Origin of the sequence: Burkholderia stagnalis (genome assembly GCF_902830275.1) — a bacterium.
GTDB classification, from domain to species: Bacteria; Pseudomonadota; Gammaproteobacteria; order Burkholderiales; family Burkholderiaceae; genus Burkholderia; species Burkholderia stagnalis.
The window spans coordinates 57,672-170,830 of the sequence record NZ_CADESW010000005.1 but is presented as its reverse complement, the minus strand read 5'-3'; the positions used below and the strand labels follow the sequence as shown (position 1 = coordinate 170,830).

At 67.9% G+C, this 113,159-nt stretch carries 106 protein-coding genes, 2 pseudogenes and 2 riboswitches (1 of these 110 only partly in view); of the genes and pseudogenes, 59 read left to right on the top strand and 49 right to left on the bottom strand.

Going from position 1 to position 113,159, the window contains the following annotated elements:
- Positions 1-223: 223 nt before the first annotated feature.
- The 4 genes from HWY45_RS11790 to HWY45_RS11775 all read right to left on the bottom strand — a co-directional run bounded on the left by HWY45_RS11790 (position 224) and on the right by HWY45_RS11775 (position 4,592).
- A complete protein-coding gene (locus HWY45_RS11790) occupies positions 224-718 on the bottom strand; it encodes a hypothetical protein (RefSeq protein ID WP_059809975.1) in 495 nt (164 codons plus the stop codon).
- Between the two features lie 113 nt (positions 719-831).
- The gene (locus tag HWY45_RS11785) at positions 832-1,656 is read right to left on the bottom strand and encodes an OmpW/AlkL family protein (protein WP_059557912.1); all 825 of its coding nucleotides are present in this window, start codon (positions 1,654-1,656) and stop codon (positions 832-834) included.
- A gap of 31 nt (positions 1,657-1,687) precedes the next feature.
- Complete coding sequence (locus HWY45_RS11780; protein ID WP_059881416.1) at positions 1,688-2,941, bottom strand: DUF2957 domain-containing protein; 1,254 nt, start codon at positions 2,939-2,941, stop codon at positions 1,688-1,690.
- 58 nt (positions 2,942-2,999) lie between these two features.
- The gene (locus HWY45_RS11775) at positions 3,000-4,592 is read right to left on the bottom strand and encodes a DUF2957 domain-containing protein (protein WP_059881414.1); all 1,593 of its coding nucleotides are present in this window, start codon (positions 4,590-4,592) and stop codon (positions 3,000-3,002) included.
- A gap of 833 nt (positions 4,593-5,425) precedes the next feature.
- Between HWY45_RS11775 and HWY45_RS37405 the strand changes: the two genes are divergently transcribed.
- The 4 genes from HWY45_RS37405 to HWY45_RS11755 all read left to right on the top strand — a co-directional run bounded on the left by HWY45_RS37405 (position 5,426) and on the right by HWY45_RS11755 (position 10,103).
- Positions 5,426-5,941, top strand: a complete 516-nt coding sequence (locus HWY45_RS37405) for a helix-turn-helix domain-containing protein (RefSeq protein ID WP_059881606.1) — start codon at positions 5,426-5,428, stop codon at positions 5,939-5,941.
- Positions 5,934-7,256, top strand: a complete 1,323-nt coding sequence (locus tag HWY45_RS11765) for a HipA domain-containing protein (RefSeq protein WP_059809968.1) — start codon at positions 5,934-5,936, stop codon at positions 7,254-7,256. Before HWY45_RS37405 ends, HWY45_RS11765 begins: the two co-directional genes overlap by 8 nt.
- 392 nt (positions 7,257-7,648) lie before the next feature.
- Positions 7,649-7,894 carry a hypothetical protein gene (locus HWY45_RS11760; RefSeq protein WP_059881412.1) on the top strand — a complete coding sequence of 82 codons (246 nt, stop codon included), beginning with the start codon at positions 7,649-7,651 and terminating at the stop codon, positions 7,892-7,894.
- Between the two features lie 85 nt (positions 7,895-7,979).
- A complete protein-coding gene (locus HWY45_RS11755) occupies positions 7,980-10,103 on the top strand; it encodes an Agd3-related carbohydrate deacetylase (RefSeq protein ID WP_230946933.1) in 2,124 nt (707 codons plus the stop codon).
- Positions 10,104-10,166: 63 nt separating this feature from the next.
- Here HWY45_RS11755 and HWY45_RS11750 read toward each other — a convergent pair whose 3' ends face one another.
- The 9 genes from HWY45_RS11750 to HWY45_RS11710 all read right to left on the bottom strand — a co-directional run bounded on the left by HWY45_RS11750 (position 10,167) and on the right by HWY45_RS11710 (position 22,345).
- Entirely contained in the window at positions 10,167-11,078 is a 912-nt protein-coding gene (locus HWY45_RS11750; RefSeq protein ID WP_059881411.1) for a hypothetical protein, read from the bottom strand.
- 44 nt (positions 11,079-11,122) lie between these two features.
- Positions 11,123-11,464 carry a TfoX/Sxy family protein gene (locus HWY45_RS11745; protein WP_059809961.1) on the bottom strand — a complete coding sequence of 114 codons (342 nt, stop codon included), beginning with the start codon at positions 11,462-11,464 and terminating at the stop codon, positions 11,123-11,125.
- Positions 11,465-11,553: 89 nt separating this feature from the next.
- A complete protein-coding gene (locus HWY45_RS11740) occupies positions 11,554-13,257 on the bottom strand; it encodes a site-specific integrase (protein WP_059881409.1) in 1,704 nt (567 codons plus the stop codon).
- A 106-nt stretch (positions 13,258-13,363) separates the two neighbouring features.
- Positions 13,364-14,281 (bottom strand): ABC transporter ATP-binding protein, encoded by a 918-nt coding sequence (locus tag HWY45_RS11735; protein ID WP_059881407.1) that lies wholly within the window; start codon positions 14,279-14,281, stop codon positions 13,364-13,366.
- 42 nt (positions 14,282-14,323) lie between these two features.
- Positions 14,324-15,298 carry an ABC transporter permease gene (locus HWY45_RS11730; protein ID WP_059881405.1) on the bottom strand — a complete coding sequence of 325 codons (975 nt, stop codon included), beginning with the start codon at positions 15,296-15,298 and terminating at the stop codon, positions 14,324-14,326.
- On the bottom strand, positions 15,273-17,183 hold the full coding sequence (gene atzF, locus HWY45_RS11725) for an allophanate hydrolase (protein ID WP_059881403.1): 1,911 nt from the start codon (positions 17,181-17,183) through the stop codon (positions 15,273-15,275). The genes HWY45_RS11730 and atzF overlap by 26 nt, the downstream gene beginning before the upstream one ends.
- The gene (uca, locus tag HWY45_RS11720; RefSeq protein ID WP_059881401.1) at positions 17,180-20,770 is read right to left on the bottom strand and encodes an urea carboxylase; all 3,591 of its coding nucleotides are present in this window, start codon (positions 20,768-20,770) and stop codon (positions 17,180-17,182) included. The genes atzF and uca overlap by 4 nt, the downstream gene beginning before the upstream one ends.
- Positions 20,771-20,921: 151 nt before the next feature.
- Complete coding sequence (locus HWY45_RS11715; RefSeq protein ID WP_059881399.1) at positions 20,922-21,578, bottom strand: urea amidolyase associated protein UAAP2; 657 nt, start codon at positions 21,576-21,578, stop codon at positions 20,922-20,924.
- Between the two features lie 11 nt (positions 21,579-21,589).
- The gene (locus tag HWY45_RS11710; RefSeq protein ID WP_059881397.1) at positions 21,590-22,345 is read right to left on the bottom strand and encodes an urea amidolyase associated protein UAAP1; all 756 of its coding nucleotides are present in this window, start codon (positions 22,343-22,345) and stop codon (positions 21,590-21,592) included.
- A gap of 60 nt (positions 22,346-22,405) precedes the next feature.
- Positions 22,406-22,541: riboswitch (guanidine-I (ykkC/yxkD leader) on the bottom strand.
- 443 nt (positions 22,542-22,984) lie between these two features.
- A riboswitch (guanidine-I (ykkC/yxkD leader) is annotated at positions 22,985-23,107 on the top strand.
- Positions 23,108-23,238: 131 nt separating this feature from the next.
- Between HWY45_RS11710 and HWY45_RS11705 the strand changes: the two genes are divergently transcribed.
- Positions 23,239-24,267: an ABC transporter substrate-binding protein gene (locus HWY45_RS11705; RefSeq protein WP_059881396.1), complete on the top strand. Its 1,029-nt coding sequence runs from the start codon at positions 23,239-23,241 to the stop codon at positions 24,265-24,267.
- A 73-nt stretch (positions 24,268-24,340) separates the two neighbouring features.
- Here the strand turns inward: HWY45_RS11705 and HWY45_RS11700 are convergent, their stop codons facing one another.
- Positions 24,341-25,606 (bottom strand): M23 family metallopeptidase, encoded by a 1,266-nt coding sequence (locus HWY45_RS11700; protein WP_230946932.1) that lies wholly within the window; start codon positions 25,604-25,606, stop codon positions 24,341-24,343.
- 264 nt (positions 25,607-25,870) lie between these two features.
- Between HWY45_RS11700 and HWY45_RS11695 the strand changes: the two genes are divergently transcribed.
- The 3 genes from HWY45_RS11695 to HWY45_RS11685 all read left to right on the top strand — a co-directional run bounded on the left by HWY45_RS11695 (position 25,871) and on the right by HWY45_RS11685 (position 27,811).
- The gene (locus HWY45_RS11695) at positions 25,871-26,239 is read left to right on the top strand and encodes a hypothetical protein (protein ID WP_059881391.1); all 369 of its coding nucleotides are present in this window, start codon (positions 25,871-25,873) and stop codon (positions 26,237-26,239) included.
- A gap of 432 nt (positions 26,240-26,671) precedes the next feature.
- Complete coding sequence (locus tag HWY45_RS11690) at positions 26,672-27,142, top strand: YbhB/YbcL family Raf kinase inhibitor-like protein (protein ID WP_059558221.1); 471 nt, start codon at positions 26,672-26,674, stop codon at positions 27,140-27,142.
- A gap of 189 nt (positions 27,143-27,331) precedes the next feature.
- The gene (locus HWY45_RS11685; RefSeq protein ID WP_059881390.1) at positions 27,332-27,811 is read left to right on the top strand and encodes a RidA family protein; all 480 of its coding nucleotides are present in this window, start codon (positions 27,332-27,334) and stop codon (positions 27,809-27,811) included.
- Positions 27,812-27,827: 16 nt separating this feature from the next.
- Here HWY45_RS11685 and HWY45_RS11680 read toward each other — a convergent pair whose 3' ends face one another.
- A complete protein-coding gene (locus tag HWY45_RS11680; RefSeq protein WP_059557939.1) occupies positions 27,828-28,019 on the bottom strand; it encodes a hypothetical protein in 192 nt (63 codons plus the stop codon).
- A 188-nt stretch (positions 28,020-28,207) separates the two neighbouring features.
- Here HWY45_RS11680 and HWY45_RS11675 point away from each other — a divergent pair, with 188 nt between their 5' ends.
- On the top strand, positions 28,208-28,723 hold the full coding sequence (locus tag HWY45_RS11675; RefSeq protein ID WP_059809948.1) for a hypothetical protein: 516 nt from the start codon (positions 28,208-28,210) through the stop codon (positions 28,721-28,723).
- Between the two features lie 92 nt (positions 28,724-28,815).
- Here the strand turns inward: HWY45_RS11675 and HWY45_RS11670 are convergent, their stop codons facing one another.
- The gene (locus tag HWY45_RS11670) at positions 28,816-29,535 is read right to left on the bottom strand and encodes a response regulator transcription factor (RefSeq protein ID WP_059881388.1); all 720 of its coding nucleotides are present in this window, start codon (positions 29,533-29,535) and stop codon (positions 28,816-28,818) included.
- A 179-nt stretch (positions 29,536-29,714) separates the two neighbouring features.
- Positions 29,715-30,596, bottom strand: coding sequence for an IclR family transcriptional regulator (locus tag HWY45_RS11665; protein WP_059881386.1), 882 nt, complete (start codon positions 30,594-30,596; stop codon positions 29,715-29,717).
- Positions 30,597-30,892: 296 nt separating this feature from the next.
- Between HWY45_RS11665 and HWY45_RS11660 the strand changes: the two genes are divergently transcribed.
- The 8 genes from HWY45_RS11660 to HWY45_RS11625 all read left to right on the top strand — a co-directional run bounded on the left by HWY45_RS11660 (position 30,893) and on the right by HWY45_RS11625 (position 39,069).
- Positions 30,893-31,975, top strand: a complete 1,083-nt coding sequence (locus tag HWY45_RS11660; RefSeq protein ID WP_059881384.1) for an ABC transporter ATP-binding protein — start codon at positions 30,893-30,895, stop codon at positions 31,973-31,975.
- Positions 31,976-32,929 (top strand): ABC transporter permease, encoded by a 954-nt coding sequence (locus tag HWY45_RS11655; protein WP_059881382.1) that lies wholly within the window; start codon positions 31,976-31,978, stop codon positions 32,927-32,929.
- A complete protein-coding gene (locus HWY45_RS11650; protein WP_059809937.1) occupies positions 32,926-33,720 on the top strand; it encodes an ABC transporter permease in 795 nt (264 codons plus the stop codon). The genes HWY45_RS11655 and HWY45_RS11650 overlap by 4 nt, the downstream gene beginning before the upstream one ends.
- Positions 33,720-34,094 carry a (2Fe-2S)-binding protein gene (locus tag HWY45_RS11645; protein WP_059881380.1) on the top strand — a complete coding sequence of 125 codons (375 nt, stop codon included), beginning with the start codon at positions 33,720-33,722 and terminating at the stop codon, positions 34,092-34,094. Before HWY45_RS11650 ends, HWY45_RS11645 begins: the two co-directional genes overlap by 1 nt.
- Complete coding sequence (locus tag HWY45_RS11640; RefSeq protein WP_059881378.1) at positions 34,091-35,524, top strand: FAD/NAD(P)-dependent oxidoreductase; 1,434 nt, start codon at positions 34,091-34,093, stop codon at positions 35,522-35,524. The genes HWY45_RS11645 and HWY45_RS11640 overlap by 4 nt, the downstream gene beginning before the upstream one ends.
- Positions 35,517-36,668 carry an NAD(P)/FAD-dependent oxidoreductase gene (locus tag HWY45_RS11635; RefSeq protein WP_059881376.1) on the top strand — a complete coding sequence of 384 codons (1,152 nt, stop codon included), beginning with the start codon at positions 35,517-35,519 and terminating at the stop codon, positions 36,666-36,668. The genes HWY45_RS11640 and HWY45_RS11635 overlap by 8 nt, the downstream gene beginning before the upstream one ends.
- On the top strand, positions 36,665-37,711 hold the full coding sequence (locus tag HWY45_RS11630) for an ABC transporter substrate-binding protein (RefSeq protein ID WP_059881374.1): 1,047 nt from the start codon (positions 36,665-36,667) through the stop codon (positions 37,709-37,711). Before HWY45_RS11635 ends, HWY45_RS11630 begins: the two co-directional genes overlap by 4 nt.
- 233 nt (positions 37,712-37,944) lie before the next feature.
- Positions 37,945-39,069, top strand: coding sequence for a porin (locus HWY45_RS11625; RefSeq protein ID WP_059809924.1), 1,125 nt, complete (start codon positions 37,945-37,947; stop codon positions 39,067-39,069).
- A 38-nt stretch (positions 39,070-39,107) separates the two neighbouring features.
- Here HWY45_RS11625 and HWY45_RS11620 read toward each other — a convergent pair whose 3' ends face one another.
- Positions 39,108-39,986 carry a LysR substrate-binding domain-containing protein gene (locus HWY45_RS11620; protein WP_059809922.1) on the bottom strand — a complete coding sequence of 293 codons (879 nt, stop codon included), beginning with the start codon at positions 39,984-39,986 and terminating at the stop codon, positions 39,108-39,110.
- A 116-nt stretch (positions 39,987-40,102) separates the two neighbouring features.
- Here HWY45_RS11620 and argH point away from each other — a divergent pair, with 116 nt between their 5' ends.
- From argH to HWY45_RS11585, 7 genes are all read left to right on the top strand, one after another.
- On the top strand, positions 40,103-41,536 hold the full coding sequence (gene argH / locus HWY45_RS11615) for an argininosuccinate lyase (RefSeq protein ID WP_059809919.1): 1,434 nt from the start codon (positions 40,103-40,105) through the stop codon (positions 41,534-41,536).
- A complete protein-coding gene (locus tag HWY45_RS11610; RefSeq protein ID WP_059881602.1) occupies positions 41,530-42,417 on the top strand; it encodes an amino acid ABC transporter permease in 888 nt (295 codons plus the stop codon). Before argH ends, HWY45_RS11610 begins: the two co-directional genes overlap by 7 nt.
- Complete coding sequence (locus HWY45_RS11605) at positions 42,414-43,217, top strand: amino acid ABC transporter ATP-binding protein (protein ID WP_059809915.1); 804 nt, start codon at positions 42,414-42,416, stop codon at positions 43,215-43,217. The genes HWY45_RS11610 and HWY45_RS11605 overlap by 4 nt, the downstream gene beginning before the upstream one ends.
- A 66-nt stretch (positions 43,218-43,283) precedes the next feature.
- The gene (locus HWY45_RS11600; RefSeq protein WP_059881372.1) at positions 43,284-44,123 is read left to right on the top strand and encodes an ABC transporter substrate-binding protein; all 840 of its coding nucleotides are present in this window, start codon (positions 43,284-43,286) and stop codon (positions 44,121-44,123) included.
- A 7-nt stretch (positions 44,124-44,130) separates the two neighbouring features.
- Complete coding sequence (locus HWY45_RS11595; RefSeq protein ID WP_059809913.1) at positions 44,131-45,003, top strand: polysaccharide deacetylase family protein; 873 nt, start codon at positions 44,131-44,133, stop codon at positions 45,001-45,003.
- A complete protein-coding gene (locus HWY45_RS11590; RefSeq protein ID WP_059881371.1) occupies positions 45,000-45,908 on the top strand; it encodes a polysaccharide deacetylase family protein in 909 nt (302 codons plus the stop codon). The genes HWY45_RS11595 and HWY45_RS11590 overlap by 4 nt, the downstream gene beginning before the upstream one ends.
- Positions 45,905-47,299 carry an MmgE/PrpD family protein gene (locus HWY45_RS11585; RefSeq protein ID WP_059881369.1) on the top strand — a complete coding sequence of 465 codons (1,395 nt, stop codon included), beginning with the start codon at positions 45,905-45,907 and terminating at the stop codon, positions 47,297-47,299. The genes HWY45_RS11590 and HWY45_RS11585 overlap by 4 nt, the downstream gene beginning before the upstream one ends.
- A gap of 79 nt (positions 47,300-47,378) precedes the next feature.
- Here the strand turns inward: HWY45_RS11585 and panE are convergent, their stop codons facing one another.
- The 4 genes from panE to HWY45_RS11565 form a co-directional block, all read right to left on the bottom strand.
- The gene (gene panE / locus HWY45_RS11580; RefSeq protein WP_059881368.1) at positions 47,379-48,323 is read right to left on the bottom strand and encodes a 2-dehydropantoate 2-reductase; all 945 of its coding nucleotides are present in this window, start codon (positions 48,321-48,323) and stop codon (positions 47,379-47,381) included.
- 175 nt (positions 48,324-48,498) lie between these two features.
- Positions 48,499-48,747: a DUF899 family protein gene (locus HWY45_RS11575; protein WP_059881366.1), complete on the bottom strand. Its 249-nt coding sequence runs from the start codon at positions 48,745-48,747 to the stop codon at positions 48,499-48,501.
- Between the two features lie 33 nt (positions 48,748-48,780).
- On the bottom strand, positions 48,781-49,065 hold the full coding sequence (locus HWY45_RS11570) for a hypothetical protein (RefSeq protein ID WP_059881364.1): 285 nt from the start codon (positions 49,063-49,065) through the stop codon (positions 48,781-48,783).
- Between the two features lie 75 nt (positions 49,066-49,140).
- Complete coding sequence (locus HWY45_RS11565; RefSeq protein ID WP_059881362.1) at positions 49,141-49,737, bottom strand: DJ-1/PfpI family protein; 597 nt, start codon at positions 49,735-49,737, stop codon at positions 49,141-49,143.
- An 87-nt stretch (positions 49,738-49,824) separates the two neighbouring features.
- Here HWY45_RS11565 and HWY45_RS11560 point away from each other — a divergent pair, with 87 nt between their 5' ends.
- Complete coding sequence (locus HWY45_RS11560) at positions 49,825-51,159, top strand: aminotransferase-like domain-containing protein (protein WP_059881360.1); 1,335 nt, start codon at positions 49,825-49,827, stop codon at positions 51,157-51,159.
- Between the two features lie 231 nt (positions 51,160-51,390).
- A complete protein-coding gene (gene cysS, locus HWY45_RS11555) occupies positions 51,391-52,788 on the top strand; it encodes a cysteine--tRNA ligase (RefSeq protein ID WP_059881358.1) in 1,398 nt (465 codons plus the stop codon).
- A 224-nt stretch (positions 52,789-53,012) separates the two neighbouring features.
- Here the strand turns inward: cysS and HWY45_RS36790 are convergent, their stop codons facing one another.
- Positions 53,013-53,156 carry an ASCH domain-containing protein gene (locus tag HWY45_RS36790; RefSeq protein WP_230946931.1) on the bottom strand — a complete coding sequence of 48 codons (144 nt, stop codon included), beginning with the start codon at positions 53,154-53,156 and terminating at the stop codon, positions 53,013-53,015.
- Positions 53,157-53,302: 146 nt separating this feature from the next.
- Between HWY45_RS36790 and HWY45_RS11545 the strand changes: the two genes are divergently transcribed.
- The 3 genes from HWY45_RS11545 (at position 53,303) to HWY45_RS11535 (ending at position 55,614) form a co-directional block, all read left to right on the top strand.
- Positions 53,303-53,572, top strand: coding sequence for a MoaD/ThiS family protein (locus HWY45_RS11545; RefSeq protein ID WP_059557956.1), 270 nt, complete (start codon positions 53,303-53,305; stop codon positions 53,570-53,572).
- A gap of 39 nt (positions 53,573-53,611) precedes the next feature.
- Positions 53,612-54,757 carry a WD40/YVTN/BNR-like repeat-containing protein gene (locus tag HWY45_RS11540; RefSeq protein WP_059557959.1) on the top strand — a complete coding sequence of 382 codons (1,146 nt, stop codon included), beginning with the start codon at positions 53,612-53,614 and terminating at the stop codon, positions 54,755-54,757.
- A 122-nt stretch (positions 54,758-54,879) separates the two neighbouring features.
- Positions 54,880-55,614, top strand: coding sequence for a hypothetical protein (locus HWY45_RS11535; protein WP_081069742.1), 735 nt, complete (start codon positions 54,880-54,882; stop codon positions 55,612-55,614).
- Between the two features lie 213 nt (positions 55,615-55,827).
- Here HWY45_RS11535 and HWY45_RS11530 read toward each other — a convergent pair whose 3' ends face one another.
- Both HWY45_RS11530 and HWY45_RS11525 read right to left on the bottom strand, forming a co-directional pair.
- Positions 55,828-56,589, bottom strand: coding sequence for an SDR family oxidoreductase (locus tag HWY45_RS11530; protein ID WP_059881356.1), 762 nt, complete (start codon positions 56,587-56,589; stop codon positions 55,828-55,830).
- A gap of 51 nt (positions 56,590-56,640) precedes the next feature.
- Positions 56,641-57,441: an SDR family NAD(P)-dependent oxidoreductase gene (locus HWY45_RS11525; RefSeq protein WP_059881354.1), complete on the bottom strand. Its 801-nt coding sequence runs from the start codon at positions 57,439-57,441 to the stop codon at positions 56,641-56,643.
- Between the two features lie 145 nt (positions 57,442-57,586).
- Here HWY45_RS11525 and HWY45_RS11520 point away from each other — a divergent pair, with 145 nt between their 5' ends.
- Entirely contained in the window at positions 57,587-58,546 is a 960-nt protein-coding gene (locus HWY45_RS11520) for a GlxA family transcriptional regulator (protein WP_059881353.1), read from the top strand.
- A gap of 25 nt (positions 58,547-58,571) precedes the next feature.
- Here the strand turns inward: HWY45_RS11520 and HWY45_RS11515 are convergent, their stop codons facing one another.
- Entirely contained in the window at positions 58,572-59,732 is a 1,161-nt protein-coding gene (locus tag HWY45_RS11515) for a porin (protein WP_060350695.1), read from the bottom strand.
- A 584-nt stretch (positions 59,733-60,316) separates the two neighbouring features.
- Positions 60,317-60,739: a hypothetical protein gene (locus tag HWY45_RS11510; protein ID WP_081069740.1), complete on the bottom strand. Its 423-nt coding sequence runs from the start codon at positions 60,737-60,739 to the stop codon at positions 60,317-60,319.
- Between the two features lie 397 nt (positions 60,740-61,136).
- On the opposite strand from HWY45_RS11510, the gene HWY45_RS11505 reads away from it, so the two are divergent.
- The 5 genes from HWY45_RS11505 (at position 61,137) to HWY45_RS11485 (ending at position 67,165) form a co-directional block, all read left to right on the top strand.
- Complete coding sequence (locus HWY45_RS11505; RefSeq protein ID WP_059881349.1) at positions 61,137-62,090, top strand: LysR family transcriptional regulator; 954 nt, start codon at positions 61,137-61,139, stop codon at positions 62,088-62,090.
- 63 nt (positions 62,091-62,153) lie between these two features.
- Complete coding sequence (gene tcuA, locus HWY45_RS11500; RefSeq protein ID WP_059881347.1) at positions 62,154-63,563, top strand: FAD-dependent tricarballylate dehydrogenase TcuA; 1,410 nt, start codon at positions 62,154-62,156, stop codon at positions 63,561-63,563.
- Positions 63,550-64,764: a tricarballylate utilization 4Fe-4S protein TcuB gene (gene tcuB, locus HWY45_RS11495; protein WP_059881345.1), complete on the top strand. Its 1,215-nt coding sequence runs from the start codon at positions 63,550-63,552 to the stop codon at positions 64,762-64,764. The genes tcuA and tcuB overlap by 14 nt, the downstream gene beginning before the upstream one ends.
- 58 nt (positions 64,765-64,822) lie before the next feature.
- Positions 64,823-66,142, top strand: a complete 1,320-nt coding sequence (gene tcuC, locus HWY45_RS11490) for an MFS transporter (RefSeq protein ID WP_059881343.1) — start codon at positions 64,823-64,825, stop codon at positions 66,140-66,142.
- Between the two features lie 639 nt (positions 66,143-66,781).
- Positions 66,782-67,165: a hypothetical protein gene (locus HWY45_RS11485; protein ID WP_059557980.1), complete on the top strand. Its 384-nt coding sequence runs from the start codon at positions 66,782-66,784 to the stop codon at positions 67,163-67,165.
- 525 nt (positions 67,166-67,690) lie between these two features.
- Here HWY45_RS11485 and HWY45_RS11480 read toward each other — a convergent pair.
- Complete coding sequence (locus HWY45_RS11480; RefSeq protein ID WP_059557983.1) at positions 67,691-68,104, bottom strand: DoxX family protein; 414 nt, start codon at positions 68,102-68,104, stop codon at positions 67,691-67,693.
- Between the two features lie 598 nt (positions 68,105-68,702).
- On the opposite strand from HWY45_RS11480, the gene HWY45_RS11475 reads away from it, so the two are divergent.
- From HWY45_RS11475 to HWY45_RS11465, 3 genes are read left to right on the top strand one after another with little or no spacing between them, the layout of a single operon-like run.
- Positions 68,703-70,064, top strand: coding sequence for an MFS transporter (locus HWY45_RS11475; RefSeq protein WP_059881341.1), 1,362 nt, complete (start codon positions 68,703-68,705; stop codon positions 70,062-70,064).
- Between the two features lie 51 nt (positions 70,065-70,115).
- A complete protein-coding gene (locus HWY45_RS11470; protein ID WP_059881339.1) occupies positions 70,116-71,993 on the top strand; it encodes an ATP-binding protein in 1,878 nt (625 codons plus the stop codon).
- Positions 71,990-73,330: a sigma-54-dependent transcriptional regulator gene (locus HWY45_RS11465; RefSeq protein WP_059881337.1), complete on the top strand. Its 1,341-nt coding sequence runs from the start codon at positions 71,990-71,992 to the stop codon at positions 73,328-73,330. Before HWY45_RS11470 ends, HWY45_RS11465 begins: the two co-directional genes overlap by 4 nt.
- Before the next feature lie 99 nt (positions 73,331-73,429).
- On the opposite strand, the gene HWY45_RS11460 is transcribed toward HWY45_RS11465, so the two are convergent.
- Entirely contained in the window at positions 73,430-74,320 is an 891-nt protein-coding gene (locus tag HWY45_RS11460; protein WP_059557985.1) for a LysR family transcriptional regulator, read from the bottom strand.
- A gap of 128 nt (positions 74,321-74,448) precedes the next feature.
- Here HWY45_RS11460 and HWY45_RS11455 point away from each other — a divergent pair, with 128 nt between their 5' ends.
- On the top strand, positions 74,449-75,174 hold the full coding sequence (locus tag HWY45_RS11455; RefSeq protein ID WP_059557988.1) for a pirin family protein: 726 nt from the start codon (positions 74,449-74,451) through the stop codon (positions 75,172-75,174).
- 85 nt (positions 75,175-75,259) lie between these two features.
- Here the strand turns inward: HWY45_RS11455 and HWY45_RS11450 are convergent, their stop codons facing one another.
- The 4 genes from HWY45_RS11450 to HWY45_RS11435 all read right to left on the bottom strand — a co-directional run bounded on the left by HWY45_RS11450 (position 75,260) and on the right by HWY45_RS11435 (position 78,039).
- Positions 75,260-76,675, bottom strand: coding sequence for a CoA transferase (locus HWY45_RS11450; RefSeq protein ID WP_059881335.1), 1,416 nt, complete (start codon positions 76,673-76,675; stop codon positions 75,260-75,262).
- 77 nt (positions 76,676-76,752) lie between these two features.
- A complete protein-coding gene (locus HWY45_RS11445) occupies positions 76,753-76,914 on the bottom strand; it encodes a hypothetical protein (RefSeq protein ID WP_155628667.1) in 162 nt (53 codons plus the stop codon).
- 43 nt (positions 76,915-76,957) lie between these two features.
- On the bottom strand, positions 76,958-77,275 hold the full coding sequence (locus tag HWY45_RS11440) for a hypothetical protein (protein WP_059804001.1): 318 nt from the start codon (positions 77,273-77,275) through the stop codon (positions 76,958-76,960).
- A 167-nt stretch (positions 77,276-77,442) separates the two neighbouring features.
- A complete protein-coding gene (locus tag HWY45_RS11435; protein WP_059803984.1) occupies positions 77,443-78,039 on the bottom strand; it encodes a TetR/AcrR family transcriptional regulator in 597 nt (198 codons plus the stop codon).
- Between the two features lie 108 nt (positions 78,040-78,147).
- On the opposite strand from HWY45_RS11435, the gene HWY45_RS11430 reads away from it, so the two are divergent.
- From HWY45_RS11430 to HWY45_RS11420, 3 genes are all read left to right on the top strand, one after another.
- Positions 78,148-79,173: an alpha/beta hydrolase family protein gene (locus HWY45_RS11430; protein ID WP_059881333.1), complete on the top strand. Its 1,026-nt coding sequence runs from the start codon at positions 78,148-78,150 to the stop codon at positions 79,171-79,173.
- A gap of 68 nt (positions 79,174-79,241) precedes the next feature.
- The gene (locus HWY45_RS11425; RefSeq protein ID WP_059881331.1) at positions 79,242-81,086 is read left to right on the top strand and encodes an ABC transporter ATP-binding protein; all 1,845 of its coding nucleotides are present in this window, start codon (positions 79,242-79,244) and stop codon (positions 81,084-81,086) included.
- 154 nt (positions 81,087-81,240) lie between these two features.
- The gene (locus HWY45_RS11420) at positions 81,241-82,413 is read left to right on the top strand and encodes a porin (protein ID WP_059881329.1); all 1,173 of its coding nucleotides are present in this window, start codon (positions 81,241-81,243) and stop codon (positions 82,411-82,413) included.
- Between the two features lie 165 nt (positions 82,414-82,578).
- Here HWY45_RS11420 and HWY45_RS11415 read toward each other — a convergent pair whose 3' ends face one another.
- From HWY45_RS11415 to HWY45_RS11390, 6 genes and pseudogenes are all read right to left on the bottom strand, one after another.
- The gene (locus tag HWY45_RS11415; RefSeq protein ID WP_059881327.1) at positions 82,579-83,382 is read right to left on the bottom strand and encodes an HpcH/HpaI aldolase/citrate lyase family protein; all 804 of its coding nucleotides are present in this window, start codon (positions 83,380-83,382) and stop codon (positions 82,579-82,581) included.
- Positions 83,379-83,591 (bottom strand): annotated as a pseudogene (locus HWY45_RS11410) (MmgE/PrpD family protein); the annotation flags it as partial. The gene HWY45_RS11415 and the pseudogene HWY45_RS11410, both read right to left, overlap by 4 nt.
- 49 nt (positions 83,592-83,640) lie before the next feature.
- Complete coding sequence (locus HWY45_RS11405) at positions 83,641-84,819, bottom strand: CaiB/BaiF CoA transferase family protein (RefSeq protein ID WP_059881323.1); 1,179 nt, start codon at positions 84,817-84,819, stop codon at positions 83,641-83,643.
- 11 nt (positions 84,820-84,830) lie between these two features.
- Positions 84,831-85,994, bottom strand: coding sequence for an acyl-CoA dehydrogenase family protein (locus HWY45_RS11400; protein ID WP_059881321.1), 1,164 nt, complete (start codon positions 85,992-85,994; stop codon positions 84,831-84,833).
- A 31-nt stretch (positions 85,995-86,025) separates the two neighbouring features.
- The gene (locus HWY45_RS11395; RefSeq protein ID WP_059881319.1) at positions 86,026-86,886 is read right to left on the bottom strand and encodes an HTD2 family dehydratase; all 861 of its coding nucleotides are present in this window, start codon (positions 86,884-86,886) and stop codon (positions 86,026-86,028) included.
- A gap of 336 nt (positions 86,887-87,222) precedes the next feature.
- Complete coding sequence (locus HWY45_RS11390; RefSeq protein ID WP_059881317.1) at positions 87,223-88,698, bottom strand: coniferyl aldehyde dehydrogenase; 1,476 nt, start codon at positions 88,696-88,698, stop codon at positions 87,223-87,225.
- A 99-nt stretch (positions 88,699-88,797) separates the two neighbouring features.
- Between HWY45_RS11390 and HWY45_RS11385 the strand changes: the two genes are divergently transcribed.
- Together HWY45_RS11385 and HWY45_RS11380 are read left to right on the top strand one after the other, a co-directional pair.
- Positions 88,798-89,445 carry a TetR/AcrR family transcriptional regulator gene (locus HWY45_RS11385; protein ID WP_059881315.1) on the top strand — a complete coding sequence of 216 codons (648 nt, stop codon included), beginning with the start codon at positions 88,798-88,800 and terminating at the stop codon, positions 89,443-89,445.
- A gap of 134 nt (positions 89,446-89,579) precedes the next feature.
- Positions 89,580-90,263, top strand: a complete 684-nt coding sequence (locus HWY45_RS11380; RefSeq protein WP_059881313.1) for a type 1 glutamine amidotransferase domain-containing protein — start codon at positions 89,580-89,582, stop codon at positions 90,261-90,263.
- A 57-nt stretch (positions 90,264-90,320) separates the two neighbouring features.
- Here HWY45_RS11380 and HWY45_RS11375 read toward each other — a convergent pair whose 3' ends face one another.
- The 4 genes from HWY45_RS11375 to HWY45_RS11360 all read right to left on the bottom strand — a co-directional run bounded on the left by HWY45_RS11375 (position 90,321) and on the right by HWY45_RS11360 (position 93,717).
- On the bottom strand, positions 90,321-90,791 hold the full coding sequence (locus tag HWY45_RS11375; RefSeq protein ID WP_059881311.1) for a MerR family transcriptional regulator: 471 nt from the start codon (positions 90,789-90,791) through the stop codon (positions 90,321-90,323).
- 121 nt (positions 90,792-90,912) lie between these two features.
- Positions 90,913-92,157, bottom strand: a complete 1,245-nt coding sequence (locus tag HWY45_RS11370; protein ID WP_059881309.1) for a saccharopine dehydrogenase family protein — start codon at positions 92,155-92,157, stop codon at positions 90,913-90,915.
- Positions 92,158-92,193: 36 nt separating this feature from the next.
- A complete protein-coding gene (locus HWY45_RS11365) occupies positions 92,194-93,111 on the bottom strand; it encodes an acetoacetate decarboxylase family protein (RefSeq protein ID WP_059881307.1) in 918 nt (305 codons plus the stop codon).
- A gap of 150 nt (positions 93,112-93,261) precedes the next feature.
- Positions 93,262-93,717: a MerR family transcriptional regulator gene (locus HWY45_RS11360; protein WP_059881306.1), complete on the bottom strand. Its 456-nt coding sequence runs from the start codon at positions 93,715-93,717 to the stop codon at positions 93,262-93,264.
- 186 nt (positions 93,718-93,903) lie between these two features.
- Here HWY45_RS11360 and HWY45_RS11355 point away from each other — a divergent pair, with 186 nt between their 5' ends.
- A complete protein-coding gene (locus HWY45_RS11355; protein ID WP_059881304.1) occupies positions 93,904-94,734 on the top strand; it encodes an alpha/beta fold hydrolase in 831 nt (276 codons plus the stop codon).
- Between the two features lie 90 nt (positions 94,735-94,824).
- On the opposite strand, the gene HWY45_RS11350 is transcribed toward HWY45_RS11355, so the two are convergent.
- Complete coding sequence (locus tag HWY45_RS11350; RefSeq protein WP_059881302.1) at positions 94,825-95,712, bottom strand: ATP adenylyltransferase family protein; 888 nt, start codon at positions 95,710-95,712, stop codon at positions 94,825-94,827.
- Positions 95,713-95,766: 54 nt separating this feature from the next.
- A complete protein-coding gene (locus HWY45_RS11345; RefSeq protein WP_230946930.1) occupies positions 95,767-96,042 on the bottom strand; it encodes a helix-turn-helix domain-containing protein in 276 nt (91 codons plus the stop codon).
- Positions 96,043-96,476: 434 nt separating this feature from the next.
- Here HWY45_RS11345 and HWY45_RS11340 point away from each other — a divergent pair, with 434 nt between their 5' ends.
- The 8 genes and pseudogenes from HWY45_RS11340 to HWY45_RS11305 all read left to right on the top strand — a co-directional run bounded on the left by HWY45_RS11340 (position 96,477) and on the right by HWY45_RS11305 (position 103,090).
- Positions 96,477-96,944: a MarR family winged helix-turn-helix transcriptional regulator gene (locus HWY45_RS11340; RefSeq protein ID WP_059881300.1), complete on the top strand. Its 468-nt coding sequence runs from the start codon at positions 96,477-96,479 to the stop codon at positions 96,942-96,944.
- Positions 96,941-99,064: an FUSC family protein gene (locus HWY45_RS11335; RefSeq protein ID WP_059881298.1), complete on the top strand. Its 2,124-nt coding sequence runs from the start codon at positions 96,941-96,943 to the stop codon at positions 99,062-99,064. Before HWY45_RS11340 ends, HWY45_RS11335 begins: the two co-directional genes overlap by 4 nt.
- Positions 99,065-99,098: 34 nt before the next feature.
- Entirely contained in the window at positions 99,099-99,311 is a 213-nt protein-coding gene (locus tag HWY45_RS11330) for a DUF1656 domain-containing protein (protein ID WP_059881296.1), read from the top strand.
- A 1-nt stretch (position 99,312) separates the two neighbouring features.
- Positions 99,313-100,272, top strand: a complete 960-nt coding sequence (locus tag HWY45_RS11325; RefSeq protein WP_059881294.1) for an efflux RND transporter periplasmic adaptor subunit — start codon at positions 99,313-99,315, stop codon at positions 100,270-100,272.
- On the top strand, positions 100,269-101,768 hold the full coding sequence (locus HWY45_RS11320; RefSeq protein ID WP_059881292.1) for an efflux transporter outer membrane subunit: 1,500 nt from the start codon (positions 100,269-100,271) through the stop codon (positions 101,766-101,768). The genes HWY45_RS11325 and HWY45_RS11320 overlap by 4 nt, the downstream gene beginning before the upstream one ends.
- A gap of 136 nt (positions 101,769-101,904) precedes the next feature.
- Complete coding sequence (locus HWY45_RS11315) at positions 101,905-102,330, top strand: TOBE domain-containing protein (RefSeq protein WP_059881290.1); 426 nt, start codon at positions 101,905-101,907, stop codon at positions 102,328-102,330.
- A gap of 36 nt (positions 102,331-102,366) precedes the next feature.
- A pseudogene (locus HWY45_RS11310) lies at positions 102,367-102,654 on the top strand (nitrogen fixation protein NifQ); the annotation flags it as partial.
- Between the two features lie 112 nt (positions 102,655-102,766).
- Complete coding sequence (locus tag HWY45_RS11305; protein WP_059881288.1) at positions 102,767-103,090, top strand: winged helix-turn-helix domain-containing protein; 324 nt, start codon at positions 102,767-102,769, stop codon at positions 103,088-103,090.
- 19 nt (positions 103,091-103,109) lie between these two features.
- Here the strand turns inward: HWY45_RS11305 and HWY45_RS11300 are convergent, their stop codons facing one another.
- The gene (locus tag HWY45_RS11300; RefSeq protein ID WP_414143456.1) at positions 103,110-103,469 is read right to left on the bottom strand and encodes a DUF2325 domain-containing protein; all 360 of its coding nucleotides are present in this window, start codon (positions 103,467-103,469) and stop codon (positions 103,110-103,112) included.
- 154 nt (positions 103,470-103,623) lie between these two features.
- Entirely contained in the window at positions 103,624-104,304 is a 681-nt protein-coding gene (locus HWY45_RS11295) for a hypothetical protein (RefSeq protein ID WP_150999085.1), read from the bottom strand.
- 112 nt (positions 104,305-104,416) lie between these two features.
- Here HWY45_RS11295 and HWY45_RS11290 point away from each other — a divergent pair, with 112 nt between their 5' ends.
- Positions 104,417-104,833 carry a cupredoxin domain-containing protein gene (locus tag HWY45_RS11290; RefSeq protein ID WP_059881284.1) on the top strand — a complete coding sequence of 139 codons (417 nt, stop codon included), beginning with the start codon at positions 104,417-104,419 and terminating at the stop codon, positions 104,831-104,833.
- Positions 104,834-104,917: 84 nt separating this feature from the next.
- Here HWY45_RS11290 and HWY45_RS11285 read toward each other — a convergent pair whose 3' ends face one another.
- A complete protein-coding gene (locus tag HWY45_RS11285; protein ID WP_059558048.1) occupies positions 104,918-105,982 on the bottom strand; it encodes a DMT family transporter in 1,065 nt (354 codons plus the stop codon).
- Positions 105,983-106,116: 134 nt separating this feature from the next.
- On the opposite strand from HWY45_RS11285, the gene HWY45_RS11280 reads away from it, so the two are divergent.
- From HWY45_RS11280 to bfr, 5 genes are all read left to right on the top strand, one after another.
- A complete protein-coding gene (locus tag HWY45_RS11280; RefSeq protein ID WP_059881283.1) occupies positions 106,117-107,094 on the top strand; it encodes a chromate resistance protein ChrB domain-containing protein in 978 nt (325 codons plus the stop codon).
- The gene (locus HWY45_RS11275; protein WP_059881281.1) at positions 107,091-108,269 is read left to right on the top strand and encodes a chromate transporter; all 1,179 of its coding nucleotides are present in this window, start codon (positions 107,091-107,093) and stop codon (positions 108,267-108,269) included. The genes HWY45_RS11280 and HWY45_RS11275 overlap by 4 nt, the downstream gene beginning before the upstream one ends.
- A gap of 26 nt (positions 108,270-108,295) precedes the next feature.
- On the top strand, positions 108,296-109,564 hold the full coding sequence (locus tag HWY45_RS11270) for an MFS transporter (protein ID WP_059881279.1): 1,269 nt from the start codon (positions 108,296-108,298) through the stop codon (positions 109,562-109,564).
- 106 nt (positions 109,565-109,670) lie between these two features.
- Positions 109,671-110,330 carry a M24 family metallopeptidase gene (locus HWY45_RS11265; protein ID WP_059881277.1) on the top strand — a complete coding sequence of 220 codons (660 nt, stop codon included), beginning with the start codon at positions 109,671-109,673 and terminating at the stop codon, positions 110,328-110,330.
- Between the two features lie 187 nt (positions 110,331-110,517).
- Complete coding sequence (gene bfr, locus HWY45_RS11260) at positions 110,518-110,997, top strand: bacterioferritin (protein ID WP_059558060.1); 480 nt, start codon at positions 110,518-110,520, stop codon at positions 110,995-110,997.
- A gap of 65 nt (positions 110,998-111,062) precedes the next feature.
- On the opposite strand, the gene HWY45_RS11255 is transcribed toward bfr, so the two are convergent.
- Positions 111,063-113,159: the 3' portion of a TonB-dependent receptor gene (locus tag HWY45_RS11255; protein WP_059881275.1), read on the bottom strand. Its footprint extends 33 nt past the window's final position; the window shows 2,097 of its 2,130 coding nt (coding positions 34-2,130); its start codon lies beyond the right edge, outside the window; the stop codon is at positions 111,063-111,065.

Sequence of the window (113,159 nt, the reverse complement as noted above, 5' to 3'; positions counted from 1 at the left end):
GGCCGCCGGCGTCGCGCAACGGGCGACGCGCCGGGCTACAGACTAGTGGGCGGGAACCTTCGGCATCAATAGTGCTTGCCGCATGAAATCATTGCCGGCTTCGATGGGAATCGTCGCGGCACAAGCGGCACAAGCGGCACAAGCGGCGTCGCGCCGATACGGATGATCGGCGCGCATCCGCAGGGCAGCCGCGCGCTCGTGACGCGCGGCCCGCCCGGGTGCTTTACTGCACGTGGAGCTTCGGCGACGTCAGCAGCGTGCCGCTCACCTTGCAGTCCGGCGTCAGCGCCGCGTTGTTGAACGTCAGCGACGAGTTCGGATCGCTCCACGTCGCCACGACCTTGCTCGGGCCGCAGTTGCCGAGCAGCGTCACCGCGACCTTCACGTTGTTGATCGACAGCTGCGTCGCGGTGTCCGCCTGCCCGGTCCACGGGGTTCCGCCGGCCGAGATCAGCCCGCAGGTGCCGCCGCCCGTGAACTGCGCCGACGTGATCACCACGCTGCCGGTCGGCGTGATCGTGCCGTTGAATGTCGCCGTGCAGTTCGCGCTGATCGTGCCCTTGCTCAGCGCGGTGATGCCCGTTGCGGAGAACGGTTCGCCATTGGGGTTCATCGGCTGGCCGTCCGTGCGCGACACGACGACGGCGAACGCGGGCGCGGCGAGCGCGGACGACAATGCAAGCGCAGCAACGACAGAAACGGCTTTGCGAATCTTCATGGTACTGGCCTCACTTGACGAATGGCGGCGAGCCGCCGAATGGTCGGCGCGCGAACCGGACCGGCCAGCGCGCCGAGGGAACCCGGCATGGCGCCCGGCGGGCGCCCGCCGGGTCAGAACTTGTAGGAGATGCCGACGAACGTGATCAGCGGGTCCGCCTTCACCTTCGAGCGCGTCGTCGCGAGCGTCGAGCCGTCGGCCGCCTTGATGGTCAGCGTCGAATACGTCTTGAGCGGCATGTACGACAGCGTCGCGGTCACCGACCAGCGGTTCGTGATCGCATAGCTCGCGCCGAGGTTGTAGACCGGCGTGAACGACGACGACGCCTTCCCCTCGACCGACGTCGGCCCCGGCTTGCCCGCGCCCGCCGCCAGCACGCTGCCGAGGTTCTCGTTCACGTCGCGCGCGAAGTTGCCGTTCAGCTCGATGTTCGAGAACCAGCTGTACGCGACGCCGATCCCGACGAACGGCCGGAAGCGCGCGTTCGGCGCGTTGAAGTAGTACTGCAGGATCACGGTCGGGCTCCACTGCCGCGCGTTCTTCACGATCGGCTGGTTCGACGGCGTGTCGAGCACGACGTTGCCGAGCGAGCCGCTCGGGCCGAACGGGCGGATCGTCCCGTGCCCGGTCAGCGCGAACTCCGGCGGAATGCCGAGCACCGACGTCACCGCGATGTGGTCGGTGAAGAAGTGCGTGAGCGTGAGGCCGACCGTGTCGGCGTTGTTGACGGTGAGGCTCGTGCCCGGCGACGTGAACGAGCTCGGCAGGCGCAGCGGGCCGTTCATCGGCGAATTCACGACGTTGGTGGTCAGCGGGCCGCCCGAGCCCTGCGGCATCACGTGCAGCCAGCCGAGCGTCGCGACGTTGTCGCCCGCCTGCTGGGCGCACGCGAGCAGCGGCATCGCGGCGGCGAAGCCGGCAGCAAACAGCTTCTTCATTTGATCTCCTCGCATGGTGCGTCTGCCGGCGTCATTGCACGAATGCGCCGATCGTGAAATACGGATGGCTCGCGATGCTCGTATCGAGGAAGCCGAATACGCCGCCCGTGAACACGAACTTGCCGGTGGCCGGGCCCGTCGCCGCATCCGTATGCACCGTCGTGATCACGCCCGGCACGCGCTGCGTGTAGTCGAGATTCAGCGCGCGCGTGAGCGCGGCCTGCGACGCATTGAACGGATCGAGCAGCGTCGCCTCCGGGCCGACCAGCGCGGTCGCGCGGTAGTCGAGCCGGTTGTCGAGGCCGGTGTACTCGCCGTCCTGCGAGCCGGACGCGAGCGTGTTGCGCGGGCTCAGGATCGAGATGCCCGATTCGTCGTCGGCGGACGGCGCGCCCTGCGTCAGGTCGGCATTCGCGGCCCCGGTGCGGATCAGGACCGGCACGAGCTGGTTGCGCAGCTTGCCGACGATCATGATGCCGCGCCCGGCCTTGGCCGGATCCACGGCGGCGAGCGTCGCCGGAATCTGCGGCTGGTAGTTGATCGACTGGAAGGCCGGCGCATCCGTGCGCAGCGTGAAGTTGCGGTTGATCAGCGCGGACGATTCGAGCGGCGCGCCGCCGTTGCGCACGCCGAGGTTGTCGGTCTCGGAGAAGCTGCCGTCGGCGCGGATCGTCACCGACTGGTCGAGCCCGACCTCCGTGAAATTCTGCGACGGCACCTGGTGATAGCCGAGCTGGTTGTAGGTGCCCGCGATCTTCGACAGGTCGGTTTCCTGCTGCGAGAAGCTGACGAACGGGTAAGTCGGGTAGGTCGTCTTCGTGATCCGGCCGACGCCGATCATGCCGTCGAACTGGATCGTCGAGCCGGGGATCGCGCCGCCCAGCACGCCCTCGCCGAGGAACATGCGGGCCGGCCGCGCGGGGTCGAGGCTCGCGTTGTTCAGGCGGAACGTGCACTGGTTCAACTTCAGCGTCGGCAGGCCGGTTTCCGCGGTGAGCGTGCCGTCCAGGACGTTGTAAGGCGCGGCGTCGCGGGTCGGCTGCACGGTGCCTGGCGCGCCCGGCACCGGCGACGCGAGATAGGTGATCCGGAACGTCATCTTCACGGTGTCGAGCTGCACCTTCACGAGTTCGCCCGACCCGGCGCCGCCGATGAATGCCGTGCCGTAGTCGATCTGCTGCGGGCACAGGCGCACGACCGGCGCCGGCGGCGGATCGCCGTCGCCGCCGCATGCCGCGAGCACCGGCGCGAATGCGGCAGCGGCCATCCAATGGGAGATTTTCATAGGAATCCTGTATATATGGACGAGGGCGGCGGCCTGCGCCGCCCCGCCTGACGAACGATTACTGGATGAATGCGCCGACCGTGAAGAACGGGTTGGTCCGGCTGTCGTTCACGACCATCGCGTAGACGTTGCCGATCTTCACCGCCCAGCCGGTGTCGCCCTTGCTGATGATCGCCACGTCGCCGTTCGCGTTTCTCGCATTGAAGTCGCGCAGCGCCGTCACCTTGATCTTGCCGGGCGTCGCCTGCGCATAGTCGAGCGCGAACTGGCCCGTCACGCCGGAGGTCTGCGGATTGATGAACGCGGCCGTCGCGCCCTGGAACAGCGTCGACGTGTAGTTCGCCGCGATCGACGAGACCGCGCTGCCGTCCGTGCAATTGCCGGCGCCCGGCAGGAAGAACGTGCCGTCGAACGAGCCCGGCAGGTTCGGGTGCGGCTTCGACGCATCGAAGGCCGGGCCGCCCTGCGCGGGCGCGCCCTTCACGCCGTTGTCCGCGACGACGCCGCACGCGGATGCGCTCGTCGCGCCGACGAAGCCGCCCTGCATCGCGTTCGCCGGCAACGCCGTCGCGGGGGCCAGCACCGAGATGCCGATCTCGGCGTCCGCGACCGAGCCGAACGGGTTGCCGGGCGGCGAAAACGCGTAGCCGACGCGAATCACGACCGGCACGAGCACGCCGTTCAGCTTGCCGACGATCATGATGCCCTTCGCCTGCGTCGGCGTGAGAATCACCAGCGGCTGCGTCTGCCCGGCGCCCGGATACGCGCCGCCCGCCGACTGGCTGACGAACACGTTGTCGGGCGAGTTGTCCGCATTCGTGCGCCGCGTCCACGGCGTGCCTGTCGTCTGGCACGAGTAGTCGCTGCCCGCCGTGATCGTGCACGAGCCGTCCGCGTTCAGCGTCTGGTTCCAGTTCACGACGTCCGGCTGCCAGCCTTGCGGCGCCGCGCTCTGGAACGAGGTGCCGGTCGGCTGCAGATGGATGCCGAGCTCGTTGTAGTTGCCGGCGACCTTCGTGAAGTCGGTCTCGGTCTCGCTGAAGCCGATGAACGGATAGAAGTCGAACGCGCGCGACGGCACGACGCCGAGCACCACGCCCGGCGCGAGCTCGATGCCGTCGAACGCGATCGTCGCGCCGGGAATGCCGCCGCCGACGACGCCGTTGCCGACGAACAGCATCGGCGGATCGAAGCGGTTGATCTTCACCGCATAGCTGCCGTCGCTCGTCGCGCCGCTGTCGAGAATGAATGCGCAGCGGTTCTGCTCGGCCGTCGGCAGATTGGTCGGGTGATGGAACGCGCCGCTGATCGTGAGGCCCGCGCGCGTCGTGTTGATCTGGCCGGCCGACGTCGGCACCGACGATTCGATGAACTGCATCTGGTAGGTCTGCTTCGTCGTGTCGAAGCGCACCTTCACGTATTCGCCGCTGCCGGAGCCGCCCGTGTAGGTCGTCGTGTAGTCGAGCGCGTCGGGGCACAGCTTCGTGACGACAGGCGGCTGGGTGATCGGGCCGCTCGGCCCGCACGTGCTGCCCGAGCACTGCGGCACGCTGATCGGCACCGGATCGTCGCCTCCGCCGCACCCGGCGATGAACGGCACGACCACCACGGCACAGGACAATAAAACGGACAGCCCAGGCTTGAAACGCATCAGCCCCTCCTATTGATGAACGTATGTCTCGTCGGCGCAGGCTCGTCGGCCCGTCACCGTTGGTACCGGCCGTCGCGCACGGCAGCCGGGATCGCGCGCCGCCCCCTGTCGGCCAGAGCGCGCGTGCACAACCCTCGCGCGCCGGACGATGCGCCGGCGCGCGAAAGCGAATGAAGTGTTGCGTTGGGAGCGCCGGCTAGCAGCCGGTCGCGCGGGATGCCGGCACGTTGCGTGCCGAGCCCTGTCGGGCGGTCCGCGTGAAATGGAATTGCCTGGCCGGCGCCTCGTTGCTGCGTCTCATTTCGGTCTCCGTCGGTACCCGGTCGTCGTTATGGTGCTGCGTGTTTGGTCAGACTATGATCCGACGAATGCGACATGTAAATTGATGCTGAATTCCAAACATTGCATAGCGCGAGAGACAAGGTGTCAGTAGGCGCTTAACGTTTTTTCAAACAGCTTCCAATTGTGAAGCGAGCACCCCGGAAATGCCTTTTTTGGCCGGTTTTCATGGTGCATTGCGGGATAATGAGCAAGCCACGCGATCATTGCACGACACGCAAACATGAATCGCGGCACCGATTACGACGTGTAATCGTCTGCTCCGTCGCATCTGCCGAGACTGTGCGCTTGAACGGTTTTTCAGCCGATTGGATGCTTGCTCTCACAAAAACTATTCGATCGAACAGTTTTCTGCGAATTTTCAGTCAAACTTCCAAAAACTCGCCGATCGTACAGTTTCCCCCTTGCATTTCGCCATTTTGATGCAATACTGCGTGATCGCACAGTTTCATTCCCGCCGGCCTTCGCCGCTTCCGCCGCTGGAGTTCCACGACATGCGTTACACGATCGAACAGGCATCCGACATCGGCGGCGTGATTCGCGCCGCGCGCAAGGTGCAGAACCTGCGCCAGGACGATGCCGCCGGCAGCGTCGGCGTCAGCGAGTCGTTCATGGTCAAGGCCGAGCGCGGCGCGGACACCGTCCAGTGGGGCAAGCTGTTCCAGATCCTGCAGGGGCTCGGCGTGCGGGTGGTGGTCGACATCCCCGACGCGAACGACGAACTGCTCGAGCGCCAGTCCGCGCGGGCCAGCCACCGCGCGAGCGTCAGGGCGCGGCGCGCCGCCGAGCAATTGCTGCTGCGCACCGGCGACGCGGCGCGCACGGCAGGCGATCATGCCGGCGCCCCGCCCGCCCCCGAACGCGTGCTGAACGCCGCCCGGCTGCTGCTGGCCGGCGCCGCCGCGGAATCCGCCGGCCCGCCCGCCGCGTCGCGCGCGCTGGACATCGCGCGCCGCGTGCTGGCCGAGGCGGACGCGGCGCGGCCCGCCAAGGAAACGCCGAATGACTGAACGCACCCTCGTCGCGTCGATCGACGGCCAGCGCATCGGCACGCTGCACGAAAACCAGAACCTGTGGGCGTTCGAATACGCGCCGTCCTGGCTCGACGCCCCGGCGCGTTTCGCGCTGAGCCCGCACCTGCCGCTGCAGGCCGCGCTGCTGCGCGACGGCGCCACCACGCGCCCGGTGCAGTGGTATTTCGACAACCTGCTGCCCGAGGAGACCGTGCGCGCGCTGCTCGCGAGCGACGCGGGGCTGCCCGACATCGGCGACGCGTTCGCGCTGCTCGCGCACTACGGCCGCGAATCGGCCGGCTCGGTCACGCTGCGCGTGCCCGACGATCGCACCGACGACGATACGCGCCTGCGCCCGCTCGACGACGCGGAACTCGATGCGCGCATCCGCCACCTGCCGAGCGTCCCGCTCACGCACGATGCGCCGAAGAAGATGTCGCTCGCGGGCGCGCAGCACAAGCTGCCCGTCGTGCTGCGCGACGGCCGGCTGTTCGAGCCGAGCGGCCAGGCCGTGTCGACCCACATCCTCAAGCCGAATCACCCGCACGCGCACGAATACCCGCATTCGGTCGTCAACGAGTGGTTCGTGATGACGCTGGCGCGCCGCGTCGGCCTCGACGTGCCCGACGTCGAGCGCCGCTACGTGCCGTCCCCCGTCTACGTGATCCGCCGCTTCGATCGCGACATGACCGACGAAGGCGTCGAGCGGCGTCACGCGATCGACGGCTGCCAGGTGCTCAACCTGGCCGCGACGATGAAATATTCGGGCTGGTCGCTGGACGCGCTCGCGGCGCTCGCGCAGGCATGCCGCGCGCCGGCGCCGGCGCGGCTGCGGATCTTCCGCTGGCTCGTGTTCTGCATCGCAGTCGGCAACGGCGATTCGCACCTGAAGAACCTGAGCTTCGTCGTCGCCGACAGCGGCCTGTCGCTCGCGCCGCACTACGACCTGCTGTGCGACAGCGTGTACGACACCGCGACCTACAGCCCGCGCAGCCGCTGGCCCGATCTCGCGGAATTCACGCGGCCGGTGGCCGGCGTGCAGCGCTACGCGGATTTCACGCGCGAGGTGCTCGTGGCGGCCGGCGCGGCGCTCGGCCTGACGCGCGCGACCGCGCTGCGCCAGATCGACGACCTGCTGCAGCGCATTCCGGCTCAGGCCGACATGCTGCTGCTCGAAATCGGCCGCGACAACGACGCGATGATGGCCGAACGCCCGGAGCTCACGGCGACGCTGGGCGGCGAAGTCCGGCTGCTGAGGGCGATCCGCCATATCGTGATCCACGAGATGGTCGCGCAGCTGCGGGCGCGCTGAGCGCGCTCCGCGCGTACGACCGCCCCGCCTTCCCGCCGCCGCGTGTCAAACCTGAAACGTTTCATTACGATTTCCAGACGGCGCATCGCCGCCTCCCTCTAGAACCCTCCAAAAAATCAACCACTTGCAAGACATGGCATGCGAGTGGCTTACATGAAACGTGCAAGCCGGGCATCGTGCCGTCGCGACAGCGCCGCAGCGTGCCGCCTCCCTTAGCGGAACGCGTTGCTGTGCCGGCGCCCCACGACGCACCGGCTTGTGCAGGAGACCATTCGCCATCGTCCCGGGTGACACCGGGTCGTGCCGGCGCGCGTGGAGCGCAGGCCACGCGGCCGGATGCATGGTCACTTCTGCAACATATCCAGCCGCGCCTGCGAAGCTACGAGGACACGATGAACCCCTGCCGAATCAGACGGCACCGGCTCGCGTGGCGCACGCTGCTGTGCGCCGCCTGCGCCGCCCTGGCCGCCTTCTCCGCCCTCGATTCGCCGCCGACGCTCGCCGCCGGCAAGCGCGCCATCGGCCATCAACGGCTCGCGCCCAACGCGCAGTTGCCCGCGCAGCGCGCGTCGCTGCCCTCCGGCCCGCATCCGGGCGAGGCAATGAGCCGACAGGCCGTCACGCCGAAAAAAAACTAAGCGCCGAACCATTGCAGTGCCCAGGGGAAACGTCCGATCACCCGCTACTCGTTGCGTGAGGTTCGTCATGAGCGCAATCCGAAAATTGTTTCGTTTTCCAAACATCCTGACGCGCGGCATCGTCGTCGCGTGGCTTTGCATGATCGCGAACGCCGGCCACGCCGTGCCGCTCGACGCGCAGATCGACCTGAAGATCCTGATCCTCGCGAGCCAGCAGACCGGCAACGGGCCGGAACTGCAGGCCGCACAGGCGATTCTCGACCGCGTCGGCGTGCCGTACACGGTGTACAGCTACGACACCGGCAACCCGACGCTGCCGCCGCTCGAAACCGGCAACCACGCGCTGTACCAGGGCATCCTGATGCCGATCAGCGACGCCCGCTACATGAACCCGTTCTCCGGCGGCACGCTCGCGACAGCGCTCGCGCGCTACCAGTTCAAGTACAACGTGCGGCTCGCGAGCGTCTATACGTGGCCGGGCGACACGGCCTGCCTGCAGTACGTCGGCTACCGCGACACCACCGCGTCGCCGCTGCCGTCGACGTTCACGGCGGCGGGCGCGGCCCTGTTCCCGTACATGAACGCCGGCACGACCGCGAGCAACCCGCTCACCGTGCAGAACGCGTGGACGTATTTCGCGTCGCCGGCGAGCCCGCTGCCGGCCGGCACGACCGTCACGCCGGTGCTGCAGGCGGCCGGTGCGAACAACGTCACCTACCCGATCGCCGCGACCTGCCTGTTCGGCAATACCACCCCGCTCGCGGGCGACAGCACGTCGCGGGAAATCCTGTCGCTGATGTTCGACAACAACCCGTTCCTGCTCCATTCGATGACGCTGTCGTACGGCCTCGTCAACTGGCTCACGCGCGGGCTGTTCCTCGGCAACCGGCACGTATACATCGATCCGCAGGTGGACGACATCGGCATTCCGGACGAGATCTTTCCGTATGCGCAATCGGACCTCACCGGCCTCTGGTACGACGTGAGAACCGGCGCCGTGACCGGCACGAGCCCGAACGGGCTCTGCCCGCTCGGCAATCCGCCCGGATCGGTCGCGTCGTACACGGGCACGACCTCGTGCGAGTACCGGATGACCGGCGCCGATCTCAACAACGTCGTCAAGTGGCAGTCGAACGTCAACGGCAAGACCGCCAACGCGGCGGCCCTGAAGTTCTCGTTCGCGTTCAACGGCTCGGGGTTCGGCACGGCATACGGCGGCCTCGGCGACTACCCGGCCACCGGCACCGATTCGCTGACCACGCAGGTCCGCTCGAACCAGAACCGCTTCAAGTGGATCAGCCACACGTACGACCACCTGCTGCTGGATCCGCCGTTCACGACCACGGCCGGCCAGGTCACGACCGAAATGCAGAGCAACCACAACGTGGCACGCCGCTTCGGCTTCTCGACCTATTCGACGCAGACGCTCGTGACGCCGGAGATCTCCGGCCTGTACAACCCGACGACGCTCGGCGCGCTGGTGTCGTTCGGCACGCGGGTGCTGGTGTCCGATTCGTCGAAGCCGACGCCGCCGGTCGGCACGGCGAACTGCCCGATCAATAACAGCGGCACGCCGTGGCCGCTGCCCGCGTTCAATACCGGCAAGTTCAACTGCGTGAACCAGGGAATCTTCGAGGTGCCGCGTTACGCGACCGCGCTGTTCTACAACGTGTCGCAGCCGCAGGAGTGGGTCGACGAGTACAACTACTTCTACGGCGCGAACGGGATCGATCCGACGCGCTGGGGCTTCGACCTCACGTATGCGCAGGTGCTCGACAAGGTGTCCGACACGCTGGTGTCGTACCTGCTCACGTTCGACAACCGGCCGATGATGTTCCACCAGTCGAACCTGCGCAACTACGGCGGGCAGAGCTTCCTGCTGGGCGACCTGCTGAACGCGACGCTGACGAAGTACAACAAGTACTACAAGAACCTGCCGATCGTCAGCCCGTACCTGACCGACCTCGGCACGCTGGCGTTCCAGCGCAGCATCTACAACACGTCGAACGTCGTCGCCACGCTGACGCCCGGCACGGCGATCACCGTGAGCGGCGCGCGCACCGACGGGCAATCCGTCGTCGTGCCCGTGACGGGCGTCAGGTTCGGCACGTCGATCGAGACCTACGGCGGCCAGTCGATCTCGTACGTGACGCTGCTGCCGGCGACGGCCTATACGATGCTGATCACGCCGGCGCCGGTCTGGAAGTAGCCTGTCGATCCGGTGGAAGCACGCACGCCCGCTTGCACGCGGGCGTGCGCGCATCGGGGCTGGCTACCGCGCGGCCTGCTGGCGCTGGACCTCCTTCGCCTTCATCTGCAGATAGTCCTGCCGGTCCATTTCGTGGAGCTGCCGCGCGTACTGCTCGGTCGCGTCGAACCAGCGGGCGAGGCGCTGGTCGAGCGGCTTGTCGAGCGTGCCGAGGTACGCATCGATCGCGAGGTAGTAGCGCATCGTGTTGCGCTCCAGCAGCCCGCGCACGCCGCCGATATAGTCGGGCGGCGTACCGGCGGGCGCGCCGACCGTCGTGAAGCCGACCTTGTCGCGGCCGACCGTGGCCAGATAGGTCTTCATCGCGACGCGCCCGAGCGTGCCGAAGCCATACGAGTAGGTCAGGTGCAGGAACGTGCGCGTGTCGCCGAGCGGCACCGCCTCCAGCGAGATGCGGTAGTCCTTCGTGCTCATCGGCCCGCTGTCCGCATTGAGGCCGACCTGGAAGTAGCCCGGCGTGGCCGGCTGCGTGCGGTAGCGGAACGCGACGCGATAGGTATCGCTCAGCTTCTGCTCGACCTTCCTGCCGATGTTGACGTCGAGCACGGCGTCGTCGCCGGCGGCCGACGCGCGGCAGTACTTGACGTTCAGATGCAGGATCAGCACCGCGCACCAGTTCGCGGGGCCCTGCGCGGGGTCGTTGAGCTTGCCGTTGACCACCGTGTACGGGTAATCCACCACCGCGTAGATGTCGCCCTTGAGGGTGGCGTTCGCTTCCGACGATTCGAGGTACAGCGGGCGGTTGAACGGGTTGCGCTTCAGTTGTTCGGACAGGTCGCCGTATCGGTTGCGCAACGTGGCGGCTGGGTCCGCACCGAACGACAGTACGCTCCAGCACAGGCCGCATGCCGCGAGGGCGACGCGCCACACCGGCCGGAATGGCCGGTTCGCGCAGGGTGTTACAGGGGTCGACATTCGCATTGCTCCGGCAATCGGCGCACGTTGCGTGCGCATGCCGTTCAGCTTACGCCTTTGCGCGTGCGGCTGCGCGGCTTCGGCGGCGGCAATTGCGCGGCCGTGATCGCGATCAGCCGGGACAGCCATGCATGATCGTCCCACCGTTCGCCCGGGATCACGAGATAGGGCTTCGCGCCCGGATACGGGCTGTCTTCGTCGAACGTGCCGAGAAACGCCTTGCCGTCGGGCGTCGGCTTGACGAACAGGCGGTCGTCGCACACGAGCGCGACGATCTTGTCGTCGCAGTAGACGCCGAATTCGCCGAACATCTTCTTCGCCGAGATGGCGCCGGCCGCGGCCATCTGCTCGACGATGAAATCCACCGTGCTTTGACTGGATGCCATGAATCTTCCTGGAAAGGCGGCCCGGCCGCATGAGTGACGACGGTAGGCGATCGAACCGGCGAACGCAAGCGGCGGCCGGCGCCGATTGTTCACTTGTCTGCCGAAAACGCGTCGGACAACTGGCGCGCGCGCTTCACGTCGTCGCCGTGCAGGTAGATCGACGTCGTCGAGATCGACGCGTGACGGAGATTGTCCCGCACGGTGGTCAGCTCCGCGCCGCGCGCGAGCGCGTGAGTCGCATGCGTGTGGCGCATCCAGTGCGGGCTCGCCTGCCGCAGCTTCGCGGCGAGCGCCGGGTTGTCCGCGTCGACGATGCCGGCCGTCTGCGCGAAGAAGCGCTGCAGCACTTTCCAGAGCCGCACGCTGGTGATCGCCGCGCCGCCGTCTTCGGCGAGGCTCGGGATCAACGGCGTATCGGGCCGCCAGCGGCTCGGCGTGACCGGCAGGCGGCGCGCGACCAGGTGACGATCGAGTGCCGCGCGGGCGAGCGGCGGCAACGCGACCCGCGCCGCCTTGCGCCCCTTGCCGATCACCTTGATCCACGGATCGCCGTGCGCGTCGGTTTCGATGTCGCCGAGCGTCGCGCCGACCAGTTCGCTCGCGCGCAGGCCCGTCGCGTAGCCGAAGTCGAGGATGAAACGCAGCCGCTGCGCGGCCGGCGCGTCCCAGCCGTACGACCATTCGAGCCCGTCGGCAATGGTGCGGACCAGCAGCCACTCCCCTTCGGTGAACGCGTGCGACGTGTCGAGCACGATCGAGCGGCGCGTGTCGCGCACCTTCACGCCCGAGAACGGATTCGCGAGCAGGTAGCGCTGCTCGATCAGCCAGCGGAACAGCGCGCCCAGCACGGACAGCGTGTACGCCGCCGAGCGCGCCGACAGCCCGCCGGAGAACGGACGCCAGTCGGCCGCGCTGCGCGGCCGGACCGGCCCGACCCAGCGCTCGCGCGGCGTCGGGCGGCGCAGGAAGGCGCGGTACGCGACCGCGTCCTCGGTCGTGAGCGACGACAGCGCCCGCCCGCGTTCGACGATCGCCCACAGGATCAGCCGCTCGGCCTCCTTCCGGTACGCGCGCCGGGTCGCGGCCGATTCGTGCAGCGACAGCCACGCCTGCACCGCGTGGTAATCGTTGTCCGCGTCGAGCGTGCAGGTGGCGCGCGGCGCGCGGAACGTCCCGGCCGAGCCGTCGACCTCGTGCGGCAGCCGCAACTGCTCCCACGGCACGATGCCGCTGTGCGGCGACGCCGCGACGAGCGCCCGCGCGCGCGCCGTCAGTTCGGGATGCGCGGCGAAAAACGCCTCGATGCGGCGCGCGCTGGCCGCGCCGAGCCCGGGAATCGCCTTCCACCACTGGCGCCGGCGCGGAATCCGCACGGTGAGATCGGCCAGCGTCGCGATGCCGAACGCGCGCAGCGTGGCGACTGCGCGCGCCGGCAGCCAGCCGTCGATGTCGTCGCCGATGTGCGGCGCCGGCGCGCGCGCATGGCGCAGGATCTCGACCGCTTCGCCGACCGCTTTCGCTTCCCGTAAACGCTCACCGTCGGCATGCGTCAGCACCTGCTCGAGATCGGGGCGGCGGGCCAGCCGGGCCGCGCGGACGAGGCGCCGGCGAATGCCGCCGAGCACGCCGCGCGCGGAGCGCCCGTCGCCGAGGCGGTCCGGCAGATAGCGTTCGACCGCCTGGCGCACGGCCATGCCCGCATACCATGCGCGCAACGCGGCAAGTTCGTCGGCATCGGGGAAGTCGGCGGGGGCGGATTCGGTCGGACGGGGGAGGATCGGGGGCCGGTTCATCGCGCCATTGTGACATAAGGATGCGGACGTTAAGATAACTTTCATTATCTTGATGAACCGATCTTGGCCTCAAACATTCGATTTCCGAAACGCGCGAGGCCGCCTTTCACTCGACGTTATCGGTCACGTCGGTCATCCGGATCATGTGCGGCCGCACGGGTTCGCCGGCCGCCGGGTCCTCCCCCGCCCCCTGCGGATGGATGAGCGCCTCCAGCCGCGCCTTCGTCGCGACGAACTCGGGCGTATTGACCTGCGCATAGCCGCGCGGCCGCGGCACCGGCACCTCGATCAGTTCCTGCACTTCGCCGGGATGCGCCTTCAGCACGAGAATGCGGTCCGCGAGCAGGATCGCCTCGTCGAGATCGTGCGTGATGAACAGGATCGTGACGTCGATGTTGCGCCAGATGTCGAGCAGGTGCGCCTGCATCTTCGCGCGGGTCTGCGCGTCGAGCGCGCCGAACGGCTCGTCCATCAGCAGGATGCGCGGCCGGTTCGCGAGCGCGCGCGCAATCGCGACGCGCTGCTTCATCCCGCCGGAAAGCTGATGGGGATACACCTCGGCAAAGCGCGCGAGCCCGACGAGCTCGAGCCACTGCAGCGCCTCGCGCTCCGCCTGGCCGCTGCTGCTGCCGTTCATCCGCAGTCCGAACATCACGTTCTTCTTCACGGTCAGCCACGGAAACAGCGTGTAGCCCTGGAACACCATCCCGCGATCGGCGCCCGGCCCCCGCACGGGCTTGCCGTCGAGCAGCACGTCGCCGCTCGTCTGCGCCTCGAGCCCGGCCAGGATGCGGATCAGCGTGGACTTGCCGCAGCCGGACGGGCCGATCACGCAGACGAACTCGCGCCGGTGCGTCGTGAAGCTGATGTCGTGCAGCGCGACGGTGTCGCCCTGCGGCGTGCGAAAGCGCTTGCCGACGTGCCGCACGTCGAGGATTACGTCGCGCGCCTTCAGGCGTTCGAAACGTTCGCGCACCGCGTCGGACTGGGTCAGGTAGTCGGGAATGGCCTGGGGATTCAGCATGATCGCCTCGTCGGAAATCGTTCGGTGAGTCGTGTCGGGCCGTCACGCTTTCAGCGCGCGGTCCCACGGGAACAGCTTGCGGCCGAGCAGCGCGAGCACGACGTCGGTGCCGAGGCCGATGATGCCGATCATCAGGATCGCCGCGTATACGTTGTCGAAATGCTGGTAGCGCGCCTGCTGGCTGATGTACCACGTGATGCCCGAACTGGTGCCGACCAGCTCGGCGACGATCAGGTAGGTCCACGCCCAGCCGAGCAGGATCCGCTGGTCGCGGTACAGGTCGGGCAGCACGCCCGGAATCACGACGTGAGAGACCAGCTTCAGGCGGTTCGTGCCGAGCGTCATCGCCGCCTCGAACAGCCCGTATTCGAGCTTGCGCGTCGTGTTCGCGACGATCAGCACCTGCTGGAACAGCGTGCCGATCACGATGATCGCGATCTTCGGCGCGTCGTAGATGCCGAGGATCGCAACCATCAGCGCGCCGAACGCGGGCGCCGGCAGATAGCGGAAGAACTCGAAGAACGGCTCCTGCAGCCGCGCGATCGCGCTGAACGTCCCGCACACGATGCCGAGCGGCACGCCGATCGCGGACGATATCACGAAGCCCCAGAAGATGATCCGGATGCTGTGCCACAGGCTCTCGTGCAGCCAGACGCCGTCGCGCGACGCGGGCGGCGTCGTGAACGCGGTGTAGAACGCGCGCAGCACCTGGTGCGGCGCGGGCAGGTAGACGGGGTTCGCGCGCACGCCTTCCGGCACGGCCGTGTGCGCGTCGCGCGCATGGGCCAGCTCGTCGGCGAACACGTCCCGGTCGACCTGCATGCCGGCCTGGAAGTAGTCGACGCTGCCGGGGTGCGTGATGCGCACCTGCGGGTGCCAGACGAACGGCGCGTAGCTGATCAGGCACCAGACGCCGAGCGGCAGCAGGAACGACGCGATGCCGAGCAGCCATTTGCCGCGCGCCGACAGCGCGCGGCGCACCGCGAACCAGTCAGCCGTGTTGCGTATCGTTGACATGTGAATCTCCGTGTCGGGTTGCATGCGTGCCGTGCGCGCGGTATGCGCGCCAGCCGCCGAAGCGCGTGATGTCCTCCGCGCCGTCGAGCGCGGCGCTTTCGCACAGGAAGCCCTGCACCTGCGTGCCGTCCGCGAGCGTCAGCGTGCCGATGCCGAGCGGCGCGGCGATCCCGGCGACGAAGCTGCCGTAGGCGGCCACCGGCAGCGTCCACAGCTCGACGGCAATCGCCGCGCCGCCTTCCGCGACCCGCACGAGGCCGGGTTTCGCGACGCCGCCCGCCGCGGACGCCGGCAACGCATGGAGCCGGTACGCGGCGGCCGTCGTCGTCGCGGCGACGAAGCGCGCGCCGCGCTGCGTCAGCTGCCAGTTCAACGGTTCGCCGCGCAGGTGCGCGCCGACCACCGCGATCCGCACGACGCACGACGTGTCCGCAACTGCGGGGGCGTGCGCGCCGAACATCCCGCGCCCGCTTCCGGCAGCGTCGTCCGCCTGCGCGTCGATCCAGGCCTGCGCAAGATCGAGCAGCAGCGCGTCGTCATGCGCGCGGCCGACGAACGTGATGCCGAACGGCAGCCCCGCGTGCGGCCCCGTCGCGCACGTGCCCGCCGGCACCGCGATCGCCGACAGGTCGAGCAGGTTGACGAAGTTCGTGTAGTAGCCGAAGCGCGCATTGACGCGAATCGGGTCGGCTTCCAGCGCGTCGACGGTCGCGGTCGTCGGCGAGGTCGGCATCACGATCGCGTCGAGGCCTTCCCATGCGCGCGCGGCATCGACGCGCAGCGCGGCGAGCCGGTCGAACGCGGCGAACGCGTCGGCGGCGCTGAAGCGCGACGCGCCGCCGACGATCTCGCGAATCACCGGATGCACCGCGTCGGGCTGCTGCGCGATGAACGCGCCGATCGCCGCGAACCGCTCGGCCACCCACGGGCCTTCGTACAGCAGCCGCGCGGTCGCGACGAACGGCGCGAAGTCGATCTCGACGACATGCGCGCCGGTCGCACGCAGGCGCGCCAGCGCCGCGCCGTACGCCGCGCGATACGACGCATCGCCGAAGAATTCGAGCTGGTCGGCGCGCGGCGTGCCGAAGCGCAGGCGGTTCAGCGCTCGCGTGTGATGCGCGCCGCCGTGCGCATCGCGCAGCGGCTGCCATTCGCGACCGTACGGGTCGCCCGCCGTCACGCCGCGCGCGGCGTCGAACACGGCCTGCGCGTCGGCCGGCGCATGCGCGAACACCGACACGCAATCGAGCGACCGGCACGCGGGCACGACGCCGAGCGTGCTCAGCACGCCCTTGGTCGGCTTCAGCCCGACGAGCCCGTGGAACGCGGCCGGCACGCGGCCCGAACCGGCCGTGTCGGTGCCGAGCGCGAACGCGGCGAGGCCGAGCGCGACGGCCACCGCCGATCCCGAGCTCGACCCGCCCGACGCATAGCGTGGGTCGAGCGCGTTGCGGCACGCGCCGTACGGCGAGCGCTGCCCGGACAGGCCGGTCGCGAACTGGTCGAGATTGGTCTTGCCGATCGGGATCGCGCCCGCGGCGATCAGCCGTTCGACGACCGGCGCACTGCGCGCGGGCGTATAGGCATACGCGGGGCAGCCGGCCGTCGTCGGAATGCCGGCAAGATCGATGTTGTCCTTGATCGCGAACGGCACGCCGTACAGCGGCAGCGCCGCGACGTCGCGCCCCGCGAGCGCGTCGGCATGGCGGCGCATCTCGTCGCGCGTCAGCGGCCTGATCCACGCGTGATGCGGATCGCCTTGCGCGAAACGCGCGGCGATCGCATCGACGAGCGCGTGCGGCGTCAGCGCGCCGCTCGCGTAGTGCGCGCGCAGCGCGGCGATCGAGCGAAGGTCCGGAACCTCGTGCGGATCGTTCCTGCTCATGCGACCTCCTCTGCAGCGCCCACCTTCATCACCATCAGCCGCTGGCCGGCGACCACCGCCGTGCCGGGCGCGCAGTCGATCGTCTCGATCACGCCGTCTTCCATTGCCACCACGGACACCTCCATCTTCATCGATTCGAGAATCGCCACCACCTGCCCTTCCTTCACCCTCGCGCCTTCGCCGACCAGCACCTGCCACACGCTGCCCGACACGTCGGCGGTAATCCCGCGCTGCGCGCCGGTCAGCGCGTCGTCCGCCGCAACCGCGCCCGCCGCGTCGTGACCGGCATCGCCGACGTACTCGGCATGCCCGGCCGCGCGCCAGCGCTCGCGTTCGGCGTCGAACGCCGCCTGCTGCGCGGCCTTGAACGCGGCGATCGATCCGGCTTCGTCGCGCAGGAAGCGGTTGTAGTCGCCGAGATCGAACACCGACTCCTCGATCTTCAACTGCGCGCGGCCCGCGATGAAATCCGCGCGCAGCGTCGCCAGCTCGGCCTCGCTGACTTCGTAGAAGCGGATCTCGTCGAAGAAGCGCAGCAGCCAAGGCTTGCCGGCCACGAACTCGCGCGTCGTGCGATGGCGGTTCCACATCTGCACCGTGCGGCCGACGAACTGGTAGCCGCCGGGGCCTTCCATCCCGTACACGCACAGGTACGCGCCGCCGATGCCGACCGCGTTCTCCGGCGTCCACGTGCGCGCGGGGTTGTACTTGGTCGTCACGAGCCGATGCCGCGGATCGATCGGCGTCGCGACCGGCGCGCCGAGATAGACGTCGCCGAGCCCCATCACGAGATAGCGTGCGTCGAACACGATGCGCTTCACGTCGTCGATGCTCGCGAGGCCGTTGATGCGGCGGATGAACTCGATATTGCTCGGGCACCACGGCGCGTCCGGCCGCACCGACTGCATGTAGCGCTCGATCGCGATGCGCGTGGACGGGTCGTCCCACGACAGCGGCAGGTGCACGATGCGGTTCGGCACGCGCATGTCGGCGACGTCGGGCAGTTCGCGCTCGGCCGCCTGCAGATGCGCGAGCAGCGTATCGAGGGGCAGCGTCCGCGCGTCGAAATGCACCTGCAGCGAACGAATGCCGGGCGTGAGGTCGAGCATGCCGGGCAGCCGGTGCGCGTCGAGCCAGCCCATCAGCGCATGCACGCGAAAGCGCAGGTTCAGGTCGAGCACGAGCGGGCCATACTCGATCAGCACGTTGCGATCGCCCGAGCGCCGATAGACGACGCCGATGCCGTTGCCGGCCGACGGGTCGCGGTACAGCACGCAGGCGTCCGGCGCGGCGGTATCCGACAGCGCGGCCGGCGCTGTCAGCGCCTGCGGCCGTGCGGCTTCGGCCCGCGCGAACTGCACGGTATCGCCGGGCCGCAGTTGCCCGAGCTTCCACAGCTCGTCGCGCACGACCGTCACCGGGCACACGAAGCCGCCGAGGCTCGGCCCGTCAGGCCCGAGAATCACCGGCATGTCGCCGGTGAAATCGACCGCGCCGATCGCGTATGCGTTGTCGTGGATGTTCGACGGATGCAGGCCCGCCTCGCCGCCGTCCGCGCGCGCCCACTGCGGCTTCGGGCCGATCAGCCGCACGCCGGTGCGGCTCGAGTTGTAGTGAACGGTCCAGCGCGTGCCGTACAGCATCGCGATGTCGTCCGGCGTGAAGAAGTCCGGCGCGCCGTGCGGCCCGTCGAGCACGCCGAGCGTCCACGCGTGCGTCAGCACGGGCCGGTCCGCTTCGGCGAGCGTCGCGCCCGCGTCGCCGCGCGCGGCGTGCGGCCCCAGGTGCAGCACGTCGCCCTTGCGCAGCGCGCGGCCCGCGTGGCCGCCGAACTGGCCGAGCGTGAAGGTCGCCTTGCTGCCCAGGTAGTCGGGCACCTGCAGGCCGCCCTGCACCGCGAGGCACGCGCGCACGCCCGCGCCGGTCACGCCGCCGAGCTTCAGCAGCGCGCCCGGCGCGGCGCGCAGCACCTGCCAGAACGGCGCCGGCGCGCCGTCGAGCGTCGCCGCGAGCGGCGCGCCGCCGAGCACGAACAGCGTCTCCGTGTTGAAGCGCAGCGTCGCGCCGACCATCGTGAACTCGAGGCCCGCCGCGTCGGGCGGGTTGCCGAGCAGCGCGTTCGCGAGGTCGAACGAGCGACCGTCCATCGGCCCCGAAGGCGGCACGCCGACATCCCAGTAGCCGACCCGGCCGGGCATCTGCTGGACGGTCGTCTGCACGCCGCCGTCGAGCACGTCGATCGTGTGCGGCGCGAACGCGAAGCGCGACAGGAACGCGGTGGTCTGCGCGCCGCGCGCGAACGTGTCGGAGCCGGCGATCGCGCGCAGGTAGTCGAGATTGGTCTCGATTCCGTACAGCGCCGTCGCGTCGAGCGCCGCCCGCAGCGCCGCGAGTGCGTGCGCGCGCGTGTCGCCGCGCACGATCAGCTTCGCGAGCAGCGGATCGTAGTGCGCGCTGACCTCGGTGCCCGCGTCGACCCACGTATCGACGCGCGCCGCCTCCGGAAACGCGACATGCGTGAGCACGCCCGCGCTCGGCTGGAACTGCTTGTGCGGATCTTCCGCGTAGAGCCGCACCTGGATGCTCGCGCCGCGCGGCGCGACGGCCAGCGTGTCGAGCGGCGGCAGGTCGCCCTCGGCCTGCAGGATCATCCATTCGACGAGATCGATGCCGGTCACTGCCTCGGTCACGCAATGCTCGACCTGCAGCCGCGTGTTCACTTCGAGGAAATGGAACTGGCGCGTGCGCGCATCGAACACGAATTCGACGGTGCCCGCCGACGCGTAGTCGACCGCGCTGGCGAGCCGCACCGCGCTCGCGTGCAGCGCGCCGCGCTCCGCGTCGCTCAGGCCGGGTGCGGGCGTCTCCTCGATCACCTTCTGGTTGCGCCGCTGCACCGAGCAGTCGCGCTCGCCGAGCGCGATCACGCCGCCGCGCCCGTCGCCGAAGATCTGCACCTCGATGTGCCGCGCGTGCTCGACGAACTTCTCCAGATAGACGCCCGCATGCGCGAAGTTCGCGCTGCCGAGCCGCACGACGCTCTCGAACGCCGCCGCGAGCTGCGCGGCGTCGCGGCACAGCGACATGCCGATGCCGCCGCCGCCCGCCGTGCTTTTCAGCATCACCGGATAGCCGATCGCGTCCGCTTCGGCCAGCGCCGTCGCGACGCCGGCCAGCAACCCCGTGCCGGGCAGCAGCGCGACACCGTGCTCGCGCGCCAGCGCGCGCGCGGTGTGCTTGAGGCCGAACGCGCGCATCTGGTCGGCGCGCGGCCCGATGAAGCGCACGCCGGCCGCCGCGCACGCATCGGCGAAATCGGCGTTCTCCGACAGGAAGCCGTAGCCGGGATGCACGGCCTGCGCGCCCGTGGTGCGCGCCGCGTCGAGAATCGCCGCGACGTTCAGGTAGCTGTCGGCCGCCGGCGCCGCGCCGACGCACACCGCTTCGTCGGCCAGCCTCACGTGACGCGCGTCGCAGTCGGCTTCCGAGTAGATCGCGACCGATGCGATGCCGAGCCGCTTCAGCGTGCGGATCACGCGGCACGCGATTTCGCCGCGGTTCGCGACGAGGACTTTCCGGAATCTCATGTTGCCTCCCGACGGGCCGCGCCAAAGGGCGTAGCGGGGAGTTCGCGGAACACCGCTCCGCGCCCGCGCAGCCGGCCGGCTTCGCAAAGCCGGCCGTGGACGGCAACCGCCCCCTCGGGGGGCAGCGAACGATAGTGAGCGCGGGGGCCGTTCATTCCGCCTCCCAGATCGTGAGCCGCACCGGCGTCGGGTTGTAGCCGTTGCACGGGTTGTTGAGCTGCGGGCAGTTCGAGATCAGCACCGTGACATCCATCTCCGCGCGCATCTCGACGTACTTGCCCGGCGCGGATATGCCGTCCTCGAACGTGAGCTGGCCGAGCGGCGTGACGGGCACGTTCATGAAGAAGTTGACGTTGCCGACGAGGTCGCGCTTGGTCAGCCGCGCGCCGGCTCCGCACGCGCACTGCGCGATCGCGTGGAGGAAGCTGTCGCGGCAGTTGTGCATGTGGCGTTTGTCGAGCGCGTAGCGCACCGTGTTGCTCTCGGCCGCGCATGCGCCGCCGAGCGTGTCGTGGCGGCCGCAGGTATCCGCGACGATCGTCACCATCGGGTTGCCGAGACTGGACAGCAGCACGCTGCCCGCGCTCAGGTACAGGTTGCGCTGCTCGCGGATCGTGTCCTGCGCGCTGTAGCGCTCGTCCGGCGCATCGGTGCGGTAGAACAGCGTGTCGACCGCCTGGTTGCCTTCGAGGTCGAGGATGCGCAGCACCTGCCCGCGCTTCACGTCGTGCAGCCACGGTTCGCCGGCGTTCAGCGTGGTGTCGTAGATCGCGTGCCGCGGGTCGAGGCGGCTTTCGATGATCGGCATGTCGGGGCTCCTCACGCGAACAGGCGGTCGGTGTTGATGAAGCCGCGCACGTTCTCCGCACACGCGCGGCGGCACGGATCGTCGGCGGGCGCGGCGGCGTCGGCCGGATACGCGCGATACGCGATCAGCTTCACCGGCTTCGGCGCATAGTCGGGATCGGGATCGAGCGGATGCGGCGCGGTCGAGAACGCGGCGAGCGTGTTCATCTCGAAGCGCAGGTCGAACGCGCTGCCGGCCGGCGAATGGCCGGCGACGAAATCGAGCGCGCCGTCGTCGCGCGGTGCGACCTTGCTGAAGAAGTTGACGTTCGCGGCGAGGTCGCGTGCGGACAGCCCGTATTTCGCGAGTTCGAGCACGAGGCTGTCGCGGCCGTTGCGGATCATCGCGTTGCGATCGGCCTGGTAGGACGACGCGCGGTACTTGCGCGCGAACAGCCGCGCATCGCCGACGCCGCCGAGCGGGTCGTGCCAGCCGAGCGTATCGGCGGTGATCGACGCGATCACGCGGCCCATGTCCGTATACAGCGCATGGCCGCGCGTCAGGTGCGCGGTGTGCTGCGCCTTCAGCGTGTCGGCCATGTTGTAGCGTTCGAGCGGATCTTCGTGGCGATGGAACACCGCGGACACATTCGCGCCGCCGTCGACGTCGACGACGCGCAGCGCGAGGCCGCGACGCAGAATGCCGGACCAGTGGGTTCCGGCGGGAATGACCGTCTCCCACACGACGTGCGGCAGCGGGGCAAGCAAGGCTTGGGGGCTCGGCGACATGGCGGCTCCTCGGATCGGTTGCGGGAAAAAAGCGTGAGAGGGCGACCGAACGACATCGCGACCTCCCGGGCTTTTATCCCTCCGTGGAGCCTCGCCGGTTCCTCGTGGCGAGGAAGGCAGCAAGACCGGATTGCTCTCGGACCAGCCGTCGCAACGCGCAGCACGCGATGCGACCGGAACCCTAGCGATCCTGAAGATGATGCAAATTGCTTCGCACCTCTCGGCAATCGTTCAAGCGAGATGCGTGCCAGCGTTCCGGCGCGCACGCAGCGACGGGGCTGCGCCGCGTGCGCGGCGTGATCCCGCACCGCGCGCGCCGCGCCGTTTGCCCACGCGCTGGGCGCGGCGCGCACCACGCGAACGCGACGCGCACCATCGCGGGGCGATGCGGCCGGCGGTTGCGCGGGCCGCACGCGATGGCACGGTCATTGCTCGAAACGGGCATCCTCCACCCCTCTTCGATTGCCGATGAACAAGCTCGACCTGCTCCGGCGCGTGCTCACCGCGCTGTTTTCCGCCCGCTTCATCGAACTCCAGCGGCCCGCGCGCCGCCGCTGAATCCGCCGCAACGCGATGCCGCCCCGACCGGTTGGCATGCTTCTCGCTCAACCCCACGCCGAGAGGTGCGGCGGCGTCGCATCTTAGGGATGCTAGGGTTCCGGTTCTTCGAACGTCTGGTCCGAGAGCAGCCCGGCGCGTGATCATGCGGTCGTCCGGACCGTCGAACACGGCGCTACACGGCGGGACAAAAGCCCGGGAGAAAAGGCGATGGCGGCGGCCGTCGCGCCTCTCCGTGGCCGGCTTGTCGTCCCGCATCCGCAGGAACCGGCCACGTGGCGGCTCGCGCATGCGCGAGCCGCCACGCACCCTCAACCGGTCTCCTGGAGAACACGATGACCCGCCTTGCCCTCCCGTTCCGCCGTCTGTTGTCTGCCCGCCCCGTCCGTTTCGTCCGTCATGCGCTGAGCGCCGCCCTCGCCGCGTCGCTGCTGGCGAGTCCCGCCGCGCACGCCGCCCCGCCGCTGAAGATCGGCTACAGCGACTGGCCCGGCTGGGTCGCGTTCCAGGTCGCGCTCGACAAGGGCTGGTTCAAGGAAGCCGGCGTCGACGTCGATTTCGAGTGGTTCGATTACTCGGCGTCGCTCGACGCGTTCTCGGCGGGCAAGCTCGACGCCGTCGCGGCGACCAACGGCGATGCGCTCGTCACGGGCGCGGCGGGCGCGAAGAACGTGATGATCCTGCTCACCGACTATTCCGCCGGCAACGACATGATCATCGCGAAGCCACCGCTGCGGTCAGTGGCGGGCCTGAAGGGCAAGAAGATCGGCGTCGAGCTCGGCCTCGTCGATCACCTGCTGCTCGAGACCGCGCTGCAGAAGCACGGGCTGAAGGATGCCGACGTCACGCTCGTCAACGCGAAAACCAACGAGCTGCCGCAGGTGCTCGGCGCGTCGACCGACATCGCGGCGATCGCCGCGTGGCAGCCGAACGCCGGCGAGGCGCTGAAGCGGGCGCCGGGCGCGCGCGCGATCTTCACGTCGGCGGACGCGCCGGGCCTGATCTACGATGCGATCACCGTCACGCCGACGAGCCTCGCCGCCCGCAAGGCCGACTGGGCCAAGGTCGTGAAGGTCTGGTATCGCTGCGTGGCGTACATCAATGACCCGAAGACGCAGGCCGATGCGGTGAAGATCATGTCCGCGCGGGTCGGCCTGGCGCCCGCGCAATACCTGCCGCTGCTCAAGGGCACGCACCTGCTCGACGCCGCGGCCGCGAAACAGGCGTTCCGCAAGGGCGACGGCCTCGATTCGATCTACGGCTCGACCCGCAACGCGAACGCGTTCAACGTGCGCAACGCGGTGTACAAGCAGTCGCAGGACGTCGACGCGTATATCGATCCGCGGCTCGTCGACGCGCATTGACGTCGCGCGTCGACGTTGCACGGGGCCGCGCGCGGTGCAATGCGGCGGCCCCGCGTGCGCCGGCGCGCCCGCGCTAATTCACGCATTCCGGCACCACCGGGTCGTTGCTGCCCGTGTAGACGAATCCGTCCGAGATCCATTGATTCGAGTCGAGTCGATACCAGAGCCGCGTGGCGCCCCAGTTGCCACTTACGGAGTCGCCGTATTTATAGCAAGCGAGCTGCACGGTGCGTCCATTGTCGAGCGAACCGACGATCGGCGCCGACAATGAAGGCCCGCTGCGCAGATTCACCTGCCCCGACGCCTGGACACGCGCACTGACGGGCGTGGTCGGGTTACCGGAATCCGCGCCCCCGTAATTGACCAGCCATGCCTGCGGGGAGACGCGCCGTTGATCGCGAACGGCGTATCCGGCATACGCCGAGGCGCCCTCGAAAAACTGCCAGCCGCCGATCGTCATGCCGTTGACCGACACGTCGTTGCCATCCTTGCTCAGTGACAGGTGCACATGCGGCCCTGTCGTTTGCCCGCCGCACGGCAGGCCGTTTCCGACGCTGCCCAGATATTCCCCCTGACGGACACGCGTGCCGCTGTTCAACGACGTCAGCTGGACCATGTGGTAATAGGTCGTCGCATAGCCATTGTCGTGAACCACCTTCACGATCGCGCTGCCGTTGCGCTCGCAGCTCTTGTAGAGATAGCCGTCTCGCGCCGCCAGCACGCGGCCGTTGCCGCCCGAGAAATCGAGGGAGTTGTACGGCCTGCTTTGTCCGGACCAGCCGTGCGCGCCGCCCGTCCAATACCACCCGGCATTCAGCTCCCACGGCAACGCAAGGCCCGGTTGCGGCAATGCCGCCGACCGTGGTGCAAGTGCGCGTTTCACCGCCAGATTTTTCCGTTCCTCGGCAGCGAGCAGCGTGGGCGGCGCCGCGTCGAGCAATGCCGCAAACTGGCTGCTGCCCTCGACGCCCGTGATCCATCGGCCATTCACGTTGCGCGCAAGGAACAGCTTCGTGACGGGATCGGCGGATTCGCCTTCGTTCATGATTTGCGTCGCAGTGCCAAATACCCATCCGGAAACGTCGTCGGTTTTGATTGCCTCGACCAGGTTGCTGTCCGACCGGGCCGGCAGTGTCAGCGCCCTGCCCGATCGAGAGTCGAGCGCCTGCTCGATCGCGCGTTGCAACGACGTCTCGATTGGCGCCGCATGGACGACTTCGCCAAAGCCGGCTGCAATCAGCAGAATTCCAATCAGGTATTGAATCGAATTTGATGCAGAACGGCCTGGTGAATTGCGCATAGTTAAATGCACCGCGAAAAGGGTTTGCACGAAAGCCATGACAGCGGCATCAAGCCTACATCATTCGCCAGTCATTGCAAGGAAAATGCAATATCTCTGGATGCGTTTTTAAATAGGACGCACTAGCTGAAATTCTTGACGCGATAATTTCAAGGCGATTCGACCGCTCCGGAAACCGGAGTCGAACGATCCGAAATCACCTTGCGGGCTTCGATGGATTTCCTATGATTCAACTCGGTTTTATCGAGCACACCCCAGTCATGTATTTCCACCCATGCAATACATACCTATAAAGGTGTGAATATGAACATTCTGAAATCCACGCTCGGCATCGGGCTCCTGTGCATCTCGACTGCCGCCTTCCCCGGCATGATCCATACCCAGCCGGTCAGCCTGGGCAGTATCGCGGTTCTCGGCGGCGCATTTGGCGGGCACGTGGCTCCGGGGAACATGGAGATTTACGTGCCCGCCGGCCTTCAACTTTCCGGCGCCGTGAATTGCGATATCCATTACGTCACCACACTCAGGACCATCGATGCCGACAGGAGCATGCTGTCACTGCTGCGCGATGCGAAGAATGCCAATCAACAGGTTCGTCTTTGGATAACCGACGATCCCGTTTACACCGCCTACCCGGGAAGATGCAGTTTGTTGTCCGTCGAGCGCATATAGATGGGCAGTCTCGGTGCCTGGAATCGGCGAAAGCAATTCTGGCCGGGGTGATGCGCCCCGGCTTTTCCGCGTCGTGAATTCGACCCCGCGCCGCGACAAGCAATCGGCCAACGGCTTCCTTGCGGCAAAAACCGGCTGACGCACCGCTGGCTTGCCGATTTGTCCGACGAGTAACATCCGCCCGCCGCGTGTTGAATTTGGCCGCGGCCTGCACTAGCTTTTCTACATGCCCGACCGATGCCGCGACGCCTCGCCCGACGCCGGTCGGCGATCGAGATCGCGCGAATGACCGGCGCGCCCTCGCGCGTGGCGATCGTCGCAGGGCAAACCGATGGAGCACCTGCGATGCGCTGCCGCGCGGCATGCCTTCTGATTCCGCTGATCTGCTGCGCCGCCGGATTGGCGGCGCAGAGCGTCGCCGAGGAGCACGCCATGACCTTGACCCTGACTTCGCCGGCCTTTCGCGAAGGGGGCGAGATTCCCCGCCGCCATACCTGCATGGGCGCGGACGTGTCGCCGCCGCTCGCGTGGTCCGGGGTGCCCGCCAACGCAAAGAGCCTCGCGCTGATCGTCGACGACCCTGACGCGCCGGACCCGGCCGCGCCGCAAACGACATGGGTCCACTGGGTGCTGTACAACATCCCGCCCGCGGCGCCCGGGCTGCAGGAGGCGCTCACCGGAAGCGCGCTGCCGGCGGGCACGCTCGAAGGCACCAACGACTTCCGGCACGCCGCATATGGCGGCCCCTGCCCGCCTATTGGCCGCCACCGCTATTTCCACAAGCTGTATGCGCTCGATACGGTGCTGCCCGATCTCCACAAGCCGACCAAGGCCGCGCTGGAGAAGGCGATGCAAGGGCATGTGGTGGCGCATGCCGAATTGCTCGGGACGTTTCAGAAGTAGGCGCGCGTGGCAGGCCCGCGATCCCGGCCGCGATGAAACCCATCACGCGATCGGGTCGCACGGTACGCCCCGATCGTGCGAGTCGCTTCACGCAAGCGCCACGTCGAGGCTAATCCGCTCCGACGCGGTCGGCGACATCATGGTTGCCGTGTCGACACATCGTGCAACTTGATGAATCAAGGAGGTGTGATGCTTACTCATCTCATTGCCTGCGGCCTGGTGATTTCCGGCCTGATGTTCGGCGGCGGCGCAAAGGCTCAGCAGCCGGCAGCCGATGCCCGTCCGTCGATCGAATACATCCGTCCCGGCGGACAGTTCGTCAACCCCGTGCCGTACTCGCCGGCCGTCAAAGCCGGCCATCTCCTGTTCGTCGCCGGCACCCCGGCCCTGGACAAGAACGGGAAGGTCGCCGCCAACGACTTCACCGCGCAGATGAATCAGGTGATGGAGAACATCGGCGGGGTGTTGAAGGCCGCGGGCGTAGGCTGGGATCGTGTCGTCAAGGTGACCGTCCTGCTCGTGCGGCGTGAGGATTTCAAGGAGATGAACCGCATCTACGCGACGCATTTCGCGCCGGGGAAATATCCGGCCCGCACCACGGCGATCGTGGCTTCATTGCCCAATCCGGACTTCCTGCTGGAAATCGATTGCGAAGCCATCGTGGATTAGCCGGTAATGCAGGCGCTCAGCGCACACGTTCAAGGTTGACGGCCACGATTTCGTATCCGGTGTCGGCATGCAGGTTCGCCGTTTTTTTTGCTTCCTCATACGAAAGAAAGGACATGGCATCTTCGATCGCCGGCGCGATGCCGATGTCGCCGTCCTCGGCGAGGCAGAGGAAATGCTCGCCGGTCTTCACGACATAGATGGTGGTCATGTCTCCCTCCGTGGTTTGCAGGGGAATTTCCAGTCTAGCAGGCCGGCCTTGCCTGGGCGAACCGATTTGACTTCCTTCGCCCCCCACGACATACCTTCCAATCTGCATCGCGCTTTTTCATTCGTTTTCAGAAGACTGTCGATTCCGCTTCGTCGCGCCGCGACGACGGAACGACTCCAGAGGAAAACATGTCCACTCCGAAGATTGGCAATACCTCGACCAGCGCACCGATCGACCATTCATCGTCACCCGGGCCGAGCGACAACAGCGCACAAAACCAGACTCGCTCGTCCAGCATGAACACGCGCGGGCCACTGCAGAATCTCATGCCGTTCGCTGCGAAAGGCACCATCGGCGAGATGCAGAATACGGCGGCCGCGTTGTTCCAGATGGGCCCCGGCGCGTCACCCGCGCTGGTCGACGCCGCGCACAGCGATCCCAAGGCGATTGCCTTGCGTCAAAAGCCGGTCACCGCCGACACGACGACGGAACTCTGCGACTTCGAGCGAGACAAGGCCAAGGCCAGCGATCAGACGATCCCGCAAAATGCAATGGCAGCGCATCCTCTCGCCGACTTCGCCCGTCGGGGCATCGCACAGACCGCGGCCCTGAATGCGTCACTACACCGCAACGGGATCATGAAAACCCACGTCGAGGGTGGCTGGAACGTATTCGAGCATGTGATTGGCGTGCACGGCGGTTAAGGTCCGGCATCCCGCCTGGGCGCGACGCGGCGTCGCGCCCCATCGCTTACAGCGCTAAAAAGGAGCGTGCGCAGCAGGCGCAACGACGACGCTTACGACTTCGCCGCCTCCTGCCGTTCGTCCCGTTCATCCCGTTCGAGCCTGTAACCGTAACCATAGATCGGCGTCAGGCGATAACCGCTCCCCGGCCGCAAGCCGAGCTTCGTGCGCAGCGTCGACATGTGCGTATCCATCGTGCGTGACGGGATGTCGGCCGCCTGCTTCCATATCCGGTCGACGATGTGCGCACGCGACAGCGGCCGGTCGAGGTGCAGGAACAGCAACAACGCGAGCTCGAATTCCTTCATCGTGAGATTCACCGGCTTGCCGTCGACGCAGGCCTGCTTCGCGTTCACGTCGAAGCGATACTGGCCGAACTCGCGCACCGCCGCCTCGGCGTTGAACGAATAGGCGCGGCGCAGCAACGAGCCGATGCGCGCGAGCAGCACCGGACCGGACACCGGCTTGACGACATAATCGTCCGCGCCCGCATCGAGAATCCGCGCAATGCCCGCCTCGTCGTCGCGGATCGTCATGAAGATGATCGGCAGGCTGTGCTCGGTCTGATTGGCGCGCACCCACTTCAGCACGTCCTCGCCGGACACACCGGGCACCGCCCAGTCGAGCACCAGCAGGTCGAACGTTTCGCGTTTCAGGTGCTTCGTGAATGCGTTGCCGTCGCTGAAGGTGCGGCACGTATGCCCCGCCGCCGTCAGGATTTGACTGACGAAAGCGCACTGGGCCGGATCATCTTCCAGTACGGCGATTCTCACGGCATCTCGCAAGACAAAAGTCGTTGGTTCAATTCGGATCACCCTCGATACACGCGCACATGCCGATTTGCACACGCATATTAAGGTGCCGGGCGACCATTTGCATCGGATAATTTTCCGGGCGCACCCGTGTTTGGGACGATCCGTCGGCGCGCACGTCTGCGCATCCGCACCGCCCGTCACACCACCGCCTGCCCCACCGCCCCCGCCAACCCGTGCAGCGGACGACGCAGCGTGGCGTCGAACGGGTTGGTGCGCGGCCCGATCGCATCGGCCTGCCGCCGCAGCAGTTCGACCACCATCGGCAACCGGTCGTCGCCGAGCCGCGACGCGAGCGTGCCGACGCTCAGCGCGCCGACCGGGTAACCCGTGCGATCGAGAATCGGCACCGCGACGCCCGCCATGCCGTCGAGCACGCCGCTGTTGCGGCCCGCGTGGCCAAGCTGCCGCACGCGCTCGATCTCGGTGCGCAGGTACACCTCGTCGAGCACGCCGTAGCCGCGGATGCGCGGCACGTTGAAGCGGATCACCTCCTCGCGCTCCGCATCCGGCAGGAACGCGAGAATCGCGAGGCTGCCCTGCCCGACCCCGAGCGCAACCCGCCCGCCGATATCGCCGGTAAACGAACGGATCGGAAACGGCCCTTCGCACAGATCGAGGCAGACCGCGTCGAAGCCGCTCTTCACGAGCAGGAAGATCGTCTCGCCGAGGCTCGCGCACAGCCTCAGCAACGCGGGACGGCACAGCGTGCGCATGCTGCTCGGGTTGCCGGCCTGCGCGGCGAGCGCGAAGAAGTCGACGCTCAACCGGTACAGCTTCGTCTGCTCGTCCTGCTCGACCATCCCTTCCGCGATCAGCGACTGCAGGATGCGATGCGCGGTGCCCTGCGTGAGGCCGACGGCCTTCGCCAGATGCGTGACGCGCACGCCGTCCTGCTGCATGCCCGCCAGCGCGCGCAGGATCGCGAACGCGCGCTGCAGCATCCCGCTGCCGGGCGCGTCCGCCGGTTCGCCGGCCGGTGCAACGACCGCCGGCCTTCGGGGCGACGGGGTGTTGGGCATGCGGGATCTCCTCGACGATTTCATTGAGCGGAATACGATTGCTCCGATTATTGCCCCGCCGAAAATCCCCGTGCATCCGGGCGTACACGGGATTGACGCGTGCATTTCGAGGGTATCGCGTGCTTCGCTTTCCGGAACGAATTCACGCAGCGGGCACGATATGTTCCGTTCACCGGAATTTTTTCGAAATTCATCCCGGCCAGCAGAACTTGAAATTGACGCTCCCGATTATGGCTGGCTAGAGTCCGCCTCAATGACGCACCCATCCGGCGGTGCGCACCACCGGAAGGCCAACCATGTCTTTTCTCACGCTTACGGATCTGACGAAATCGTTCGGCGACCTGGTCGCCGTCGCGGACGTCAATTTGTCAGTCGAAAAGGGCGAGTTCGTATCGCTGCTCGGGCCGTCGGGCTGCGGCAAGACCACGACGCTGCAGATGATCGCCGGCTTCGTCGACGTCACGCGCGGCCGCATCGCACTCGACGGGCGGGACATCACGCGGACGAAACCGAACCGCCGCGGGCTCGGCATCGTGTTCCAGAGCTATGCGCTGTTCCCGCACATGAGCGTCGCGGAAAACGTCGGCTTCGGTCTCGACATGCGCGGCGTCGACAAGGCCGAACGCGCGGAGCGCATTCGCGCGGCGCTGTCGCTCGTGCGCCTCGACGCGCTCGCGCACCGCTTTCCGCGCGAGCTGTCCGGCGGGCAGCGGCAGCGCGTCGCGATCGCGCGCGCGGTCGTGATCGAACCGCCGGTGCTGCTGCTCGACGAGCCCATGTCGAACCTCGACGCGAAGCTGCGCGAGGACATGCAGTTCGAATTGCGCGCGATCCAGCGCAAGATCGGCACGACGACGATCATGGTCACGCACGACCAGTCGGAAGCGCTGTCGATCAGCGATCGCGTCGTCGTGATGGAAGCGGGCCGCATCACGCAGATCGACACGCCGTATCACGCATACGAGCGCCCGGAGAACCATTTCGTGTCGCAGTTCATCGGCAAGGCGAACCTGCTGCCCGGCACGGTCGTCGCGCATGACGGCGACGCGATCCGCATCGACCTCGGCCACGATCTCGCCGAAACCGGCCGCACCGCGCACCTGCCGCCGCGCGAACGCGACGTGCGGATCGGCGAGCGCGTGTCGCTGTGCATCCGCCCGGAGAAGCTGCGCCTGTGCGCGCCCGGCGCCGGCCGCCTCGCCGCGACCGTCACGAGCCGCTTCTTCCTCGGCAGCCAGTGGCTGTACCGCGTCGACAGCGCGCTCGGCGAAGTGCTCGTGTGCTGCCAGAACGAAGGCGCGGAGCCGCTCGCGGAAGGCGCGCCGGTCGGCGTCGACTGGCACAGCGACGCGGTGCGCGTGATGCGGGTGGAGGCCTGAATGTCTCAATCCCCCCGCTCGCTCCCGCCTGAAGGCATCGCGCCCGCGCTCGCCGCGCCGCGCGCCGCATCGCGCCCGTCGCTGCGCGCGACGTGGTCCGCGCATGCGCCGATGTGGCTGTTGTGCGCGCCCGCGTTCGCGCTGTTCGCCGCGCTCGTGCTCGTGCCGCTCGCGATGACGCTGGTGCTCACGTTCTACCGCTTCGATCCCGCCACCGGCCCGATCGCGGCGTTCCAGTTCGGCAACTATGTCGACGTGCTCGGTTCGTCGTACTTCCACACGATCTTCGCGCGCACGTTCGGCATCGCCGCGCTGACCACCGTGATCTGCGTCGCGATCGGCACGCCGGAAGCCTACGTGCTCGCGCGGATGCGCGACCCGTGGCGCTCGCTGTTCCTGCTCGCGATCCTCGCGCCGCTGCTCGTGTCGATCGTGGTCCGCGCGTTCGGCTGGAGCATGCTGCTGAACACGAACGGCCTCGTGAACCAGGCGCTCGGCCTGGCCGGCCTCGGGCCCTACAAGCTCGAATACACGACCTTCGCGATCGTGATCGCGCTCGTGCACGTGATGCTGCCGTTCATGGTGATTCCGGTCTGGACCGCATTGCAGCGCCTCGATCCGCAGACGGAGCACGCGGCACTGTCGCTAGGCGCGTCGCCCGCGACGACGCTGCGCCGCATCGTGCTGCCGCAGCTCGTGCCCGGCATCCTGTCGGGCAGCCTGATGGTGTTCGGGCTCTCGGCCAGTGCGTTCGCGATTCCGGGCCTGCTCGGCGGGCGCCGGCTGAAGGTCGCCGCGACCACCGTCTACGACGAATTCCTCGGCTCGCTGAACTGGCCGCTCGGCGCGACGATCGCGGTGCTGCTGCTGGTCGCGAACCTCGTCGTGATGCTCACCTACTACCGCGTGCTCGAACGCCGCTACGCACGCAGCCTCGGAGGCGCATCCCGATGAGAAAGAACGGCCCCTTCGCCCTCGCGTTCCACACGCTCGTGATCGCGTTCGTGCTCGCGCCGCTCGCGATCGTCGTGCTCGTCGCGTTCACGCCCGACGAAACGCTGACGCTGCCCACGCGCGGCCTGTCGCTGCGCTGGTTCCGCGCGATCCTCGACTATCCGGACTTCGTCACCGCGTTCCTCAACAGCGTGAAGCTCGCGTTCGCGTCGGCGACGCTGTCGCTCGCGATCGCGCTGCCCGCCGGCCTCGCGATCGGCCGCGCGACGTTTCCCGGCCGCGCGTTCGTAAACGGCCTGCTGCTGTCGCCGCTGATGATCCCCGGGCTCGTGCTCGGCATCGCGCTGCTGCGCTTCTTCGCGATGATCGGCGCAACGGGCTCGTTCGCGTGGCTCGTGCTCGCGCACATGATCGTCGTCACGCCGTTCGTGATGCGGCTCGTGCTCGCGTCCGTCGCCGGGCTCGACCGGAGCATCGAGCAGGCCGCGTCATCGCTCGGCGCGGCCCCGTGGACGACGTTCCGCCGCATCACGCTGCCGATGATCCTGCCCGGCATCACGGGCGGCTGGCTGCTCGCGTTCATCAACAGCTTCGACGAACTGACGATGTCGGTCTTCATCACGTCGCCGCAGACGGTCACGCTGCCGGTGCGGATGTACATGTACGCGACCGAATCGATCGACCCGATGATGGCGTCGGTATCCGCGCTCGTCATTTTCATCACCGCCGCCGCGATGCTGCTGCTCGATCGCGTGTACGGCCTCAACCGCATCCTGATCGGTCAACACTGATGGCGATTTCCGCTGCTGTTTCCGCTTCCCCTTCTCGCTCATCCGCCGCGGACGACGGCCCGGCCGGCGGCGCCCAGTTCGTGCGCGTTGCCGAGCGCGAGCGCACGCCGGTCAACTTCACGCTCGACGGCAGCCCCGCGCAGGCGCTCGCCGGCGACACCGTGCTCACCGCGATCCTCGTCGCGCAGCGATGCGTGCGCATCAGCGAATTCAGCGGCCTGCCGCGCGCGGGTTTCTGCCTGATCGGCGCGTGCCAGGACTGCTGGGTGCGCACGGAAGCGGGCGCGCGGCTGCGCGCATGCTCGACGCCGATCGCGGCGGGCATGCGCATCGTCACCGGCGCGGTGGCCGCATCGGACGAAGGCGCGCGATGACCCGGCCCCTGCAACCGGTGATCGTCGGCGCGGGCCCGGCCGGCGTGCGCGCGGCCGAGGCGCTCGTCGATGCGGGGCTGCGGCCGGTCGTGATCGACGAGAACGCGCGCTGGGGCGGCCAGATCTACCGGCAGCCGCCCGCCGATCGCGCGTTCACGCGCTCGAAGTCGACGCTCTACGGCTTCGAAGCCGGCAAGGCGGATGCGCTGCATCGGACGATGGCCGCGCTGCTGCCGCAGCTCGACTATCGCCCGGACACGCTCGCGTGGGCATGCGGCGCCGGCCGGCTCGACACGCTGCAGGACGGCCGCGAAGTCGCAGTGCCGTTCTCGCATCTGATCGTCGCGAGCGGCGCGACCGATCGCCTGCTGCCGGTGCCCGGCTGGACGCTCGCGGGCGTGTACTCGCTCGGCGGCGCACAGGTCGCGCTGAAGGCGCAGGGCTGCGCGATCGGGCAACGCGTGGTGTTCGCGGGCACGGGCCCGTTGCTCTATCTGGCCGCGTATCAGTATGCGAAGGCCGGCGCGCGCGTCGTCGCGGTGCTCGACACGAGCCCGTGGCGACAGCAGGCGGCGGCCGTGCCGCAGCTGCTGCGCGCCCCATCGACCTTCGCGAAGGGGCTCTATTACGTCGGCTGGCTGCGTGCCCACGGCATTGCGGTCGAAACCGGCGTCACGCTCGAACGCGTGCTTGGCGACCGGCATGTGACCGGGCTTGCATGGCGCGGCGCGGGCGATCGCGCGAGGTCGCGCCTGATCGATTGCGACGCGCTCGGCCTCGGCTTCGGCCTGCGTTCCGAAACGCAGCTCGCCGATCTCGCGGGCTGCCGGTTCCGCTTCGATCCGCTCAATCGCGCGTGGCTGCCCGAGCGCGACGCGGCCGGCCGCACGTCGGTGGATGGGCTGTACGTCGCGGGCGACGGCGCGGGTATCGCAGGCGCCGATGCGGCCGAAGCGTCGGGCCGGCGTGCGGCGCTCGCGTTGCTCGAGGATGCCGGCATCGCCGCACCCCCGCCCGGCGGGAAGCCCGACGCGCGCGCCCTCGAACGCACGCTCGCGCGCGTCGGCACGTTCCGTGCCGGCCTCGAAGCCGCATTCGCGCCGCCCGCGCTCGACGCGATGCACTGCCCGGACGACACGATCGTGTGCCGCTGCGAGGAAGTCGACGCCGGCGCCTTGCGCCGCTGCATCCGCGGCGGGCAAGCGCACGAGATCAACCGGCTGAAGGCATTGACGCGCGTCGGCATGGGCCGCTGCCAAGGCCGCATGTGCGGCGATGCGGCAGCGCGCGTGCTCGCCGCGGAAACCGGCAGACCGCTCGCCGACGTCGGGCGGCTGCGCGCGCAGCCGCCCGTCAAGCCGTTCCCGATCGCCGCCACGCTCGCCGGCGACGACGTCGCGGCCATTCCCGACGAGGCGCGCGATGAATGACCGTACGCATTACGACGTCGCAATCGTCGGCGGCGGCCTGGTCGGCGCGTCGGCGGCGCTGGCGCTGGCGAAGCGCGGCCTGTCGGTCGGCCTGTTCGAGCGTCGCGACTGCGGCGCGCAGGCGAGCGGCGTGAACTACGGCGGCGTGCGCTGCCAGGGGCGCCCCGCCGAGCAGCTGCCGCTCGCGCTGCGCGCACGGCGCATCTGGGATCGCCTGCCCGAGCTGATCGGCATCGACGGCGAGTTCGTGCTGTCGGGCCACCTGCGGCTCGCGCGCAGCGACGCCGATCTCGACGCGCTCGACGCGTATGCCGTGCTCGCCGGCGAACACGGCCTGCCGCTGCAGATGATCACGGGCGACGCGTTTCGCCGCCGCTATCCCTGGCTCGGCCGCGCGGCGCGCGGCGGCTCGCTGTGCGCGACCGACGGCCATGCGAATCCGCGCCTCGTGTCGCCGGCATTTGCGCGCGCGGCCCGCGCGGCGGGCGCGGACGTGTTCGAGCACACGCCGGTCGACGACGTGCATCACGACGGCGTGCACTTCCGGCTGCGCGCCGCCGGCCGCGAAACCCGCGCGACCTGGCTGATCAACGCGGCGGGCGCGTGGGCGAACACGATCGCCGACCGTTTCGACGAAGCGGTGCCGATGCAGCCGATCTACCCGAACATGTGGGTGACCGAGCCGCTGCCGCCGTTCATCGTGCACAACCTCGGCGTCTATGGCGGCGGGGTCTATGCACGGCAGGTCGCGCGCGGCAACTGCGTGATCGGCGGCGGGCGCGGGCACGGCGACGGCGAGTTCGGCCAGCCGTCCGTCGACACCACGCGCACGGTGATGCGCGACGCGTGCGCGCTGCTGCCCGCGCTGCGCGATGCGCTCGTGATCCGCACCTGGAGCGGCGTCGAAGGCTGCACCCCCGATCACAACCCGATCATCGGCGCGAGCCGTACGACGCCGCGCCTCCTGCATGCCTTCGGCTTCTCCGGCGGGGGCTTCCTGCTCGCGCCGGGCGTCGGCGACGTGCTCGCCGATCTCGTCACGGCCGGCGAGACCATCACCCCGCTCGACGCGTTCGCGGTCGACCGCTTCGCGTCGCAGGCTGCCCCGTCTGACCAACACCCTCACGAGGAGACTCAAAGATGAAACTGTTCGGAACGATCGCGGCGGCCGCCGCACTGTGCTTCGCGGGCGCATGTTCCCCCGCATTCGCGCAAACGAAGACGATCTACGTCGGCATGAACGGCGGCCCGATGGAAAAGGCCTACACGAGCCAGGTGCTGCCCGATTTCGAGAAGGCGAACAACGTGAAGGTGGTGATCGTGCCCGGCACGTCGTCGGACGTGCTCGCGAAGCTGCTTGCGAATCGCAACAAGCCGCAGATCCACGTCGCGCTGCTCGACGACGGCGTGATGACGCGCGCGGCCAGCCTCGGCGTATGCCAGAAGCTCGACGATTCGCCGGTGCTGAAGGAGCTGTACCCGTTCGCGCGGATGAAGGACGACATCGGCGCGGGCGTGCAGCTCGGCATGACGGGCATCGCCTACAACAAGAAGCTGTTCGCGGAGAAAGGCTGGGCGCCGCCGACGTCGTGGATGGATTTCGCGGATCCGAAATACAAGGGCAAGGTGGTGTTCCAGTCCGCGTCGAGCAGCACGTTCGGGCTGCACGGCTTCCTCGCGATCAACCGCCTGCTCGGCGGCAACGAGCAGAACGTCGAGCCGGCCTTCGGCAAGTGGGCGAGCACGGTCGGGCCGAACGTCATCGAATACATCCCCAACTCGGCGAAGATCTCCGAGATGGTGCAGACGGGCGAAGCCGGGCTGTTCCCGCTGACGCCGACCGCGGTCGGCGACCTGCAGGACAAGGGCATTCCGGTCGCCTATGCGAATCCGAAGGAAGGGCCGGTGCTGTTGCTCGTCGACCTGTGCGTCGTCGCCAACAACCCCGATCCGCAGCTCGCGCAGAAGCTCGCGCAGTTCCTGCTGTCGGCGCCCGCGCAGACCAAGGCCGCCGAGGCCGGCAAGCAGATTCCGACCAACCGGCTGGCGACCATGCCGGCATCGATGCAGCGCAGCCTCGGCAACGTCGACGAACTCGTGCGCAAGGCGACGGTCGTCGACTGGACCGCGATCAATGCGCGCCGCGCGCAGTGGGATGCGCGCTGGAACCGGCAGGTCGAGCGGTAACGGGATCGGCCCGTGCGCGCGCGGCATGCCCCCCCCGCGCGGGCCCGTGCCTGCAACGACGTCTTCCATGCTGAGAATTTCTTCAGGATCACGACATTTATTTCTCGTCACGCGCGGAAATTTCAACGTCTAACCTAGTCCCGCCTGACCCGGTAGCCGTTCGCACACATGCATGCCGATGCGAGCGTGCCCCGGCAGGCGGAGATCCTGATCCGCTTACGACGAGACATCCCATGAAGAGAAAACTGATTCTGTCCGCTGCCGCCCTGGCCGCGGCCCACCACGCGCATGCGCAAAGCACGGTGACGCTCTACGGCGTCATCGACGATGCGATCCAGTACACGCATAACGTCGCCGGCAAGAGCACGAAGCTCGGCCTCGCCTCGGGCGTGATGTCCGGCAGCCGCTGGGGCCTGCTCGGCTCCGAGGATCTGGGCGGCGGCCTCAAGGCCGTGTTCCGCCTCGAGAACGGCTTCAACGTGAACACCGGCGGGCTCAACCAGGGCGGCCGCGAGTTCGGCCGCCAGGCTTACGTCGGCATCGGGTCGGCCCGCTGGGGCACGATCACGCTCGGCCGCCAGTACGACGCGCTGCGCGATCTCGTGCAGCCCATGCAGGGCGACAACTATCTCCAGTACTTCACGTCGCCGGGCGACGTCGACGACGCCGACAACAGCGTGCGCTTCAACAACACGGTGAAGTGGGCAAGCCCGGTGTGGTCGGGCCTGCAGGCCGTCGCGACCTATTCGTTCGGCGGCGTCGCGGGCTCGGTGGGCTCGGGGCAATCGTACAGCGGCGCGCTCGCGTACAACGCGGGGCCGTTCGGCGCGGCAGCCGGCTACATGCACATCGACAACGGCAATGCCTCGCTGTCGACGCGCGGCACGTCGAGCGCCGACAGCATCTTCGCGACGTCGGTCAACAAGGCCTATGCGTCCGCGCGCGCGATCAACATCCTGCGCGCCGGCGCGAAGTACGCGGTCGGCCCCGTCACGCTCGGCGGCTATTACAGCTTCTCCGAATACGTCGCCGACGCCAGCTCGTCGTTCCGCGGCAGCGAGCGCTACAACAACGGGTCAGTCTATGCGCTGTGGCAGGTGTCGGTGCCGCTCGTCGTCGAGGTCGGCTACAACTACCTGAAGTCGAACGGCCATTCGTCGGCGACGTATCAGCAGGTGAGCGCCGCCGTCGACTACGCGCTCAGCAAGCGCACCGATCTCTACGCGTCCGTCGGCTACGGCCACGCGTCGGGCTCGAACGGAGCCGGCAACGCGCAGGCCGTGATCGGGTCGTCGGGCATCGATTCGGGCAAGCGCACGCAGGAACTCGCGCTCGTCGGCATCCGGCATCGGTTCTGAACCCCGGCGGGGCGGGAACGCCCCGCCGCCGCACCGCGTCACGCAATATGCGCGTCGATCCACGACATGAACGCCGTCACGAGCGGCGTGTCGGCGAGCTCCTGGCGCGTCACCGCGTAGTACGCATACCGCGCCGGCACGGTCGTGTCGAAGGGTCGCACGAGCGTGCCGTCGAGCAGGTCGTCGCGCACCGACAGGCTGTCCCCGAGCGCAACGCCCTGGCCCCGCGCGGCGGCCTCGAGGCCGATGTGCGCATTGCCGATCTCGAGGACGCGGATGCCCGGCAGCTGGTCGGCTTTCGCCTCCGCGAGCCACCGCATCCACGAGCCCGAATGTTCGCAGAAGAGGGCGCGCCCGGCCAGGTCCTGCACCTTGCGGATCGCGTCGGGCCCGTTCATCAGCGCCGGACTCACGACCGGAAAGAGCGTCGGGTGCATGAGCAGCGTGACGCGCCGGTTGCGCCAGTTGCCCTCCCCGTAGCGCACGCACACGTCGACGTCCGGCGAATAGACCTCGCGATCGTCGTTCGACGGGATTACCTTCAGATGAATGCCCGGATACCGTTCGAGAAAATCGCCGATATGCCGCGCGAGCCAGCGCGACGTGAGCGACAGCGGCGTCGATACGACGAGATCGCCCACGGCGGCCGGCGAATCGAGCTGCACGGTCGCGTTCGCGATCATGTCGAATGCGCGGCCGACCGGCTCGAGCAGCGCCCCGCCTTCAGGCGTGAGCTTCACGCGCGGCTTCGAGCGGATGAACAGCACGACGCCGAGCGTGCTTTCGAGAATGCGGATCTGGTGACTGACCGCGCTGGCGGTCACATGCAGCTCGTCGGCGGCGGCCGACACGCTGCCGAGCCGGGCGGCGGCCTCGAACGCGCGAAGGGGGTTCAGCGGGGGCAGGCGGTTGCGCATCGGCGTCCTTCACGTGCTGAGAAAAATTTCATTTAAACGGATTCAATTTCTCGCTACAACAAAAAAAATTGAATGCCTACAGTAGGTGCAATTCAACGGACTCGAGGTCAACCGCAATGAGCCTTACCGAACCGATCGAACGCCTGTGGGGCGGCCGTTTCCAGTCGCAGCCGTCCGACGCGCTGCAGGCGCTGTCGCGCTCCGATCCCAGCTTTTTCCGTCTCGCGCCGTACGACCTCGCCGGCTCGCGGGCGCATGCACGCGAACTGAATCGCTCCGGCATCCTGAACGACGACGAGCTCGCGAAGCTGCTCGCCGCGGTGGACGGCATCGAACGCGATTTCGCGGCGGGCGCGATCGCGCCGTCGCTGGCGGACGAGGATGTCCACACGTTCCTCGAACGCGTGCTCACGCAGCGGCTGCCGGCAATTGGCGGCAAGCTGCGCGCCGGACGCTCGCGCAACGACCAGGCCGCGAACGATCTTCGCCTGTATCTGCGCGACAAGTCGCGCCAGCTCGTGCGCGGCGTGCTCGACCTGCAGGACGCGCTCGTGGCCCAGGCCGGCCAGCACGTCGACACGGTTACCGCCGGCTTCACGCATCTGCAGCCGGCGCAGCCGATCGTGTTCGGGCACCAGCTGCTCGCGCATGCGCAGGCGCTGTATCGCGACGTCGACCGCCTGGTCGACTGGGATCGCCGCACCGCCCGCTCGCCGCTCGGCGCGGCCGCCCTCGCCGGCTCGGCCATCTGCGTGCGGCCGGAGCTGTCCGCGCGGGAACTCGGCTACGACGCGCCGTGCGAGAACTCGATCGACGCCGTCGCCGCGCGCGATCACGTCGCGGAATTCGTGTTCGTGACGAGCATGCTCTCGGTGAACCTGTCCCGCCTGTCGGAAGAAGTGATCCTGTGGACGTCGCGGCAATTCCGCTGGGTGGAACTCGACGACGGCTATGCGACGGGCAGTTCGATCATGCCGCAGAAGAAGAACCCGGACATCGCGGAGCTGACGCGCGGCAAGGCCGGCCGGCTGATCGGCAACCTGAGCGGCCTGCTCGCGACGCTGAAGTCGCTGCCGCTCGCGTACAACCGCGATCTGGCGGAGGACAAGATCGCCGCGTTCGATTCGATCGACACGCTCGAACTCGTGCTGCCGGCGATGGCGGGGATGATCCGGACGATGCGCGTGAACGTCGACGAAATGCGCCGCCAGGCGCCGCTCGGCTTCACGCTCGCGACGGAGGTCGCGGACTGGCTCGCGCTGACGGGCGTGCCGTTCAGCGAGGCGCACGAAATCACCGGCGCGCTGGTGCGCGCGTGCGAGCGCGACGGCATCGAGCTGGCCGACGCGAGCGCCGAACAACTGCAGGCGATCGATGCGCGTCTCGCGCCGGCGATGCGCGAGCGGCTGACGCTCGACGCCGCCGTCGCGGCGCGCGGCGGCGCGGGCGGCACGTCGCCCGCGCGCGTGCGCGAACAGATCGACCGCCTGCGCGGCGCGATCGAACGCCAGGCCGCGTGGGCGGCCGACTACCGGGGGCCGTCATGCTGAGCGCATCCGATACCCGCCGCGTCGACGGCGCACCGGCGGCCGGCGCCGACACGGCCGGCCTCGCCGGTCTCGAGCGCGTGAAGCGGCGCTACTGGGGCCGCTATGCGGCCTCGGCCGCGATCGTCGCCGCGCTGGCCTACGTGGCCGCCGCGTTCGCGCACGGCCAGATCGAATGGCGCGTCGTCGGCCAGTTCCTGACCGCGCGCTCGATCCTGACCGGCCTCGGCAACACGATCGTGATGACGATCCTCGCGATGACGCTCGGCATCACGCTCGGCGTCGTCACCGCGGTGATGCGGCTGTCGACGAACCCCGTGCTGGGCGCGGTCGCGCAGGGCTACATCTGGCTGTTCCGCGGCACGCCGGTGATCCTGCAGCTCCTGCTGTGGTTCAACCTCGCGCTGGTGTTTCCGACGCTCGGCATTCCGGGCGTCGCCGAATACCGGACCGTCGACGTGATGACCCCGTTCCTCGCGGCCGTGCTCGGGCTCGGCCTCAACCAGGGCGCGTATACGTCGGAGGTCGTGCGCGCCGGGCTGCTGTCCGTCGACACCGGCCAGTACGAAGCCGCGAAGTCGATCGGCATGGCGCGCATGCAGGCGTTGCGGCGGATCATCCTGCCGCAGGCGATGCGCGTGATCGTGCCGCCGATCGGCAACGAGCTGATCGGCATGGTCAAGCTGACGTCGCTCGCGAGCGTCGTGCAGTACGCCGAAATGCTGCACAACGCGCAGAACATCTACTACGCGAACGCCCGCGTGATCGAGCTGCTGATCGTCGCGGGGGTCTGGTATCTCGTGGTCGTCACGGTGCTGTCGCTCGCGCAGGCGCGCGTCGAACGGCGCTTCGCACGCGGCGCGGGACGGGGAGCGCGCAAATGAACGGCACGACCGTCAACCATCGGGAGAACGCGATGACGAACGCAGTGGTTCGCGCCGTCGACGTGCGCAAGTCGTACGGTGAATTCCAGGCGCTGCACGGCATCACGCTCGATGTCGCGCAGGGCGAAGTGCTCTGCATCATCGGGCCGTCGGGATCGGGCAAGAGCACGTTCCTGCGCTGCATCAACCAGCTCGAGACGATCAGCGCGGGCGCGCTGTGGGTGAACGGCGAACTGGCCGGCTACCGGCGCGCCGGCAACCGGCTCCACGAGCTGTCCGAGCGGCAGGTCGCGCGGCAGCGGCTGTCGACGAGCATGGTGTTCCAGCGCTTCAACCTGTTCCCGCACAAGACCGTGCTCGAAAACGTGATCGAAGGCCCCGTGCAGGTGCTCAAGCGCCGCCGCGCGCAAGCGGAGGAGGAAGCGCGCGCGCTGCTTGCGCGCGTCGGGCTCGGGCACAAGTGCGACGCATTTCCGGTCGAGCTGTCGGGCGGCCAGCAGCAGCGCGTCGCAATCGCGCGGGCGCTGGCGATGCATCCGCAGCTGATCCTGTTCGACGAGCCGACGTCCGCGCTCGATCCGGAACTCGTCGGCGAAGTGCTGGCGGTGATGCGCGATCTCGCGAAGAGCGGGATGACGATGATCGTCGTCACGCACGAGCTGGGCTTCGCGCGCGAAGTGGCCGACCGCGTCGTGTTCATGGACGGCGGCCGCGTCATCGAGAGCGGGCCGCCCGAGCAGGTGCTGTCCGCGCCGACGCATCCGCGCACGCGCGACTTCATCTCGGCCGTGATTGCTTGAGCGGGCGACACGCCCGAACGATTTCTCCGTCAACGAAACACGCTCACAACGACAAGGCAACGCCCCATGAAAGCATCCATCCTGACCCGCACCCTGGCCGCCGTCGCGTTCGGCGCCGTCGCCCTGCATGCGTCGCTCGCGGCCGCGCAATCCGCGCCGGCCGCCGCGAAGCGCACGCTGAACGTGGCGATCGTGCCGAACTATCCGCCGTTCGAGTACAAGGATCCGGCGACCGACAAGCTCGCCGGCTTCGACGTCGATCTCGGCGAGGCGCTCGCTGCAAAGATGGGCGTGAAGCTGAACTGGGTCGAGACGAACTTCGACCAGATGATGAGCGCGGTCGCGACGCAGCGCGTCGACATGATCCTGTCCGGCATGACCGACCTGCCGACGCGCCGCGACGCGGTGACGTTCGTCGACTACATCGAGACCGGCCCGCAGTTCTACACGCTGAAGGCGCGCGCCGGCGAGTTCTCGCAGATGAGCGCGCTGTGCGGCAAGCGGGTCGGGTCGAGCCGGCGCACGTCGTTCCCCGACAACACGGCCGCGTGGAGCGCGGAGAACTGCGTAAAGGCCGGCAAGCCCGCGATCGTCGTGGTGGGCACCGACGGCTCGTCGGACGCGCGGATGCAGCTGCGTCAGAACCGGATCGACGCGGCCGTGCAGGGCGGGGAAACGCTGCCCTACCAGAACAGCATCGAGCAGAACGCGTACCAGCCGGTCGGCAAGCCGTTCCTGTCGCAATACACGGGCATCGGCATCGCGAAGTCCAACACCGCGCTCGCGAACGCGCTGACGACGGCGCTCAACCAGCTGATCGCGGACGGTTCGTATCAGAAGCTGCTGGCGAAGTGGGACCTGCGGGAACACGCGGTGCCGAAGGCGCTGGTCAACGGCACGCACTGAGCGCGCGATGACGCCGCGCCCTCCCCGCTGGCCGGACGCGCAGCGCGCGTGCGTCGCGCTCGCGTTCGATCTCGACGGCCCGACCGGCGACGCGATGCTGAACGGGTCGATCTGGCGCAATCCGGCGTACTTCACGCTCGGCAGCTACGGGCCGTGGCGCGCGCTGGGGAGGCTGCTCGACATGCTCGCGTCGTTCGACGTGCCCGCCACGTTCTTCGTGCCCGCGTGGGTCGCGCAGACGTGGCCCGCGCAATGCGCGGCGATCGTCGAGCGCGGCCATGAGATCGGCTACCACGGCTACCGGCACGAAGCGTTCTGGACGCTTTCGCCCGAGCGGCAGCGGGACATCATGGCGCAATCGGCCGACCTCTTCGCGCGCACGCTCGGCGTGCGGCCCGTCGGCTTCCGCACGCCATCCGGCGACTGGAGCGCGGAGACTGCGGCCGTGCTGCGCGAAGCGGGCGTGCGCTATTCGAGCTCGATGCGCGGCGACGACCGGCCGTACCTGCTGCCCGGCCGCGACGGCGAGCCGCCGCTCGTCGAGATTCCCGGGCGCTGGGAGACCGACGATTACGCGTCGCTCGCGTATCACCGCAACCCCGATTATCCGGCGGGGCTCGACCGGATCGCCGGCTACGGCGCGACGCTCGACAACTGGACGCGCGAATTCGACGGCGTGTACCGCGACGGCCTGTGCCTGACGACGCTGCTGCATCCGAAGGTGTGCGGCAAGCCGGGGCGCATCGCGCTGCTGGAGGCGTGGCTCGGCCACATGCGCGCGCGGGACGGCGTATGGTTCGCGCGCTGCCGCGACGTGGCCGACTGGTGGCTCGCGCAGTACGCGCACGACGCGGAACCGATGCAACGGAACGAGACGTGACGACATCTCCAATCTGGCCGGACGGCGCGCGATGCGCGGTCGCGATCACGGTCGACTTCAACGACATCCACGGCATCCAGACGCGCGAGCCGCGCATCGCCGGCCGCGAGAAATCGCTGTCGGCGTGGCGCTACGGCGCGACGCGCGGCGTCGACCGGCTGCTCGCGGCGTTCGACGAGTTCGCCGTGCCGGCCAGTTGGTTCGTGCCCGGCGCGGTCGCGCAATCGCATGCCGGCGCGGTGCGCGAGATCGCGGCGGCCGGGCACGAACTGGGCGTGAGCGGCGATCGCTGCGAGGATTTCGACGCGCTGCCGCTCGCCGCGCAGATCGATGCGTGCCGCGCGGGACGCGCGGCGCTCGCGGGCGCAATCGGCCGCGATGCGGAAGGCTTCCGCTCGTTCACCGGCAACTGGGCCGACGGCTTCGCGGACTGGCTCGTCGCGGAAGGCTTCACGTGGTCGTCATCGTGGCGCGGCGACGATTTGCCTTACGTGCATCCGCGCGGCGACGCTCGCGCGGACGGCGCGCGCCTCGTCGAACTGCCGCTGCATTACGAACTCGAGGACGAACCGTATTTCGAGTTCAACCTGTTTCCGCCGGTGCCGGCCGGCCAGCCGCGCATCGCGTCGTATCGCGACGTGCTCGACAACTGGCGGCGCGACGTCGACGGGTTCCGGCGTTTCGGTCTTTGCTGCGTGATGCGGCTGCATCCGGAGATCATCGGCACGGCCGGGCGTATCGACCTGTTGCGCGCGCTGCTCGCGCATCTGCGCGACGCGGGCGACGCGTGGTTCGCAACCGGGCGCGACATCGCGCGCTGGTGGCGCGGGCAGGCGCCGGTCAATGCGCCCGGCCATCCGGTCGACGTGTTCGCGCGCTGCCGCGCCGACGAGGCGGCACGATGACGGCGCGCACCGAAACGCGCGCGGCGCGCCTCGCCGCCTTCGTCGCGCAGACGCCGGCCGACGCACTGCCGACGGACGTCGTCGCGAAAGCCAAGCGGCACGTGCTCGATACGTTCGGCGCAGCGCTCGCGGGCGCATCGGCGATCGAGACGCGCCTCGCGCGCGAGCTGGCCGGCCCGGCCGATCAACCGGGCGCGTTGCTGTGGGGGACGCGCAGCACCGCGGGCGCGCGCGACGCCGCCTTCGTCAACGGCATTGCCGCGCACGCACTGGAACTCGACGATTCGGGCGGCTGCGACCATTCGGGCGCGGTCGTGCTGCCGGCCGTGCTCGCCGCGCTCGCGTGCGTGCCGGAGCCGGTGCCCGGCCTCGAATGCCTGACCGCGATCGTGCTCGGTTATGACGTCGGCCGGCGCGTGCTCGAGGCGGCGGGCGGCTACTCGGCGCACAACGGCACGGGCTGGCATTCGACGCTCAGCTGCGGCGTGTTCGGCGCGGCCGCCGCCAGCGCGCGCGTGCTCGGACTCGACGCGGAGCGCACCCGCGACGCGCTCGGCCATGCGGCGAGCTTCGCGGGCGGGCTATGGGGATTCATTCACGACGGCTCGCAGACGAAGCGCCTGCATGCGGGGCGCGCGGCGGAAGGCGGCGTGCTCGCGGCGCTGCTCGCGCGCGCGGGCGTGAGCGGCCCGGCACACGTGTTCGACGACGTGTGGGGCGGGTTCCTCAACACGTTCGCTGCGCGGTCGCTCGCCCCCGATGCGCTGACGGACGGCCTCGGCGCGCACTGGAAGCTGATGCGCTGCTCGATCAAGCCGCATGCGTCGTGCCGCAGCGCGCATGCGGCCGTCGACGCCGCGCTGCTGCTCGCGGACGGCCGCACCTTCGAGGCCGGCGAGATCGAACGGATCGTCGTGCGCGCGAGCGGCTTCGTCGCGCGGATGTGCGGCGGACGCGACCTGTCGACGCTGTCGTCCGCGCAGATGAGCCTGCCGTACGCGGTCGCGGCGGCGTTCGTGTTCGGCGACACGGGGCTCGACGCGTATCGCGCCGAACGGCGCGCGGACCCGCGCATCGCGGCGATGCTCGCGCGCATTGCGGTCGACGTCGATCCGGCGCTCGGCGATCTCGACGAACCGACGGTGACGCTGCATCGCAAGGATGCCGAACCTGTATCGCGTCACGTACCGATTGCGCTCGGTGATCCAAATAATCCGCTGTCGGACGACGCGCTGCTCGCGAAGTATCGGGTGCTGGCCGCGGGCGCGCTCGACACCGCAGGCGTCGACGCGCTGCGCGACGCATGCCTGTCGCTCGAACGGCTGCCCGATGCGCGTGCGCTGCAGGCGCTGCTTGCGGGCGACGCGCACGGCCGGGAGGCGGTGCGCTGACGGCTGGCGGCCGGAGATTCGCGTCGGATCGACGGAACGCGTGCGGCGTCCCGTCCGTCACGCGGGACCGCAGGCCGCCCTACGCCGCGCCCGCCTCGCGCGCCAAGCGCGCTTCGTAAGTCTTCAGATGGTTGTACGCGACACGCAGCAGCGAGATCCCGCCGTTCGCCGGCTGCGTATCGCCGCCGCGCGCGAGCAGATCGCCGATCACATGGTCCGCCTCGACGCGCGCGCCCTGCTCGACGTCGCGCAGCATCGACGCGGTCAGGCCGGACGGCGTGAACAGCATCTTCCGCGCGCGGGCGTCGAATTCGCCGCTCGGCGCGTAGCCGTTGTGCCGGGCGATCGCCACGCATTCGCCCAGCAGGGTGTCGAGCAGCAGCTTGCCGTCCGGCGCGGCCAGGATGTCGCCCACCGAGCCGCGAAACAGCGACGTGCCGGCCGCGAGCGTCGCCAGAAACACCCACTTCTCCCACATGCGCGCGATGATCGCGTCGCTCGGCGTGACGTCGAAGCCTGCGTCGCCGAGCACGCCGGCAACCGCCTCCGTGCGGGCGGACACGCCGCCGCCCAGCTCGCCGAACGATACGCCGTGCGTGTCGTTCAGGTGCACGACGTGCTGCTGCGCATCGAGCGTCGCCGCGATCACGCACAAACCGCCCAGCACGCGGGACGGCCCGAACTTCGCCTGCAGCACGTCCAGATGCCTCATCCCGTTGAGCACCGGCAGAATCAGCGTGGCCGGGCCGACGAACGGTGCGATGGCGGCGATCGCGTCATCGAGGCTGTACGCCTTGCAACTCAGGAAAACCAGATCGAACGGCGTGGCCGGGTCGTTCGCGCTGACGGTATTCACGTCGGTCAGCGTCAGGTCGCCGCGCGGGCTGCGGATGACCAGACCGTCGCGGTCGAGCGTCCGCGCGCGCGAATCGCGCACCAGAAACGTCACATCGCGCCCCGCCGCCGCGAGGCGGCCACCGAAATAGCCGCCTGTCGCGCCTGCACCAAGTATCAGAATTCGCATAGTCGCCTCGTCCTCTCCGTATCGCCATCGCATCGACGACGCCGATGTCGCGATGCATGTGAGCGAAAAGGTAGCGCAAATCGGGACGACGTGCCGGGCGGCGCGCAGGCTGTGCGCGGCGCAAGTCAGGGAATCGGCCGGGCGAGGGGCCGGGAACGAGCGCGGTATCTGACGACTACGTGTTGTCCAGATCGTTCTTTTCCAGAAACTCGGACCTGAAATCCTGCGGCGGCGTGGTGCCGACCTTCCCGTCGCTGGCCCATTCGAACACGTAGTCCTCTTTCAACTCGCCGCCAAGAGGAAGACTGCGGCGCTTTACCGCTACCGCTCGCACTTTGTCGACCAGTTCCTGTTCTTCCTTGAGCAACAGGTCGCGTGCCTCGCGATAGGCGCGGCTTTCGTTCGGATACCGTAGTTCACTCATGTTCGTGCCTTCCGGAAAGCCGATGGCCGAGACTCAGAAATCCTTTCGCATCTGGTGAAGCAACTCACCACCCGATTGGCGCGTGTTCACCGCGTTGATGATGTCGGTCAGGAACCAGGGCAAGGTCAGCTGCGTGTCGGGATCGCTCACGCACACACGGATCGAGGGCGGGCGACGCGCGCCCGCGGCGGCCGGCGGGACGCAATTTCGTGCTTCCGTCGCCATCGGCGGGACGGTGTCCTGGCTTGCGCAGAAGGCCGTCGGCGAGCAGGCGGCGGCAAGCACGGTGAGTACAGCGATCGAGCCCAGGCGCTTCATTCAGGTCTCCGGTGATAGCCGTTCGACACGACGGCCGATCCCGAGTTCGGTGAAGTACGCCGCACCGCGCATTCCTCAGAGGAACGGCGCAATATTCTCCATTGCGCGCGTCACATAGGCATTCTTCTCACCCACCGGCGCGACATAGTGAATCGCGTCGCGCGCCGCATCGACGCCCGCGAGACGCGCAATCACCCACGCCGCGAGATACGGCGACGACAGGCATCCTCCCGCGGTCGCCACGTTGTGCCGCGCCACGAACGGCTGGTCGAGCACCGGCACGCCGGCCTCTTCGACCCAGGGCTTCGTCGTCAGGTCCGTGCATGCCGGCACATCGCCGAGCAAACCCAAGCGGGCGAGCACCAGCGTGCCCGAACATTGCGCGCCCAGCAGCTGGCGCGCCGGGTCGAGCGTGAGCCGCGACATCAATCCGGCATCGGCGACGATATCGCGGGTTCGCACCCCGCTGCCGACGAGCACGGCGTCCGCCGCACAGGCCTCCTCCAGCGACGCCTGCGCCTCCAGCACCACGCCGTTCATCGACCGCACGCGCGGCGCGGGGCTTGCGATCGACACGCGCCAGCCGGGTTTTCCGACCCTGTTGAGGACGTTGAACGCGATCAGCGAATCGAGTTCGTTGAAACCTTCGAATGTCAGGATGGCGATGTGCATGGCGGCCTCGTGCAGGCGGTGAGTTGTATTGCGCCATGCTATGGCCGACAATCAATACAATCAAATTATTGTCATGGATACGCCGGCATGCGCGAACCCCGCTACAAACCACTGGTCGATCGCCTGGCGGCCGATATCCGCGCAGGCCGTCTGCTTCCCGGCACGCGCCTGCCGACCCATCGCGACCTGGCCGAGCGCGAGGGCCTCGCGCTGGTGACGGCGACTCGCGTTTACGCGGAGCTGGGGGCGATGGGGCTGGTCAGCGGCGAAACGGGGCGCGGCACCTTCGTCAAGGAGCCGCTGCCGCTCGGGCAAGGCATCGACCTGCATGCGTGGGGCGCGGACACGGTCGACCTGAGCTTCAACTACCCGTCGTCGCCGGACCAGGCCGAGCTTTTCCGGGCGGCGCTGCGCCAGCTCGCGGCCAGGGGCGACCTCGAATCGCTGCTGCGCTACCAGCCTCATGGCGGCCGCGACCATGAGCGCGCGGCGGCGGCGCGGCACCTGTCCGACCGCGGCCTGAAAGCGGCAACGGCCGAAACCGTATTGCTCGTCAGCGGCGCGCAGCACGGGCTGACGACAACCGCGATGGCGTTGCTCGAACCCGGCGACGTGGTGGCCGTGGACGCACTCACCTACCCGGGCTTCAAGCTGGCAGCCGAGGCCAATCGACTGGAGCTCGCGCCGATTCCGGCCGCCGGGCGCGGCCCCGACCTGGACGCATTGGCGGCACTGTGCAGGCGCCGACGGGTACGCGCGGTCTACACGATGCCGACCCTGCACAATCCGCTCGGCTGGGTGACGGGTGCGGCGCGCCGCAGGGAACTGGTCGCGATCGCGCGACGGCACGGGCTGCTCATCATCGAGGACGCGGCGTACGCGTTCCTCGCCGAGCACGCACCGCCGCCGCTCGCCTCGCTCGCGCCGGAAACGACGGTCTACGTATCGAGCCTGTCGAAGAGTGTTGCGACGGGGCTGCGCGTCGGCTTCGTCCACGCGCCGCGCGAGTGGATTCCGAAGATCGAGCGGAAGATTCGCGCGACCACCTGGAACACCCCCGCGACGATGACGGCCATCGCCTGCGGATGGATCGACGACGGCACGGTCGCGCTGCTCGAAGCCGAGAAACGCCGGGATGCCGCACTGCGCCAGGACATCGCGGCGCGCATGTTGCACGGGGTGAAACGGGTCGGCCATCCCGCGTCGTACTTTCTGTGGCTGCCGCTTGCACCGGAGGTTCGGTCGGACGCAGTTGCGATGGCGCTGCAGCGCGAGCGCATTTCGGTATCGACGGCTCATCCGTATGCGACGTCGCCGCAAGTGCCTCATGCGATCCGGCTGGCGCTCGGTTCCGTCAGCCTGCCGACGCTCGAGCAGTCTCTCGAAACCGTGGCTCGGGTGATTGCGGACCACACGTTCTGAGCGCTCGCGACGCAATGCCATTGACCACGACGCGCGGAAAACGCTACCATCGCCAGCATGCATAGCGCCTACCCGTTCCCCGCCTCGTTCGTTCTCGCATGTTGTCATGACATGCCGGGGGGAAACTGCGTCTAGCCTGCGCTATACGTCGAATCGACTGCCTCTGGCCGCCCGTTGAAAAACCGGCGGCTTTTTTGTTTTCGCTCAACGCCTTCACGACAGGACCTTGCCATGCCGCTCGCGTTGTATGACACCTGGTCGCGCACCGTGCGCCCATTCGAACCGATCCAGCCCGGCTACGTCGGGATGTATTGCTGCGGCCCGACCGTCTACGACCATGCGCATATCGGCAACCTGCGCACCTACGTGTTCGAGGACATCCTGCGTCGCACGCTGATGCGCAACGGCCATGACGTGCGTCACGTCGTGAACATCACCGACGTCGGCCATCTGGTTTCCGATGCCGACGAAGGCGAGGACAAGATGGAGAAAGGCAGCCGGCGCACCGGCGAATCGGCGTGGACCCTCGCGAAACGCTATACGGATGCGTTCGTTTCGGACTGGCGCGTGCTGAACCTGCTGGAGCCGTCGGTCTGGTGCCGCGCGACGGATCACATCGGCGAGCAGATCGCGCTGATCGCCGACATCGAACGCGCGGGCTACGCGTATCGGACGGACGACGGCCTCTACTTCGACACCAGCCGGCAGGACGACTACGGCTACCTCGCGCGGCTGGACCGCGCGGGGCTGCAGGCGGGCAAGCGCGTCGCGCTCGGCGCGAAACGGAGCATCACGGACTTCGCGCTGTGGAAGTTCAGCCCGGCCGGCGTCACGCGTCAGATGGAATGGGACAGCCCATGGGGCCGCGGCTTTCCGGGCTGGCATATCGAGTGCTCGGCGATGTCGGCGAAATACCTCGGCACGTGGTTCGACATCCATTGCGGCGGCGAGGACCATATCGCCGTGCATCACAGCAACGAGATCGCGCAGACCGAAGCGGCCCACGGCACACGCCTCGCGAACTTCTGGATGCACGGGCACTTCCTGACGCTGGACGCCGAGAAGATGTCGAAGTCGGGCGGCACGTTCATTCGGCTGGAAACGCTGCGCGACCGGCATGTCGATCCGCTGGCGTACCGATATCTGTGCGCCACCGCGCACTATCGCAGCAAGCTGCATTTCAGCTGGGCATCGCTCGACGCGGCGCACACCGCGTTGAATCGGCTTCGCAACGCGTATGCGGGCTGGCCGGAAGGCGGCGGCATCGATGCGGATTTCGCCGCACGATTCGACGCGGAAGTGAACGACGACCTGAACCTGCCGAAGGCGCTCGCGGTGCTGTGGGAACTCGCGAAAAGCGACCTGCCGCCTGCGACGCTGAGGGCGACCGTCGACTACTTCGACGGGGTGCTCGGGCTTGGATTGCGGGACTGGAAGCCGGCCGTCGCTGCGATTCCCGACGACATTCGGGCATTGCTCGAAGAACGCGCACGGGCGCGCGCCGAACGGGACTGGGCCAAGGCCGACGGCATACGAGCGACGTTGCTTACGCTGGGCTGGCGAATCGACGACGGCAAGGACGGACAAACGGCGGTGCGGATCGCGGCCGGCGACGATCATCGCGCGTAGCCCCAGGTTGCCGCGAGGCAGGCGGGCGCCAGCGCATGGATGCCGCGCCTGGCGATGCACGGGAGAGGCCGGTCGATCGCACGCACGTTGGCCAGCTCCCAGCAGACGTATCCGGCACACCATGTCTTGCCTTGCGCACGCGCTTCGTCGGGCGTCCAGTCGTGTACGCCGACGACGTCGACCAGTGCGAGCGCGACGCCGTTCGGATCTTCCTGCCCGTCCTGTCACAAATAGACTGTGTTCTGCACCAGCACGAGATCGACTAACGGAAGCGACGGCGGCGCCCACGATCGAATCTCCACCTGCTTCCTTCCCGCCAGGATGTCGTCAACGGCGGGCGCGACAATCGACAAGGCCAATCGCGGCATGCCAGCTCACTCCGTCACTCAATATCAATCCGGCCCGCATTGTTGCCGATTCGCACGCTTCTGTCGAACGGCCGCGACGTATCGCCTAAACTACAGAACCATCGGGCCCAGCCCTCCCCGCGCGGCTCGTCCGCCGGCCTCCCGCCATGGCGCACCTCTTCTTCGCGGCTTCGATCCAGCGACATATCGCAACGCCCGAGCGCGAGATCGCCGCGCGCACGCTCGGCGAAGCACTTGAAACCGTCTTCACCGAGCAGCCCCCGCTGCGCAGCTACATCCTCGACGATCAGGGCGCGCTGCGAAAGCATCTCGCCGTGTTCGTCGACGGCCGGCCGGTGCGCGATCGCCAGCATCTCACCGACGCGCTCGGCGACGAAAGCCGGGTGTATGTCGTGCAGGCGCTGTCGGGCGGATAGCAGGGGTACGTTTTCGAGCATGGCACGGAGACACTCGACATGGATGATCGATTGCTGGTCGCGACGCGAAAGGGTCTGTTCGTTCTGCAGACCGACGGCAACGGCGGCTGGACGCTCGGCGAACCGCATTTCGCGGGCGAGCCGGTCAGCATGGTGCTGCCCGATCCGCGCGACGGAACGCTGTATGCCGCGCTCAATCTCGGCCACTTCGGCGTGAAGCTGCATCGTCGGCGTGCGGGGAAGACCGAATGGGAAGCATGTGCGGTGCCTGTCTACCCGCCGCAGCCGCCCGACGAAGCGCCCCCGGGCGATAGCGCAAACGCGAACGCAGGTGCGAGTACGGCCGACCCCACCCCGCCAGCGCCACCATGGTCGCTGCAGCAAATCTGGTCGCTCGAAACCGGCGGCCCGGACGAGCCGGGCGCGTTGTGGGCCGGCACGATTCCGGGCGGGCTGTTCCGCTCCGACGACGGCGGCGACACATGGACGCTCAACCGTGCACTGTGGGATCGCCCGGAACGCCGCGAATGGTTCGGCGGCGGCTACGACGCGCCGGGCATCCATTCGGTGATGGTCGACCCGCGCGACAGCCGGCACGTGTCGATCGGCGTGTCATGCGGCGGCGTCTGGCAAACCGACGACGGCGGCGCGACGTGGCGCGTGACTGCCGACGGCATGGAGGCCGACTACATGCCGCCCGAGCGGCGCGGCGACGCCAACGTGCAGGATCCGCACCGTGTCGTGCAATGCGCGGCCAACCCCGACGTGCTGTGGACCCAGCATCACTGCGCGATCTTCCGCTCGACCGACGGCGCGGCGCACTGGCAGCGGATCGAAGCGCAGCCGTCGAGCTTCGGTTTCGCGGTGGCCGTGCACCCGCGCGACGCGGACACCGCATGGTTCGTGCCCGCCGTGAAGGACGAATGCCGGATTCCGGTGAACGGCCGGTTCGTCGTCACGCGCACACGCGACGGCGGCCGCACGTTCGAGCGCTTCTCGAACGGCTTGCCCGCCGCGCCGGCCTATGACCTCGTGTATCGCCACGGGCTCGCGGTCGACGGCACGGGCACGCGCCTTGCAATGGGATCGACCACGGGCGGGCTCTGGACGTCCGGCGACGGCGGCGAAAGCTGGCGCCTCGTTTCCGCGCATTTGCCGCCTGTCTATTGCGTGCGGTTCGGGTAGGCATCGCCGCCGGGAAACGGGGCCTCAGCGGCAATGCAACAAATTGTATTCGTCGTCGGGGGTGCGACGACGGTCGTTTATCATCGTTCGGTCATGTCGATCGAATGCCCGGTGAACGAAGTATGAGGAATGCCCGCAAGACACTGATGATTGCCGGGGGGCTTCTGGTTGTTGCGACAGGCACGTCGTACCTGATGCTCCTCAAGGCCGACCACCGTGCAATGGAAGAAGGCACGGCCGGTATCGCCGATCCTGCCCGAACGTTGTCCGCAGACGTGCGACCGGGCAACGATCACGCGACGCAAGGCAGCATCCGGCCCGCGCCGGTTCCTGCTGCACCCGCCGCACCCGCCGCACCCGCGAAGCAGGCCGACGCAGCGTCGCAACATCCGCCCGCGCCTGTCGTCACGGCGCAGCAACCGGCGCCCGCATCAACCCCGGCGGCCCCGCGCGTCAGCGTGCAGCTGAAACCGCCGCCGAAAGCGCAGCCGCAACCAGCGGCCCAGCCGAGCGCGCCACCGTCCGTCACCGTCGTCACGATCGATGCTCAGGACTCGCCAGCGTCTAAAACAGCCCCGACGCCACGCGCGCCGCGCCGACGCGATGGCCTGGAACGTCACGCAACGCCGAATCCGGGCACGACGCCCGAGACGGCCGCCCTCGTGCGCGAGTCGGCCAAGCTCGATCCGTCGTTGCCGATGCCCAACCTTCCGGTTCGCTCGAGTACCGATCAGCACGGTTCGTCCGCAGGGTCGAACGCAGTCGCCGCCGCGATGACCGAGCAGCTCGTCAGGCAGTCGAGCAGCATCGGCGCTTCATCGCCTGCGCCCAAGGACGGCTCGGCCTCGGCCAAGTGATCGCGGCGTCGAACGCACCAGGCCGAACAGCCCGTCGCGCCGGGCCGGAACATGCCGGCTGTGCTGGACGCAGGCGTCGGACCAGAACTGCGCGGCCCGCTCGAAGTCCTTCCGGTTGAACAGCGTATCCAGCGCTTCGAGCACCCATGCGGTGTTCCGCTCTTCCAGTGTTGCAGTCACCACATCCTCACCGATGAATGTCGACGTCGCGCGTTACGCGACGGGAATCGGGTTGTCGACGATGAACTGGTTGAACTGCTCGACGAATGCGTGCTCGTCGGGGCCCGCGTTGTCGCGCAGCGATCGGGCCGCGTCGACCACGACCTCGGTCGTGGCCGTTTCCAGCCGCGCCATCGTTTCGGCGATGAACGCATCGAGCGGCATCGCGCGCGGGTCGCCGCTCTTGTGCACGAGGTCCGTGTCGACCCACGGCGGTGCGATCTCGAGCACGCGCACGCTCGTATTGCGCAGCGCGAAGCGCTGCGACAGCGTATACGAGTGAATCGCGGCCTTGGTGGCCGAGTACAGCGCGGTGGCCGCGAGCGGCACGTATGCGAGCACCGAGCTGTTGTTGATGAGCGTCGCGTCGGGCTGCCGCTTCAGGTGCTCGACGAACGCGGCGCTCACGCGCACCGGGCCGAGCAGGTTCGTGTTGACGAGACCGACGGCCTGTTCGTCGTCGAGCGCCCCGCCCGCGTCGTCGAACGGCATGATGCCGGCGTTGTTGATCACGACGTTCAGCGCCGGATAACGCTCGATCAGCTGCGCGGCGACCGTGTGAATCTGCGCCGCATCGCCGACGTCGAGCTCGACGGTATCGATGCCGGGGTGCTGCTTCGCGATCTCGTCGAGCAGCGCCTTGCGCCGCCCCGCGATGATGACCTTGTTGCCGCGCTCGCTGAAGGCTTCCGCCAGTGCGCGGCCGATGCCCGACGTGCCGCCGGTGATGAACACGGTGTTTCCGCTGAGTTTCATGTCATGGACGCCTGATAAGAATCGACCGAATGCCGGATCGGCAGGGATGGCTTATCGCGCCGCCGCGTAGCGCGACGCGGGAACATCGCTCGACAGATGCGGCGACATCGTGCGCCGCGCCGCCTCGTATGCGTCCCACTCCTCACCGGCATGCAGCGACGGAATCGTCACCAGCTCGCGACGGTCGAAGCCCGTCAGCGCCGCATCGACCAGGTCAGCGGCCGACATCACGATCTCCTTCGGCAAGTGCTCGACCGGCAGGCCGGCGGTCTGCCAGAACTCTGTTGCCGTGGCGCCGGGCAGCACGGCCTGCACCTGCACGCCCTTGTCGGCCAGCTCGTGATGCAGCGACTGGCTGAACGCGAGCACGAACGCCTTGCTGCCGCCGTAGACGCCGTTGAGCGTCTCCGGCGAGATCGCGACGATCGACGAGATGTTGATGACGGCCCCGTTGCCGCGCGCGACGAAGCCCGGCACGGCCGCGTACGTGAGGCGGGTGAGCGCGGTGACGTTCAGGTCGATCAGCCGCGTCATCGCGTCGACGTCGCTGTCGAGCAGCGGCGTATGCGTGCCCACGCCCGCGTTGTTGACCAGCAGCGTGATGCTCGCGTCCTGCTTCAGCTTTGCTTCGACGGCGGCGAGCGCCGCGCGGTCGTTCAGGTCCGCATCGACGATTTCGACGCTCCGGTGCGTGTCGTTCGTGATGCGTTCGGCAAGGGCGGCCAGCCGGTCGCGGTTGCGCGCGACCAGGATCAGGTCGTAGCCGCGGCGCGCGAGCCGGTCGGCGTAGAGGGCGCCGATACCCGACGATGCGCCGGTAATCAGGGCCGTACCTCGGTGTGCTTGAGACATGACGTCACTCCTGTTCGAAGGTCATCGGTGAATGCGTGAGTGCATTCTGGCCTCGAACCGGAAAGACATAAATGACGTATATGGGTATGATTCAGGACATCGCGCGACGGTTTTGGGTTGTGCACGAATCGACGGGAGAACGGACATGCACAGGATCGGCTTCCTGATCAGCGACGGGTTCCAGATCATGGCGCTCGCGTCGCAATCGGTGTTCGAGTACGCGAACATCACGGCGGGCGAAGCGTTCTATACGCTCGACAATTTCTCGGTCGCGGGCGGCGACGTGCGCTCGTCGCTCGGCGTCGCGGTGAGCACGCGGCCGCTGCGCGGCCGGCTCGACGTGGATACGTGGATCGTCGCGGGGGTCAACGATCCGCTCACGTCGCCCGCGCCGGACGGCGTGCTCGCGTTCCTGCGCAAGACAGGCACGCGCGCGCGGCGCATCGCGGGCATCTGCACCGGCGGGTTCGTGCTCGCGGAAGCGGGCCTGCTGGCGCGGCGGCGTGCGACCACGCACTGGGCATACGGGCGCGAGATGCAGAAGCGCTTTCCGGACATCCGCGTCGAGGACGACCGGATCTACATCGTCGACGGGCCGATCTGGACTTCCGCCGGCATGACGGCCGGCCTCGACCTCGCGCTCGCGATGGTGGAAAAGGATCTGGGCGCCGAAACGGCCCGCTCGGTCGCGCACAAGCTGGTCATGCACCAGCGCCGCGCGGGCGGCCAGTCGCAGCATTCCGAAATGCTGGATCTCGCGCCGAAATCGGACCGCATCCAGAATGCGCTGAACTATGCGCGCCAGAACCTGGGCCGCGCGCTGACGGTCGAGGAACTGGCCGAGGCCGTTCACCTGAGCCCCCGCCAGTTCAGCCGCGTGTTCACGCTCGAAACAGGGCAGTCGCCGGCCAAGGCCATCGAGCGGCTTCGGCTCGAGGCGGCGCGGCTGATGATCGAGCAGAGCCGGCATCCGCTCGACGTGATTGCGCGAGAAACCGGCTTTCGCGACCGCCGTCACATGCGCGAAGCGTTCGTGCGCGGGTTCGGCGTTCCGCCGCAGGCGCTCCGGCGCGACGTGCGCATGGAGGCGCAGGGCAGCGCCTAGGCCGGCATGCGCCGGCCCGAGGCGGTTAGAACTTGTGCCGCAGCCCCAGCGCGACGACAACCTGGTTGCTGTTCGCGGACGGCGTCAGCGTCCAGACCGTCGCGTTGAACGCCGGATTGCCGTTGCCGCCGCTCACGCTTTGGTAAACGCCTTCGAGATACGCGTCGGTGCGCTTCGAAAACGCATAGTCGACTTGCGCGACCACCTGGTTCCACTTCGGACGCGTTTCGCCCGTGCGCGTCTCGAAGCGGCCCATGGTGTACGTATACGCGGCCGCCAGGCTCAGCGCGTGCGTGACGAAGTAGCGTCCGTCGACGGAGAAGTTGTCGAATACCAGCGATTCGCCCTTGAGCGGCGCGATGCTGCCGCCCTGCAGCACGCCGGTCACGCCGTCCGTCGCCGAATGCGACCACCCGAGGCCGACCGAGTGCGGGCCGAACGCATATCGCCCGGCCAGCGACCAGATCTGCTGGCTGCCGCCGGTGATCGTCGCCGAGCCGTCCACCGTGCTCAGCGCGCCGTTCGGGTTCGCGAGGTTACGGTTCCGGTTGATCTTCAGGTAGCCCGCGCCGAGCTTGAACGGGCCGTTCGCATACGACATGCCCGCGCTCCACGCCGCGTTGTTGCTGAACTGGCCGGCCGTGTTCGAGAAGCCGTACATCGCGCCGAACGTGAAGCCCCGATACGTCGGGCTCGTGTACTTCACCGCGTTGTTGATGCGGATGTTGCGGTTCGAATCGTCGTTGTCGTACGGATGAACAGCCAGGTTGCCGCCCCAGCCGGGGCCCGACGCGCCCAGCGGCGTCACGAAATCGAGGATCAGGTCGTACTGGCGGCCGAACGTGAGCGACCCGGCCGTCTTCGAGCTGAGCCCGACCCATGCCTGCCGGCCGAACATGTCGACGCCCTTCTGCGACAGCGCGCCGGTGGTGCCCGAAAAGCCGTTCTCGAGCGCGAAGATCGCCGACAGCCCGCCGCCGAGATTCTCGCTGCCGCGCAGCCCCCAGCGCGACGCATTCAGCGCACCGCTCGTCATCGACCAGTTGCTGCTGCCCGGCGAACCTGCGCCATGGGTGCGCTGGTTGTTCGCGTAGGTGATCGACGTGTCGATCAGGCCGTACAGCGTCACGCTGCTTTGCGCGTGCGCGGCCCCCGCGCCGAAGCCGGCGAGGCACGCGGCCACCATGGTTCCGGCGATGCCGGACACCCGCCGGCTGCCGGACGCTGCTCCGTTCGTGATGGAGCGGGCCGCTTTGCGCGTTTTGTTCGGTCTGTAGCAGTGCATATATTATTTTTTCAGGTTGCTTTGGCGAGAATGCCGACGGGCCACCGCTCCGCGGTGGCTCAGCCGGCCGATGGGGGGCCATTATTGGAGATGGCGCAACCGTCGATTAACGCGCTGCACAGGAAAGGTCTTCTGCAAAATCTGGCTGAATCGCGCGATGCGCCGGAGCGGCATGGGTTTGCGCGCGATATCCGGTTCGCCGTTTCGTGTGTTTGTTTGACGGCGGTCAGACTGTGTGTCGACGGATGGCAAACATCGCGCACATCATCGACGCAGACGAGGCTGAAAGGCCGGAGGGCGGATCGAGTCCGCGTGGTTACGCAGGCATAGCCGCGCGTTCGAGGAGAAGGCCGTGCGCGTGGCATGCCGCAAGCGGCATGCGTACGGCTCGACTCGGCAGAAGTGTTACGGGGCGCTTGCGTTCATCCACATCATCGCCCGCATGCGCGCGTCATTCGACACGCGCGTTGCCGTCATGCGCGGCCTTACTGCCATTCACCGGGATGACAGATCACCCAACCCGGCTGGTAGCTATCCATGTCCGTATGACCCCAGCACCAGCCGTGCCGGCGAATGATCTTCATCAACTGTTCGCGTTGTGCGCAGGCGCTCCCCGGAGCATATTGCCCGTCAGGCAACCGTCTCGGCGCCGGGCCGTTCCGGCATTTGTCATTGACCACTTCTTCCTGATGCATCAGTGTCTGGACGGCGGGTGGAATGGTGCGGGCCAGCGTGGCCTTGTATTCGATGCAGGCTGGCGCCTCAGGATCGTTGGACTTGCGGGAACATTTGGACTGGAGTTTGTCGATGTTTCTCGATACTTCCGGCGGGTACGTCTCGGCGTGCGCTGTAGCAATACATCCAGCCAGCAACAGGCAGGCAGCGGCAAGTGATCTGATCAAAGTCATTTCGCGTAGGACACGATGCGTTCGGTAGCTCAGGAACTGGCGAATTATGGCATGTGCGCGTTTCAGCGACCCGGCCGGCAATGGCGTTGAATCGAACTTCGCATCGTGTGAACGATTCCCGGTGAGGCCATAAGCTACCGCGCCGCTCGTCGATCGACTGCGTGGGAGTTTGGAAACTCATAGTCTGCAACTCGAATACGTGAGCCAAGCTGGATGCTCACCCTAGCTCGTGTTGGCTACGTTCCAGGCAATCTCGCTATGTGTTTGTGGGATCTATTGCTTGATATGTGCGACTGCTTCAGAAGCGCACGTGCTGTAAAGATCCGGCCTCGACGCTGACGATTGCCCGACGACGTTCTGTCAAAATATCCGCCTAATCCTTCTGATCGAGCGCGGAATGGAACTCAGACAACTACGCTATTTTCTCAGTGTCGTGGAACACGGGAGCATGGGCAAGGCAGCGCTGGAACTCGGCGTGGTGACCTCGGCATTGAGTCAGCAGATCAGCCGTCTCGAAGGCGAACTGTCCACGCGTCTGCTGCAACGCACCTCGGCGGGCGTCGTTCCGACCGACGCAGGTTTGGCGTTCTGGCGTCAGGCGCAACTCGCGCTGCGTCATATCGATGATGCCGCGCTTGCGGCACGCTCAGCCCGTCTGTCGGGCCATGTCAGTGTCGGCATGGCGCCGAGCACGGCGAGCGTGCTGGGTGTCCCATTCATGCAGGCCATGCGCTCGCGCTATCCCGATGTACGGTTGCACATGGTCGAAAGTCTCTCCGGCTATCTTGCGTCCATGTTGAGCGCGCGTCAGATCGATCTCGCCGTGCTGTTCCGTGAGGAGTCCGCGCAACGCTGGAGCGTGCTGCCGCTGCTGGACGAGCGGCTGTTCCTGATCGGCGCGGGCAATCTCGATGGCATGCCGACGAGCGCATCCGTCCGGCTGAAAAATCTCGGCAGGCTTCCGCTGATTCTCCCCAGCGGCTCGCACGGGCTGCGTTCGCTGCTGTTATCCGCGTTCAGGCGCGCCGAGTACGAGCCGAACATCGTCGCCGAAGTCGACGGCCTCGCGCTCCTGATGGACTTCGTCCGCACCGGCATCGGCGCGACGATACAGCCGGGCGCGGCGCTCGCAAGGCCCGAGAACGTGATACTGACGAGCGTGCCCGTCGCCGAAAAATACGCCACGCGGCCCAACATGCTCGCCAGCATCTCCGATGACGAACTGTCTCCCGCCGGCCTCGCTGCGCGCGTGGTGCTCGCCGATGTCGCCCGTCAACTGGTGCAGGAAGGCCGCTGGCCCGGTGCGCGGCTGCGGGAACCTCAGCCTTCACAAAAAGTGAAGACCCGTTGACGGCTGGCTGGTAGCGACGCGGGCACGACGCCTTTACGATTTGTCCAAAAGGAGGCAAGTCTGATGGTCGATGTGCTCGTAATCGGAGGAGGCAATGCCGCGCTGTGTGCCGCATTGACGGCGCGCGAAGCGGGCGCGTCGGTCCTGCTTCTCGAATCCGCGCCGCGCGAATGGCGCGGCGGCAACTCGCAACACACGCGCAATCTGCGCTGCATGCACGATGCGCCGCAAGACGTTCTCGTCGATGCCTATCCGGAAGAGGAATTCTGGCAGGACCTGTTGAAAGTCACCGGCGGCATCACGAACGAGCATCTCGCGCGGCTGACGATCCGCGCGTCGTCGTCGTGCCGGCCGTGGATGCAGAAGCACGGTGTGCGCTTCCAGCCGCCGCTGTCCGGTGCGCTGCACGTGGCACGCACCAACGCGTTCTTCATGGGGGGCGGCAAGGCGCTCGTCAACGCGTATTACCGCAGCGCCGAAGCGCTCGGCGTCGAGATCCGCTATGAAACACCCGTTGATTCGCTTGAACTCAACGGCAGTCTCTTCATCGCGGCGCGCAGCGGCAGCCGGCGCTTCGAGGCGCGCGCCTGCGTGCTGGCGGCAGGCGGCTTCGAATCAAATCGCGAATGGCTGCGCGAAGCGTGGGGGCAAAACGAGCGCGGAGAATGGCCCGCCGACAACTTCCTGATTCGCGGCACGCGCTTCAACAAGGGCGTGCTCATCAAGCATATGACCGACGCTGGTGCGGACATGATTGGCGACCCGTCTCAGTCGCATTGCGTCGCCATCGATGCGCGCGCGCCGCTGTATGACGGCGGCATCTGCACACGCATCGACTGCGTGTCGCTGGGCGTCGTGGTGAATCGTGACGCCGAGCGCTTCTACGACGAAGGCGAGGATTTCTGGCCGAAGCGCTATGCAATCTGGGGACGGCTCGTTGCGCATCAGCCGGGGCAGATCGGCTATTCGATCATCGACTCGAAAGCAATCGGCCGCTTCATGCCGCCGGTGTTTCCGGGCGAAAAGGCCGACACGCTGCCGGAACTCGCGCGCAAGCTCGGGCTGCCGGAAGCGCGCTTCATGGAAACGCTCACGCGCTATAACGATTCATGCCGCGACGGCGCCTTCGACCACACCGCGCTCGACGACTGCCACACCGAAGGCCTCGAGCCGCCCAAGACGCACTGGGCGCGACGCATCGAGACGCCGCCGTTCTACGGTTATGCGTTGCGGCCAGGCATCACGTTCACGTATCTCGGACTGAAAACCAATGACCGCGCGCAGGTTCACTTCGCCGGCAAAGCCAGTGAGAACCTGTTCGTAGCCGGCGAAATGATGGCCGGCAACGTGCTCGGCAAGGGCTATACCGCGGGCGTCGGCATGTCGATCGGCACGGCCTTCGGGCGCATTGCCGGGACGCAGGCCGCGCGCGCCGCACTCAAGACAACGGAGGCAACCAGTGCAGCAGTCTGACCCGCTCGCGCCCGAACGCACGCGCACGGCGTTATCGGTCGATACGAAAGAGACTTCACACGGCAGCATGGCGCGCGTGATCCCCATTGTGCAGATGAGCGCCGGCGAAACCGAAGTGGCACGGCAGATGCAGATCTGCAACGCCTGCCGCTATTGCGAAGGCTTCTGCGCCGTGTTCCCGGCCATGACGCGCCGCCTGGAATTCGGCAAGGCGGACGTCAACTATCTGGCGAATCTCTGCCACAACTGCGGCGCGTGCTATCACGCGTGCCAATACGCGCCGCCGCACGAATTCGGCGTGAACGTGCCGAAAGCGATGGCCGAAGTCCGGCTCGAAACCTACACCGAATACGCATTTCCCGCGTCGTTCGGCGCGCTGTACAAGCGAAACGGCCTGACTATGTCGGTTGCATTGGCGGCCGGAATCGCGCTGTTTCTGCTGCTCGGTACGGCATTGCACGGCGGCTTGTCGGGCGAAGTCGCGCCAGCGAACTTCTACGCGATCTTCCCGCACCGCCTGCTCGCGGCGATGTTTGGCATCGTTTTCCTGTTCGCCATTCTCGCGCTCGGTCTGGGCGTCACGCGCTTCTGGCGCGACGTGTCGGCAGGAACGGCAAGCGCTTCCGCGCCAGCCGTCGCGGAAGCGGCCAAGAACGCGCTGACGCTCAAGTACCTGGACGGAGGCCACGGCGACGGCTGCAACGAAGAGAACGATGCCTTCACGCTGGCGCGGCGTCGTTTCCATCACCTGACGTTCTACGGCTTCATGCTGTGCTTTGCGGCAACCGCAGTCGCGACGCTCTATCACTATGCATTCGGTCTGGAAGCGCCGTATCCGTTTCTGAGCGTGCCGGTGCTGATGGGAACCGCGGGCGGCATCGGACTGATTGCGGGGCCGGCGGGACTGCTGTGGCTGAACCTGAAACGCGTTCCGGAGCGGGGCGATGCCCGTCAGCGTCCGATGGACCGCGGCTTCATCGCACTCCTGCTTCTCGCGAGCGCATCCGGTCTCGCGCTGCTCGCGCTCCGCACGACCTCGGCGATGCCGTCGCTGCTCGCGATTCATCTCGGCATCGTAATGGCGCTGTTCGCCACGCTGCCTTACGGCAAGTTCGCGCACGGCATCTTCCGCTCGGCGGCATTGCTCAAATCGTCGATAGAGAAGCGGCAACGCAACACGCTGAGCCTCGGTTCCGATTAGCCCGTTACCAGGGTGCGCCTTGGGCGCCCATCACTACAGAAAAGAAGCAGGAGACGCAATGAACCGTACCGAACCGATCGCCGCTACGCCCGGCGTTTCGCCCATGACGAGGGCCGCCGCCGTGTTGCGCGTGACCAGCGGCAATTTCATCGAACAGTTCGATTTCTTTCTGTTCGGTTTCTACGCGACATCGATCGCGAAGATCTTTTTCCCGTCCACCAGCGAGTTCGCCTCGCTGATGCTCACCTTCGCCGTGTTCGGCGCAGGCTTTCTGATGCGTCCCCTCGGCGCGATCTTTCTCGGCGCGTACATCGACAAGGTCGGACGGCGCACCGGGCTGATCGTTACGCTGTCGATCATGGCGAGCGGCACCATTCTGATTGCCTGCGTGCCTGGGTACGCGACCATCGGCCTGCTCGCACCGGCGCTCGTGCTGCTCGGGCGTCTGTTGCAGGGCTTTTCGGCAGGAGCCGAACTCGGCGGCGTATCGGTCTATCTCGCGGAAATGGCGACGCCCGGCAACAAAGGTTTCTACACGAGTTGGCAGTCGGCGAGCCAGCAGGTCGCCATCGTCGTGGCGGCGGCCATCGGTTACGGGCTGAACCAGTGGCTGTCCGCGCAGCAGATCGGTGCATGGGGCTGGCGCGTGCCGTTTTTCATCGGTTGCGCGATCGTGCCGTTCCTGTTCATGCTGCGCCGTTCGCTGCAGGAGACCGCAGCGTTCGAAGCACGGCGGCATCATCCGCAGGCGCGCGACATTTTTACGATGCTGCTCGGCAATTGGCGCACCGTCATCGGCGGCATGCTGCTGACGGCGATGACCACCACCACCTTCTATCTCATCACCGTGTATACGCCGACCTTCGGAAAGTCGGTGCTGAAGCTGTCCACCTCCGACAGCCTGATGGTGACGCTGCTCGTGGCTGCGTCGAATTTCGTCTGGCTGCCGATCGGCGGCACGATCTCCGACCGCATTGGCCGCAAACCGCTGCTGCTCGCCATTTCCGTGCTGACGATCTTCACGGCTTATCCGGCGCTGTCCTGGCTCGCCGATGCACCGAGCTTCGCGCGCATGCTGATCGTGCTGCTGTGGTTCTCGTTCTTCTTCGGCATGTATAACGGCGCGATGGTCGCCGCGCTCACCGAAGTGATGCCGGTCGAAGTGCGCGTCGCGGGCTTCTCGCTGGCGTTCAGTCTCGCGACGGCGCTGTTCGGCGGCTTTACGCCGGCCGTATCGACGTATCTGATTCAGGTCTTGCATGACAAGGCCGCACCCGGCTACTGGCTGAGCTTCGCCGCGCTCTGCGGCTTTTGCGCGACGCTCGGGCTGTACCGTCGCCGCGCGGGCGGCAACGCGTCGGCGGCATCGTCGGCCTGAGAGCGATTACATCGGCGCGTTTCCGTAACCCCGGCTTCGCACCGGGCTTTCGCTTTTTCGGCGGCGGCGAGAGGGGGGCGATGCGGCCCAGCTGCGCAGCAACGCAGTACTCCGTCTTGCCGTAGGAGCGGCGCGTCTGTGGCTGACAGGCGCATGTGTCCGGCGCGCAAATCATGGGCTGAAGGCCTATTCGACTGACCGACGAGTGGGCCTGGTGGGTATCCTTTATCAGCATGTCGGCAAACGATCATCGGAACGCGCGGTTGGTATTGGCCCCCGGTAACGGACCACCGGGGAGTATCCAACGGCGTTCGGTTCGGCCGTTACGCGCCGTTCACGATCGGCGCCCGCATTGGCGCCTAAGTGCCGGAGTGACGCTTGCGGCGATACGCTCGAAACTTGTTCTGCGATTTGCCGCGCCCGATGGCTTTCTTCACTGTGCTTGCAGTGAAGCAAAATGAGTGTCCTGTTGCCCGGGCGGCCCCGATGAGTGGCGCACTGGAAGACGTGCCCCTGGTCACGGTGCCTTTGCTCCGGTCAAACGTTGGCGCAAGGCGGCGCGTTGCACCGGCCGAATTCGCGGTGCCTGCACGGGTGCGACCCGTGCGATGATGCGTCTTGACCAACATGAGAGATGGAATGACGACTACATTCGACGAGGCGACAACGGCGGCGATCGCCGCGTTTGCCCAATTGGATTTCTACACGGCTGTGCAAGCGATGCGCGCCGAGGCCGATTACGACCGCGAACTGGACCAGTGGATCTCGCGCTATATCGACGAGCACGGCGGCGGCGCGGACGATGCAGCATACGACGCCCTGCACGCGCAGGCCCAGGCAACCCCGGAATACGCGCAGTTCGTCGATGCGGCTCGCCGGGAAATCCTGGAATACTTCGGCGTGACCGACGATCAACTGGACTGGATGGTCGTGCTGCGCAATGACGACAGCGATGAGCTTTGGGCGGAAGTCAACCGGCAGCGGAGCGCGCTGGGAACCGGTGAAGTGCGCGGAGATCTCTGATCATTGCTTGCCATTGGGGTCGCAGGTCGGGCTGGGTGCGGGGCTGGAGTCAGGTCAGTCACGTGGTGCGCCGGACTTTCGGTCGCTGCAACCGATCCGCTAAGGAAGGACAAGCGATCGGATGTTCAGAACGAGTGACCGTTGTGCTCTGACACTTGCCTTCGGACGTGCAACGGCTCGACCGGCAGCAACAGGTCGGCAACCGTCCTTCTTCGCGCTACCACATCGGCGCTCTCGATTGCCGATCCGCATGTTCGCATCGGCGAATGGGTGAGCGCGATCGTCGAAGTACGTAGCCCGGCGGCCTTTTATCAGTTCGCTGTGGCTTGCCATTGGTCGCTGACGACAATTCGAGCTACGGCGCTTGATTTCGCAAGAACCTCGGTACTCCGGACAAGGTAAGTACCCGTGCATCAGACGTCCCCCCCACAGCGGGCGACATCTACCTACTAGCGCCATCACGACAAAAACCCGGCGTGCTTCCGCACGCCGGGCCAGTCGCACCATCACCGATGCCGCGCCGCATCACTTCCTGTCGAGCGAATACTTCCCCGGGCCAGTCAGCGCAAGCAGCAACAGCCCGCCGAGAATGCTGATGTTCTTGTAGAAGTTGATCATCGCGACGTACTGCTCCATCCCGTTCAGCGACCAGTAGCGGTGCCCGATGAACGCGGTGGCGAGCGTATAGGCCGCGAACAGCAGCGCGAGCGGTCGCGTGTAGAAGCCGATGGCGATCAACAGGCCACCGGCCAGTTCGAGCGCGACGGCGATCACCGCGGACAGTTCGGGCGACGGCGAGCCGGTCGACGCCATGTAGGCGACGGTGCCCGAGAAGCCGGTGAGCTTCTGCCAGCCGAACAGCACGAACAACACCATCATCAGCACGCGAGCCGCCAGCAGCAGCCCATCCTTCTTCGATTCCAGCGAAACGTAACGCATTGCAAGCCCCATTGAATTGACGGATTCACGCGTCCGGTGGCGGCATCCCGATGCAACGGGGCACGCATGCCACGGACTACACCCTCGCACGATCGACGGCAGGCCTGAGCGGCTTGCCGCCGGCGATGCGATCCGGTTGCGCCCTGTTGGCGCGGTGCCGGATCGGATCTGGCGAAGCACGTGTGCAGTCTACTGTCTCAACAGGAATCATCAATCCGTTGAAATCGGATTCGCTGTCTCGTTTTGGTGGACAATAGCCTCCACCCATTCAAGCACTGTGCTTATTGCTGGTTCATCGCAAACGAAATCCGAACTGGCGGAAATCAATCTGCTCATCTCTTTACGGCAGGCTCTTCATGCGCGCGCAGCGTGTTGCATCCGACTCGGACGCTTCGAAGCTGGGCGGCCAGCCGCACAAAAACTCGGGCGAATTCCGGAAATCCGCACAGACGGCCTGCCGTCTCGTTCGCCACATCAAGGACATATCAACAAAATCAATGCTTTATGATGCGAGCCCCACACTTGCGCGTTGGCACCATTGTTGCACTCGTCCTGAAGCCGCCCCGAGCGGCACGCTCATAACACTTCAGGAGACGCCATGGAGCCGACCTTTACCGAACCCGGTGCGCACGCACAATCCCCCCGAGCTGTCGCGCAAGCGCCGGCGGCCTCGCCGTCCGCCGACAAGCTGCGCCGCCTCAAGTCGATCTTCTCCGGATCGGCGGGCAACCTGATCGAGTGGTACGACTGGTACGTGTATTCGGCCTTCGCGCTGTATTTCGCTCATTCGTTCTTCCCGGCCGGCAACCAGACCGCCCAGCTGCTGAACACCGCCGCCGTCTTTGCCGTCGGCTTCCTTGCCCGCCCGATCGGCGGGTGGCTGATGGGCGTCTATGCCGATCGCTACGGCCGCCGCCCGGCGCTGCTCGCATCGGTCGTGCTGATGTGCATGGGCTCGCTCATCATCGCGCTGTGCCCCGGCTACGACGTGATCGGCGTCGCGGCGCCCACGCTGCTCGTCGTCGCGCGCCTGCTTCAGGGGTTGAGCGTCGGCGGCGAATACGGCACGTCGGCCACCTACCTGAGCGAAGTGGCGACGGCGCGCGATCGCGGCTTCTATTCGAGCTTCCAGTACGTGACGCTCATCGCCGGCCAGCTGCTCGCGCTGGCGGTACTGATCGTCCTTCAGCAGTTCGTGCTGACGACCCACCAGCTCGAAAGCTGGGGCTGGCGCATTCCGTTCTTCATCGGCGCGGCCGGCGCGCTCGCCGCGATGCGCCTGCGCTCGTCGATGGAGGAAACGGGTGAGTTCGAAAAGGCCCGCGGCGCGCAGAAGAAACAGGAGAAACAGAATGCACTGGCCGAGTTGCGCAAGCACCCGCGTGCGGTCCTGACCGTGGTGGGCCTGACGATCGGCGGCACGATCGCGTTCTATACGTACTCGATCTACATGCAGAAATTCCTCGTCAACACGGTCGGCATGAGCAAGCACGACGCGACGCTCGTGTCCGCGGCGTCGCTCGCGCTGTTCGCTCTGCTTCAACCCGTCGTCGGCTGGATTTCCGACCGCATCGGCCGCCGCCCGGTCCTGATCACGTTCGGCGTGCTCGGCACGCTGTTCACGGTGCCGATCATGACGGCCATCAGCCACACGCACGACGCATGGACGGCCTTCCTGCTGAACATGGCAGCGCTCGTGATCGTGTCGGGCTATACGTCGATCAACGCGGTCGTCAAGGCAGAGCTGTTTCCTGCGAAAATCCGGGCACTGGGCGTCGGCTTTCCGTACGCGCTGACCGTCTCGATCTTCGGCGGCACCGCGGAGTATCTGGCACTCTGGCTCAAACAGGCAGGTCATGAAACGCTCTTCTACTGGTACGTCACCGCGGCAATCTTCTGTTCGCTGCTCGTCTACGTCTGCATGCGCGACACCGGCAAGCATTCGCTCATCAAGGACTGACGCCGGCCGCGCCATCTCGCCGCGCAGTGCCCGCATCGAGGGCGCCGCGCGATGAATCCACGCACCGCCAGGCGGCTGCGCCGCGCGACGGCCACGCTCGCGATCATCGCGTGCTGCGGCGCGACCGCGTGGTTGACCTACGTGCTCGCGCTGCGGCATTACGCGCGCGTGCACGTCGCCGAAGTCGCACAGCGTGCGTCGTTTTACGCCCTGACGCTGGAATCGCAGCTCGCGCGCTACGAATCGCTGCCGCGCATCGCCGCACTCGAGCCCGTGCTCGCGCAACTGCTGGACGATCCGGGAAACGCACAGTTGCGCGAGCAGGCCAACACCTATCTGAAGGCCGTCCAGACCAACGCGGAACTCTCCGCCGCGTATGTCATGACCGCGAACGGCGCCACCCTCGCCGCGAGCAACAGCGACAGTCCGGGGAGTTTCGTCGGCTCGAACTACGCATTTCGCCCCTATTTCTCGAACGCGATGCAGCACGGCGTCGGACGTTTCTACGGCGTCGGCAATACCACGGGGGAGGCTGGCTACTTCCTCGCAGTGCCGATCAGGGACCTTGCCCATCCTGAGCGCCGTCCGATCGGCGCGGTTGCGATCAAGTCATCACTCGACCGATACGAATCCGCGTTGACGAAAAGCGGCGACATTGTGCTGGTAATCGACGGGGACAACGTGACATTCCTGTCGTCCGTGACCGGCTGGCGTTATCGCGCACTCACGCCGCTTTCTGCCGACTCACGCCGCAAGCTCGACGAGACGCGGCAATATGGCGACGCGCCGCTCCGAACGATCACCGCGCTCCCGCGCGGTACCCCGCAAAGGGCCGCCCCGCCGGATCGGCTCCATGTCGCGCCGTTCGGCGGACGTCCCGACTGGTATCGCGTCGTGTATCGTCCGGTCGGCCCGCTCGGCTGGAAGGTCGCCGTGCTCGTCGATCCGGCCGATGACCGACGCGGCGCGGCGTTCGCGTCCATCAGCGCGGCCGCCGCGACGGCGCTCGCGTTTGCGCTCGTCACGCTCGTCTGGCTCCGCAACAGCCGGAAGAAGGAGCGGCAGCATGCACGCGTTGCGTTGCTGGAAGCGCACCGCGACATCGAGCAGCGGATCGCCGAGCGCACCGCCGAACTGACTCGGGCCAACGCGACGCTCGAAGAGAAGGTCGACGCGCTCGATGCTGCTCGACGCATCCTGCGCGACACGCGCGACACCGCGATCCAGGCCGGCAAGCTCGCTGCGCTCGGCCAGCTGGCGGCCGGCATCACGCACGAGCTGAACCAGCCGCTGGCCGCGATCATGACACTGTCGAGCAACGCCGTGCGCATGACCGAGCTGGGCCGCTCGGGCGATCTGACGCGCAACCTCGTGCTGATCAACGAGCTGGCCGACCGGATGGGCAAGATCGTCGCGCACGTGAAGGGATTCTCGCGGCACGAAGGGATCATCCGGGAGCCGGTATCGATCGGCGAATCGCTGCGCCAGGCGCTGCTCCTGATCGAGCAGCACCGGAAAGCGGCCGGGGTGACGATCCGCGTCGAGCCGGTGCCGCCGGACGCCATCGTGCTGGCCAGTTCGATCCGGATCGAACAGGTGCTTGTCAACCTGCTCGCCAACGCGATCGACGCCAGTGCGGCGGCCGTCGCGGCCCGCCAGGTCGCAGTCACGACCGACGTGTCCGGAGAATTCGTGCGCGTCAGCGTGGCCGACAGCGGCAACGGCATCGCGCCGGACGTCATGGCGCGCCTCTTCGAACCGTTCTTCACGACGAAACCGGCCGGAAAGGGGCTCGGCCTCGGGCTGGCGATCTCGCAGGCCATCGTCGACGAATTTGGCGGCCGCCTGCATGCGCGCAATCGCGACGAAGGCGGTGCGGTCTTCACGATCGAACTGCAACGCGTAACGAAAGCTTCACTATCGACATGACGAACCTGAACACCACGCACGGCGCGCACGCCGTCTACGTGATCGACGACGACCCGGCAGTGCTGCTCGGCTGTGCGCAAGCACTGAGGCTCGAAGGCATCGACGTTCGCGAGTTCGAGGACGCCGAAAGCGCGTTCGCCGCGCTCACCGATGATCCACCGGCGGTGATCGTCAGCGATGTCCGGCTGCCCGGCATCGACGGTCTCACGCTGCTCGACAGCATCAAGGCGCGCCCCGCGGAAGCCGGCATACCCGTCATCCTGACGACCGGGCACGGCGATGTTGCGATGGCGGTCGGCGCGATGCGCTCCGGTGCGTACGACTTCATCGAGAAGCCGTTTCACTCCGACCGGCTCGTCGATACCGTGCGGCGGGCGCTGGCGCACCGCAAGCTCGTGATGGAGAACCAGAGCCTGCGCGCGCAACTGAGCAGCGAACGGCCGTTGCTCGGCCGCTCGCCGGCGATGCAGCGCATCCATGCGCTCATCGATGCGATCGGGCCCACGGGCGCCGATGTCCTGATCGTCGGCGAAACCGGCACCGGCAAGGAAGTTCTGGCGCGGGCGCTCCACGCGGCCAGCCGCCGCCCGGGCCCGTTCGTCGCACTGAACTGCGCGGCGCTGCCTGAGGCGGTGTTCGAAAGCGAAATATTCGGTCACGAGCCGGGCGCGTTTACGGGCGCCCACCAGCGGCGCATCGGCAAGTTCGAATACGCGAACAGAGGCACGCTGTTTCTCGACGAACTCGAAACGATGCCGCTCGCGCTCCAGGCGAAGCTGCTGCGCGTGCTGCAGGAACGCAGCATCGAGCGGCTCGGCAGCAACGCGTCGATCTCGGTCGACGTCCGCGTGATTGGCGCGGTCAAGCAGGATCTCAAGCAACTGTCGGACCAGGGGCGGTTTCGCTCGGATCTGTACTACCGGCTCAATGTCGTGTCGATCGACCTGCCGCCGCTGAGACAGCGCGCGGAGGATATTCCGGAGCTGTTCGCGCACTTCGTTCGCGCGGCGAGCGTCCGCTACGACAAGCCGGAGCCGGCATGGGCGCCGGAGGACATGATGCGCTGGCAGCTTCATGACTGGCCCGGCAACGTGCGCGAACTGAAGAACGTGGCCGAGCGGTTCTGCCTGGGCGTTGACGACGGTCTGCCACAACTGCCGGCCGGCGCCGACTCGCTCGCGTCGCGCATGGCGCGAGCGGAACGAGCGTGCATCGAGGAGGCGCTGCGTCATGCGGGCGGGCAGGTCATCATGGCCGCCGAGGCATTGGGGCTGCCTCGCAAGACGCTGTACGACAAGATTGCCCGGCATGGGATCGACACGACCACGTTTCGATAACCCTTGCCATCTCGCGCTTCCGATCCATTCCGAACCGGGCATGGAACTATCGCGCGACTGAAGCAACGGAGCTCGACGAAGCCCGAGGCCGGCCCAGGATCAACCCGACAGCCCCGGCTCCAGCCGCTCGGCCAGGAACGCAATGAACGTGCGCAGCGTGACGAACCCTTCCCGATGCTGCGGAAAGACTGCATTCAGCTTCAGCGCCTGCGGCGCATACGCATCGAGCACCGGCACGAGCGCGCCGCTGTCGAGCGCCCCGCCGACGATGAAGTGCGGCAGCAGCGCGATGCCGAGCCCGGCGATCGCCGCGTCGCGCACCACTTCGCCGTTGTTCGCAACGAGCGGCCCCTGCACGTCGAAGGTGCGCGCCGCGCCGTCCACCCGGAACTCCCAGCCCACCCGCCGCTCGCGCCCATACAGCAGGCAGACGTGCGCGTGCAGGTCCGCCGGCGTCGCCGGCGCGCCATGCTCGCGCAGGTAGGCCGGGCTGCAGCACGCGATCATCCGCCACTGCCCGAGCGGGCGGGCCACCAGCGTCGAATCCTCGAGCGGGCCGATCCGCAGCACGAGGTCGAAGCCTTCGCCGATCAGGTCGACGCGCCGGTCGGTCAGGTCGAGATTGAGCCGCACGGCCGGGTGCGCGGCGAGAAACTCGGCGACCAGCGGCGACAGGTGCGTGATCCCGAACGACAGCGGCGCACTGATCTTCAGCGAGCCGTGCAGCTCCGTGCTGCGCACCGACATCGCCTGCTCGGCATCGGCCACCTCGGCGAGGATCCGCTGCGCGCGCGCATAAAACTCGTGCCCCGATTCGGTCACGGCCAGGTTGCGCGTGTTGCGCAGCAACAGGCGCACGCCGAGCGCCGCCTCGAGCGCCATCGTGCGCCGGCTGACGAACTGCTTCGACAGCATCAGCTGGTCGGCGGCCGCCGTGAAGCTGCCCGCATCGACCGTCGCCACAAAAATCCTCAGATCGCCCAGTTCCATATTGTCCACCTCAATGTGACAGTGATTATCTTATAGGCGATTTATTTGTCAAATCGATTGACTTAAGATTCATCTCAACGATCGGCCGGGCCCACTTTCGAGGTTCGGCGACTTTGAGGACATACCAAATGATTGAGATCCGAGCAGCAAACCAACGCGGCCGCGCCGAACATGGCTGGCTCAGCTCCCGTCACACGTTCTCGTTCGCGAACTACTACGATCCGCAGCAAGTCGGCTTCTCCGACCTGCTCGTGATCAACGACGACCGCGTGATGCCGGGCCGCGGCTTCGGCACGCACCCGCACCGCGACATGGAAATCCTGTCGTACGTGCTCGACGGTGCGCTGGAGCACAAGGATTCGATGGGCACGGGCTCGGTGATCGTGCCCGGCGACGTGCAGCTGATGAGCGCCGGCACCGGCGTGCGGCACAGCGAGTTCAACCACTCGCATGACGCGTCGGTGCACTTCCTGCAGATCTGGGTCGGGCCGTCGGAGAAAGGCGCTCAGCCGCGCTACCAGCAGACGAACATTCCGGCCGACGACAAGCGCGGCAAGCTGACGCTCGTCGTGTCGCCGGACGGCGCCGCCGGCTCGCTCAAGATCCGCCAGGACACGCGCATCTACGCGGGCCTGTTCGACGGCGACGAGCGCGCGACGCTCACGCTGCCGCCGGACCGGTTTGCGTACGTGCACGTCGCACGCGGCAGCGTGACGGTCAACGGCAAGACGCTCGGCGAAGGCGACGGCGCCCGCGTGCGCGGCGAGGAAGCGCTGGCATTCGCGGACGGCAAGGATGCCGAAGTATTGGTGTTCGACCTGCGTCCGGTCGAAGTGACGGCCGAATGGGCGTGAGCTGACGCGTGACGCCGATAGGCGGGCCCCGCAGCGATGCGGGGCCCGCGATCGTTTACGGCCGGGCCGCGCGACGCGCGTGCCGCTACCACGCGGCGATCGACGAACCCAGTGCGCGCGCCGGATGCGCCCAGTGCATCGGCGCGCCATCGACCTGCACCGGCGCATGCACGCGCCGCGCCGGGCCCCAGCTCGTGTCCTCGATCGTGGCCGACAGGTCGCGCGCGTCTTCGGGAACGATCAGCGCCCGGTCCTGTGCCTGCATACCGCCCGACGCAAACAGCAGCGCCGTCCGTGCCAGCGATGCGCGCGTGCGCGTGCCGGTGTGTGCCGCCAGCCGGCGCGTCAGCCCGCGAATCGCGGCGGCGGCCAGCAGGTAGCCCGTGCCGTGATCGAGCGCCTGCACCGGCAGCGGCACCGGACGGTCCGCGCCCGTCGCGCGCATCGCCGTTTCGACGAGGCCCGTGCTCGTCTGCAACAGGCTGTCGAAACCCCGGCGTCCCCGCCACGGCCCGCTCCAGCCGTATGCATCGAGCGACACGTCGACGAGCCCCGGATTGATCCGCCGCCGCTCGTCGGCGTCGAAGCCGAGGCGGTCGAGCGCATCGGGCCGGTAGCCGTGCACCATCACGTCGGCATCGCGGATCAGGTCGCGCAGCAGTGCGCGCCCTTCCCGCGATTTGAGATCGATGCGTGCACAACGTTTGCCGAGCACGACTTCGGGCACGAGGTTCGGCTCGTCCCAGTCGATCGGATCGACGCGCAGCACGTCCGCGCCGAAGCCTGCGAGAAAGCGGGTGGCGACCGGGCCCGCGAGAATGCGCGTGAGATCGAGCACGCGCACGCCGTGCAGCGGCCGCGCGGCCGGCGCCGTCCAGGACGCTCGCGGCCCTTCGGCGGCAATCGCATCGTGGATCAGCAGCGGCTCGGCCTGCACCGCGACGCCCTGCGGATGGCGGGCCCATTCGTCCTGCGTGTGCATCGCGGCCGCGCAACCGCCCTGCGCGATCACCGCGGCTTCGAGTTCGTGCTTTCGCCAGCCAGCGACTGCGCGCGCGACGGCCGCGCGGTCGAGCGGCGTGCGCAGCACCGCGAGCGCCGCGTCGCGGTGGTGCGGCGCATTCGTGTGCAGCCGGATCCAGCCGTCGGCGGTGCGATAGTCGCCCGCGATCACGTCCCATTGCGGCGGCATGGCCCACCCGTGCGGGCGCAGCGACGTGCCGAACCACAGCGACGCGTAGCGCCGGTTCACATCGACGGCGGGCAACGTGCCGTTCGCGTGCCGCACGAGTTCGGCGATCGCCACGCTCGCCGCGCCGATCGCGGCCGAAGCGAAATCGGTCACCGGAAATACCGACGGCAACACGCCCGAACCGCTGAACGTCAGCGTGTTCAGAAGGTCGGCGTCGCCGTTCAGCGCATGCCAGATGTCATGCAGAAAGGCATCGGTACATGCGCTGCCGGCGCGTTCCGGCGCCAACGTCGAAGCAGGTTCGGACATGGATGTTCCCGGGTCATGGATAGGGTGGGAAAAGTCTATGTCCCGGCAATTTCGAGCGTCAATCTTGATTCCGCGAATCAAGCGATGTTTTTTGGCGGTCGCATTTTCTCGTCGAACAGGCGCACGGAATCGACGCTGCGATGTTGGAACGGCTGGAGGTTTCGTCTGGATGTCGCGAGCGTCGCGCTCACGCGTGCATTGCAGTGGAAGTCGTTTGCCGGCACGAGATCGTGCGGCATGGCGGGCCGCGCATCACGACGCGGCCCGTCCGTCACCGCCCGGTTACTGCGCCGGCGCCGATGCCGCGCCGTCGGCCGCCTTGGGCGCGGCGCCCTGGCCGTTCTGCGGGAAACCGGACCGGTCGCCCGTCAGGCTGTAGCCGTCCTTCCGGATCGCGTTCAGATCCTCGTTGCGCTTCTGGCGGGCCGCCTTGCGCGCCGCCTTGCGTTGCGCCTTGCTCATCTGCTTGGACGTCGGCGCAGCGGCCGACGAAGGCGCGGCGTCGCTCGCCGGCCCCTGTGCGAACGCTGCCGGCGCAGCCGCCAGCGCGAGGCCGACGGATACCGCCGCTGCCATCGAAACTACGCGAATCCTGATCATCACCATATCTCCTTGCCGTAGGTTGAGCGTCGCTCGCGCGCCCGTTCTTATCCGTGTGACGGGCAACGATGCGAGCCGGCTTCAGTTATACAGACGACGAAAATGCCGCGCAAATATCGGCTGCCGAATCCTGACTATTCGAAACGCGTGACGTTGCCGGCCGCGCGTCATTGCGGCTGCAACATCCGCCGGATGATCAGCCGGAGCATCGGCGCATGCGTCTTCGCCTTGAAGCCGGGCTCGAACACGACGCGGCCGACCGCGCCTTCCGCGAGCGCGATCAGCCACGTGGCGATCACGGCGGGCTTCAGCGCACGGTCGATCTGCCCCTGCGCGATACCGCGCTTGACCAGCGCGACGAGCAGGCCCTTCTCGTGTGCCTCGTTCTCGGCAAACAGCGCCGCGACATCCGGATTGCGCGACGCCTCGGCCGCGATCTCGATGCTGATGCGCGCATAGAGCGGCTCGCTCGCGGCCTTCATCTTCTCGAGCGCGATTGCCTCGATCGCGGCCACCACGTCATCGGCATCCGCCCATTGCGCGAACAGCTCGGCCGACTCGCGCCGGTCTTCCTGCGCGATCGCCGCGATGATCGCGGCCTTGGTCGGGAAGTAATGAAACAGATTGCCGGGGCTCATGCCCGCGGCCGCGCAGATCGCCGCCGTCGACGTGCCGTGGAAACCGTTGCGCGCGAAACATTCGATCGCCGCATCCAGGATCTGGCGCCGCTTCGCTTCGACTTTTTCCGGATCGACCTTTCTCACTGTGTACTCCGCGCTGGACGTTGATTCGAATCTTTAATAGACTGATTACTCGATCTATTATCAAACCGCGGCACCGACGCGTCAAGCCGCCTGGCCGGGGAACCCCGCTTGAAACCCACCACCTTCGTCCGCCTCACCATCGCCGCCATCGCGGCACTGCTGCTCGCGCTCGGCGCGCTCGCGCTGCGCGGCCTGTCCGATTTCGAGCTGCACAACGCACGCATCACGACGCTGACGTTCCGCGCCGGCAGCGCCGACCTCGTCGGCACGCTGGCGCTGCCGGCGCACGCGCCCGACGCGCCGATCGCGCTGCTCGTCCACGGCGACGGCCCGCGCGACCGCTTCGCGGACAACGCGATGCTGCCGCTCGTCAATCGCCTGCTCGACGCCGGCATCGGCGTGTTCGCGTGGGACAAGCAGGGCGTCGGCCACAGCGGCGGCGACTGGCTCTCGCAATCGATGCAGGACCGCGCCGACGAAACGCTCGCCGCGATGGCGCGCGTGCGCGCCGCCGTCGGGCCTGCAAACAAGATCGGCCTGCTCGGGTTCTCGCAGGGCGGCTGGGTGATCCCGCGCGTCGCGAACGCCGCGCGGCCCGCGTTCTCGGTGATCGTCGGCGGCGCCGTCAACTGGCGCCGGCAAGGCGCCTACCTGACGCGGCAGCAGCTCCAGGCAACCGGCATGCAGCCGGAACGGATCGATGCGACACTGGCGGCCGAGCGACGCAAGAACGACGACATCTTCGGTCGAGCGGACGCGCCCGCCGACCCGCGCCGGCGCCCCGACATCGCGCCGCGCCGGTTCGGCTTCGTCGCGCGCAACTACATGGAAGACGCGTCGCAGGCGCTCGCGACGATGCGGGGCCCCGTGCTCGCCGTGTGGGGCGCGCAGGATCGCAACGTCGATCCGGCCGACGAGGCGAACGCCTATGCCCATGCGTTCGCGGGCCGGGCCGGCCGGCGGGTGCTGGTCGTGCCCGGCGCGACGCACGGGCTGCTGCGCGCGCGCTGGTTCGATTACCAGCTGGAGTCGGACTGGCCGAGATGGAAGACCTGGCTCTTCGTGGCGCTCGGGCGCGACGCATACGCGCCGGGCACGCTGGGCCCGATCGCGGCATGGATCCGGTCGCAGTGATCGACAGCAACAGGCAACGGCCCAGCCGCGTCACCGGGCCGTTGCAGTGAGACTCAAGGAGAAACTGGATGTTTTCGTGGTTTGAACGGCGCCTGCCGACTTTCCCGCTCGAAGATCCCGTCACGCCGCCGAAGGGGTTCTTCTCGTTCGTCTGGGCGTGCACGAAAGGCGCGCGCGGCTGGCTCCTGCTGATCGCGCTGACCTCGGCCGCGCTGGCCGCGTATGAAGCCGCGCTGTTCGCGATGATGGGGCGCGTGGTCGACTGGCTGGCCACCGCGACGCCGGCCAATTTCGGCGGCCGGCACTTCGGCACGCTCGCCGGCTTCGCGGCGATCCTCGCCGGCAGCGCGCTGCTGATCGCGCTGCACACGATGGTCAAGCACCAGGTGCTCGCGATCAACTTCCCGATGCGGCTGCGCTGGCTGTTTCACCGGCTGATGCTCGACCAGAGCCTGTCGTTCTACGCGAACGAGTTCGCGGGCCGCGTCACCACCAAGATCATGCAGACCGCGCTCGCGGTGCGCGATGCGCTGTTCATGTCGGTCGACGTCGTGATCGGCGTCACCGCGTACCTGATCGGCATCCTCGCGCTCGCGGCCAGCTTCGACTGGCGGCTGATGATTCCGCTCGCGCTGTGGGCGCTCGGCTACGGCGCCGCGTGCGCGTATTTCGTGCCGCGCCTCGGCGCCGTCGGCAGCCGCCAGGCCGACGCGCGCGCGCTGATGACGGGCCGCATCACCGACGCGTACTCGAACATCACGACCGTGAAACTGTTCTCGCATACGCGGCGCGAGGCCGACCATGCGCGCCGCGCGATGGAGGCGTTCAAGGTCACGGGCGATGCGCAGATGCGTCTCGTCAGCGCGTTCGAAGTCGTCAACCACCTGCTGTCCACCCTGCTGCTGGTCGGCTCGACGGGCCTCGCGCTCTACCTGTGGATGAACGGCGCGGCGAGCGCGGGCGTCGTCGCGGCCGTGATCGCGATGGCGCTGCGCCTGTCGAGCTATTCGCACTGGATCATGTGGGAGATGACCGAACTGTTCGAGAACGTCGGCACGATCCAGGACGGCATCAATACGCTGACGAAGGTGCGCAGCGTCGTCGACGCGCCCGATGCGAAGCCGCTCGCCGTGCGGCGCGGCGAGATCGTGTTCGACGACGTGCGCTTCACGCACGACGACAACGACCGCGCCGTGTTCGACGGGCTGAACCTGACGATCCGGCCGGGCGAGCGGATCGGCCTGATCGGCCGCTCGGGCGCCGGCAAGTCGACGCTCGTGAACCTGCTGCTGCGCTTCTACGACGTGAGCGGCGGCACGATCCGGATCGACGGGCAGGACATCGCGCACGTAACGCAGGACAGCCTGCGCAGCGCGATCGGCATGGTCACGCAGGACACGTCGCTGCTGCACCGCACGATGCGCGAGAACCTTCTGTACGGCCGCCCTGACGCCACCGAGCGCGAGATGCACGACGCGGCCGCGCGCGCGGAGGCGGCCGAGTTCATCGCGCGGCTGCGCGACCGCCACGGCCGCAGCGGCTACGACGTCGAGGTGGGCGAGCGCGGCGTGAAGCTGTCGGGCGGCCAGCGGCAGCGCGTCGCGATCGCGCGCGTGATGCTGAAGGATGCGCCGATCCTCGTGCTCGACGAGGCGACGAGCGCGCTCGACTCCGAGGTCGAGGCCGCGATCCAGCAGAGCCTCGACGGCCTGATGAGCGACAAGACGGTGATCGCGATCGCGCACCGGCTGTCGACGATCGCGGCGATGGACCGGCTGATCGTGCTCGACGAAGGGCGCATCGTCGAGGAAGGCACGCACCAGCAGTTGCTGCAGGCGGGCGGCATCTATGCGGCGCTGTGGGCGCACCAGAGCGGCGGGTTCCTCGGGGAGACGGAGGAAGTCGCGCAGTAGGCGGTGCGGCGCTCGGGAATGCCATGCATTTCGCGCGGGGGCAAGCGCCGCGTCGCCTGATAAACATTCGAGAATTTATTGGTTTCCTTGATTGTCCGTGATCCGTATCGTTCAGCGTTTCATCTGATCAATCGACTACGGGGAACACCACAGCATGCAAGCAACCAAGCGACTCGCCCTTCTCGCGCTGCCGGCCGCGCTCGCCGCCGGCGGTGCGCACGCGCAAAGCAGCGTCACGCTGTACGGCATCGTCGACGCGGGCATTGCGTACGTGCACAACGCACAGAACGCGGACGGCGGGAACGCATCGAATCTCGTGAAGTTCGGCAGCGGCAATCTGTCGGGCAGCCGCTGGGGGCTGCGCGGCACCGAGGATCTCGGCGGCGGCCTCGCCGCGCTGTTCCAGCTCGAGAACGGCTTCAACATCGGCACCGGCGCGCTCGGCCAGGGCCAGCGCGAATTCGGCCGCAAGGCGATCGTGGGCCTCGCGCACAACACGTACGGCACCGTGACGCTCGGCCGCCAGTACGATCCGGTCGTCGATCTGGTGCAGGGGCTGACCGAGGACAACTATTTCGGCGGCGTGTTCTCGACGCCGGGCGACCTCGACAACTACGACAACAGCCTGCGCGTCAGCAACTCGGTGAAGTACACGAGCCCGCTGATCTCCGGCTTCCAGTTCGCCGCGCTGTATGGCTTCGGCGGCGTCGCCGGCGCGACCGGCAGCGGCCGCACGTACAGCTTCGGCCTGAGCTACGCGAACGGGCCGCTGTCGCTCGGCGCCGGCTACTTCTTCGCGAACGGCGGCACGACCGGCGCGAACGGCCTGCGCTCGTGGACGAGCAGCTCGGATACGCTCTTCAACACCGTGATCAACCAGGGCTTCTCGAGCGCGAAGTCGATTCAGATCGTGCGCGTCGCCGGCCAGTACGTGCTCGGCGCGGCCACCTTCGGGCTCGCGTACTCGAACACGCAGTACGGCGCGGACACGCTGTCGGCGTTCAGCCAGACCGCGAAGTTCAACAACGGCTCGGCCTTCTTCAACTGGCAGTTCTCGCCGGCGCTGCGCGCGGGCGTGGGCTACAACTACACGTCGCTGACGGGCCCGACCTCCGCGCACTACAACCAGGTCAACCTCGGTGCGGACTACGCGCTGTCGAAGCGCACCGACCTGTATGCGCTGTTCGGCTACCAGCGCGCGAGCGGCCATACGTTGAATGCGAACGGCGCGGTCGTGAAAGCGGCGGCATCCGTCGGTTCGTACGGCGTGAACTCCGGTACGAACACGCAGGAACTCGCGGTCGTCGGGATTCGCCACAAGTTCTGATGGGCCGACTGCGGCCCGCGGCGTCATGGTCGCGGGCCGCGCGGCGGCGCGGCAACTCATGGATGCAGGGAAAGATCCCGGAAATGAATCGTCGCGCTGGCTTTTCGCAAACAGGCGGGCGCGGGCGGGGTTGACCGTTAGTTGCGGATGCGAGGTCGGCAGCGATCACCCGCGCATGATCCGCCGCGCCTTCAGGATGACCGGCGCATCGACCATCTTCCCGTCCACGGCGACCGCCGCGCCGCCGCTCGCTTCGACCGCATCGAGCACGCGCGCGGCCCACGCGCGCTCGGCGTCGCTCCACGCATACGCGCGATGCACGGCGTCGAGCTGCTTCGGATGAATGCACAGCTTCCCGCCGAAGCCGAATTTCCGCGCGGCGCGCGCATGCCGCTCGATCGCCGCCGCATCGTCGATGACGGTCGACACGCCGTCCACCGGCGGCTCGATGCCGGCAAGACGCGACGCGAGCACGATCTGCGAGCGGAACGCATTCAGTTCATCGCCGTCGCCGTCGATGCCGAGATCCACCTGGAAGTCGAGCGTGCCGAACGCGACGCGCGCCACGCGCGGCGCGGCGCACACTTCACCGAGCCCCGCGATTCCGCGCGCCGTTTCGATCAGCGGCAGCAATGCGAGTTGCGCATGTGCATTCGCGAGCACCGCATCGACCTGCGCGCGCGCCTCGCACTTCGGCAGCATCACGCCCGCGGCGCCGGGATGCGCGGCGATCGCCGCGACGTCGTCCGCGAACCATGCGGTGTCGGTCGCGTTCACGCGCACCCACGCCGGCCGGGCCGCATCGAGATGCGCGACGACGGCCGCGCGCGCCGCCGGCTTCTCGGCGAGCGGCACCGCATCCTCGAGATCGAGGATCACCGCATCCGCGCCCGACGCGCGCGCCTTGTCGAAACGTTCGGCGCGATTGCCGGGAACGAACAGCCACGAACGCGGCGAAACGGCCGTCATGCCGAACCCTCCTGAAACAGCGAACCGAGCGCCGGCTGCGCCGCGATCTCCCACGCGCCGGCCACGCGCCGCGCGACCTCGCCCGCCGTCGCCGCCCCGGAAAACGCCGCGAGGCGGCGCCCCTTGTCCGCGATCTCGTCGCGCGACAGCGTATTGCCCGGATCGCCCTTCGGCTCGTCGGCGCGCCCCGCCAGCGCTTGGCCGTCGCGCCCGGGATGGGTCTGCAGGTTCGTCATGGCGTCGGTGCCTGTCGAGGAATCAGATCGTGCCGTTCGCGCGCAGCGCGTCGATGCGTGCACGCGTATAACCGAGATCGGCAAGGATCGCGTCCGTATGCTGGCCGAGCGCGGGCACCGCGTCCATGCGCGGCTCGACGCCGTCGGGCAGCCCCGGCGGCAGCAGCGCCGGCACCGCGCCGGCCACCGTCTCGACGCTGCGCCAGCGCTCGCGCGCCCCGAGCTGCGGGTGGCGCCATACATCGTCGAGCGTGTTCATCTGCGCGTTCGCGATGCCGGCCGCGTCGAGCCGCTGCATCACGTCGGCCGCGGTGAGCGCGGCGAACGCGTCGACGATCAGCGCGTGCAGCGCATCGCGCGCCGCATGGCGCTTCGAATTCGCGTTGAAGCGCGCGTCGTCCGCGAGGCCCGGCTGGCGCAGCACCTGCTCGCAGAACAGCTTCCACTCGCGCTCGTTCTGCAGGCCGAGCATCACGGTCTTGCCGTCGCCGGCCGGGAACGGGCCGTACGGATAGATCGTCGCATGCGACGCGCCCGACGGCGCCGGCGGGCTCTGCCCGTCGATCGCGTAATAGAGCGGATAGCTCATCCACTCGACCATGCTCTCCAGCATCGACACGTCGATCCGGCTGCCCTGGCCGGTGCGCCCGCGCATCAGCAGCGCGCCGAGGATGCTCGAGAACGCAACCATGCCGGCCGAGATGTCCGCGATCGAGCAGCCGGCCTTCGCCGGCTGGCCCGGCGAGCCCGTGATCGACAGGAACCCCGATTCGCTCTGGATCAGCAGGTCATAGGCCTTGCGGTCGCGGTACGGGCCGTTCGCGCCGTAGCCCGAGATGTCGCAGACGATCAGGCGCGGATGCGTATCCTTCAGCGCGTCGTAGCCGAGCCCGAGCCTTTGCGCCGCGCCGGGCGCGAGGTTCTGCACGAGCACGTCCGCGTCGGCGAGCAGCGCCTGCAGGATCTCCGCGGCCTCCGGCTGCTTGACGTCGAGCGTCAGGCTCTCCTTCGAGCGGTTCACCCACACGAAATGGGACGACAGCCCGTGCACGCGCTCGTCGTAGCCGCGCGCGAAATCGCCGCTGCCGGGCCGTTCGATCTTGATGACGCGCGCGCCGAGATCGGCGAGCTGGCGCGTGCAGAACGGCGCCGCGATCGCGTGTTCGAGCGTGATGACCTTGATGCCGTCGAGCGGTCGCATGCTGGCTCTCCTCAGAATGAACGCGGCAGGCCGAGCAAATGCTCGGCGACGTACGACAGGATCAGGTTCGTCGAGACCGGCGCGACCTGGTACAGGCGGGTTTCGCGGAACTTGCGCTCGACGTCGTATTCGCACGCGAAGCCGAAGCCGCCGTGGAACTGCAGGCATGCATTCGCCGCTTCCCACGACGCATCGGCCGCGAGCAGCTTCGCCATGTTCGCCTGCGCGCCGCACGGCGCGTGCGCGTCGAACCGGCGCGCGGCCTCGAAGCGCATCAGGCTCGCCGCCTCGACGTTCACGAACGCGCGCGCGATCGGGAACTGCACGCCCTGGTTCTGCCCGATCGGGCGGCCGAACACGACGCGCTCGTTCACGTACCGGCTGACCTTGTCGATGAACCAGTAGCCGTCGCCGATGCATTCGCCCGCGATCAGCGTGCGTTCGGCGTTCAGCCCGTCGAGGAGGTACTTGAAGCCCATGCCTTCCTCGCCGATCAGGTTCCCGGCGGGGATCTCGAGGTTGTCGAAGAACAGCTCGCTGGTCTCGTGGTTGACCATGTTCAGGATCGGCTGGACCGTCAGCCCGTTGCCGATCGCGTCGCGCAGGTCGACGATGAAGATCGACATCCCTTCGGACTTCTTGCTGACTTCCGCCAGCGGCGTCGTGCGCGCCAGCAGGATCATCAGGTCCGAGTGCAGCACGCGCGAGATCCACACCTTCTGGCCGTTGATCACGTAGCGGTCGCCACGCTTCTCGGCGGTGGTCCTGATCTTCGTGGTGTCGGTGCCGGTGGTCGGCTCGGTCACGCCCATCGACTGCAGGCGCAGCTCGCCGCTCGCGATCTTCGGCAGGTACCTGTCCTTCTGCGCGGCGGAACCGTGGCGCAGCAGCGTGCCCATGTTGTACATCTGCCCGTGGCACGCGCCCGAGTTGCCGCCCGAACGGTTGATCTCCTCCATGATCACCGACGCTTCGGTGAGCCCGAGGCCGGAGCCGCCGTATTCCTGCGGAATCAGCGCGCCGAGCCAGCCCGCGTTCGTCAGCGCGGTGACGAACGCGTCGGGATAGCCGCGCGCTTCGTCGATCTTGCGGAAATATTCGCTGGAGAACTGCGAGCAGAGGTCGCGCACCGCTTCACGGATGTCCTGGAAAGTGTTGTCGTGCGTCGTTTGCATGAGCGAGATTCGTTGATGGCGTGTGTCAGGGTCAGGCCAGCGTCGCGCTCGCCTGCATCGTCAGGTGGCCTTCGTGGTCCTTCGCCCACAGCTCGACCGTGCTGCCGTCGTCGGACGGCTTGCCGCACAGCGTGAACGCGTGGCCGTCGAAGGTCGGGCGCACCGCGCGGAACGCGAACGTCGCGAGCGTCGCGCCGGGGCGTTCGCGGCGCACGAGATCGGCGAGCAGCGTCGCGATCAGCGGGCCGTGCACGACGAGGCCCGGGTAGCCTTCCGCCTGCGTCGCATACGGGTGGTCGTAGTGGATCCGGTGGCCGTTGAAGGTGAGTGCCGAATAGCGGAACAGCAGCACCGGATCGGCCGTCACGGTGCGCGACCATGCCTCGCCCTGCGGTGCGGCAACCGGCTTCGGCGCCGGCGCACCCGGCTGCGGCGCGTTGCGATAGACGATGTCGTGCTCTTCCTCGATGCACAGCACGCCGTCCGATTCGTAGCGATGCTGGACCGTCACGAACACGAGGCGGCCGCTGCGGCCGGTCTTGTCCTCGATGCTCGCGATCGTCGATTCGCGCGTCGCGTGGCGGCCCACGCGCAGCGGCGCATGGAACGTCAGGCGCCCGCCCGCCCACATGCGGCGCGGCAGCGGCACCGGCGGCAGGAAGCCGCCGCGCTTCGGATGCCCGTCGGCGCCGACCTGCGCAAGCGGCGCGACCGGCAGGAAATACAGCCAGTTCCAGAGCGGCGGCACGGTATCGCCGGGCGCCGCGCGATCGAGCGTCGCGGCCAGCGCGGCGAGCGGGTACGACGTGATGTCGTCGCCGAGCGTTTCCGTCTTGCCCAGCCACGCGTCGAGCGGCGGCGACGCAGGTTCCTGCGATGATGAGGTCGACACTTGCGAAATCTCCGGTACGCTGCAGAGGCTCCTACTATGAACCTCACCCGTGGTTTCGCGAAGTCGTCTTTCCCGAACCGTGACTTCGAATTTGCTTAACGTCGGCGGCGGGGGGCGCGATCCCGCGATGCGCAGGCTTGCGCTTCATCGCGCAGGTCGACGCACGCCTAGTCTTCGATGCACGGCCACGGCACGAACGCCATCGGCCGCTGCGCTTCCTCGGCGAGATGCCCGACGAACCCGATCGCGCGCGAGCTGCACGTCGACGGCGGGTCGGGCGGCACGATGGCTGACGGGGCGCGGCGGCCGCGCCCCGTTCATGGTGTTTCGCGCGCCTCAGCGCTTCGCGTCCCATTCGACGCGCCCGCCGGCCGGTTGCCGGCTCGGCCCGAGCAGCGCCGCCAGCGAGAAATCCGCCAGCTTGCCGAACGGCGCGCGCAGCAGGTTCGGGAGCGCCCAGCGGCCTTGAACGAATACGCCCTTCGCATGGCTCATCGCACGGAATCCTTCGATGCCGTGATACGCGCCCATCCCGCTCGGCCCGACGCCGCCGAACGGCAGGTCTTCCTGCGCGACGTGCAGGAGCGTGTTGTTGATGCCGACGTTGCCTGACGTGGTGCGCGTCAGCAGCGTCTCGCAGTCGCCGTCCCGCGCGCCGAAATAGTAGAGCGCCAGCGGCCGCGGGCGCGCGTTCACGTAGTCGATGACCTCGTCGATCGTGCGATATGCGCGCACCGGCAGGATCGGCCCGAAGATCTCCTCCTGCATGACCGCCGTGTCGTCGCCGGCCCCGACGATCAACGTGGGCGCGAGCGTCCGCTTGCGGTTGGCCGCGTTCTGCGGATTCACGCCCGCCTCGATCACGCGCGCGCCCTTGCTGCGCGCCTCGTCGACGAGGCCTTTCAGGCGATCGAAATGCCGGTCGCTGACGATCGACGTGTAGTCCTGACTGGTCGGCCCGTCCGGATAGAAACGCGCGACCGCCGCATCGTATTGCGCGACGAATGCGTCCAGATCTTCTTCGTGCACCAGCGCGTAGTCGGGTGCCACGCAGGTCTGTCCGCCGTTCGACAGCTTGCCGAACACGATGCCGGACATCGTCCGCGCGTCGACATGCCCCCTCGCGACGATCACGGGGCTCTTGCCGCCCAGTTCGAGCGTCACCGGCACCAGGTTGTCGCTGGCCGCCTTCATGACCTTGCGGCCCACCTGCGTGCTGCCGGTAAACAGCAGATGGTCGAACGGCAAACCGCTGAACGCGGCGCCGACTTCCGGGCCGCCGAGCACGACCGCGACTTCCTCGCTCGGGAAGGTGTCGGCGAGCATCCGCCGGATCACCTCGCTGGTGCGCGGCGTCAGCTCCGACGGCTTGAGCATCGCGCGGTTGCCGGCGGCCAGCGCGGTGGCGAGCGGAATGAAGGTCAGCGAGAACGGGTAGTTCCACGGCGCCATCACGCCGACCACGCCCACCGGCTGGTATTCCACGCGCGCATGCCCGGCGCGGTAGAAGATGCCGACGTGCCGGCGCTGGGGCTTCATGAAGCGGCGCAGGTTGCGCGACAGGTAGTCGATCGCCTGGATCACGCCGACCAGTTCCATGATCGCGGTTTCGTGGCGCGAGCGATGTCCGAAGTCGGCGCTGATCGCCTCCTCCACGTCGCGGCGGTGGGCCAGCACCGCCGCGCGCAGCCGGGCGAGCCTTGCCTTGCGCTGCTGCACGCCCGGCGGCCCCTCCTTGACGAATGCGCTGCGCTGGCGGGCCAGCAATGCCGCCGGGTCGATGCTCGAGCTGGATTCTGCGGAAACGAACATGGTGCGCCTCACGAGGTTGCGTCAATGTAGACACTGTCAACTTGCTCGGTCCGGATCATAGGACCACAATGTGTCCCATGTCAACATGGGAGCAACACGATGCCGTCGGAAGCAGATGCCGGGCAAAAGGCGTATCACCACGGGGATCTGCGGCGCGCGATCATCGACACGGCGCTCGACACGCTGCAGGAGCAACAGGGCTGGCAGTTCACGCTGCGTGAAATCGCGCGGCGGGCGAACGTCAGCCACTCCGCGCCCTACCGGCATTTCCCGGACAAGGCCGCGTTGCTGCACGAGCTGGCGCTGATCGGGTTCGATCGCCTGCGCGATGCGCTCGCCGCGTCCGTGGATCCCGCGGCGGACACCCCAGCGGTGCTGCGCGCGCTGGCCTACGCCCATCTCGCGTTCGGCAAGCAAAACCCGGATCTCTACCGCCTGATGTTCGCCGCGGATGCCGGCGAGCCGACGGATATCCATCTCGATCCGCGCACGCAGGCGCCCTTCCTGCTGGTCGTCGACATCCTCGAGCAAGGCCAGCAGGCCGGCACGATCCGCTTGCGCCCCGCGCTCGGCCAGGCAACGGCCTGCTGGGCGCATCTTCATGGGCTGACGATGCTCGAGATCGACGGGCGGCTGGTGCGCGAGAAAGTCGGCGACCATGCGATCGAAGACGCATTGACGACCTTGCTGGACGGGCTCGTCCTGTCTCAAGAAAGCCCCGTACGCAGCAAGGCAAAAAGGTCTTGACCTTTAACTTCACCTCAAGGTTATGGTTGGCCTCGGCAAGCGTATCGAGGCTATGGGTCTGTGTCCTGCCATCCGACAAAACGGCGGCGCGTCGAAGATGCACCGCCCGTGGCCGATGAAGAGGGAGTCGCATCATGACCAAGCGCATACTTCACGCCGTCAGCAACGTCGCGCACCACGCCGACCCGTCGCAACCAACCGGCCTGTGGCTGTCCGAGCTGACCCACGCCCACCACATCTTCGCGGCGAAGGGATACGAGCAGCAGCTCGTGAGCCCGAAGGGCGGCGTGTCGCCGCTGGAGCCCCGCTCGCTTAAATGGCCGCACGCGGACGCAGCCGCGAAAGCGTGGCGCGCCGACAAGGCGAACCAGGCCCTGCTCGCAAACACCGCGCGGCCCGACGCGCTCGATCCGGCCGATTTCGATGCGATCTATTTCACTGGCGGCCATGCGGTCATGTGGGATTTTCCGGACGATGCGGGGCTGCAGCGGCTCACGCGCGGGATCTACGAGCGCGGCGGCATCGTGTCGTCGGTCTGCCACGGCTACTGCGGACTGTTGAACGCGACGCTGTCGGACGGCACGCTGCTGGTCGCCGGACGCCGGATCACCGGCTACTCGTGGGTGGAGGAAATCCTGGCCGGCGTCGCGAAGAAGGTGCCCTACAACGTCGAGCAGGAGATGGCGCGGCGCGGTGCGCGCTATGAGAAGGCGCTGCTGCCGTTCACGTCGAACGTCGTCGTCGACGGCCGGCTGGTGACCGGCCAGAATCCGCAATCGGCGAAGGCGACGGCCGAGCAGGTCGTCGCGCTCCTGTAACGCGGCGCACGGGCGCGCGCCCGGAACGCAACGCGATGCGCCGGCGGCCGTCCGGGGTCAGGTCGTCCGGCGCCGGGCCGGCTTGTCGCGCGTGTCGTCGTCGGCGTGGCCGGCGCTTGCCGTGTTCTCCGGATGGACCCGCGACAGCAGTCGCATCGCGTGGGCGGTACGCTCCACCGCCTCCGGTTTCGCCCCGATCCCGGCGATGAGCGACATGACGTGCGCCTTGTTGCGCGCAAGCCGCGCTTCCAGCGCCTCGATGCCCTGCACCTTGCGGCGCAGCGCATCGAGCAGCGAACCGCATGGCCACTGCGCGAAGTCGGACGGAATCAGCGTGCGGATCTCGTCGAGGCTGAAATCCGCCTTCTGCGCGGCCGTGATCAGATCGAGCATCACCACCGCTTCCGGCGAATAAGTTCGATAACCGTTCGCCTGCCGCTCGACGCTCGTCAACAGACCGATGCGTTCATAGAAGCGGATACGCGAAGGGGTAAGGCCGGTGCGCGCCGCCAGTTCCCCGATCTTCATGTTCCGGATACTCCCCGGCCGGATCGGATCCGGCCATCTGATCAGCCGTGACAGTAAGCCGCCTCCCCGCGTTGATTCGCATGCCGATATTTATTGTTTCCATGCCGATACCGCTGCCGAATCACGCCAGCTCGAAGCGCAACCCCGCATGGCGCACCAGACGCTCGATATAGCGCTCGTCGAACATCGTCGCGGGCGTCCAGAAACCGCCGCCGCGCCCGGCCTTCTCGCCGCCGCTGCGGCAATCCAGCGCGAGACCGATCGCGGCCTGGCCCAGCATCTTGCCCGTCGAGCCGTAACCGGGGTCGCGATCGCCGGTGACTTTCACGCGCAAGGTCCGCCCGTCGCCGGCGCGGCCGAAGAAACGCAGATCGTAGCGGCCGGCCAGCTGCGCCGCGGCGCTCGGCCCCTCGCCGGGCTTCGGCAGCAGGAACCGCTCCATCAGGCTGCGCACCGGCTTGATGACGACGCCCACCATGAACGCGCCGAGGCCGGCCACCATCGCCAGCGCGGCCACGCGGCCCTTGAGGCCCGTGCCCGTCATGACGGCTTCGTCATAGGTGAACCGGCTGCCGTACGCATTGCCCGCAAGCGCGTTGGAGCGATGCACGACCCGCTCGTTGATGGCCGCCATCACGAACGGGGCGATCCACGCATCGCAGTCGCGGTCGAACTCCGCCGATCGGACGGCGTGCTGCCGCGCCGTGAATCCGTGCCCCTTCGGACACAGCGAATACGGATCGAGCAGTTCCCGGCGCAACGCGGGATCGGCCGCGGCTTCCCGCACGACGTTGATCACGCTCGCCACCGTTCCGCCCGACGCGCCGCCCTTCAGCGTTTTGACGCGCATCTTCACCTGCTCGGCCGGCACGCCCCACTGCCGCCTTGCCTGTTGCTGCAGGAAAAACACACCCATGTCGGACGGCACCGAATCGAAGCCGCAGCAATGGACGATGCGCGCCCCCGATTGACGGGCCGCGGGCTCGTACTTGTCGATCATCCGCTTGATCCACTGGGTCTCGCCGGTGAGATCGCAATAGTCCGTGCCGGTTTCCGCGCAGGTCTTGACGAGCGGTTCTCCATAAAGTGCATAGGGCCCGACGGTCGACACGACCACCCGCGTTTGCGCGCACAGCGCTCGCAGCTGCGCTTCGTCGGCCGCGTCGGCGACGATGATCGGCAAGGCTTGCCCCGCCGCGCCCAGCGCATCCCTGACCTGCCTGAGCTTCGTTTCCGATCGGCCGGCAATGGCCCAGCGCAGCGTTTCGACGTCGCCCGACAAGTGTTCGGACAGGTAGCGGGTCAGGATCTGCCCGACAAAGCTGGTGGCGCCAAACACGACGAGGTCATAGGCCGGTGCGGTCATGATCGATTCCTTTTGAGTGGGCGAGTCGAAGCGCCGTTATCGTTGCTTGTCAGGCCCATCGAAGGCTTTCAAGGGCGTCGGCAGGTTCAGAACCAGCTGCGCGTCGTTGGCCACGTCGAGACGCATGATGGCGGATACGCCCAATCCGTCGAGCAACTGGCTCAGCGGACCGCCGTGCCGCACCAGCTCGACGTCGCGCGGCAACAGGCGCTGGGCGAACGACAATGTATTGGTCTGCACCGAGCTCTGGTGCCATTCGCCGTCGATGAGATTGATCATGGTCGCCGTGCTCATCCGCGACTGCGACGCAACGTTGTTCAGCGCCGGCAGCGGCGCGCGCAGGCTCAGGTCCGGCCGGCCGCCCGGGCCGGCAATGCGGGCGCGTACGTCGGCGCCGATGTTCACGTCGATGTCGGCTAGCCACTTGGGCAGTTGATAGCCGTATACGCCGCGAACCCGCGCGATTTCCGTGGTGACGGGCAGCGCCAGCACGTGCGCGACGAAGCTCCGGCGCCGCATGGCATCGATCAGCTCCAGCGCGTGCGAACCGCGCGCGCCGGGCCGGCGGATCACCACCGCGACGGACACTTCGTCGTACGGATCGTTGTCGCAGACCGAATACGAAAAGAACGTCAACGCCACCAGCCCGTGCCCCGGCACCGCCCGCAACGGCTCGAGCGGCGCCGGCAACATGGCCCGCAGGCGGTCGAGCGGCGCCATGAACAATAGCTGGATGTTGCTGGAACGGTAGTAGAAGTTCGGCGCCCAGGTCGGGCCGACCCTCGAATTGACCAGACGCTTCGGAATCCGACGGAAAAAATCGATGTTTCCCGCGGCGGGATCCCGCGCGACTTCGTTCAGGTCCGGATTCATCCGGAATCGGTCGTAGTAGCCGCCTTCAGGCACGTCGACCTTGTGCGGCCCGAATTCGACCTGTGTAAACCGCCTGTCCATGTTCGTCGCCCCTCCTCGATGATTGACCGTGGCAGGCAACACCCGAAGCCTGCCGACGCATTGCCGTCAGCAGGCACTTTAAGGTTCAACTCAACTTTAAGGTCAAGGGCTCCGGTAGAGGAGCGCGTCGGTTGCGGTTTCGGCGTCGCATCATTCGTCGCTCGAATTCGAGCGACGCCCATTGCCCGGTGCCGGCGCCGCGCCCCGATCGCGCAGCCGGTCCATCACCCACCGTGTGCGCTCGGCGCAGTTCAAGTCGGTCGGCCGGTTCCTGATGCTGTCGATCGCGACGAGCAGTTGCGCCTTGTTCTCCTCGAGGCGCTTGCGCATCGCATCGATTTCGGCGACTTTCCGTTCGAGCGCCTCCACCAGCCCTTCATGCTGCCAGTTGCCGGCCCCCACCGGCAGCAGATGGCGGATCTGTTCCAGCGAGAACCCCGCCTTTTGCGCGCCGGAGATGATCTCCAGCATCCATACCGCATCCTCGGAGTAGTCGCGATAGCCGTTCGTGCTGCGTTCGACGGCCGTAATCAGCCCTTCCGCCTCGTAAAAGCGGATCCGGGATGCCGTCAGCCCGCTGACCTTCGCCAGCTCCCCAATTCTCATGCTTGCCCCTTCAGCGTATTGACATTAAATCTAACTTTAATCCTAGAGTCGGTTCGTCGCCAACGAGCACGCGACAGCCGCATTGCCGTTCGATCAACCCGCCATCGTCAGGAGCCCGCCATCATTGATCCGCAGCAACCGGAATGTCCGTCACTGATCGATATCGTCTACTGAACAGGAGCAACCATGGGATACGTCACTACGAAAGATGGCGTCGACATCTTCTACAAGGACTGGGGCCCGCGCGATGCGCAGGTGATCTTCTTCCATCATGGCTGGCCGCTCAGCGCGGACGACTGGGATGCACAGATGCTGTTCTTCCTGGCCCAGGGCTACCGCGTCGTCGCGCACGACCGTCGCGGCCACGGACGATCCAGCCAGGTCTGGGACGGCCATGACATGGATCACTACGCGGACGACGTCGCCGCGGTGGTGAATCACCTCGGCGTGCAGGGCGCCGTCCACGTCGGTCATTCCACCGGCGGCGGCGAAGCCATCCATTACGTCGCCCGTCATGGCGAGAACCGCGTCTCCAAGGCCGTGCTGATCAGCGCCGTTCCGCCGTTGATGGTCAAGACCGACAGCAATCCGGGCGGCCTGCCCAAGGAAGTGTTCGACAACCTCCAGGCCCAGCTCGCGGCGAACCGCGCGCAGTTCTATTACGACGTGCCGGCCGGCCCCTTCTACGGCTACAACCGCGAAGGCGCGAAGCCGTCGCAGGGCGTCATCTGGAACTGGTGGCGGCAGGGCATGATGGGCAGCGCCAAGGCCCACTACGACGGCATCGTCGCGTTCTCGCAGACCGACTTCACCGAAGACCTGAAGAGCACCACGATTCCCGTCCTCGTGATGCATGGCGACGACGACCAGATCGTCCCCTATGCCGATTCCGGCCTCCTGTCGGCGAAGCTCGCCAGGAACGGCACGCTGAAGACCTATGCGGGCTTCCCGCATGGCATGCCCACGTCCAACGCCGAAACGATCAACGCCGATCTGCTCGCGTTTATCCGCGGCTGAACGCGACGGATGCCAGGGGGCGTCCCCTGGCATCCTCTGTGTGCATGCGTGGGGTGCGGCAAAGCCCGGGCCCCACGTCGCCGCACAGGCTCATGCTTCGGCAGCGCGCCGCAGGAGATTCATCGGGCCGACGCGGTCGATGATCCGCATCTGCGCGTCGTCCCGCACGAATAGCGAGCCGGCGAACCCCAACGCATTGATCGAGATGCCTTCGACACGCTCGGTGGATCTCGGCACCAGCAGCAGCCCCGCGGGCATGACCAGCAGGTTGTACGGCGCCGATTGGCGCGGTTCGCCGTCGACATCGAGCGCCCGGATGCCGACCGCATCGAGCAATGCGCGGTAGCGCTCGCATGCCGCGCGCGCCGTCTCGTGCACGGGCGCCGCGAACAGTTCCAGCGGCGCGAACGCATGCGCAAACGCGAGGCCCGGAATGGTGCCGATCGCACCGGCGATCCGCGCCGACTCGATCAACGGGCTGATCGGCAACGCCGGGCCACCCTCGACGAACGGCAGCGGCACGATCTGCAGATGCTTGTGAGCCTGGCTCGCACCGGCGGCCGCCCCACCGTTGTAGAAACCGATACTCCCGAACTCCGCCATGCAGGCGAGCAGCGCGGCAAAGTCCGCCACGTTCAGCAACGACTCCTGCGCTTCGAAGCGGCGGGTGACGATCAGCAGGTGATGCTCGATGACGTTGAACTTGTTCAGCAACGCCACATGGGTATCGGAGATATCCGCGACAAACAGGTCGGGGTCGTACGGGAGGAATGGATTGCCTCCGGCACGGCCCGCCGCGCGTGCCGTGTCCTTGCGGGCCAGGCTCGACACGCGACGGACGAGGAACCGCACGCCGCCGTCCACGATCGACGATTGGACGGTTTCGATCGGGCGCAACGCCCCTGTCCGCAGGGCGTGCGCCGTTCGTTGCACGATGGCCGGCCACAACGCGCCGGGCTGAAGGATGGAATGGTGCATGGTCTCCGCTTGCGCTCCAATGCAGGTTAAGCGTTCCGGCAGGAACACTCGACGTTACGTGCGGTAATGATGCGGCGCGACGCCGACGATGCGCTTGAACATGGCCGAAAACGCCGTCGGGCTGCCATAGCCGAGATCATAGGCCACGCGCGTGATCGAGCGGCCCTGCGCAAACCATGCGATGGCGGCCAGCAGGCACGCCTGCTCGCGCCACGCGACGTAGCTCACCCCCAATTGCTCGCGGAACAGCCGGGTGAAGCTGCGGCGGCTGAGCCCCACGCGGCGCGCCGCTTCGTCGACGCCGAGCGACGCGGACGGCGCCGCGAGCACGTCCCGGCAAAACGAATCGCGGGACCGGGATTTCGCGACATGTCTCTATGGGAGCACTTTCTCGATCGCCACGGCCGCGTGAGACCCGGCATTGCCGCGGATTTCATACGGCAGCTATCAACCACGACGAATACTCGGAATCCGGCGGACGCCTTCCCGCTTCAGGCGCTCGCGATGGATACACCAATTGCGCAGTTCTACCGTTTCTACGGGCTTGAGGCCCACGCCGGATGAGCGTCGGCACGGCCTTCGACGCCGACACTCTGTCGCTTACGTCAGACGATTACCCCGATGCCTCCACGCACCTTGACCGATTCCCGATCGACACCCTACATTGCGTCCATGCCGCCCCGCGCGAGCCGCGCGGACGTGACACGTACATGACGAAAACCGATAGTTTGCTATCGAATGGTATTGCCTCTATCATTTCGGCCATGACGAACCTGCACGATCTCCGCCTTGCCGTCAGCAGCATGCTCGTGCTCTCCGCCCGCAAATGGCGCCGGACGAGCGACGGCGTGCTGAACGCGTACGGCGTCTCCGAGGCCTGCGCGGCGCCGCTGCTGATGGTCGGGCGGCTCGGCGAGGCCGTGCGGCAAGGCACCCTCGCCGAACACGTCGGCATCGAAGGGCCATCTCTGGTGCGGCTGCTCGACCAGCTGTGCGCGGCGGGGCTCGCGCGCCGCGACGAGGATCCGGGCGACCGCCGCGCGAAAACGATCTCGCTGACCGACGCGGGCCGCGCGGTCACCGCGCAGATGGAAGCCGACCTGAAGGTGCTGCGCGCACGCGTGCTGAAAGGCATTACGCGTGCCGAGCTCGAGACGACGCTGCGCGTGCTCGACGCCTTCAACGCGCCGGGCGAGGCCGCGCCGCGCCACGCCCCCGGCTCCGCGCCATGACCTTCCCGAGCGTTCGCGACTGGCTGTTCTCGACCAAGACGTTCGCCGCGTCGATGCTGGCGCTGTATCTCGGCCTGTTCTTCCAGCTGCCGCGCCCGTACTGGGCGATGGCGAGCGTCTACATCGTGTCGAACCCGTTCGTCGGCGCCACGCGCTCGAAGGCGCTGTACCGCGCGCTCGGCACCGCGCTCGGCGCGGCCGCCGCGATCTTCTTCGTGCCGCCGTTCGTCGAGACACCGTTCCTGTTCAGCCTGATCGTCGGCGCGTGGTGCGGCACGCTGCTCTACCTCGCGATGTCGGACCGCACCGCGCGCAGCTACGTGTTCCTGCTCGCCGGCTATTCGATGCCGCTGATCGCGCTGCCGACCGTGACCGACCCGACCACCGTGTTCGACGTCGCGCTCGCGCGCACCGAGGAAATCGTGCTCGGCATCGTCTGCGCGAGCGTGGTCGGCAGCACGATCTTCCCGAGCCGGCTCGCGCCCACGCTGATCGAGCGGACCGACGCGTGGTTCAAGGATGCTGCGTTCTACGGCCGCGAAACGCTGTCCGGGCACCTCGCGGGCAAGGCGCTTTCCGCGTGCCGGCAGCGCCTCGCGGCGACGATCACGGGGCTCGAATTCCTGCTGAGCCAGCTCGGCTACGACCATGCGCATCCGCGCATCCTCGCGCGCTCGCAGGCGCTGAGCGGCCGGATGCAGCTGTTCCTGCCGCTGATCTCGTCGCTCGCCGATCCGCTGATCGCGCTGATGCGCGACCTCCACGTGCGCCCCGCGGGGCTCGACGCGCTGCTGGCCGACGCGGCGAAGTGGTTCGACGCGCCGCTGCCCGCGCTGCGGGGCGACAGCACCGGCAGCGTCGACGATCCGGTCGCCGACCGGCTGCGCGAGCGCATCGCCGCGCTGCAGCCGCCCGACGCCGCGCTGTCGACCTGGGACGGCGCGCTGCTGTCGAACGCGCTGTGGCGGCTGCGCCAGGTGATCGACGTGTGGCAGGACTGCCGTTCGCTGCGCGCGCTGATCGCGAACGAATCGGGCGTGTGGCAGCCGCGCTACCGGCACTGGCGGCTCGGCGGCACCGAACGCTTCTTCGACCGCGGGATGATGCTGTTCTCGACGCTCACGGTGGTGTGCGCGATCGTCGCCGCCTGCGGGCTGTGGATCAGCTCGGGCTGGCACGACGGCGCGAGCGCCGTCACGCTGGTGGCCGTTTCGTGCAGCTTCTTCGCCGCGCTGGACGAGCCGGCGCCGATGGTGTTCCGGTTCTTCCTCGCGACCTGCGCGAGCGTCGTGATCGCGGGCCTGTACCTGTTCGTCGTGCTGCCGCACGTGCACGACTTCGCGATGCTCGTGCTGCTCTTCGCCGGGCCGTTCATCCTGGTCGGCACGCTGCTGCCGAGGCCGCAGTTCAACATGGTGACGATGCTGGTCGCGGTCAACACGGCCACCTTCATCAGCATCCAGAGCGCATACGAAGCCGATTTCTTCGTGTTCCTGAACAGCAACCTCGCGGGCGTCGCCGGGCTGCTGTTCGCGTTCGTGTGGACCCGCGCCACCCGGCCGTTCGGCGCGGAGCTCGCGGTGCGCCGGCTGCTGCGCTCGGGCTGGGAGGACGTCGCGCTGTCGGCGTCGACGCAGCCGATCGACAACCCGCGCAACCATGCGTCGCGGATGCTCGACCGCGTGACGCACCTGCTGCCGCGCCTCGGCGCGTCCGACGACCACCGGCATCCGTCGATCGAGAGCTTCCGCGACCTGCGCATCGCGCTGAACGCGCTCGACCTGCGCCGCTACCGCCGCAAGCTCGACGGCGACATGCCGGCCGCGATCGACCGCGTGCTGAGCGGCGTCCACGCGCATTTCGCGCGCTGCGCGGCGGCGAATGCGCGCCAGCCCGCGCCGGACGCGCTGCTCGCGACGATCGACGACACGCTGCGCCGCGTCGCCGGCCGCGCGCAGCCGCCGGCCGCCGGCGCCGATGCATCGGCCGCCGCGCCCGCCGCGCCCGCAATGCATCGCTGGCTGCGCGACACGCTGCACGCGCTCGTCGGCCTGCGCCTGTCGCTGTATCCGGCCGAGGCGGCGCACGCGCCCCGGGCCCGCGGCGGAGCGCAGGCATGATCCGCTACCTTTCCCCGCTTTCCAGGCCGCGACCATGATCGGCGAAATCGACATCTTCGGCGTATTCGTGCCGGCCCCGCTCGTGCTGATGCTGATCGCCTACCTGATCAACATCGCGATCCGCGCCGGGCTCACGCGCATCGGCTTCTATCGCCTCGTCTGGCACCGTTCGATCTTCGATCTCGGCATCTACGTGTTCGTGCTTGCCGCCGTCGTGATCGTGTCCCACCGTCTCGTGGCTACCTAACGTGAAAAAATCCTGGCTCTCCGCAGGACAGGTCCTGCTTACCCTGATCGTCGTCGTCGTGGCCGCGCTCGTGCTGTGGCGCATCGTCAACTACTACATGTTCTCGCCGTGGACGCGCGACGGGCACGTTCGCGCCGACGTGATCCAGGTCGCACCCGACGTGTCGGGCCTCATCACGTCGGTGCAGGTGGTCGACAACCAGCCGGTCAAGCGCGGCCAGGTGCTGTTCGTGATCGACCAGGCGCGCTACACGCTCGCGGAACGCCTCGCCGAAGCGACGCTCGACCAGCGCCGCGCGACGCTCGCGCAGGCGAAGCGCGAATACGCGCGCAACCTGAAGCTCGGCAACCTCGTCGCGAGCGAACAGGTCGAGGAAAGCCGCACCCGCGTCGAACAGGGCGAGGCCACGGTCGAGGACGCGAAGGTGTCGCTCGACACCGCGCGCCTGAACCTGCAGCGCACGACGATCGTCAGCCCGGTCGACGGCTACCTGAACGATCGCGCGCCGCGCGTCGGCGAATACGTGCCGGCCGGGCGGGCCGTGCTGTCGGTCGTCGACCTGAACTCGTTCCGCGTCGACGGCTACTTCGAGGAAACCAAGCTGCGCGGCATCCATATCGGCCAGGCCGTCGACATCACGGTGATGGGCGAGCCGCATCCGCTGCGCGGCCACGTGCAGAGCATCGTCGCCGCGATCGAGGATCGCGACCGCACGCAGGGCGCGAACCTGCTGCCGAACGTGAACCCGGCGTTCAGCTGGGTGCGCCTCGCGCAGCGGGTGCCGGTGCGCGTCGCGCTCGACGAGGTGCCGGACGACTTCCGGATGATCGCCGGCCGCACCGCGACGGTGTCGGTGCGCGCGGCGGACGACACGTCGAAACCGAAGGCGGCCGGCGCCGCGTCGGCCGCGTCAACCGCATCAACTACGTCGGCCGCGCGCGCGGCGGGAGCGTCGCAATGACGCGGCGCGGCATCCGGCTCGCGGCGGCGCTCGCGCCGCTCGCCTTCGCGCTCGGCGCGTGCAAGTCCGTCGGCCCCGACTACCATCTGCCGCAGCAGGCGTACGTAAACGCGCCGCTCGCGAACGGCGCGCTCGACGGCGCGGGCGGCACGCTCGTGTCGCACGATGCGGTGCCCGGCAACTGGTGGCAGCTCTATGACGATCCCGTGCTCGACCAGCTCGTGCGCGACGCGCTGAAGTCGAACACCGACCTGCGCGTGGCGGCGGCCAACCTCGCGCGCTCGCGCGCGGCGCTGGACGTCGCGAACGCACAGGGCGGGTTTTCCGGCAGCGCGGAGGCCGGCGTGCAGCGTGCGCAGGAGTCGGCCGAGCAGTTCCTGCTGGAAAAGAAGCTGCCGGTAGTGAACGAAGGATCGATCGGCATCAGCGTGTCGTACGAGATCGACCTGTTCGGCAAGTTGCGGCGCGGCGTCGAAGCCGCGCGCGCGGACGACGATGCCGTGCGCGCCGCCGGCGATCTCGCGCGCATCACGGTGGTCGCTGACGTCGTGCGCGCGTATGTCGAAGCGTGCTCGGCCGGCGACGAGCTCGCGATCGCGAAGCAGTCGCTCGCCCTGCAGCGGCAGCGCGTCGCGCTGTCGCAGCGGTTGCGCGATGCCGGGCGCGGCAACCAGACCGACGTGACGCGCGGCGTGACGCAGGCGCGCACGCTCGCCGCGGATATTCCGCGCTTCGAGGGGCGCCGCAAGGTCGCGCAGTACCAGCTCGCCGCCTTGCTCGCGCGCGCGCCCGCCGACCTGCCGAAAGCGGTCGCCGCCTGCGAGCGGCTGCCGGCGCTGCGCCAGCCGATTCCGATCGGCGACGGCGCCGCGCTGCTGCGCCGCCGCCCGGACGTGCGCGAAGCGGAGCGGCAACTCGCGGCCGCCACCGCGCGGATCGGCGTCGCGACCGGCGCGCTGTACCCGTCGGTCAGCATCGGCGCATCGGCCGGCACGACCGGCCTCGCCGCCGACCTGTTCTCGCCGACCACCAACCGCTGGTCGTTCGGACCGCTGATCAGCTGGACCTTCCCGGTCAACGGCCAGCGCGCGCGCGTGCGCGAGGCCGAGGCGGCGACGGCCGGCGCGCTCGCGCATTTCGACGGCGTCGTGCTGAACGCGCTGCGCGAAACGCAATCGAGCCTCGCCACCTACGCGGCCGATACGCAGCGCGCGGACGCGCTGCGGACCGCGTACGAATCGGCGCGCAGCTCGGCCGACGAAACGCATCGGCTCTATCAGGCCGGCCGCGAATCGTTCCTCTCCGATCTCGATGCAACCCGCACGCTGACCAGCGTGCATGCGCAGGTCGCGGCGGCCGAGGGGCAAGTCGCGGCCGACCAGGTGCGGCTGTTCCTCGCGCTCGGCGGCGGCTGGGAAGCGGAGGCGGCGCCGGCCGCGCAGCACGCGCAGCCGCAGGCGAACACCCCTGCGCGGAAACCGGCGGCCGGCGAATGACACGCGCGGCCGGCGCCTGATCCGCGACATAGCAGCCGGCGGCGGCCGGCCGGTCGCGGCGGCAGTACACTATCCGCCGCACTGCATTCACCGTGCGCTGCCCACCGGGCAGCGGCATCCCTTCCGGAGATCCATCATGCGAACCAGCGCCCGTAATCACTTCGCCGGCCAGGTCACCGCCGTCAAGGCCGGTGCCGTCAACGACGAAGTCACGCTCCGCACGCCGGACGGCCTCGACATCGTCGCCGTCATCACGCACGGCAGCGCCGCGTCGCTGGGCCTCGCGGCCGGTTCCGCCGCGTTCGCGCTGGTGAAGGCGTCGTCGGTCGTCGTGATGGTCGACGTCGACAGCAGCAAGGTGTCGGCGCGCAACTGCATCGCGGGCACCGTGTCGTCCGTCACGAAGGGCGCAGTCAATTCGGAAGTCGCGATCGCCGCGCCGGGCGGCGCGCAGATCGTCGCGATCGTCACCAACGACAGCGTCGATCGCCTCGGGCTCGTGAGCGGCGCGACCGCGACGGCGATCTTCAAGGCATCGAGCGTGATCGTCGGCGTCGAGTGACGTGTGACGCTGAACGCGCTGCCGCTGCGCGACGTCAGCCACACGGTTCGCGCCGACGATGCCGAGTGCATCGCCGCGATCGGAGCGCACGCGTGCCTGCGCTCCGATCGCCTGTGGCGGGATCTCGGGCTCGACGGGCGCGACGCGGTGTCCGGGATGCTGGCGCGCAATTTCCCCGCGCTCGCCGCACGCAACGTCGCGCATCTGCGCTGGAAGCAGTTCCTCGCGATGGAAATCGCCGCGCACCTCGGCGAGCCGCCCGGGCCCGCGCCGGGATGCCCCGGCTGCGAGGACTACGCGCACTGCTTTCCGCCGGCACGCTAGCCGCCGCACGGCCCGCGCACGCACAGCCCGTTCGTGTATCCTTGCGCGCATGACGAAATCCCCACCTCCCGCCAAGCGGCGCGCGATCGACGAACCGCAGGTCAGTTTCCGCATGCGCATCCGCATGGGCGACACGGTCGCGCTCGGGCCCGGCAAGGTCGCACTGCTCGAAGCGGTGCGCGAGCACGGCTCGATCTCGGCAGCCGCGCGCAGCCTCGGCATGTCGTATCGCCGTGCGTGGCTGTTGATCGACGAACTGAACCGCTCGCTCACGTCGCCCGCCACCGTGTCGGAACAAGGCGGCCACAGCGGCGGCGGCTGCACGCTCACGCCGGTCGGCGACGAAATCGTCCGGCTCTATCGCGCGATCGAACAGCAGGCGCAAAAACACTGCGCGAAACAGATCGCGGCACTCACCGGCTTCATGCAGCCCTGACTGCCCCGCCCGCGCGGCGTCAGCCGTGCCGCAGGCAGAACGCCGTCGTGCGGCCGCAGCCGTGCTGCGTCGCCGGCACTTCCGGCTCTTCCATCATCAGGTCGACGAAGCTTGCGACGCTGGCCGTCCTGAGCGGGTGATACGCGATCCCGTGCCGCTCGCACAGGCGCTTGAGCGTGTTCATCGAATCGTGGTCGACGCAATCGACCGGGAATACGACCAGGTCCGCGCCGGGAATCGACGCGGCCAGCTTGCCCTTGCGGTCCTCGATGCCGCCGTCGTGCACGGTCGGCAAACCGCCGGCCACTTCGACGAGCCGCCGGATCGCCGCATGCGGCCCGGGGCGTCCGCCGGCGTACACGACGCGTTTGCCCTGCACGCGCGTCAGGGTCGCAGATTGGCTCTCAGGTTGCGCGAGGGTGCGCAGCAGCGATCCTGCGGCGGCCGCAGCGCCGGCCCGTCGGCGTGGCCGGATGCCAGCCGCGACAGTCGAAACGGGGGCATGTCTATCTCAGACCTCTTTCAAAAGGCATTCACGCGACGATCGCGCGGCCGCCGCGCGGCATCGTCGCCACATCGGCCGGCAGCGGGTGCGCGGGGTGACACGCGAGCACGTGCGCAACGCACAGGCCGACGAACTCGGCATCGAGCCGCTCCAACATCGCGGCCGCGTTGCGCAATGCGGCGTCACTGGCCGGCGGCGCCTGCGCGAAGATCACGTCGCGGTGCCGTTCCGCCGTACCGGCACGTTCGATGCAGCGGTTCAGTTCGGGAAGGCAGTGAAACCCCGTGCGTTCGGCATGCGCGGCAAGCGCCTGCAACAACGCATCGAACGGCATGACGTCCGATGCGTCGGGCGCCAGTGCCGCCGCGTCGCGCCGCGCGAGCAGTGCGACAAAACGCACGACGCTGCCGCGCAACCGCCCGAACGCGTCGACCACGCTCGCGATCCGTTCCGCACGCGGCCCGTCCTCGCGCCGCTTCAACGGCACGATCCTCGCGGACAGCCCGCCGTCCGCGAAGGCGTCCTGCTGCGCCTGCTGCACCCGTTCATCCATCCCGCCCTCACTGCAACCGAACGCGCACCGTCCGACCGCGCGTCGCATCTTCACGGCCTCGTAATATACAGCAGAACATAGCGAGCGCCGGCGTCGCCCACGGCTGTGCTGCCGTACGCTGCCGTCAAGTGACTGCCCTGCCCCGTCGAGAAACACCGCCCGTCCCCGGAATAAGCCGTGAGAGCCGAACGTTTACCGCACGTATGCCGCGCGGCGTTCGCACCAGTTTCGACAGGCACCCCGTTTCATCGATCAAGGGAGGGCAACCATGAACATGGCTTGGCGTACTGCGCTCGTCGCAAGCGTGGCCGCGCTCGGCATCGCGTCGCAGGCGGCCCGCGCGCAGCAGACCATCAAGGCGACACTGCGGTCGGACGCGATTCAGCTCGAGCCGTATGACGTGAAGGCGGGCAGGGTGACGTTCGACGTCGTGAATTCGGCCGGCAGCAACATGGCGCACGAACTCGTCGTGCTGAAGACGGATCTCGCCGACGGCGCGCTGCCGGTTCGCAAGGGGCTGGTACAGGAAGTGCGGCTGCACAAGATCGGCGAGGTCGAGGACATCGCGCCCGGCCAACACAAGCATCTGGCACTCACGCTTGCGCCCGGCCGCTACGCGCTGATCTGCAACAAGCCCGGCCACTATGCGGCCGGCATGCATGCGGCGCTGGTCGTCACGCGCTGACGTTCGAGGCGGACGGCGCGCGACACCACGCGCCGTCCGCCGGCTGTCGGGTCAATGCGGGATCAACGCCGGATCAACGCCGGATCAATGCCGATGCCGGTGATGGATATCCGGGAAATGCGCATGTGAATGCGTGATCGGCAAGTGCACGTGCGGATGCGTGTGCGGCTCGTCGCCGTCGTACGGAAAATCGTGCGTGTGCTGGTGATGCGCATCGTGGCGATGCCGATGCGTATGCTCCAGCCGTTCGTGCGCATGCTCGTGCTCGTGCCGTTCGCGCACGTGCAGCCAGATGCCGAGCGCCATCAGCGCGGCCGCGGCCCAGAACGCAACCGACGGCATTTCCGGCCAGATCAGCAGTGAAAGCGCAACGCCGAACAGCGGCGCGACCGAGAAATACGCGCCCGTGCGCGCGGTGCCGAGATCGCGCAGCGCGACGACGAACAGCACGAGGCTGATGCCATAGCCGGCGAGCCCCGTCAGCATCGCGGCCGCCGCGGTCGACACGGCCGGCAGCGCGGCGCCCGTCGCGACGGCGATCGCGATGTTCACCGGCCCCGCGAACAAGCCCTTCAGGCACGCGATCACCATCGCGTCGTTCGCCGACACCTTGCGCGTGAGGTTGTTGTCGATCGCCCAGCACAGGCATGCGCCGACGATCAGCAGCGCGCCGACCGGCACGCCCGCCGCCGCCGGCTTCCACGACAGCAGCACGCCGCCGGCGACGATTGCCACCATGCCGAGAAACACCTGCAGGTCGACGTTCTCGCGGAACACCACCCACGCGATCACTGCGGTCAGCACACCCTCCAGGTTCAGCAGCAGCGCGCTCGTGGCGGCCGGCGTGCTCGCGAGCCCGAGCATCAGCAGCGCGGGCCCGGCGACGCCGCCCGCCGCGATCGCGCCGGCCAGCCACGGAATCTCGGATTTTTTCAGCGCATGGCCGTCGCCGGCGGGCGCGGCGGCGGGCCGCCGCAGCCGGCGGATCAGGATCCCCACGCCGAGGCCGAGCCCGCTTCCCAGGTAGAACAGGCCCGCCACCATGAACGGGGACATCGCGCCGAGCAGCGCCTTGGCGAGCGGCGTGGCCGCGCCGAACAGCGCGGCGGCGGTCAGCGCGACGGCGATCGCATTGAATCTCGTGTGCATAGGTCGGAAAACGTAAGGATTGCGCAGGGCCTGCGCGACGCCGCCAGATTATCCCGCCGGCATGACGGCATGTCGCCGGCCCCGGTCGACAAGTAAACTTGTAGCGATCATAACGCACGAGTAGCATTGTCTACATGAATACGATCTCGACCTGGTCGCTCCTCGTGCTGACGCTGCCGACCGAAAACGCGACGGCGCGGATGCGCTTCTGGCGCGCGCTGAAGGCGAAGGGCTGCGCGGTGCTGCGCGACGGCATCTACCTGCTGCCGTACTCGGAGGAACGCGAAAGCATGCTGCGCGAACTCGCTGGCGCGATCGCCGGCAGCGGCGGCACCGCGCATCTGCTGCGCGCACCGAGCCTCGACGCGTCGCAGGACGCGGAATTCCGCGCGCTGTTCGCCCGCGACGACGAATACGCGGCCTTCATCCGCGCGCTGTCGGACGCGCGCAAGACGCTGTCCGCGCAATCGCCGGCGGAGCTGGCGCGCGGGCTGCGCCGCCTGCAAAAGGACTACGACGCGCTGCGCGCGACCGACTGGTTCCCGGGCGACGCGGCCGCCCGCGCCGAGGCCGCCTGGCGCGATTTCGTCGCCGTCGTCGAGACGGTGCTGTCGCCGGGCGAGCCGCACGCGGCGTCGCGCGCAATCCCGCTGCTGCCGCTCGGCGACTACCAGGGGCGCACCTGGGCGACGCGCCGCCACCTGTGGGTCGACCGCGTCGCGAGCGCGTGGCTGATCCGCCGCTTCATCGACCCGCGCGCGCGCTTCCGGTGGCTCGCGTCGCCGCAGGACTGCCCGCCCGGCGCGCTCGGCTTCGACTTCGACGGCGCGGCGTTCACGCACGTCGATGAGCGCGTGACGTTCGAGGTGCTGCTCGCGAGCTTCGGGCTCGACAACGATGCGGCGTTGATGCGGCTCGGCGAAATCGTGCACGCGCTCGACGTCGGGGGTACGGCCGTGCCCGAAGCCGTCGGATTCGAGGCCGTGATGGCCGGCACGCGACAACGCGCCGAGAACGACGATCAGTTGCTGGAACAGATGGGCGCGGTGCTCGACGCGCTGTACGCGCACTTTGCGTCGAATGGAAAAATCGAAAGCCGGGGACGGTCATGACCACGACGATTGCCACAAACACGCCGACCTACTCGCTCGGCCAGCTGGTCGGCTACATGCTGCGCCTCGGCACGCTCGGTTTCGGCGGGCCGGTTGCGCTTGCCGGCTACATGCGCCGCGATCTCGTCGAGAAGCACGGCTGGATCACCGAGGCCGATTACAAGGAAGGACTCACGCTGGCCCAGCTCGCACCGGGGCCGATGGCCGCGCAGCTCGCGATCTACCTCGGCTACGTGCACTACCGGATCCTCGGCGCGACGCTCGTCGGGCTCGCGTTCGTGCTGCCGTCGTTCCTGATGGTCGTCGCGCTCGGCTTCGCGTACGCGCACTTCGGCGGACTGTCGTGGATGCAGGCGGTGTTCTATGGCGTTGGCGCCGCGGTGGTCGGCATCATCGCGATGAGCGCGTACAAGCTGACCACGAAGACCATCGGCAACGACAAGCTGCTCTGGGCGATCTTCCTGACGCTGGCTGCCGTGACCTTCGTCACCGAATCGGAAATCGCGTGGCTGTTCATCGTCGCCGGGCTGATCGGCCTGTTCTGGCGCGCGCCGCCGAAATGGCTCGACAAAGGCGGGCTGAACGCGCTCGCCGCGGCCAATCTGCCGGCTGCGAGCGGTTTCCTGAGCGGCATCGACGTTTCCGTGCTCACGCAGATCGGCGTGTTCTTCGCGAAAGCCGGCACGTTCGTGTTCGGCTCGGGGCTCGCGATCGTGCCGTTCCTGTACGGCGGCGTCGTCACCGAGCACCACTGGCTCAACGACAAGCAGTTCGTCGATGCGGTGGCGGTCGCGATGATCACGCCGGGGCCGGTGGTGATCACCGTCGGCTTCATCGGCTACCTCGTGGCAGGCCTGCCCGGCGCGTGCGTCGCCGCGCTCGGCACCTTCCTGCCGTGCTACCTGTTCACGGTGATTCCCGCGCCGTACGTGAAGAAGTACGGCCACCGCGCGGACGTCAAGGCGTTCGTCGACGGCATCACGGCGGCGGCCGTCGGCGCGATCACCGGTTCCGTGCTCGTCATCGCGAAACGCTCGATCGTCGATCTGCCGACGGCCGCGCTGGCCGTCGCGACCGTGCTGCTGCTGTGGCGCTTCAAGAAGCTGCAGGAGCCCGTGATCGTCACGGCCGCGGCGCTGATCGGGCTCGCGGCCTATCCGTTCCTTCATCACTGACGCGCCGCTCGCGCGGCGCCTGCGCCATGCACGTTCCGCGCGGCCGCACCGCCGCCCTTGCCGCGACCCGCGTCGCACGCCGCCTGCTGCCGGACGGCATCGACGCCACCGCGTGGATCCTGCTCGCGAGCCGCGGCCTGCGCGGCTTCACCGACGGCTTCATCGCGGTGCTGCTGCCCGCCTACCTGCTCGCGCTCGGCCTCACGCAACTTCATGTGGGGCTGCTCGGCACCGCGACGCTGCTGGGCTCTGCCATCGCGACCGTGGCCGTCGGCGCACTCGCGGGCCGCATCGCGCATCGTCGCCTGCTGACGCTTGCGGCCGTGCTGATGACCGCTACCGGCATCGGCTTCGCGAGCCTGTCCGGCTGGTGGCCGCTGCTCGTCGTCGCGTTCGTCGGCACGCTCAATCCGAGCGCCGGCGATGTGAGCCTGTTCCTGCCGCTCGAGCAGGCCCGGCTCGCGGCGGCGGCCGGCGGCGACGCGCGCATCGCGCTGTTCGCGCGCTACAGCCTGGTCGGCGCCGTGTCCGCCGCGCTCGGCGCGCTCGCGGCGGGCGTGCCGACGTGGCTGGCCGCGCATGCCGGGTTCGCGCCGCTCGCCGCGATGCGCGCGATGTTCGTGCTGTATGCGCTGGCCGGCATCGCGGTGTGCGCGCTGTATCGCAAGCTGCCGCGCACCGCGCAGCGCACGCCGGCCCCGGCGGCCCCGCTCGGGCCGTCGCGGCGCATCGTCATGCGGCTCGCGCTGCTGTTCAGCGTCGACGCGTTCGCGGGCGGGCTCGTCGTCAACTCGCTGCTGGCGCTGTGGCTGATGCAGCGCTTCGGCCTGTCGGTCGGCGCGGCCGGCCGGTTCTTCTTCTGGGCCGGGCTACTCAGCGCGGGCTCGCAGCTCGCCGCCGCGCCGCTGTCGCGCCGCATCGGCCTGCTGAACACGATGGTGTTTACGCACATCCCGTCGAGCGTGTGCCTGATCGGCGCCGCCGTCGCCACCTCGCTGCCGGCCGCGCTCTCACTGCTGCTGGTACGCAGCGCACTGTCGCAAATGGACGTGCCGACCCGCACCGCCTACGTGATGGCGGTCGTCACGCCGCCGGAACGGGCGGCTGCGGCCAGCGTCACGTCGGTGCCGCGCAGCCTCGCGGCCGCGCTCGCGCCGACGCTTGCCGGCGGCCTGTTCGGCCTCGGCTGGCTCGGCGCGCCGCTCGTCGCCTGCGGCGTGCTGAAGATCGCGTACGACCTCACGCTGCTGGCCGCGTTCCGGCACGTCCGCCCCGACGCCGACAGCCGGTCGTAGCGGCATGCTCGGAAACGCCGCGCAAAACGCCGCAGGCCCGCGACGTGGACAGCGCGTGCGTCCATCGTTATATTCCGTCAGTTATAACGGAGACGGAGCAACACGCGTGAACACCGACATGAAGCAGGCAGTGGGAAGCAAGTACGTGCTGGAGCAGATGCTGACGGCGCGCGACCGGACATGGGAAGTGGTCGACGCCGTCGCCGCGCGGATCAAGCCGGGCATGCGCGAATCGGAAGCCGCCGCGCTGTGCAAGGCCGTGATGACGGAACTCGGGATGGACCGCATCTGGCATCCGGTGATCGTGCGCTTCGGCGAGAACACGCTGAAGACTTTCAAGCAGCGCTCCGACGACGATCCCTGCCTGCGCGAGCACGACATCTTCTTCATCGACCTCGGCGTGGTGTGGGACGCACACGAAGGCGATGCGGGCGCAACCTTCGTCGTCGGCGACGACGCGGACATGCGGGCCTGCGCGGACGCCGCCCGCACGCTGTTCGACGACGTGAAGCATCACTGGCAGACGAGCGGCGCGGGCGGCACCGCGCTTTACGCGTACGCCGAGCGCCGCGCGACGGAACTCGGCTGGCGCCTGAACCTGGACATCAAGGGCCATCGCGTGTCGGATTTCCCGCATGCGATCTACAAGGCCGGCGACCTCGGCGATTTCGACGCGTGCCCCGACGCGGGCCTGTGGATCCTGGAGATCCAGCTCGCGCATCCGACGCGCCCGTTCGGCGCGTTCTACGAGGACCTGCTCGCGTGATGCGTGACGCGTGATGCGTGATGCAATGCGGTGCGGTGCGGTGCGGTGCGGTGCGGTGCGGTGCACATGCTAATGCAACTGATTCGCCTTCCGGGTACCCCGGCAAATCGCAAATGTCGGATTGAGATTCGGCGCGCGACTGACTATCGTTGAAGCGGCACGACGCCATGACGGTGGGAGATCCGCGATGAAAGGCGACAAGAAGGTCATCGGCTATCTGAACGCGCAGCTGAAGAACGAGCTGACGGCGATCAACCAGTACTTCCTGCATGCGCGCATGTACAAGCACTGGGGTCTCGACAAGCTCGGCAAGCACGAATATGACGAATCGATCGGCGAGATGAAGCATGCGGACGCGCTGATCGAACGCATCTTCATGCTCGACGGCCTGCCGAACCTGCAGGATCTGCACAAGCTGCTCGTCGGCGAGCACACGGAAGAAATCCTCGAGTGCGACCTGAAGCTCGAACGCGGCGCGCAGTCCACCTGCAAGGAAGCGATCGCGTACTGCGAATCGGCACAAGACTACATCTCGCGCGAGATCTTCGAGCGCATCCTCGAGGACACCGAGGAACATATCGACTGGCTCGAAACGCAGCTCGACCTGGTCAAGAAGGTCGGCATCCAGAACTACCTGCAGTCGGGGATGGCGTCACCCGAATCGTGACCGCGGCCGGCGCCGCGCTGCCTGCCCGCGAGCCCGCATGACGGGCTCGCGGCGCTTCCCAGGCATTACATGTGCCACTTCATCGTGGCGGTCAGCGTGCGCGGCTCGCCCGGCATGTTGTACAGGTCCGCGTTGCCGTGCGCGGAGATGAAGTAGCGGCGGTCGAACACGTTGTCGAGCGTGAGCGTCACGTCGAACTTCTTGCTGCGGTAGCCGGCGCCGAGATTGAACACCGTGAACGACGGCAGCGTGACGAGATCGCTCGCGGAGGCATAGCGCGCCGACTGGAACTGCGCGCCGGCCGCCGCATAGAAGCCGTACGGCAGTTCGCGCTTGAGCCACAGGCTCGCGCTATGGCGCGGCATCAGCCCCGGCGTGTTGCTGGACAGCGTAAGCCCGGCCGCCGTCGATTGCGGCGAGCCGTCCACCGTGCCGTTCAGGTACGCATAGCCGGCCAGCACCGACCATTTCGGCGCGATCTCGCCGGAGAAGCCCAGCTCCATGCCGCGCACGTGCTGCGTGCCGATCGGCAGCGCATAGCCGGGATGCGCGGGATCGCCGATCTGCTGGTTCGTCTGGCGCATGTCGAACAGCGCGACGCTCGCCATCGCCTTGCCGCCGAGATCGAACTTCGAGCCGATCTCGTACGCGGTGGTTTTCTGCGGCGCCAGCGCCGCGCCGTTCGCGAACGCGCCGGAACTGATCAGCGTGTCGGCGAGCGGCGAGAACGACTGGCTGAACGACGCATACAGCGTGAGCCAGTCGAGCGGCTCGTAGATCAGCCCGACGCGCGGGCTCCATGCGCGATCGGTGCGCTCGAGGTTGAGGTTCGCCGACGTGTAGTCGTGGCGGATCTGGTTCAGGTAGTCGAAGCGCAGGCCGGCGAGCACCTTCCAGTGCTCGGACAGCGAGATCAGGTCCTGCGCGTAGACGCCGGCGAGCCCGGTAACGGTCGACGCGTTCGTGCGCGGGCGCGTGCCGGCCGGCACGCCGGGCAGGTTCACGAGCTGCGGGTTGTAGAGATCGTAGGTCGCGACCTTCGTCACGTTGTAGACCGTGTCGAACTTCTGCTGCTGCGACAGTTCCAGCCCGTACAGCAGTTCGTGGCGCATTCCGAACAGCGTCGTCTTCTGCGTCAGCTCGAACACGCCGTCGACGCCGTGATCGGTGCGCTGCCGCGTCGACTGGTCGAGCGTGACGCTCGGGCGCGCGGCGGTCTTGATCGGCTGGAACGTCACGTAGTTCTTCCGTTCGAGCGAGAAGTCATACGCGCGGATCGCGCCATGGAACGACAGCGAATCGCTGAAGCGGTGATCGAGCGACGCCGTCGCGCTCTTCGCGGACACCGAGTTGTACGAGCTGTTCGCCGCATCGGCCGAGCCGTAGTACGTGTTGATCGGCACGTCGACCGGCCGGCCGAGATACGCGGGAATCCCCTGGTCGGCGGTGCGCCGGTCGTGCAGGTAGTCGAACTCGACATTGAGCACCGTGTCCGGGCTCAGCTTGAACTGCGCGGACGGCGCGATCGCCTGGCGATTCAGCTGGAACTGGTCGCGGAAGCTGTTCGAATTCTCGGCCGCGCCCGTGATGCGGAAGCGCGCCGCATCGTTCGCGTTCCAGCCGAGGTCGAATTCGCCACGCCGCTCGCCGCGCGTGCCGAGCGTCACGCCCACGTCGCGCACCGGGTTCGCCTGCGGCCGCTTCAGCACGCGGTTGACGATGCCGCCGGCCGAGCCGCGGCCGTACAGCACTGCCGCCGGCCCCTTCAGCACCTCGACGCGCTCGACGTTCGACAGGTCGCGGTAGTAGAGCGCGTCGTCGCGAATGCCGTCGACGTACTGGTCGGTGATGCTGTTGAAGCCGCGGATCGTGATCTGGTCGCGCTGGCCGTCGCCCACCGAGAAGCCGACGCCCGGCACGTTGCGCAGCGCGTCCTGCATCGACGTCGCGTTCTGGTCCTCGATCACCGCGTGCGGCACCACGCTCACCGTCTGCGGCACGTCCATCAGCGACATGTCGGTCTTGGTGGCCGCGCGCGAGCGGCTCGCATCGTAGGTCGCGCGCTCGGCGGCAGCCTGCACGGAAATGGTCGGCAGCGTGGCCGCCGCATCGCTCGCCTGCGCGAACGAGGTCTTGGCGCCGGCGAGCGACGTGGCGATCAG

Bases quoted from the DNA above. Each gene is read 5' to 3' on its own strand.
- HWY45_RS11790 (WP_059809975.1), bottom strand. From the start codon at position 718: ATGAAGATTCGCAAAGCCGTTTCTGTCGTTGCTGCGCTTGCATTGTCG.
- HWY45_RS11785 (WP_059557912.1), bottom strand. From the start codon at position 1,656: ATGAAGAAGCTGTTTGCTGCCGGCTTCGCCGCCGCGATGCCGCTGCTC.
- HWY45_RS11780 (WP_059881416.1), bottom strand. From the start codon at position 2,941: ATGAAAATCTCCCATTGGATGGCCGCTGCCGCATTCGCGCCGGTGCTC.
- HWY45_RS11775 (WP_059881414.1), bottom strand. From the start codon at position 4,592: ATGCGTTTCAAGCCTGGGCTGTCCGTTTTATTGTCCTGTGCCGTGGTG.
- HWY45_RS37405 (WP_059881606.1), top strand. From the start codon at position 5,426: ATGCGTTACACGATCGAACAGGCATCCGACATCGGCGGCGTGATTCGC.
- HWY45_RS11765 (WP_059809968.1), top strand. From the start codon at position 5,934: ATGACTGAACGCACCCTCGTCGCGTCGATCGACGGCCAGCGCATCGGC.
- HWY45_RS11760 (WP_059881412.1), top strand. From the start codon at position 7,649: ATGAACCCCTGCCGAATCAGACGGCACCGGCTCGCGTGGCGCACGCTG.
- HWY45_RS11750 (WP_059881411.1), bottom strand. From the start codon at position 11,078: ATGTCGACCCCTGTAACACCCTGCGCGAACCGGCCATTCCGGCCGGTG.
- HWY45_RS11745 (WP_059809961.1), bottom strand. From the start codon at position 11,464: ATGGCATCCAGTCAAAGCACGGTGGATTTCATCGTCGAGCAGATGGCC.
- HWY45_RS11740 (WP_059881409.1), bottom strand. From the start codon at position 13,257: ATGAACCGGCCCCCGATCCTCCCCCGTCCGACCGAATCCGCCCCCGCC.
- HWY45_RS11735 (WP_059881407.1), bottom strand. From the start codon at position 14,281: ATGCTGAATCCCCAGGCCATTCCCGACTACCTGACCCAGTCCGACGCG.
- HWY45_RS11730 (WP_059881405.1), bottom strand. From the start codon at position 15,298: ATGTCAACGATACGCAACACGGCTGACTGGTTCGCGGTGCGCCGCGCG.
- atzF (WP_059881403.1), bottom strand. From the start codon at position 17,183: ATGAGCAGGAACGATCCGCACGAGGTTCCGGACCTTCGCTCGATCGCC.
- uca (WP_059881401.1), bottom strand. From the start codon at position 20,770: ATGAGATTCCGGAAAGTCCTCGTCGCGAACCGCGGCGAAATCGCGTGC.
- HWY45_RS11715 (WP_059881399.1), bottom strand. From the start codon at position 21,578: ATGCCGATCATCGAAAGCCGCCTCGACCCGCGGCACGCGATCTACGAC.
- HWY45_RS11710 (WP_059881397.1), bottom strand. From the start codon at position 22,345: ATGTCGCCGAGCCCCCAAGCCTTGCTTGCCCCGCTGCCGCACGTCGTG.
- HWY45_RS11705 (WP_059881396.1), top strand. From the start codon at position 23,239: ATGACCCGCCTTGCCCTCCCGTTCCGCCGTCTGTTGTCTGCCCGCCCC.
- HWY45_RS11700 (WP_230946932.1), bottom strand. From the start codon at position 25,606: ATGGCTTTCGTGCAAACCCTTTTCGCGGTGCATTTAACTATGCGCAAT.
- HWY45_RS11695 (WP_059881391.1), top strand. From the start codon at position 25,871: ATGAACATTCTGAAATCCACGCTCGGCATCGGGCTCCTGTGCATCTCG.
- HWY45_RS11690 (WP_059558221.1), top strand. From the start codon at position 26,672: ATGACCTTGACCCTGACTTCGCCGGCCTTTCGCGAAGGGGGCGAGATT.
- HWY45_RS11685 (WP_059881390.1), top strand. From the start codon at position 27,332: ATGCTTACTCATCTCATTGCCTGCGGCCTGGTGATTTCCGGCCTGATG.
- HWY45_RS11680 (WP_059557939.1), bottom strand. From the start codon at position 28,019: ATGACCACCATCTATGTCGTGAAGACCGGCGAGCATTTCCTCTGCCTC.
- HWY45_RS11675 (WP_059809948.1), top strand. From the start codon at position 28,208: ATGTCCACTCCGAAGATTGGCAATACCTCGACCAGCGCACCGATCGAC.
- HWY45_RS11665 (WP_059881386.1), bottom strand. From the start codon at position 30,596: ATGCCCAACACCCCGTCGCCCCGAAGGCCGGCGGTCGTTGCACCGGCC.
- HWY45_RS11660 (WP_059881384.1), top strand. From the start codon at position 30,893: ATGTCTTTTCTCACGCTTACGGATCTGACGAAATCGTTCGGCGACCTG.
- HWY45_RS11655 (WP_059881382.1), top strand. From the start codon at position 31,976: ATGTCTCAATCCCCCCGCTCGCTCCCGCCTGAAGGCATCGCGCCCGCG.
- HWY45_RS11650 (WP_059809937.1), top strand. From the start codon at position 32,926: ATGAGAAAGAACGGCCCCTTCGCCCTCGCGTTCCACACGCTCGTGATC.
- HWY45_RS11645 (WP_059881380.1), top strand. From the start codon at position 33,720: ATGGCGATTTCCGCTGCTGTTTCCGCTTCCCCTTCTCGCTCATCCGCC.
- HWY45_RS11640 (WP_059881378.1), top strand. From the start codon at position 34,091: ATGACCCGGCCCCTGCAACCGGTGATCGTCGGCGCGGGCCCGGCCGGC.
- HWY45_RS11635 (WP_059881376.1), top strand. From the start codon at position 35,517: ATGAATGACCGTACGCATTACGACGTCGCAATCGTCGGCGGCGGCCTG.
- HWY45_RS11630 (WP_059881374.1), top strand. From the start codon at position 36,665: ATGAAACTGTTCGGAACGATCGCGGCGGCCGCCGCACTGTGCTTCGCG.
- HWY45_RS11625 (WP_059809924.1), top strand. From the start codon at position 37,945: ATGAAGAGAAAACTGATTCTGTCCGCTGCCGCCCTGGCCGCGGCCCAC.
- HWY45_RS11620 (WP_059809922.1), bottom strand. From the start codon at position 39,986: ATGCGCAACCGCCTGCCCCCGCTGAACCCCCTTCGCGCGTTCGAGGCC.
- argH (WP_059809919.1), top strand. From the start codon at position 40,103: ATGAGCCTTACCGAACCGATCGAACGCCTGTGGGGCGGCCGTTTCCAG.
- HWY45_RS11610 (WP_059881602.1), top strand. From the start codon at position 41,530: ATGCTGAGCGCATCCGATACCCGCCGCGTCGACGGCGCACCGGCGGCC.
- HWY45_RS11605 (WP_059809915.1), top strand. From the start codon at position 42,414: ATGAACGGCACGACCGTCAACCATCGGGAGAACGCGATGACGAACGCA.
- HWY45_RS11600 (WP_059881372.1), top strand. From the start codon at position 43,284: ATGAAAGCATCCATCCTGACCCGCACCCTGGCCGCCGTCGCGTTCGGC.
- HWY45_RS11595 (WP_059809913.1), top strand. From the start codon at position 44,131: ATGACGCCGCGCCCTCCCCGCTGGCCGGACGCGCAGCGCGCGTGCGTC.
- HWY45_RS11585 (WP_059881369.1), top strand. From the start codon at position 45,905: ATGACGGCGCGCACCGAAACGCGCGCGGCGCGCCTCGCCGCCTTCGTC.
- panE (WP_059881368.1), bottom strand. From the start codon at position 48,323: ATGCGAATTCTGATACTTGGTGCAGGCGCGACAGGCGGCTATTTCGGT.
- HWY45_RS11575 (WP_059881366.1), bottom strand. From the start codon at position 48,747: ATGAGTGAACTACGGTATCCGAACGAAAGCCGCGCCTATCGCGAGGCA.
- HWY45_RS11570 (WP_059881364.1), bottom strand. From the start codon at position 49,065: ATGAAGCGCCTGGGCTCGATCGCTGTACTCACCGTGCTTGCCGCCGCC.
- HWY45_RS11565 (WP_059881362.1), bottom strand. From the start codon at position 49,737: ATGCACATCGCCATCCTGACATTCGAAGGTTTCAACGAACTCGATTCG.
- HWY45_RS11560 (WP_059881360.1), top strand. From the start codon at position 49,825: ATGCGCGAACCCCGCTACAAACCACTGGTCGATCGCCTGGCGGCCGAT.
- cysS (WP_059881358.1), top strand. From the start codon at position 51,391: ATGCCGCTCGCGTTGTATGACACCTGGTCGCGCACCGTGCGCCCATTC.
- HWY45_RS36790 (WP_230946931.1), bottom strand. From the start codon at position 53,156: ATGCCGCGATTGGCCTTGTCGATTGTCGCGCCCGCCGTTGACGACATC.
- HWY45_RS11545 (WP_059557956.1), top strand. From the start codon at position 53,303: ATGGCGCACCTCTTCTTCGCGGCTTCGATCCAGCGACATATCGCAACG.
- HWY45_RS11540 (WP_059557959.1), top strand. From the start codon at position 53,612: ATGGATGATCGATTGCTGGTCGCGACGCGAAAGGGTCTGTTCGTTCTG.
- HWY45_RS11535 (WP_081069742.1), top strand. From the start codon at position 54,880: ATGAGGAATGCCCGCAAGACACTGATGATTGCCGGGGGGCTTCTGGTT.
- HWY45_RS11530 (WP_059881356.1), bottom strand. From the start codon at position 56,589: ATGAAACTCAGCGGAAACACCGTGTTCATCACCGGCGGCACGTCGGGC.
- HWY45_RS11525 (WP_059881354.1), bottom strand. From the start codon at position 57,441: ATGTCTCAAGCACACCGAGGTACGGCCCTGATTACCGGCGCATCGTCG.
- HWY45_RS11520 (WP_059881353.1), top strand. From the start codon at position 57,587: ATGCACAGGATCGGCTTCCTGATCAGCGACGGGTTCCAGATCATGGCG.
- HWY45_RS11515 (WP_060350695.1), bottom strand. From the start codon at position 59,732: ATGGTGGCCGCGTGCCTCGCCGGCTTCGGCGCGGGGGCCGCGCACGCG.
- HWY45_RS11510 (WP_081069740.1), bottom strand. From the start codon at position 60,739: ATGACTTTGATCAGATCACTTGCCGCTGCCTGCCTGTTGCTGGCTGGA.
- HWY45_RS11505 (WP_059881349.1), top strand. From the start codon at position 61,137: ATGGAACTCAGACAACTACGCTATTTTCTCAGTGTCGTGGAACACGGG.
- tcuA (WP_059881347.1), top strand. From the start codon at position 62,154: ATGGTCGATGTGCTCGTAATCGGAGGAGGCAATGCCGCGCTGTGTGCC.
- tcuC (WP_059881343.1), top strand. From the start codon at position 64,823: ATGAACCGTACCGAACCGATCGCCGCTACGCCCGGCGTTTCGCCCATG.
- HWY45_RS11485 (WP_059557980.1), top strand. From the start codon at position 66,782: ATGACGACTACATTCGACGAGGCGACAACGGCGGCGATCGCCGCGTTT.
- HWY45_RS11480 (WP_059557983.1), bottom strand. From the start codon at position 68,104: ATGCGTTACGTTTCGCTGGAATCGAAGAAGGATGGGCTGCTGCTGGCG.
- HWY45_RS11475 (WP_059881341.1), top strand. From the start codon at position 68,703: ATGGAGCCGACCTTTACCGAACCCGGTGCGCACGCACAATCCCCCCGA.
- HWY45_RS11470 (WP_059881339.1), top strand. From the start codon at position 70,116: ATGAATCCACGCACCGCCAGGCGGCTGCGCCGCGCGACGGCCACGCTC.
- HWY45_RS11465 (WP_059881337.1), top strand. From the start codon at position 71,990: ATGACGAACCTGAACACCACGCACGGCGCGCACGCCGTCTACGTGATC.
- HWY45_RS11460 (WP_059557985.1), bottom strand. From the start codon at position 74,320: ATGGAACTGGGCGATCTGAGGATTTTTGTGGCGACGGTCGATGCGGGC.
- HWY45_RS11455 (WP_059557988.1), top strand. From the start codon at position 74,449: ATGATTGAGATCCGAGCAGCAAACCAACGCGGCCGCGCCGAACATGGC.
- HWY45_RS11450 (WP_059881335.1), bottom strand. From the start codon at position 76,675: ATGTCCGAACCTGCTTCGACGTTGGCGCCGGAACGCGCCGGCAGCGCA.
- HWY45_RS11445 (WP_155628667.1), bottom strand. From the start codon at position 76,914: ATGCCGCACGATCTCGTGCCGGCAAACGACTTCCACTGCAATGCACGC.
- HWY45_RS11440 (WP_059804001.1), bottom strand. From the start codon at position 77,275: ATGATCAGGATTCGCGTAGTTTCGATGGCAGCGGCGGTATCCGTCGGC.
- HWY45_RS11425 (WP_059881331.1), top strand. From the start codon at position 79,242: ATGTTTTCGTGGTTTGAACGGCGCCTGCCGACTTTCCCGCTCGAAGAT.
- HWY45_RS11420 (WP_059881329.1), top strand. From the start codon at position 81,241: ATGCAAGCAACCAAGCGACTCGCCCTTCTCGCGCTGCCGGCCGCGCTC.
- HWY45_RS11415 (WP_059881327.1), bottom strand. From the start codon at position 83,382: ATGACGGCCGTTTCGCCGCGTTCGTGGCTGTTCGTTCCCGGCAATCGC.
- HWY45_RS11405 (WP_059881323.1), bottom strand. From the start codon at position 84,819: ATGCGACCGCTCGACGGCATCAAGGTCATCACGCTCGAACACGCGATC.
- HWY45_RS11400 (WP_059881321.1), bottom strand. From the start codon at position 85,994: ATGCAAACGACGCACGACAACACTTTCCAGGACATCCGTGAAGCGGTG.
- HWY45_RS11390 (WP_059881317.1), bottom strand. From the start codon at position 88,698: ATGTTCGTTTCCGCAGAATCCAGCTCGAGCATCGACCCGGCGGCATTG.
- HWY45_RS11385 (WP_059881315.1), top strand. From the start codon at position 88,798: ATGCCGTCGGAAGCAGATGCCGGGCAAAAGGCGTATCACCACGGGGAT.
- HWY45_RS11380 (WP_059881313.1), top strand. From the start codon at position 89,580: ATGACCAAGCGCATACTTCACGCCGTCAGCAACGTCGCGCACCACGCC.
- HWY45_RS11375 (WP_059881311.1), bottom strand. From the start codon at position 90,791: ATGAAGATCGGGGAACTGGCGGCGCGCACCGGCCTTACCCCTTCGCGT.
- HWY45_RS11370 (WP_059881309.1), bottom strand. From the start codon at position 92,157: ATGACCGCACCGGCCTATGACCTCGTCGTGTTTGGCGCCACCAGCTTT.
- HWY45_RS11365 (WP_059881307.1), bottom strand. From the start codon at position 93,111: ATGGACAGGCGGTTTACACAGGTCGAATTCGGGCCGCACAAGGTCGAC.
- HWY45_RS11360 (WP_059881306.1), bottom strand. From the start codon at position 93,717: ATGAGAATTGGGGAGCTGGCGAAGGTCAGCGGGCTGACGGCATCCCGG.
- HWY45_RS11355 (WP_059881304.1), top strand. From the start codon at position 93,904: ATGGGATACGTCACTACGAAAGATGGCGTCGACATCTTCTACAAGGAC.
- HWY45_RS11350 (WP_059881302.1), bottom strand. From the start codon at position 95,712: ATGCACCATTCCATCCTTCAGCCCGGCGCGTTGTGGCCGGCCATCGTG.
- HWY45_RS11340 (WP_059881300.1), top strand. From the start codon at position 96,477: ATGACGAACCTGCACGATCTCCGCCTTGCCGTCAGCAGCATGCTCGTG.
- HWY45_RS11335 (WP_059881298.1), top strand. From the start codon at position 96,941: ATGACCTTCCCGAGCGTTCGCGACTGGCTGTTCTCGACCAAGACGTTC.
- HWY45_RS11330 (WP_059881296.1), top strand. From the start codon at position 99,099: ATGATCGGCGAAATCGACATCTTCGGCGTATTCGTGCCGGCCCCGCTC.
- HWY45_RS11320 (WP_059881292.1), top strand. From the start codon at position 100,269: ATGACGCGGCGCGGCATCCGGCTCGCGGCGGCGCTCGCGCCGCTCGCC.
- HWY45_RS11315 (WP_059881290.1), top strand. From the start codon at position 101,905: ATGCGAACCAGCGCCCGTAATCACTTCGCCGGCCAGGTCACCGCCGTC.
- HWY45_RS11305 (WP_059881288.1), top strand. From the start codon at position 102,767: ATGCGCATCCGCATGGGCGACACGGTCGCGCTCGGGCCCGGCAAGGTC.
- HWY45_RS11290 (WP_059881284.1), top strand. From the start codon at position 104,417: ATGAACATGGCTTGGCGTACTGCGCTCGTCGCAAGCGTGGCCGCGCTC.
- HWY45_RS11285 (WP_059558048.1), bottom strand. From the start codon at position 105,982: ATGCACACGAGATTCAATGCGATCGCCGTCGCGCTGACCGCCGCCGCG.
- HWY45_RS11280 (WP_059881283.1), top strand. From the start codon at position 106,117: ATGAATACGATCTCGACCTGGTCGCTCCTCGTGCTGACGCTGCCGACC.
- HWY45_RS11275 (WP_059881281.1), top strand. From the start codon at position 107,091: ATGACCACGACGATTGCCACAAACACGCCGACCTACTCGCTCGGCCAG.
- HWY45_RS11270 (WP_059881279.1), top strand. From the start codon at position 108,296: ATGCACGTTCCGCGCGGCCGCACCGCCGCCCTTGCCGCGACCCGCGTC.
- bfr (WP_059558060.1), top strand. From the start codon at position 110,518: ATGAAAGGCGACAAGAAGGTCATCGGCTATCTGAACGCGCAGCTGAAG.